This is a genomic window from Acinetobacter sp. CIP 64.2 (assembly GCF_000369645.1).
Lineage (GTDB): Bacteria > Pseudomonadota > Gammaproteobacteria > Pseudomonadales > Moraxellaceae > Acinetobacter.
Map to the genome: position 1 here is coordinate 1,824,188 of NZ_KB850122.1, position 115,343 is coordinate 1,939,530.

Genomic DNA, 115,343 nt, shown 5'->3' on the forward strand with positions numbered 1-115,343 from the left:
CTGCCGGATCTGTTGCAATCGCAGTAACTGTACCGCCATTTGGTAAATTACCTGGGTTCGGCACAGTCCACACACCTGTACCTGGATCTGCTGTGACGGTTGTGGTACTGCCATCAGGGAAGGTCACTTTCACCGTTGAGCCTGGTTCTGCTGTGCCCGTCACTGGATCAACACCATTGATCGGATTTAAGACTGGTGCATTCGGTGCAGTCACATCTACGCTGTAGGCATGGGTAGTTGTAACCGTACTGCTATTACCTGCTGCATCTGTAAATTTAACATTGGCATCAATGATTTTATCTGCATCTGCGACCAAGCCACTACCTGGAACACTGACACTCCAGGTGCCATTCGCTGCATTCACCGTAGCGGTATAACTTACTCCATTAACAACAACAGTTACTACTGTAGTCGCTGCATCAGCAGGTACACCGGTTAATGTTCCTGTCAAGGTAACATTGCCTGTAGATTCTGCTGCATTCAGCACGTTGTCCGCAGTCACTGCGTTGATGTTAAATTTTACACCATCTGTATTAGGCGGCGTGCTATCTATACTATTGCCTCTGCCACCTCCATCACCCCCACCACTTGCCGCTGCAGCAATCCCACCAATAGCAAGAACAGGTAATGCCCATAACCATGGACTAAAACCACTCGCCGCAGCACCGCCTGCATAAAGTAAAGGGTCCACAGCCTGAATTGGCTGTAATGCTGCTGCTTCAACAGGTGCTGCAGCTGCTGCTGGTACAACAGCAGGCGTTTCTTCTAAATAAACAGCCCCTTCATGATCATCATCAGAATCGGCATCCGCATCCGCATCTGCATCTGCGTCTGCATCACTTTCCGCATCTTTAAAATGTGCCCATACTAATTGATTATCTTCACCTTGAAGCACCAAACTATTATCTGCTACTTCACCATTATTGAAGAAATCCTTAATAATAATTGTTTCGCCATTTTTTAATACTACAACCGCATTTACACCATCTCTCTTAACAACTGAAATATCATTTGCAGAGACCTTAATTAATACAACTGAAGGTTCAGAAGGCAATGTGGCTGTTTTTCCCGTTATATTTACAAGGGTTTGGTGACTTTCCTTGGAAATAATTTGTATTTGAGACATGGTTATATTCCTCATTATAAATTATAAATATTTAATCAATTCTTAATTACATTATTAACTTAAGTTTAAATTATTGTTTCTAAGTGATAGAGTTCACAGCACCACTTTAATGCAAACAAAATAAATGTTAAATAGCGCACAAAACAAAAATATAAAAACACATTGAAATACTTTTTAAACAACGAAACAAGATAATGATTTAAAAGGATAAAAAAAATAAAAAACGATTTATTATATTTTTTAATTTACATTTTTAAACAAATGAAAATAAAGAAAGATAAATTCCCAAAAGGCATTTAAACAAAACTTAATAAAATTTTAAATTAATTTTAAAAGAAAAATTACAACAAAAATAACACTCAAATAAAATTAAACAATATTATTAATTTTAAAAAAGAAAAAAGCCTTTATTTTATAAAGGCTTTTTTAAAAGTTTAAAATATAAGGTTAAAAATTATCAGGATTTTCCAATCGTTTTACCTCTTCTCTCTTATTCGGATGATGCATTGTTGCAACACCATCTTCTGTCTTCTGATCCAATAAAATCTCTGGATTATAAATCGTGATAGTTTCTCTACCTAAAGCATCTTCACCTACAATGTATTTAAAGCCACGGCGGTTCATCTTATTGCACATACGCTGATACCAACCTTTCAAACCGTCTTTTTGTTCACTTGGATTATAGTAAAATGCATTCATCACAGCTGGCAGGCCAAGACCACAGACTACCCCCGACAGCAATACGCTAATAAAGGTATAACCAATCAAGATGCTACTATATTGGCTTAATTCAGGAATATTCGCGACAGCAAGAATCAGCGCCAGTGAAATCCCGCCACGAACTCCCCCCCAAGATAAAATTGCTAAACTGCCGTTATAGCTTTTTTTGCGGAATGATGGAAACAGGGCAAAAGCGGCAAAATTTGCAGCAAACCGAGATAGGTGCAGAATAATAAAAGCAATGATCCCACCAATAATCAGGTTCGCACTCAAATCAAGAATAAACAACTCCAAGCCAATCAAGGTGAATAAGAATGAATTAATGATCCCCTCAACCGTATGCCAAAAGTGATTGACCTCACGGATTTCGCGCTGTTCACGAATTTCTTGCCATTTATTTCCAACGATAAGTCCGCCAATAACACAAGCAATAGGGGCAGAGGCATGTGCAAATAAAGCCACGAGATATGATCCACTGGCAAGTAAGGCAGTGGTTAAAATCAGAGATTCCATCTCATGTTTACCACGGAGTAAACGTAAGATCGCGAAACCAAATGCAAAACCGATAATTACAGCAACAAAGATTTCATATAATAATGTTTCAACTGTTGCCAATAGTGAAAAATGCTCACCTTGTAAAACTTTTAATAACGTCATAAATAAGGCAATACACATTGCATCATTAAATAATGATTCTCCTTCCAGTTTTACAATAAGATGATGAGGTGCCCGAATAGAACTCAATACCCCTTTAACGCCGATTGGATCCGTTGCCCCCAATGCCGCACCTAATAATAGCAACACACCGATGGGTACGGGATAGCCAACCAGCCATTGGAATAAATATAGCAATCCTGCATAAAATCCTGCACATAGAACTAATGCAATCGTAGCTAAGATACTAATTGGCTTCCAATGATTTCTTAAGTCTGAAATTTTAAACTTCAAGGCAGAAGAGGTTAGAATAAAGCAAATGACACCATTAATAAGAAAATCATAAAAATCAATATTTCTTACAGCTGCTTCAATATTCTGAATATTAATGGTAATAAATTGATTACCATTAAGTAGGCTTGCACCCCACTGTAAAATAAAGACAAAAATAGCGGAAACAATGGGAACACCAATAGCTTGAGGAAAACCCAAGATCCTTTTATTAAAAATTGTAGTGGCAATGGATAAAGCAAAAATCACAGTTAATGCTTGTAAAAGAAAATAATTACCCATACAACCTCTTTATTTATTTCGTTTTTAACACAAAGACTTTATTTAAACTTTATAATCCCGATCAACTATAAAATCTAAAAGCGTTTTTTTGCAATTGAATAGAAAATGAAGGCCTATGCTGCAGTTTAAACATCTCATATTTTATTTTTTATTCAAAAATGATTTAGATGCAATAATAAACCAATCATCCTCAACTCAGCATAGACCTTGTTATTCTACGTTAATTATTCTTGTGATTCGTATATCTTCCGTATAAAAATCAAGGACAAATATCCATCAATCCTATTTAAAGGTATTACATTGATTGATATCTCCTGATTTCAAACCTGTTTGAAACCACTGCATTCGTTGTTCACTAGTACCGTGGGTAAAACTATCAGGAACGACCTGCCCTGTTGCACGACGTTGCAAATAATCATCTCCAATCTTCTCTGCTGCATCCATCGCTTCCTCAATGTCTCCCTGCTCTAAAAACTGGGTTCGTTTTTGGTTTTGATGTGCCCAAATTCCGGCAAAACAATCCGCTTGTAGCTCTAGCCGAACAGAAAGTTGATTACCTTGGGCTTGATTCACCTGCGCACGTGCCTGTTGCACTTGTGTAGAAATACCCAATAAGTTCTGGATATGATGTCCCACTTCATGGGCAATCACATAGGCCTGCGCGAAATCTCCAGCCTGATCTTGACGAGAAAGCTCAGTTTGATTCTTCTCACCAGAAATCCCCATTTGCTGACGCATATCTTTAAAAAAAGAAGTATCGATATAAACTTTTTGGTCCGCAGGACAATAGAAAGGCCCCATAGCAGATTGAGCTGTACCACAACCTGATCGAACCACACCACTAAACAGTACCAGCCGAGGCGGTTTATAAGTCATTCCAAGCTGTTTAAAAACAGGTGTCCAGGTATCTTCTGTATCTGCCAACACCGTGCCAACAAAATCACTGGCCTCTTTCTGCTCAGCAGTCAAGTTTTGTGGTGCACTGCCTTGCTGAGAAGATTGTGCATTGGTGACCGCCTGTGTAGCTTGATAGGCTTGTTGAGGATCGACCCCAAAAAACTTCCAGGCGACAAAAGCCACCACCAGACCAATAATACTAATCCCACCTGCTTTTGCACCGCCACCCCCGCGACGGTCTTCAACATTGGTACTGACTCGACGATCTCTCCAACGCATAGCTACCTCATATAATGCTGATGATGACAATCTAGGTTTAAGCGGATGCCTTCGGCCAAGCTTTCTGAAACAGATTAATAATCATCAAAACCACGATACCTGCAACTAAGCCAACACCCAAATTAATCAACATTGGTGTTACTGCACCAATAATTGAACCAATACTCGGGATTAACTCTAAATGATCAACCGTTTCTTCAGTAAAGTGATGTAATAAAGGTATGGTATGACTAATAATGCCTCCACCCACTAAAAACATTGCAACCGTTCCGACAATAGACAATATTTTCATTAAAATTGGAGCAAACGCCAGTAAACCTTGACCTATTTTATTTTTGAATTCAGAAGCTTGTTGGGTTAAATATAAACCTAAATCGTCAATTTTCACAATCATTGCAACCAGACCATACACCCCGATCGTCATTATGATTGCAATAATACTTAACACTGTCACTTTAGTCATAAATGCAGCTGTTGCAACCGTACCTAACGAAATCACCACAATTTCAGCCGAAAGAATAAAGTCTGTGCGAATTGCGCCCTTTACTTTTTCTTTTTCAAATTTGGCGAGATCCACCTCGATTTCCTGCAAATTTTGGCTTGCCTCTTCACTGGTGTTTGCCTTTTTATGTAGCAACATATGAATGACTTTCTCAGCACCTTCATAACATAGAAACAATCCACCAATCATTAACAATGGATTAATCAACCAAGGCGCAACCACACTAATTAGTAGGGCCAATGGAACTAGGATCAGTTTATTTACAAATGAACCTTTGGCGACGCTCCAGACTACAGGCAACTCCCGATCAGCACGGACACCACTCACCTGTTGAGCATTCAGTGCCAGATCATCGCCCAGTACCCCAGCCGTCTTCTTTGCTGCCATTTTACTCATCAGCGCTACATCATCTAATATTGTTGCAATATCATCTAATAATAGTAATAAACCACTCGCCATTTTTATTCCTTCGCTTTGTATTTATACGGCTATTGTAGAATTACATGGTGAAAGCACAATACGATTTTTAGAAAAAGTTAAAATAATCGCTGACGAAAAAAATTTATTTCTCGTACAATAATATCAATCTTATATCTATGAAATAACTGAATCTTGGAACATAGCATGAGTAATATTGATCAACGTCCTATCATTTTGACAGGCGACCGTCCAACCGGACAACTTCATCTGGGACACTTTGTCGGTTCATTACGCTCTCGTGTAGGTCTACAAGACAGTCATCACCAACATCTGTTATTGGCTGATGCACAAGCAATGACAGACAATGCTGATAATCCAGATAAAGTGCGCAACAATATTCTTCAAGTAGCGCTCGACTATCTTGCTGTTGGGATTGATCCAACTAAAACCACCATTTGTGTGCAATCATGCTTACCTGCACTGAATGAATTGACCATGCTTTACCTCAACTATGTGACGGTGGCTCGCTTAGAACGTAACCCAACCATTAAATCTGAAATTCAAATGCGTGGTTTTGAACGTGATATCCCTGCTGGCTTCTTATGCTACCCAATTGCACAAGCCGCAGACATTACTGCATTTAAAGCCACTGTCGTACCTGTTGGGGAAGATCAAATTCCAATGATCGAGCAAACCAACGAAGTCGTACGTCGTGTCAATCGTCAAATTGGCCATGATCTCCTCCCAGAATGTAAAGCCCTATTATCAAATATGGCACGTTTACCTGGTTTTGACGGTAAAGCCAAAATGTCGAAATCTTTGGGTAATACCATTGTGCTGAATGCTTCGGATAAAGACATTAAAAAAGCAGTCAATGCAATGTATACCGATCCAAACCATTTACGTATTGAAGACCCAGGTCAGGTTGAAGGCAATATCGTATTTACTTATCTCGATGCCTTCGATCCAAACAAAGAAGAAGTGGAAGAGTTAAAAGCACATTATCGTCGTGGCGGTCTAGGTGATGGTACCGTGAAAAAACGCTTAGAAGGCGTACTTAAAGAATTAATCACGCCTATTCGTGAACGTCGTGCGGAATTAGAAAAAGATCCTGATTACATCATGGATATTCTAAAACATGGTACCGACAAATGTCGTGATATTACTCAACAAACACTGGATGAAGTAAAAGCTGGATTAGGTTTGTTCAAATTTTAATTTACGTTACTTTTCTCATAAAAAGCCCATAATTGGGCTTTTTTTATTTTAACTCTTTGATTTAAGTTTAATTTTGGAACTCTACAAAAACCGCAAAACTAACAATTTTCGTCACTTATTAACATCAATTAACAGTAGTTAACATGAATACCTATGAACTTAGTCAGGTTTTTTAATAGTATGACCCTGTAGGTTAGCTAACACTAATCTCATGACATTTCTCCTTTCAACCGAAACTGTTTTAAACAGATTCGTTGTTCAACGCAATGACAACCCCAATCATTGCGTTTTTTTTCGTCTATAAGAAAATGAATGATTTAGATTGAAATTTAGACAAAATCTCTTTACTCTTATAACTGTTTTATTTTTATAAAAAAAATTTGTTAAATCGCTCTAAAAGAAATAAGAGTAATCGTGATGATCCTGGATCTCTTGACACATCCTTCTAATCTCGTTTTTAGCATTGCTTTGATGCTATGCCTATTTATCGGTATTCTTGAATTTATACTGCTATTATTTGGCGGGAGTTCCAGCTTTATAGAACAGTTCTTACCTGATAGTCTGACCGATGTTGATCATGCACATGTTTCCTTAGAACAACCTGAAAATGTACTGACCCAACTTCTGGAATGGCTTTATCTAGGCAAAGTTCCCTTATTAATCTGGTTAATTATCTTTTTAACCCTTTATGCACTGACAGGTTTAATTATTCAGGATCTTTTTTTCCAGTTCACTGAACAATATCTATCTGCCTGGATCATTGCACCCGCTTGCCTGGTCCTGTGTATGCCACTGGTCCGTTATAGCGCTGCGCTGATTGCCAAAATTATTCCAAAAGATGAAACCACAGCAATCCGAAGCGATGATTTAATTGGTAGAACAGCACATATCATTCTCGGGGAGGCAAAACCAAACTTCCCTGCACAAGCCAAAGTGAAAGATCAATTTGGCCAGACCCATTACGTCTTGGTTGAGCCTGAATTTGATCTAGTTTTTCATCCAGGCCAGGACGTTATTTTAACGCAAAGAACCAAAATTGGATTCCAAGCGATTGCAGCTTAATTTTATATCAATTACTACTACATGAGGGTGTTTACATGTTGAGTTCAGCATTGACTGAAATTTTAATTATTGCTGGTGTTATTTTTGCAGCACTTATTTTTATTGGCTTCATCATCGCACGTTTATATACCCGTTCGAGCAAGGAAGTCTCTTTTGTCCGTACAGGTTTTGGCGGTGAAAAGGTCATTTTAAATGGCGGTGCAATTGTTCTCCCCGTATTGCATGAAATTATTCCAGTCAATATGAATACTTTACGTCTGGAAGTGAAACGTGCTGCAGACCAAGCTTTGATTACCCGTGATCGCATGCGTGTTGACGTCATGGCTGAGTTCTATGTTCGCGTTAAACCAATTGCCGAATCAATTGCAACCGCAGCCCAAACCTTGGGACGTAAAACCATGTCTCCACCCGAATTAAAAGATTTGGTTGAAGGTAAATTTGTCGACTCTCTCCGTGCCGTTGCGGCTGAAATGGCGATGGAAGAGCTACATGAAAAACGCGTCGACTTTGTTCAGAAAGTTCAACAAGTCGTGTCAGAGGATTTATCGAAGAACGGTTTAGAATTAGAAACGGTTTCTTTAACGGGTCTAGACCAAACCAGCTTTAAATTCTTTAATCCACAAAATGCCTTCGATGCCGAGGGTTTAACCAAACTGACCGAAACCATTGAAGATCGTCGTAAAAAGCGCAATGACATTGAACAGGATGCAGATTTGGCAATCCGCGCCAAGAACTTGGAAGCAGAACGTGCCCGTTTAGGGATTTCTCGCGAAGAGGAATATGCCAAACTAGAACAAGAGCGTGAAATCTCGATTCGTAAAGCGGAACAACTCGCTGAAATTGCCTCACAAGAAGCAGGCAAAAAACGTGAAGCAGAAGAAGCACGTATTGCGGCAGAACGTGAAGTCGAAATTAAACGTATCGCCTCTGCTCGTGATGTAGAAAACGAAAATATTCAAAAAGCGCAGTTAATTCAGAAAGCCCAGGTTGAGCAGAAGAAAACCATTGAACTGGCAGAACAAGATCGTGCCATTGCGATTGCTGAAAAATCTCGTGCTGAATCTGAGGCAAAAGCACATGCCGACAAAGCCCGTGCTGAAGCTGTGAAGGCAGAAGAAGAAGTGGTAACCGTCCGCGAAACACAACGCGCTGAGCGTCAAAAAGCAGTTGAACTGGTTGCTGCAAAGCAAACAGCGGAGAAAGAAGCGATTGCAATTACGGTTGCTGCTGATGCAGGTAAAAAAGCTGCTGCCGATGAAGCTGAAGCTGTGCGTATTGCAGCAGAAGCGGAAGCTGAAAAGATTCGTTTAAAAGCCAAAGGTGAAGCAGATGCAAAAATCTTATTTGCTCAAGCTTTAGAAAAACAATATCAAGTCGATGCTGAGGGTACCCGTGCAGTCAATGAAGCATCGAATGTACTTTCGGCCGAACAGGTTGAAATGCAAGTCCGTTTGGCCTTGTTAAAGCATTTACCAGAGATCATTCGTGAAAGCGTCAAACCAATGGAAAATATTGATGACATCAAGATTTTACAAGTCAATGGTTTAAATGGCTTTGCAGGTGGTTCTGCCGTTTCAGCTGAAAATACCGAACATGGCACAACGGCTTCATTATCCGATCAGGTTGTGAATAGTGCCTTACGCTACCGCTCACAAGCGCCATTGATTGATAGCTTAATGAATGAATTAGGCTTACAAGGTGGCGATATCAATGGTTTGACTCAAGGGTTAAAACCTAAAAGTGAAATCTAAGGTGTAGATTCAAAATCTTAGGGCTAAAGTACTTTAAATCATTTGAAAAATCGGTTGCCTTGCAGCCGATTTTTCATTTTTATAAAGCCAATCTGCACTTACGCTTTTATTCAAAAATTCACATGATGCTGTCATCATTCATTCACTTCGGCTTCTCATACTGCAAAATCTCCACCTCAGTAAATAAATGAGATGTCAATATGTCGCAGTTTATCCAAAGCCGTCGTCGTTTCTTGATTAATAGTGGGAAATTAGCGGTCGGCGTTGCATCCTTCTCAACACTGGCTGCCTGCGGCCTAAGTGACAACAAAGCTCCGGCAATTATTCTTCCAGAACATGCCAGACCTAAACTGCCTTCTGGGATTCAAATCGGTGATGTCCGCAATGGCAATGCAACCATTTGGGCACAAGCGGATCGAGCTGCGAAACTACGTGTAGAATATGACTTTACTGACCGTTTTAAACAACCTAAAGTTATATCAGGTCCAGTAGTAACCGCAGCCAGTGACTATACAGGACGAGTGAACCTGACAGGCTTGCCCAATGATCAGCATATTTTTTTGCGGGTTAGCTTTGAAGATGCGACCCAAAACAATGCCATCAGTGAACTCTATACCGGTAGCTTCCGCACAATGACAACAGGTACCTCCCCCATTCGTTTTGTGTGGGGTGGCGATGTTGCGGGACAAGGTTGGGGCATTAATCCCGATATTGGAGGTATGAGAATCTGGGAGACGATGCGCCTACGTCAGCCAGACTTTTTTATTCATAGTGGCGACACCATTTACGCGGATGGCCCAATTCAAAGTAGCGTGACTTTACAAGCAGGACAATCCTTAAAGCCAGATGAGCAACGCATCTGGAAAAATATTGTCACAGAAGAAGTTAGTAAAGTCGCCGAAAGCCTGAAAGAATTCCGTAGTCGCTATCGTTATAATTTTATGGATGAAAACTTACGCAGATTCGCTGCTGAAGTCCCCCAAATTTGGCAATGGGATGACCATGAAATTACCAATAACTGGTCTTCAACGAAAGACCTCAGCAAAAATAATGCTTATACCGAAAAAGACATTCATACGCTGAGTTCTCGCGGTAAACAGGCGTTTTTAGAATACTCTCCTATGTCTTGGACAAGCGAGGCGCTCAGCGATCAACGCATTTACCGTAAAATCAGTTATGGCCCATTACTCGATGTGTTTGTACTGGATATGCGCTCGTATCGTGGAGGCAATAATACAAATTTGCAGACGACTTTAAATGCAGACTCCGCATTTCTAGGTGAAACACAAGTCAACTGGCTGGTAAATGAATTATCAAATTCAAAAGCCGTATGGAAAGTAATTGCAGCGGATATGCCCATCGGCTTAAATGTGCAAGATAATTTTGGCGTCGCTGACGGTATTGCTAAAACCTGGGAGGCAATTGCCAATGGCAACAATGGAGCGCCTCTTGGTCGTGAACTGGAAATTGCAGGCTTACTCCGTCGTATTAAAGCAGTAAAAAATATAGTCTGGCTGACTGCAGATGTTCATTATTGCGCCGCACATTATTATGATAATACTCAAGCTCAATTTACTGATTTTTCGCCCTTCTGGGAATTTGTCGCAGGACCACTAAATGCGGGTACTTTTGGCCCCAATGAAATGGATGCGACGTTTGGTGGGCAAGTGATCTTTGAAAAAACCCCACCTGCGGATAAAGCGAATCTCTCGCCTTTGGATGGTTACCAGTTCTTCGGTGAAGTGAATATTGATCCTCAAAGTAAAGCATTGAAAGTCGAGTTTTTTAATCTGGATGGTATTTCTCAATATACCCAAGAATTAACAGCTATGTTGGGTTAAAAAAAAAAGTACTGTAAAACAAAATTGAATAACCCTACAACTCAATAAAAAACCCCAATGTTTCCATTGGGGTTTTTTAAAGATTAAAATCTAACGTATTACGCTAAACCTTTCTCTTTTAAAACTTGCAACATAGTAGAACCAAGCTCAGCTGGGCTACGTGTGTAAGCCATTCCCGCACGTTCAAATGCAGCAAATTTCTCTTCAGCAGTACCTTGACCACCAGAAATGATCGCACCAGCGTGACCCATACGCTTGCCTTTAGGCGCAGTTACACCAGCGATGTAACCCACTACAGGCTTAGTCACGTTTGATTTGATGAATTCAGCAGCTTCTTCTTCCGCTGTACCACCGATCTCACCGATCATGATGATTGCATCAGTATCTGGATCGTCTTGGAACAATTGAAGTGCTTCAATCTGGTTCATACCTGGGATTGGGTCACCACCGATACCGATACAAGTAGACTGACCTAAACCAAGCTTAGTTGTTTGAGCAACAGCTTCATAAGTCAATGTACCTGAACGTGAGATGATACCAATACGACCTGGTTGGTGGATGTGACCAGGCATAATACCGATCTTACATTCACCTGGAGTGATCACGCCTGGGCAGTTAGGACCAACTAAACGAGTACCGTTACCGTTAGTTTCTAAGTAGCGTTTAGCTTTAAGCATGTCGATTGTTGGAACACCTTCAGTGATCACAACGATTAGGCCAACACCTGAATCAACCGCTTCAACGATTGAGTCTAAAACGAATGGAGCTGGTACATAGATAACAGATGCGTCTGCATTTGTTTCACGTACTGCTTCTTTCATTGTGTTGAATACTGGTAAGTCAAGGTGAGTTGTACCACCTTTACCTGGAGTAACACCACCGACAACTTTTGTACCGTAGTCTAAAGCTTGTGCAGAGTGGAAAGTACCGTTTTTACCAGTAAAACCTTGTACCAATACTTTAGTGTCTTTATTAATTAATACGCTCATGATTGATACTCCTTACGCTTTAACTGCAGCTACAACTTTTTCTGCGGCATCAGATAAACCGTTCGCAGAAATTAATTTCAAACCTGATTCATCAAGTAATTTAGCACCTAACTCAGCGTTGTTACCTTCTAAACGAACAACAACTGGTACAGTTACGTTTACTTCTTGAACCGCTGCAATAATTGCTTCAGCAATCATGTCACAACGTACGATACCACCGAAGATGTTGATTAAAACACCTTGTACAGACGTATCAGCAAGGATGATTTTGAACGCTTCGATTACGCGCTCTTTCGTAGCACCGCCACCAACGTCAAGGAAGTTTGCAGGCTGACCACCATAAAGTTTGATGATGTCCATCGTTGCCATTGCAAGACCAGCACCATTCACCATACAACCGATGTTACCTTCTAAAGCAACATAGTTAAGATCAAATTCAGATGCTTTTAATTCACGCTCATTTTCTTGAGATTTGTCACGTAAAGCAGCAACTTTAGGTAAACGGTAAAGCGCGTTAGAGTCAATACCTACTTTCGCATCTACACATAAAATATCGCCATTTTCACGAACTGAAAGTGGGTTAATTTCAAATAATGCAAAGTCATTTTCAACAAATGCTTGGTAAGCAGCAGCCATAATTTTTACAAATTGACCTACTTGCTTGTCTTTCAAACCTAAAGCAAACGCAACTTCACGTGCTTGGAATGGTTGTAAGCCAACTAAAGGATCAACTTCAACTTTGATAATTTTTTCAGGCGTTTCTTCCGCAACTTTCTCGATTTCTACACCACCTTCGGTAGAAGCCATGAAAGTAATACGACGGCTAGAACGGTCTACAACCGCGCCTAAGTAAAGCTCACGCTCAACTGGGTAAACATCTTCAGCAACGATGATGCTGTTTACTGGCTGACCATTTGCATCTGTTTGATACGTTACAAGACGAGTACCAATGATGTTGTTAGCAAATTCAATGACATCTTCTTTAGATTTTGCAACTTTAACGCCGCCAGCCTTACCACGGCCACCAGCATGAACTTGCGCTTTCATTACTGCGAATTTACCACCAAGCTGTTCAAATGCAGCAACTGCTTCGTCTGCATTTGTTGCCAAGATACCTTCTTGTACTGGCATGCCATATTCTTTCAATAATGCTTTAGCTTGATACTCATGTAAGTTCATTTAGTTACCTACTATGTTGTTTGTGTGATACAGCCCAGATCTTCTTAAAATCAGACTGCTACATATTGAATAAATGATTGCCTGAACCAGACAATCATCATCATTCAAAAAAGTGTGGCGAACCACACTTTATGTCTTATTTACGCTTGCGTTGAATCGCGTGGATTGCACGACCGTCAACAGAAAGCGCCGCTTCATGTACAACTTCAGAGAAAGTTGGGTGACCGAAAGTCATCAATTGCAAGTCTTCAACAGAAGAAACGAATTCAAGCGCGATCATACCTTGGTGTACGATGTCAGATGCATTAGGACCCACAACGTGCATACCTAAAAGACGATCTGTTTTCGCATCAGCAACGAACTTCACAAAACCAGCAGTATCACCAGCAGCTAATGCACGACCATTCACCGCAAACGGGAATTGACCAGCTTTAACTTCATGACCTTTTTCAGCGGCTTGTTCTTCAGTTAAACCAACCCAAGCTGCTTCTGGATGCGTGTAGATAACGCTGATGATGGTGTCGTAGTTCACTTGAGCAGCGTGACCGTGAATACGCTCAACTGCCATTACGCCCTCTTCCATTGCTTTATGTGCAAGCATTGGACCGCGTACCAAGTCACCAATCGCATAAACACCTTCAACAGATGTTTGACACTGATCATTGACATCAACCAAACCACGTTCAGTTAATTTAATGCCAGAATCTTCTGCCAATAAACCCTCTGCATATGCTTTACGGCCTACACAAACGATTAACTTGTCAAAAACTTGTTCTTTGTCTTCGCCAGCTTGGTTATATTTAACCGTTACTTCGCGACCATTGGTTTCAGCACCAGAAACTTTTGCACCGATACGGATATCTAAACCTTGTTTTTTCAAGATTTTTTGATATTCCTTCGCCAATGCTTTGTCTGCCATTGGTAAGAAAGCATCTAATGCTTCAAACACAACAACTTCTGAACCAAGACGACGCCATACTGAACCAAGCTCTAGACCGATAACACCTGCACCGATCACACCAAGACGCTTAGGAACTTCTGGGAATTTTAATGCGCCAGTAGAGTCAACAATCAAGTCTTCATCAACAGGAGCGACTGGAATATTTACAGGTACAGAACCAGTTGCAAGGATCACGTACTTCGGTTCTAAAACCTGTACATCACCTTCAAATGGTGTGAATTCTACTTTTTTACCTGCAAGTAATTTACCCGTACCTTGTAACCACTCGATACCATTACCTTTTAGTAATTGAGCGACACCGCCGGTCAATTGATCTACAACTTTGTCTTTACGTGCCAACAAAGTGTCTAAATCAAATTTAACTTCGCCCGTGGTGATGCCGTGTTCAGCAAGCTCGTGAACTGTAGCTTCATAACGGTGAGAAGAGTCAAGCAATGCTTTAGAAGGGATACAACCCACGTTTAAACAGGTACCACCTAAAGATGGCTTACCGTTGTGAATACGTTTTTCGATACAAGCGACTTTGAAACCAAGTTGAGCTGCACGAATTGCCGCTTCATAACCACCAGGTCCACCGCCAATGACAACAAGATCAAACTGTTGAGACATCTTTATCTCCAATGAATCTCCCCTATCTTCTTTTATCAGAGAAGAAATTTCACAAACCTTAAAACTGATCAAACTTGTGAAAGTCCCTCTTGTAATTCAAGAAGGACTTAGGGGGATTTTTAAATAAAAAATTATAGGTCAAGAATGAGTTTAGCTGGCTCTTCTAACAATTCTTTGATTGTTACCAAGAAACCTACTGCTTCTTTACCATCGATTAAACGGTGGTCATAAGAAAGCGCTAAGTACATCATTGGCAAGATTTCAACTTGACCATTGACCGCCATAGGACGCTCTTGGATTTTATGCATACCCAAGATTGCAGTTTGTGGCTGGTTTAAGATAGGAGTTGAAAGCAATGAACCGAAAGTACCGCCGTTCGTAATTGTGAACGTACCGCCAGTCATATCTTCGATGCCTAATTTACCGTCACGTGCTTTGAAAGCATAGTCACGGATACCGTTTTCAACTTCTGCATAGTTCATACGGTCAGTATCACGAAGTACTGGAACAACTAAACCACGGTCAGAAGAAACTGCTACACCGATGTCATAGAAACCGTGATAAACGATATCGTCGCCATCAATAGATGCGTTTACAGCTGGGTAGCGTTTTAACGCTTCAGTTGCAGCTTTAACGAAGAAAGACATAAAGCCTAAACGCGCACCATGACGTTTTTCGAAAGCATCTTTATATTGCTTACGCATTTCCATGATTGGCTTCATGTTAACTTCGTTGAACGTAGTTAACATTGCAGTTTGCTGTGTAGCTGCCAATAAACGCTCAGCAACACGCTTACGTAAACGTGTCATTGGAACACGTTTCTCGATACGCTCGCCTACAGCAACGCTTAATGGTTGAACTGATGCAGCTGGCTTATGGTTCGCAACATCTTCTTTGGTGATGCGACCACCACGGCCTGTACCTTGAACATCAGCAGCATTGATACCTGTTTCAGATAATGCTTTACGTACTGCAGGTGCTTGGTTTTGATCAACTGCTTGAGTTGACGCAGCAGCCGCAGGTGCAGATGCAGCAGGTGCAGCTTCTGCTGGGGCAGCAGCTTCAGGAGCAGCTGCAGAAACAGCACCAGCTTCGAATTGAGCAATCACTTCGTCAGAAAGAACGGTATCGCCTTCATCTTTGATGATTGCAACTAAGCTACCATCAGCTGGAGCAACCACTTCTAAAACAACTTTATCGGTTTCAATGTCACAGATCACTTCATCACGTGATACAGGTTCACCTACTTTCTTGTGCCAAGTTGCGATCGTACCGTCAGCAACTGACTCTGGAAATACCGGTGCTTTAATTTCGGTTGCCATTATTTAGAATCTCCTGATTGATCAACTTCAATCGCAAGTGCGTCATTGATAAGCTGAGCTTGTTGTTTTGCATGCAAGTATGGCGAGCCACAAGCAGGTGCGGCAGAAGCGTCACGACCAGCATAGCTAATACGGATTTGTTTACCAGATTTAAGAACGTCTTCATACAAACGAGGAACGATGAATAACCAAGCGCCTTGGTTCTTCGGCTCTTCTTGTGCCCAAACAAGTTCTTGAATGTTTGGATACTCAGCCATAACTTCAGCCAAGCGTTGCTCTGGGTATGGATACAATTGTTCGATACGCACGATGGCTACATGGTTTAAACCAAGTTCACGACGTTTTTCGAGTAAATCGTAATAAACCTTACCACCGCAAAGCACTAAGCGAGTTACGTCAGCTTTGTTGATTTGATCAATTTCATCGATCACTGTTTGGAATGAACCATTTGCTAATTCATCTAAAGTTGAAGTCGCAAGTTTATGACGGAGTAATGATTTAGGTGACATTACGATCATCGGTTTACGGATCGGACGAACTGCCTGACGACGTAATGCATGGAAAATCTGTGCAGGCGTCGTTGGTGTCATCACTTGCATATTGTCTTCAGCACAGAGCTGCAAGAAACGCTCTAAACGTGCAGATGAATGCTCTGGACCTTGACCTTCATAACCGTGTGGCAACAACATGGTTAGACCACATACACGCTCCCACTTGGTTTCACCCGAAGCGATAAACTGGTCAATCACCACTTGCGCACAGTTTGCGAAGTCACCGAATTGTGCTTCCCAAACGATCAAGCTTTTCGGTAATGTAGTTGAATAGCCATATTCAAATGCAAGCACAGCTTCTTCAGACAATAAAGAATCGTAAATCGCAGTACGCGGTTGATTCTCTTTAATATGGCAAAGCGGAATGTAAACAGAACCATCAACCTGGTTATGTAATTTGGCATGACGGTGTGAGAATGTACCACGACCCACGTCTTCACCCGTGATACGCACAAGGAAGCCATCATCAAGCAAAGATGCATAAGCTAAAGTTTCAGCAGCACCCCAGTTGAGTGGCATTTCACCTGTTTGCATTTTCACACGGTCATCAATCACTTTTTGAACTTGGCGTTGCAATACAAAACCTTCTGGTAATGTATTCATTTTCAAACCAAGCTCTTTCAAACGATCAATGCTGAACGTTGTATCCCAAAGATCGGTGTATTCATGGCCCAAATAAGGTGTCCAATCGACGAACATCTTTTTATTTGGTTCACGTACCAAGGCATTGGCAACGTGGTTACCTGCTTCTAGATCAGAACGGTAGCCTTCAACCATCGCATCTGCGCTTGAGCGATCAAGTACTTTCTCTTGCACCAGTTGATCCGCATACAAGGTACGTGTCGTCGCTTTCTTGTTGATCACTTGATACATCAATGGTTGAGTTGCAGATGGTTCGTCTGCCTCGTTATGACCGCGACGACGATAGCAGAACAAGTCTAGAATAACATCTTTACGGAATTCATGACGGAAGTCATGTGCAATTTGAGTCGCGAAAATAACAGCTTCAGGATCATCACCATTGACATGGAAAATCGGCGACTGAATCATTTTTGCAACGTCAGTACAGTATTCTGTAGAACGTGTATCGCGTGGATCAGATGTCGTGAAGCCCACTTGGTTGTTGATCACGATATGAACGGTACCGCCCACTGTGTAACCACGTGTTTGTGACATCTGGAAGGTTTCTTGGTTTACACCTTGACCTGCAAATGCAGCATCACCGTGCACGATAACAGGCAGTACATCATCACCACCAATGTCACGACGACGAACTTGACGTGCACGTACTGAACCTTCGACCACAGGGCCAACGATTTCAAGATGGGATGGGTTAAACGCCAATGCTAAGTGAACTTCGCCACCTGGAGTCATGACGTTTGAAGAGAAACCTTGGTGATACTTTACGTCACCAGAACCTTTTTTATGCAGGCTCTTACCTTCGAACTCACCAAAAAGATCCGCAGGGTTTTTACCCATAATGTTAACAAGAAGGTTGAGACGACCACGGTGTGGCATACCAATCACAACTTCTTTACAACCGACACTACCTGCACGTTGAATGATTTCGTTCATCATTGGAATAAAAGACTCACCGCCTTCTACACCGAAACGTTTCGCACCAACGAATTTGTTACCAAGATATTTCTCTAAGCCTTCTGCAGCAGTTAAACGCTCCAAGAAACCTTTTTTCTGATCATTAGTAAAATTGAATTTACCGCGAACACTTTCCAAACGCTGTTGAATCCAACGCTTTTCTTTAGTGTCAACGATGTGCATGTATTCTGCACCAATTGAACCACAGTAAGTTGCTTCCATGGCATCAACCATTTCAGACAATGTTGCTTCTGCTTTGCCAATTGCGAGATTGCCTGTATTGAATACAGTATCAAGATCAGATTTCGTTAAACCGTGAGCAGATAAATCGAGGTCAGGAACGTCTTCACGTTTCGCCAGACCTAATGGATCGAGTTTAGCTTTTTGATGACCACGGTTACGGTAAGCAGCGATAAGTTGTAAAACACCAATTTGACGACGCTCATGTTCTGTACTTACAGTGCTTTGTACAACAGGCTGAACTCGGCTTGCATTACGCCCCAAAAGGAGGAATTGCTCGCGCACACTGCCGTGTGGTTGATCACCTTTAGGGTATTTATCGAAATATTCACGCCAATCCTCTGACACTGAGGTTGGAGAAGTTAGGTACTGTTCGTATAGCTCTTCAATATACGCTGCACTATCAGCGGAAAGTTCAGTGTCAAGACGCAATGCGTCAGCAACTTCTTGCATTTTTGGACCCATTTCCTATTGCAAAAAATAATACAGGCTGCCTTTTAAGCACACCCATGATTCATAGTGTCAAATTGGTAAACACGACACTACTACTCAAGATCATCCAACCTTGAGACATTATTACTACACATCAGGAGTATTCCCTTTGATGTAACAAATGAGCTATGCACCTTCAATTCAAGATCCATAACTCATTTTTCATACTCGATGAAATCGAGCAATTTTTTGCAAATCATTTTAGAAAAATTAACTAAATTTTTAACTTTTCTAAATTGACTTTTTTGATGAAACCTGTACAAATCTACAAGACCTTATCCAATGATAACATCCAGAATCTGTTTATTTTTTGATTTCATGTGTGGCAGAAATCCTAACATGTTCTCATGCTTGGATTGATTTTTTTGACACATACCATCCATAAAGCAGCGAAATACACATATCAAATTATATTCTAATATACCGCCCTTTTGATAAAAGTTGCACTCTAATCGATCAAAAATAAACATTCTCTACAAATCTTGCACAAATGCTATTCAATTTGATGAAAAATAAACCAATATTTTAAATATATTGATTGTTTTGATTTTATTTAACAGCAAAATCTATAAATATTTTAGGCCAAATTGCCAAAATTCAAGTCCCAAATTAACAAACAAGCATTTTCATTTCTCAATCAAATTCAAATAAAAAAAGAAGCCCCTTTCGGAGCTCCTTTTTCACATTAGAAAAACAGATTAACCTGCTTGATCTAACAACATATTACGAATGTGACCAATTGCCTTTGTCGGGTTTAAACCTTTAGGACATACAGATACACAGTTCATGATCCCTTTACAACGGAACAAAGAGAACGGATCATCTAAACGAGCCAAACGTTCTTGTGTTGCCGTATCACGAGAATCGATGATAAAGCGGTATGCATTTAACAATGCAGATGGTCCAAGGAACTTATCAGGGTTCCACCAGAATGATGGGCATGATGTTGAACAACATGCACAAAGAATACATTCATACAGACCATCTAAGTGCTCACGCTCTGCTTGAGACTGTAAACGCTCTTTCGCTGGTGCTGGCTGATTGTTAATCAAGAACGGTTGAATCTTGTCATATTGATCATAGAACTGGTTCATATCTACAACCAAGTCTTTTACTACTGGTAAACCAGGTAAAGGACGGATCACAATCTTCTCTGGTAAGTCGTTCAAGTTCCACAAGCACGCCAAACCATTTTTACCATTGATGTTCACACCATCCGAACCACAAATACCTTCACGGCAAGAGCGACGGAATGTTAATGATTCATCTTGTACTTTCAACGCAAGCAACGCATCAAGCAACATACGGTGCTTGTCGGTTAACTCGAGTTTGAACGTTTGCATGTACGGCGCTTTATCCTTATCAGGATCATAGCGGTAGATTTCGAATGTACGAGTGCCTCTACTCATCTTTGTTCTCCCGATTAGAATGTACGTGGTTTAGGTTCAATTGCTTCAACCGTTAATGGGCTGAAACGTACTGGTTTATATTCAAGACGATTGTCTGATGAATACCATAATGTATGTTTCATCCACTCATCATCACGGCGACCATATGAATAGGTTGGGTGGTCAGGTGCTAACTCATAGTCAACAACCGTATGCGCACCACGACATTCTTTACGCGCAGCAGCTGAAATTAGAGTCGCTTTCGCCACTTCATACAAGTTTTCAACTTCTAATGCTTCAACACGTGCTGTGTTAAATACTTTAGATTTGTCTTTCAAATGAATGTTACGAACACGTGGCTCAATCGCAAGAATTTCTTTTACACCCTTATCAAGCAATGCTTGAGTACGGAATACACCCGCGTGATCTTGTACGATGTCACGGATTGCATCAGCAACTTCTTGTGCATTTTCACCCGTGGTTGAATCATCCAACTTACGAATACGCTCTAGGGTGTTAACCAAGACATCAGTTGGAAGCGGTGCATAGTCATCGCCATGATGCTTAGTCACATAATCAATGATGTGTTCACCTGCTGCCTTACCAAATACCACAAGGTCAAGCAATGAGTTGGTACCCAAACGGTTTGCACCATGTACTGATACGCAAGAACATTCACCAATTGCATAGAAACCTTTTACAGGTTTCACATAATCACGCGTACCTTTATAAGAATACTCTTTAGTATCTTTATCATAGTGTGCAGAGAATTCCCCCTCTTCCACACCATGCGGAACAACCACTTGACCATGAATATTGGTTGGGATACCACCCATTTGATAATGGATTGTTGGTACAACTGGAATTGGCTCTTTGGTACAGTCAACGTTTGCAAACTTCTTACCAATCTCGAATACAGATGGCAGACGTTTCATAATGGTTTCAGCACCTAAATGCGTCATATCCAACAAGATATAATCAGCTTTAGGACCACAACCACGACCTTCTTTAATTTCCTGATCCATTGAACGTGATACGAAATCACGCGGTGCCAAGTCTTTTAAAGTCGGCGCATAACGTTCCATGAATGGTTCGCCATCTTTGTTACGAAGAATCGCACCTTCGCCACGACAACCTTCCGTTAACAATACGCCTGCGCCAGCAACACCCGTTGGGTGGAATTGCCAGAATTCCATATCCTGTAATGGAATACCCGCACGAGCAGCCATACCAAGACCATCACCAGTATTGATATAAGCATTGGTTGATGCACGATAAACACGACCCGCACCACCTGTAGCGAACAAGGTTGCTTTCGCTTGGAATACTGCGATGTTACCTGTTTCTTGGTCAATTGCGGTTACACCAAGAACATCACCCTCTTCGTTACGGATTAAATCTAATGCAATCCATTCAACGTAGAACTGGGTGCCCATTTTAACGTTGCTTTGATACAAGGTATGCAATAAGGCATGGCCTGTACGGTCAGCAGCAGCACACGCACGTGGAACTGCTTTTTCACCGTAGTTTGCAGAATGACCACCGAATGGACGCTGATAGATCGTACCATCTTGGTTACGGTCAAACGGCATACCTAAGTGTTCAAGCTCGTAAACAACTTTTGGTGCTTCACGCGTCATGAACTCGATTGCGTCCTGATCGCCTAACCAGTCAGAACCTTTCACCGTGTCATAGAAGTGGTAATGCCAATTATCTTCCTGCATATTACCTAACGATGCGCCAATACCGCCTTGAGCAGCAACAGTGTGCGAACGTGTTGGGAATACTTTGGTCAATACTGCAACTTTTAAACCCGCTTGAGCAAGTTGGTAAGCAGCACGCATACCTGAACCACCACCACCAACGATGACTGCATCAAAAGTGAGGTTTTGAATATTTGAATAATCTTCTTTAGGGTTAATTGCGCCCATGATCTCTTCCTATCAATTTGCCCAGAAAATCTGGATACCCCAGATTGCGTACACGAACACTGAAATAATGACAGCAGAAGTCAGTACAAGGCGTAAACCTGAAGCTGAAGGACCCATTTGACGAGTCGTTACATAATCAGTAAAGACTTGCCACATACCAATCCAAGCGTGTGCAACGAGCGCCAATACTGCCAACAAAGAGAAAATCTTCATTGGCAAAGTCAGCATAAAGCCCGCCCATTGTTCATAACCAAATCCGCTATTGCAAAGGATCCAGCCAAACAAAACCACAGTGTATGCAGCTAACACTACAGCACTGACACGTTGGATATACCAATCGCGAGAACCTGAACCTGTTAAACCTGTAGCACTTTTCATCAGAACATAATCCATACGAATGCTGCGACGATACCAATCGCAGACAAGATCAATGACACTGTAGCAGCGATACGACCGCTTTGAAGTTCTTCAGCAAAACCGAGGTCAGCAAGTAAATGCTTCACACCTGCGATAAAGTGGAAAATCAAGCCAGCTACAAATACCCATACGATGAAACGTACAATGATATTTCCGAAAACGACATTTTTAACGTAGTCAAATCCTTCTGGTGAAGATAAAGATTTATCCAAAATCCATAAAAGAACTGCGACTAATAAGAATACGATTACACCTGATAGACGGTGTAGAATTGATGCAATAGCCACGGGTGAGCGTAAATTTACCGCTAACACCTGACCCATGGACAAATTGACAGGTCTGTTGCTTTTCACAGCGGGCATCCTGTAGGTAGAAACTCCATCCGGAGTTTGTTTGAATTAATTCAAAGGAAAGCTGGCATTGTTAGGCAAGCACAGCACATGCCTAACCTATAAACGACATCGAATTATAAAACGTGAAATATCAAAATACAAACAATCAACTTTCGCTTTAGTCGAAAAAAACTTTAAATAAGAATCATTCACACACATAATAGCAGCGATAAATCCATCAAGTCCAATCAAAAATAACTATCTGATTGTTTTGTAATGATAAAAATAAAATACTATTTTTTATAGATACTTTTTTATTTTATAAATTCTTTTCTTGTTATTTCACAAAAAAGTTCATTTTTCGCATTCTAGCAGCATAATTTTTCGACCTTTATATATAGTCAAAAATAATACTGCTCATTTATATAGTAAATATAATTAATTAATAATCTATTTTTATGATTCAATTGTTCAAAATCAATCAGTCATTTTTTAGACAACCAATTACTCTATAAGCCCTCAATTATTAGGCTACATGTAAAGTTTTTAATCGCTTTCTGAATGAACAGTTCACTCCAAAACACAAGCCATATAGGGCTGCGAAGCGTGATAAGTATTTATTTTATAAGCAGCAACATCCCAGCCAAATAAAAATTTACTTACAATTGGACTGGTGCTTCATTTTTTTTATGCACCTAAAACTTGATTTGACATATTATACTCGACCGGTGCTGTGATTTTACTCAGTTTTTTCTTCGATACTGAATGACTAATTGACTGTAGCAACGTCATTTTTTATCCCTAAGTATAATTGACAAAATTTTAGTAGCCACTAATCTTATAGCAAATTTTGACACCGTCTGATTCGCACATGACAAGATTAGTATTTCGAGTCAGATAATCATTCACCAGGACAGGAGATCTATTGAATGTCTGCAGCAACTGGCAAAAAAGCCGTATTACAGCTTGATGGCAAAGAAATTGAATTACCAATTTACAGCGGCACATTGGGCCCAGATGTAATTGACGTTAAAGATGTATTGGCATCTGGTCACTTTACTTTCGATCCTGGTTTTATGGCGACAGCGGCTTGCGAATCTAAGATCACATTCATTGATGGTGACAAAGGTGTGTTATTACACCGCGGTTATCCAATTGATCAATTAGCGACTCAAGCAGACTACTTAGAAACTTGCTATTTACTTTTAAATGGCGAGCTTCCAAATGCTGAACAAAAAGCAGAATTTGATGCGAAAGTACGCAACCACACCATGGTTCACGATCAAGTTAGCCGTTTCTTCAATGGTTTCCGTCGTGATGCTCACCCGATGGCTATAATGGTTGGTGTTGTTGGTGCGTTATCTGCGTTCTATCACAACGGCTTAGACATCGAAGATGTTAATCACCGCGAAATTACTGCAATTCGTTTAATCGCGAAAATCCCGACACTTGCAGCATGGAGCTACAAGTACACGGTAGGTCAACCATTCATTTACCCACGTAATGACCTTGGTTATGCAGAAAACTTCTTACACATGATGTTTGCTACGCCTGCTGACCGTGATTACAAAGTAAATCCAGTTCTTGCTCGTGCAATGGATCGTATCTTCACGCTTCATGCTGACCATGAACAAAATGCGTCTACGTCTACAGTTCGTCTTGCCGGTTCTACTGGTGCGAACCCGTATGCATGTATCTCTGCTGGTATCTCTGCACTTTGGGGACCTGCTCACGGCGGTGCAAACGAAGCCGTACTTAAAATGTTAGATGAAATTGGTAGCGTAGAAAACGTTGCTGAATTCATGGAAAAAGTAAAACGTAAAGAAGTTAAACTGATGGGCTTCGGTCACCGTGTTTACAAAAACTTCGACCCACGTGCAAAAGTCATGAAAGAAACATGTGACGAAGTTCTTGCTGCATTAGGCATCAACGATCCGCAATTGCAACTTGCAATGGAACTTGAGCGTATTGCACTGAACGACCCGTACTTCGTTGAACGTAAGCTTTACCCGAACGTAGACTTCTACTCAGGTATCATCTTAAAAGCGATTGGTATCCCAACGGGTATGTTTACCGTGATCTTCGCACTTGCACGTACCGTTGGCTGGATCAGCCACTGGTTAGAAATGCACAGTGGTCCTTACAAGATCGGTCGCCCACGTCAGCTTTACACAGGCTCGACCCAGCGCGACATCAAACGTTAATTTCGATTAGCGTTGATAAAAAAGGATGCAGATGCATCCTTTTTTCTTTTTATCGGTTATGCTCTTCAAATAAAACTTAAACAACATTTTTGGCATAACCAATCACTAAGCTGATGATAAAAAAATCCTCTGTTTTAATACAGGTCACCCTACTCATATTTGAAATGAAAATTGCGTCCTTTGCGCTGTTTTTGTTGATGATCATAATGACTTGGGCGGTTTTCATTTACTTTATTTATGATTCAAGCCTGTATTACTTTTATCAGTTTATTCCTTTTTTCGCCCAGCTTTTCAACATTGCCTTGATGTTCGGTTTATTGCTTGCCATTGTTTACCTGTATAACCAGCTTTATCTGAAATGGTTTAGGCAGCCAATCACATTTAAGCTGTATCAACAAGGAATCTCCGTAGATCGCTCAAATCAGGTTAATTTTTTCACTTGGCAAGATCTGATTCAGATCCAACTTCAGCAGCAGCAAGCTCAAATTCACAGCTTTGGTCTTCTTAGCAAAACCGCACCCAATCGACAGTATTTTTATTTTAATTCATGGATATGGCCAGCTACTTTAACTCAACAGCACAGTGATTTTTTCAAGTTTTGGAAAAAGCTGGAATCTCTAGCGAAACAAAACCAGTTGCAACGGATCAGCAGCGCAAGCCTGCACAAGAAAACCCATATTGACATCATTCGCCTCATTGCAGATCAGCAAGCGCTAGACACTTTTCAACGAAAACAGAGACGGTTTGCAATCGGATTAACGCTTGGTATTTTAGTCAGCTTTAGCCTTTTTATGAGCTATCTACTTTGGCATGAATTTAACGATGGCAGCGTCGAAATCCCCCATCAACAAACACAGGCAATCTCTGGCACAAATTTTGAAACCTATCAAAATCGGGTTTATATTCTTAAACAGGGTCAAGGGACATTTTTACTCCCTCAAGTAAAAGCTGATCAGTTTACTGGTTTAGCCTTGAATAACCTTCCTGATCGTGCGCCTGAGCTGTATAGCAATGTCGGTAAAACACTACAGTATGTTTACTGGCAAGACCACATCTTATCTGGCTTAAATTCTGCCCGAACAAGCTATTTAGGCAATGATTTCAGCAAAGACGATCAACAGGTCTACTTTCGAGATAAACACTTAGCCAACGCGAATGCGGCTAACTTTACTGCGGTCTTGCATCCTACTTTCAATGCATTGGTCTATTTTTACGTAAAAGATGATCAACAGGTCTACTACAAAACACATGCTTTAAGCGGTTTAAACCCACAACAGAGCCAAGCATTTTCCAATAGCAGCCAATATATTCATGATCAAAGCGTTGTATACTACCAAGATAAAAAGCTTCAGGGGCTTAATGCTAAACAGACTCAAATTATGAGTGGCAGCAATCGTTTTAGTCAAAATCTGAATTTAGCAACCGATGGCCACGCTTATTATTTAAATGAACAGCCACTGCCCCATTTTGCTGAGCATCAATTCTGGGGAACAACACCTGTTGACGCCGCTCAGTTACAACTGCTGGGCAGTCAAAGCAATGAACCCTATCCCGGAAATTTCAGCTATCTTTTTGCAGATCAGCAACAGGTTTATGTCTATGACGAGTTCTATCAGCAACTGAAAGTGCTGTACCGTTTTCAGCAGCCTGTACAATTAAAAGTTTTAGCTGATCGACATTTGAGTGATGGGCAACATACTTACCTTATTACTGAAAAACTCTATCGCAGCAGAGGACGTTCTTCTGGCAGCACCACACATGGTTTTAAAATCAGCCTGATTCGTGAAAAAGACCAACAGATCATCGCTCAGTATTTCGCCAGAAACCCAAGCGCTTTCCGACTTTCAAGCCTATTTGATCGGACTAAAATAGCCGCATCCCAATAAAGATAGTCAAACGGATATAATCTCGCTATTTAATTATCCATGAATTTTTTTCAGCACTAAATTGTTTAAATCTCATCTTCTTCCAGTTCCAGTGCACGCAGTAGTGTATTACTAATTCCATCGGCACGTAACCAAGCCAATTCATAGCTTGCCTTTGCCAAAGCCAGCACACGGCGCTCAAACTCATCCCAAATCGGCTTAACCTGCGCATCAGCAATCCCCAGACCACTATCATGAGCCAAGTGTTTATTTTTTTCACAAATTTTTAAGGCATGATAAAGCTTACGTCCATTACTGGCATTATCTAATACACGGATACGCTTATTTTGAATAAAGCCTTCGACATGTTGTAAATTTGCATGTGGCAGTAAAGGGACCAGAATTTGGTCCAGTTGCGCATCTAGGCGTTTCCAAACCATTAGGCGCTGCTCTGGTGTGTAGGTATTCCACTGAATCACTTCATGATTAAAGCGGCGGCAGCCACGGCAGACCAGATCACCAAACACCGTTGAACAACGCCCTGCACATGGGGTCAATGATGGGATTCGACGATCATTACTCAAAACCAACTCCTCTAAAACCATATTTATTTTATGGTTTTCTCGCTTATTTTCCGATTTCGCGCTAAAATGTGCGCCTTATTTTTCTATCTTAATACATTTGGAGTTATCCATGAACGCTACTGTAGAACAGCTTGCACCTGTAGAACAGCAAGCGACCAATAATTGGGTTGTTGCAGCACTATATCAATTTAAAGAAGTTTCAGATGCAGCGGATCTGCAACAACGTCTTATCGACTTAGTGAACAACATCAATTTATGTGGAACTCTGATTGTAGCGTCTGAAGGCATTAACGGTACCGTTGCTGGCGACCGCGCAGCCATTGATACTGTACATCAATTCCTTCTGAACGAAGGTTTTAACGCAATGGAATATAAAGAGTCTCAGAGTTCTGAAAAACCATTCCGTAAAATGAAAATCAAACTCAAAAAAGAAATTGTAACGTTAGGGGTAGAAGTGAAGCCACGTGATTTGGTTGGCCACTATCTTGACCCGAAAGAATGGAATGAACTGATTAGCCGTGATGACGTGATTCTGATCGACACACGTAATGACTATGAATATAAAGCAGGGACCTTCAAAGGTGCCGTTGATCCGAAAACTGAAAGTTTCCGTGAATTCCCAGAATACGTAAAACAGAACCTTGAACAGCACAAAGACAAAAAAATTGCGATGTTCTGTACGGGTGGTATCCGTTGTGAAAAATCAACCTCACTCCTTCTTCAGGAAGGCTTTAACGAGGTGTATCATCTGAAAGGCGGTATTTTAAAATACCTAGAAGAAACCCCTGCTGAAGAAAGCATGTGGGAAGGTGAATGCTTCGTGTTTGACGGCCGTACTGCGGTGACCCATGGGGTTGAAGAAGGCGAAAACATCAAGTGTCATGCTTGTGGTTGGCCACTGACCAAAGTTGAAGCAGAATTACCAAGCTATGAACATGGCGTGTCTTGTGTTTACTGTATTGATAAAACCTCAGACAAGCAAAAAGCGGGCTTCCGCATGCGTCAGTCACAAATTGCCGCAGCAAAAAGAAAACGCCTGTAAGTAATAAAAAAAGCCATCGAAAGATGGCTTTTTTATTTCAACCAATAAGTGTGATTTTAAATTACTTTATTTTGATTGGTTGTTGCATGAACCAGAGCCTCTCCATCTGCATTACCCGCTGTGGCATCATTAATCTGCCCTGAGGAGGAAAAAACAGAAGGAAAACGCTTGCAGCAATATTTTAATTATTCAGTTTTATTATCATTCACACGATCAAACCATTGTTGACTCTTATTCATCTCGTCTCTCAGCCAATCTCTAAATAATAATTTACGCACATCCTCCTCAAATGCCCCAGCTGATAATAAAAAATATGATGATCCATCTCGATAAACCGGACTCACGCAATCCAATATTTGATATTTTATTTCCCTTTCAACATGATATGCAGATACAACTGTCGCCCCTAACCCAGCCAAACAGGCCTCAATACATAAATAAAAATGCTCCAATGACGTTTGTTTAATCCCTCTGCATTGCGCTGGGTAACGTGTTTTAAACTGCTGCCACAATTTAGGACGTGATGCTGAAATAAAGATATTCGCAGGTGACTCTTTATTCTTTTTCAAATTGACACAGAGCATATGTTCATCTGCAATTTTCTCACTATAAACAGCCTCCCCCCAAACAAAGTCATCTCGTCTTAAAGCCAAGTCAACACCTTGTTGTTTAAAATCAACCGCTCCACCTGCGGTTAATAGGCTGACTTCGAACTCTGGATAAAGCCGCTTAAATTGAGCTAAGCGAGGAATCAACCATTTCATTGCCAGTGTAGGTTCACAGGACAGAATCAGGTTGTTTTGTACTTTGCTGTGCTGCTGTAATTGCAATAAGCATTGATCAATCTGTTGAAACACCTGCTGGCAGCATTCAAACAGGACTTCACCCTCCGATGTTAAACTTAATTTTCGGGCTTCGCGCACAAATAACACCAGACCCAAAACTTGTTCTAAGCTTTTAAGTTGTTTGCTCACTGCACTTTGAGTCACAAATAGCTTTTCTGCAGCAATGGTGACACTTTCATAACGCGCCACATAATAAAAAAACTTAAGTGAATTCAAAGACAATCGCTCAATCATTCCAAAAACTCATACATAACAGGAATTAACTTCAATTTTAAATATAGCAAGAATATGAAAAATATAAAAAATCTTTAATGAAGCAATTTAGGAATAAATGAGTGAATGAAATCATTGCTGTGGGTTTGGTTACCCTGCTTGCAGTTATTAGTCCAGGTGCAGACTTTGCCCTTGTCACCCGAAACAGTTATCTCTATGGCCGCCATTTAGGCATGTGTACCGCCTACGGTATTGCAATGGGTGTCTGGGTACATATCAGTTATAGCTTGATTGGACTGAGCTTTTTACAACAATACATCCCCAGTTTAATTCAACTGATTCAATATATCGGTGCAGGCTATTTGATCTATATTGGTTATAAAACCTTTACACTCCCCCCCATTCTGTTTGACGAAAATAACTGTGATATCACGCGCTGGCAGGCCATCAGACATGGTTTCCTCACCAACAGTCTCAACCCCAAAACCACACTGTTTGTCATGAGCATTTATTCACAGGTGATGACCAGTGGCAACAACCTGCACACATTAATCGGATATGGTGTTTTTATCTCTGGCAGTCATTTGGTTTGGTTTTGCTTGGTTGCATTGTTTTGTTCCACACCGCTTATTCGCAACAGAATTCTCGCCCAACAAGTCAGTATTAATCGAGTCATTGGTTGCATCCTCAGTGCTTTAGGCATAGGTCTTTTTTTCACTCATTTTTAAATCTCCCTTTCAAGCGCAACAATCACAGCAAACGATTGGCATAAAAAAACGCCCTGCTCGGGCGTTTTCATCTTTAACTTGTTCGGTCATGCATGCACTATGCGAATCGCAGTGCAACATGTCACATCACGCTGGCGTGTGGTACATGAGATAGAGTTCATTTAAATTTTCAGGAATTTCTTCTGCCAATTCGTCCATCAACTGGCCATTACGGCGGAAAGATTCCATTTGTGGATCTTCTTCATCAATTCCGCTAAAGACCATGATCGGTAAAGTTAAATCGATCAGTTGCTCTTCAAATTCAGGCGCAAACCACGCTTCCTCATTAAGGAACATGGCATCAACAAAACCAACACTCCAATCGCCTAAGCTTGATTCAACATCTGCTTCTTCGATTTCAAATGGAAACTCGATTCCATTTTCATTGGCTAAATCCTGACGAATTGACTCCAGCCAAAGCTTGACCTGTTCAAGCACTTCGGCAGGAAGCTTGTTTTGATTACTCTCAAAAAGCTCATCTAACCAACGATCAAATTTTGGACCAACGGCAATTGCACACAAAAAGCCATGAGTCGCTGCGAAATCTAGACCGTATTCGTTTTGATCACCGTCAAGATAATTACTTAATAAGTCTAAATCTAACGTGCTCATTCTTTCATCCAATTTTAAAAATACATCGGCAACAGCATAACATTTTCAGACATGAAGTCTCAGCAATTTTGCTTAGTCTTCGTCATCAAGATCATCATCGTCGAAATCATAATCAAAATCTTTTAATTCTCGTTCTAAGCGACGTTGCGCTAACAACTCATCAATCAAACGACGTTTTTCTAATGATTCTTTGGCGCTGATTTTACCCGATGACTCATCAAAACTAACATCATCTTCACCGTAGTTATCATCATCTAATTCAAAATCTGTAGAAGACACTAAGTACCTCTAATGAAAAATATAAATGGGTCTAGCCGCTATTTATCGGTCTTCCGCACCCTTGTCAAGTTTTATTTGATTTTTTTGCTATAAAATCGTGTTTTGTACTTTTTTTCATCAGTTTTTTTGTGTATTTATAATCCAACAACGGCAACAATCAAAAAAAATCTTTAAGTAGGAATTGCTCTTGAAAAAATATGACTTAACCCCATATTCAAGTAACAAGCGTGAAAGCAAATCAATTTTTTATTTAAGGCAAACGGATCAAATCCAAAACATTCATCGTGAATTGTGCTATCATGCACGGTTTTTCACCGCCACAGATTCAACAAAAGAGTAAGCAAAGATGAGCGATATGAATTCCCCTACTTCGCAAGTAGCGGCTCTGATTAGCCGAGGCAAAGAACAAGGTTATTTAACTTACGCTGAGGTTAACGATCATCTACCAGACTCAATTACGGAAAGTGAGCAGATTGAAGACATCATCCAGATGCTTCAAGACGTTGGTATTCCAGTGCATGAACGTGCGCCTGAAACTGACGACACCATGTTTGGTGAATCAACTGAAGCAGCGGATGAAGTTGCCGAAGAAGAAGCTGCTGCCGTATTAGCATCGGTTGAAAGTGAGCCTGGTCGTACCACAGACCCTGTACGTATGTATATGCGTGAAATGGGTACGGTTGAACTTCTTACACGTGAAGGCGAGATTAGCATTGCAAAACGTATCGAAGAAGGTATTCGTGACGTTTTACACTCGATTGCTTACTGGCCAAATGCTGTTGAAGTTGTTTTACAAGAATATAATGACTTTTTAACTGGCGAGCGTCGTCTTGCCGATATTCTCTCTGGTTATTTAGACCCAGAAACTGACGAAGATATTCCTGAAGTTCTTGAAGAAGAAGCTGAAATTGAAGAAGAAGATAGTTCTTCTTCTAAAGGCAAAGATGTCAAGCTTGATGATGACGATGAAGAAGAAGAGTCTGAAGGTGATGATGATTCTGAAGGTGATTCAGGTCCAGATCCAGAAGTTGCCAAAGTTCGCTTCTCTGAATTGGAAGCAGCTTGGAATGAAACCAAATCTGTTGTAGCAAAACATGGTCGCAATAGCGAAGAAGCAAAAGCTGCCCTTGAAGCACTTGCTGCCGTATTTATGATGTTCAAATTCACGCCACGTTTATTTGACATCATTTCAGAAATGATTCGTGGTACACATGAGCAAATCCGTTCAAATGAACGTGAAATCATGCGTTATGCAGTGCGTCGTGGCCGTATGGACCGTAACCAGTTCCGTACCACCTTCCCTGAGCAAGAATCAAATCCAGCTTGGTTAGATGAGCAAATCGCGAAAGCACCTGCTGAAACCAAAGCACATTTGGAAAAAGTTCGTCCAGACGTGTTGGCATTCCAGCAAAAGATTGCCGATATCGAAAAAGACCTTGGTTTGAACGTGAAAGATATCAAAGATATCTCTAAACGTATGGCGGTTGGTGAAGCAAAAGCTCGCCGTGCCAAGAAAGAAATGGTTGAAGCGAACTTACGTTTGGTAATTTCGATTGCGAAAAAATATACCAACCGTGGCTTACAGTTCCTTGACTTGATTCAAGAAGGTAACATCGGTTTGATGAAAGCCGTAGACAAGTTTGAATACCGTCGTGGTTATAAATTCTCGACCTATGCAACTTGGTGGATTCGTCAGGCGATCACACGTTCGATTGCGGATCAGGCACGTACTATTCGTATTCCAGTACACATGATTGAGACCATCAACAAGATCAATCGTGTCTCTCGTCAACTTCTTCAAGAAATGGGCCGTGAACCGACTCCTGAAGAATTAGGTGAGCGTCTGGAAATGGACGAAGTTAAAGTTCGTAAAGTACTTAAAATCGCAAAAGAACCGATTTCGATGGAAACACCGATCGGTGATGATGAAGATTCGCATCTTGGTGACTTTATTGAGGACTCAAACATCACTTCACCAGTGGATGCTGCGACCTCAGAAGGCTTAAAAGAAGCGACTCGTGAAGTACTTGAAAACTTAACTGAACGTGAAGCGAAAGTATTGAAAATGCGTTTTGGTATTGATATGCCAACCGACCATACTTTAGAGGAAGTAGGTAAACAGTTTGACGTAACACGTGAACGTATTCGTCAGATTGAAGCGAAAGCATTACGTAAGCTTCGTCACCCTTCTCGTTCAGAACACTTACGTTCATTCCTGGAAAACGACTAATATTTGGGAAATCTTGTGCTAGAGCAATGCATGGTATTGATTTAGCGCAGGACTTGAAGTTCAACACTTCATCCCCATTTATGTATTAGATCAAAAGCGCCTGCACTGATGCAGGCGTTTCAAATTAAGAGGTTGCTCATGTTAGACCGCACTCCTTCTCGTGAATTACAAGAACATCTGTGGGTTTTCCCAATGGACTATCCAATCAAATTGATTGGTAATGCAGGGGATGAACTTCGAGTGGCTGTTGTTGATATTTTGCAGAAGCACTTCCCAGAATTTGATGGCGACACTGTAAAAGTTCAGCCTTCACGTACAGGTAAATACCACTCTTTAACCGCACAATTGCGCTTCGAAGAGTTAGAACAAGTTCATGCCTTATATGCTGATCTTGCAGCCTGTCCTTTAATTAAGACAGCGCTTTAATCAAAAAATCCAAAATGCGAAAGTGTTTTGGATTTTTTTTGCAATAAAAAATAAAGCACAACTTTTCAATCCATCCCTATTTATCTGACTCAAATCATTCCATAATTCAACGACCGATCCATTCAAAGCTGCCAAGGAAATTCTGCTGTAATGAGCGTTGCAAAACCGACTTTAATCATTCGCTGTTTTAAAGATCTACAAGATTACACGACTCGTTTTGAAGCCATGAAAGACTTCACAACCTATCGTGATGAAAACACTCCTGATGAAGTTTGGCTGCTACAACATCAAGATGTCTTGACCCAAGGACAAGCAGGTAAAGCAGAGCATATTCTGATGCACAGTCATTTACCGGTTGTACACACCGATCGTGGTGGACAGGTCACATGGCATGGCAAAGGTCAATTGGTTGCCTATTTCCTGTTCGACCTGAATCGCTTGAAATGGCATGTCCGCACCTTGGTTAGTTTTGCAGAACAAGCCATGATTGATCTGCTCAAACAATACAATATCGATGCCTATGCCAAACCTGATGCACCGGGCGTGTATGTGGATGAACGCAAAATCGGTTCCTTAGGTTTTAAAATCCGTCGTGGTCGTAGTTATCATGGCCTTGCCCTGAATATTGACTGTGACCTCACTGGCTTTCAAACCATCAATCCATGCGGTTACGCAGGCTTGGAAATGGTGCGTTTACAAGACTTGCTGCAAGATTACCCAAGCTTCGAACAACTGTGTACGGATTTTATTGGCTATTTAAAAGATACACAGCTCTTTAATGACCCTATAGTCAAATCTGAATAATTTACTTTTCAATTCCACAAAAATAAATTAGAGTAAATACTCTAAATTAGCTTTAGCATAATTTTAACAAGGGATAAGCAAGTGATTTCAACCAAAGCCGTGAAGCCCACCTTGCAATTTGCCTACGTCAAACTCATGATGGATGTTGTGGGTCGTGGCCTCGTAATGGCAAGCCAAGTGGATAATGAAGTACAACAGGAAGTGTCCAAGTTTCCTATTGGTTTTATCCTTTCAATGAATGTTTTCCCCAATGGACCTGCATTTGTTGCTCGAGTAACCGAAGAAAAACAATTAGAACTATTGTCCAATTACAAAGGCAAGCCTGATTTAACCATTACCTTCAAGCATCTAACTCATGCTTTTTTGGTATTTTCTTTTCAGGAAAGTACTGCACAAGCCTTTGCCAATGACCGTATGATTGCCGATGGTGATGTTTCAAGTGCGATTCGTCTAGTGCGTTGCTTGAATAAAATGGAAGCCCTGATCTTACCTAAGCTAATCGCTTCACTTGCAGTCAAACGCTACCCTGCTGAATTAACATTAAAAGAAAAATTCACGGGTGCCAAAAATATCTATCTTAAAGTCGCAAAATCATATCTGAAACGGAGCGCATAACATGGCTAAGCCTTATTACGAGTTTTTCTGTCCTGTAAAAGTCATTGCTGGTAACGCTGCCTTAGAGCATATCCCATTTGAACTTGCGACGCTTGGTGCAAAACGCCCCATGGTCATTACTGATAAAGGTGTGCGTGCCAATGGTTTACTCAGCCCAATTGAAGCAGCATTCAGTACCACCGATGCGGTGATTGGTGCGATCTTTGATGATGTTCCACCCGATTCAAGCTTGGAAGTGGTTCGCTTAGCCGCAGAACTGTATCGCAAGCAAAAATGTGATGCGATCATTGCGATTGGTGGTGGTTCTGTCATCGACACCTCTAAAGCAACCAATATCTTGGTGTCTGAAGGTGGTGACGATTTATTGCAATATTCAGGGGCACATAACCTACCAAAACCACTAAAACCTTTCTTTGTGATCCCAACAACGTCTGGTACAGGCTCGGAAGCCACTATGGTTGCCGTAGTTTCGGATACACAACGTAATGTCAAACTGGCTTTTGCCTCTTATTACTTGATGCCACATGCCGCGATTCTTGATCCACGCATGACCCAAACTTTACCGCCACATCTGACTGCCATGACTGGCATGGATGCACTGACGCACTGTGTCGAAGCCTATACCTGCTTAGCTGCTAACCCGCTCAGTGATGCCTATGCCAGTGCAGGCATTAAAAAGATCAGCGAAAATCTGTTCAAAGTTCTAGACAATCCAAGCGATGCACAAGGTCGTTTAGAACTGGCTCAAGCTTCTACCATGGCAGGGATTGCGTTCTCGAATTCAATGGTCGGTTTAGTTCATTCATTGGGTCATGCATTGGGCGCAGTTGCACATTTACCCCACGGTTTATGCATGAACTTATTCCTGCCCTACGTGCTGGATTACAACAAAGAAATTAATGGCGACAAGATTGGTGAGTTATTGTTGCCACTGGCGGGTGCTGATATTTATGCCCAAACACCAGCCAGCTTACGTGCAGACAAAGCCATTGCCACGATTCTGGCGATGCGTGATCGCTTATTCAGCCTGACCAAATTGCCACGTACTTTACGTGAAACAGGTAAAATCACTGAAGCACAACTGGATGAAGTTGCCGACAAGGCACTGAATGATGGTTCTATCATTTACAACCCGAAAGAAGCAAACTTGCAAGACATTCGTGCAATCTTACAAAAAGCATGGTAATACATTGAGTTAAATCAAGTATTCCTGCTTAAAAGCCCCGATATTGATTGAGTATCGGGGTTTTTTAATTTTAAGTGAATCTTTATTCATCTATTTCTTTACCCAATTGGCAAAAAAATTGCTAAAAAAAGCATAAAAGTACTGACAATTTATAGTGTTTTAGGATAGATTGGCGCACTTTCGTTTTTTGTACGGGGGATCGTTTTTGTCTCAAACGATCCTTAACACTATGGCTGATCTTTGATCAACGATTATGAGGATAACGCCGTTGACAAATTTATCTGGGACTCAACCAACAGCGAAGCTTCAAAAGAATCTTGTGCTTTGGCACATCATCATTATTGGCTTAGCTTATATTCAACCATTAACTTTATTTGATACATTTGGTTTAGTATCTGAAAGAAGTGGTGGTCATGTACCGACTTCCTACATATTTGCCTTAGTTGCAATTCTTTTAACGTCGATCAGTTATGGTCACATGATTCGTCGTTATCCGTCTTCTGGTTCTGCGTATACCTATGCCCAAAAGTCAATTCACCCTAATGTTGGTTTTATGGTGGGTTGGTCTTCGTGGTTAGATTATTTGCTCTCCCCTCTGGTGAATATCATTCTTGCTGATATTTATCTGCGAGCACTCTTCCCAGAAGTAAATAACTGGATTTGGGTAATTGCCTTAACCGTGCTCATGACCGTGATTAACCTGTTTGGTGCACGATTTGTCGCACGTTTTAACAGTACCATTGTGGTGATCCAGCTTGGTGTCATTTTCTACTTTGTATATCAGGTCTATATCCTGCTCACACAAGGTGTTTATGCCGATGGCACGCTGAATCCAGACAAAGCCGAGTTATGGTCGCTTGCGCCATTCTGGAATGAAGTGACCTCTGTCGGGGCGTTAATTGCAGGTGCGACCGTACTCTGCTTCTCGTTTACCGGGTTTGATGCGCTTTCTTCACTGGCAGAAGAAACCAAAGATGCTGAAAAAACCTTGCCACGTGCAATTTTCACCACAGCATTGCTTGCGGGTATCATCTTCATTGTCAGCACCTACTTTATTCAGCTTTACTTCCCAAGTAATCCGACGACCTATTTCAACCCACTGGATGAGTCTCAACCAGTCATGGTTGCAGCCATTGGTAGTCTGGCATTTAAGACTATGGTGCTCTACTTTGCAGTCGTGGCCGTGATGGCATCAGGTATTTCAGCACATGCAGGCGTATCACGTTTAATGTATGTAATGGGTCGTGATGGTGTGATCAATAAAAAATTATTCGGTCATATTAGCCCACGTTTACACACCCCAACTTACAACATCCTGATCGTTGGTGTTGTGGCTTTATCTGCGGGTTTCCTTGATCTTGAGCATATCGTGAACTTGATTAGCTTTGGTGCATTAACTGCATTTAGCTTTGTTAACTTCTCGGTGATTTCTCGCTATGCATTGAGAGATGGTAAGAACAAGACGCCAAAAGATATTATCAGCTACATTATTATTCCAACACTGGGTTTCGCCAGCGTGTTTATGATGTGGTTAGAAATTGATAAATTGGCTTTACAGATTGGTTTGGCTTGGGCCGTCATTGGTGTCGGTTATCTTGCCTACAAGACCAAAGGCTTCAAATACAATGCACCACAGCATAATGAATTTGATGACAGACACTAATTGTTAACGGAATAAAAAAGGCGCTAAATGCGCCTTTTTTATTATTTTAAATGAGAGATTAAAAAGCACTGTATAAAGACTGTGATTGAATCCCGATCAAAATAAAGAAGCTGTTCATAGACTGAATTTAAAATAATAAAAAATTAAAATTATCCAAGATTTCAGAGATAAAAATACTGAATAAAAACATTAAAAACCAATATAACAACCTAATGGGGCCTTTTGTTTATTTCCCTTTTAAAGCTGCATTATGATTAAAAAAATTTAACAAAATTCGAAAACAAAAAATCAAATTGATTTTTTAAACACCGAAAAACAGAGGGATTCAGAATAATGAAAAATATCGTGAAAGGAAGTAGCGTTGTGCTGCTTTCGGTAGCACTCAGTGCTTGTTGGTTTGACTCTGGTAGCGGCGGAGGTTCAAGCTCATCTGAACCTACTCCTACTCCTACTCCTACTCCTACTCCTACTCCTACTCCTACTCCTACTCCTACTCCTACTCCTACACCAACACCAACACCAACACCAACACCAACACCAACACCAACACCAACACCAACACCAACACCAACACCAGTATCTCAAACATTTGCAGGAACTTGGGAGTCTCCATATTGCTATCCAGCACCCAATAATTTCCGTCTAGTGATGGAAAATCATATCGTATCGAATAATTCATTTGATACACTTATTGAAGGAGAGCGTTATCAAGAAGCCAGTTGCTCAGGGGAAATTTTCGGAGATTTTCATCATGATGGCGGTCCTCGAGGCGTCTTGTATTACAGTATCAGCAACGCGCAACACAACAACAAAACCACCTTTTATCTAGCTCGGGTTAAAAGTTATGGCGATGATGATAGTAATTCCAAAGCAGCCGTACTGGCCTTTAAAGATGCAAATACACTTTGTTACTTTGAGACGTCAGAAACCGACGAAACCAAGATTGATCAGACCGTACAAGCCATGGACCCTAATCAATGCTGGAGAAGGTCTCCTCTTATACGCTTCCAAAGCCTGAAAGCCAATCCATTTATAACCACCAGTAGCTATGCATTCAAAGATCTGGAACCAACGCTAGCACGACTCAAAAATCAACTCGATGCCCAAGCCAATGTAGGTTTTAGACTAGCGGATGTTCGTATTGATACCAATGTCACATCTGATACCGCATCTGCTTTACTCACCTCAGACGAAATGAGAATGCGTAATCTGTATATCAAAGATAACGCAGCAAAAGCAGCAACATGGCAATATCAACTCGTTACAGCAAATACCGAGGGAACACCAGCGGAAAGATATAAGTTACTCAAAGCTCAGTTCAGCACTCAGGCCAACCAAGGTTTCCATTATCGGATGCAATATAAACTTGATAATAATAAGGGCACATTTAATATTTTTGAAAAACGCATGGGTGATACTGCGACCTATAGCGTAGATGACAAGCTGGTTGATGGCACTCTAGTGACCACAAGCAGCTGGACAAACTATGCAAATGAACTTGGCAAAAGTGGTTGTCGTTTGGATTTTGCAGGATTTGTGAATATTAACCAGTACGCTTTCTTATGTACCAATAGCAGCTTACATAATGCTACTTATGACTATCGTTGGTTTACTACAGATAGCAAGACCAACGCAGCTCAGATTAAAACCATTTTGGATCAACAAAAAGCAGCGGGCTATGTCTATCGTTTTATTGCTGAGGATGGCATGGGTAACCGTGGTTTAGTTGTGGAACGAAACAGCAGTAATAGTAATCTAGCGGATTTGGTCTACAAAGTATTTGATGGTAGTGTTCTAGATGATGATGAACCTGGTGCAAGCATTTATCTATATACACAGCGTCTGATTGGGCAGTCTTCACTCGGCTGGAATTTATGGGATGCTCCAATAACAGTTGCTAGTGGTATTTCCAGTGATCATACACTCACCATTTATGCCAGTCGGGCTAAAGAATAATTAATCGATTAAGAATCATAAGCAACTCACTAAAAGACCGCCTAAATTTGGCGGTCTTTTTATCATCTTAAAATCTTAACCATGCAATTTTTCAACAATCGACTTCACACGTTTTGCATAAAGTTTCGCTGTTTCCAAGTCCCCTGTCGGAATCTCATCGGTACTCGCATCCGATGGTGACTGAACCAGTAATCCAACTGAACCACCTAAATTGTTTATATCTTCACGTTTTGCATCTTTGGTATTGGCTGGTAACAACCCCAAACTCACCCAAATACCACCATGCTGAGAGGCCAAGGTTTGTAATTGAATCAAGGTCACTTGCTTATCACCATTCAAACTCGCGCTGTTTGTAAAACCTGCAAAGACTTTATCTTGCCAACCACGGGTAAACCAGATTTTTGAAGAAGCATCGGCAAATTTCTTAAACTGCCAAGGGGTTGCCGCCATATATGTCGGTGCGCCAAAAACAATACCCTGTGCATCATTCAAAGTCTGCCAGTCTTGCTCTGTGATCTCACCATTCTGATCAATTTCAATCAAAGCTGCATCAATTGCGCCTGCAAAAGTTTCAGCAACCACTTTGGTATGGCCATAGCCAGAGAAATATACAACTGCAATTTTTGTCATGGGATTATCCAAAATTTTTCAAAAGTTCGATTTAATGATATATTTTAGAAACTAGGTGTCAATTAGTTACCTATTGGTAACTACGGGCATCATATTGTAGAAATGAGGGTTGTCGCCATGAATCAGGCATTAAAATATGATATTTATCAACAACATTGTCCTGCTCGTTTATTTTTTGAAAAAATTGCAGACAAATGGGTTTTATTGATTATCAATACACTCGCCCGAGATACCCAACATTTCAATTTACTCAAAAAGAGCATTCAAGGCATCTCACCTAAAGTATTGTCACAGAAACTAAAAATGCTGGAACGTGATGGCTTTATTCAAAGACAAGTACAAGATACGGCACCGATTCGAGTCGATTATTCACTCACACCACTCGGTCTGGAAGTTGCAGAAATGGCGTACCAACTCAAAGATTGGGCTGAAAGTAACATCGAACAAGTAATATACGCTCAACAACGTTTTGATACGATACAGCAACAACAATTCGAATAATTTCGTGAGATGCATATGTACCCACAGCCTTTGATTGCGGTAGCCGATGTTGAGAAAACCAGCCTGTGGTATCAAACGGTACTGGGTTTAAAGAGCGGACATGGTGGCAGAGAATATGAACAATTGCTGTTTGGACAGTGCATGGTGCTGCAATTGCATCAATGGCAAGCCCATGACCACTCACATATCGGAGACCCGAAACGGGTAGTTGGTAACGGCGTTTTACTTTGGTTTGAAAGTACTCAATTTGATGAGATTGTAGAGAATTTACAAACTCATCAAGTCGAAATTTTAGAAGGCCCCAGATACAATCCCAATGCACATCACCGAGAGATTTGGTTTAAAGATCTGAATGGTTATACGTTGGTTGTGGCCAGCCCGTATGGTGATCTCTAAGCTGCGAAACTAGAGTTGTTTAAACCCCTGTTGTCGCCACGCTTCATAGACAATCACGGCAGTTGCATTCGAAAGGTTTAAGCTTCTTGAATTTTCCGCCATCGGCAAACGAATCCATTGCTCTTGCGGGAACATCAAACGCACCTGCTCTGGCAGACCACGGGTTTCAGGCCCCATCAACAAAGCAACTGGGCGATTCAGATTAACCGTATGCGGTGTCGCTGTCCCTTTGGTGGTAAGCGGAAAGACATGCTCAACGCCTTTGGTTTTTAAGTCGGCAAGACAAAGTTCGATATTGTCCCAGATTTGCATTCTCGCCCACTCGTGGTAATCCAGACCTGCACGCTTCAACTTCTTATCATCCAGCTCAAAACCCAATGGTTTGACTAAATGTAGCTGCGCACCTGTATTGGCACATAAACGAATGATATTACCTGTATTCGCTGGAATCTCAGGCTCATATAGAACGACATGAATCACAAATTTTCTCTACTTTAAAATTTCCCCTAGCCCCTCTTTAAAAAAGAGGGGGACTCCTCCCTTTTTTAAAGGGAGGTTGGGAGGGATTGCCATTTTAACTGTTCACGTAGACTCACCACTTCACCAATAATGGTTAAAGTCGGTGCTACGATCTGATGTTCAGATACTTTGGTTGCGATGTCTGCCAATGTACCTACCACCACTTTTTGCTCAGGGGTAGTACCTTTGGAAATTAAAGCCACAGGCATGCTTGGACGCTGGCCATGGGCTATCAATTGCTCACAAATACGTTCCAAACCGACCAGTCCCATATAAAGGACTAAAGTTTGGTTTTCGTAAACCAGTTCATTCCAAGGTAACTCAGGTGAGCCTTCTTTTAAATGCCCTGTCAGGAAACGCACACTTTGCGCATAATCACGATGGGTTAGTGGAATACCCGCATAAGCCGAACAACCTGAAGCTGCGGTAATCCCCGGCACAACTTGGAACGTCACATTGGCTTCCACCAACTCTTGAATTTCCTCTCCACCACGCCCAAAGATAAAAGGATCACCACCTTTTAAGCGGCATACACGTTTACCTTGTTGCGCATAATCTACCAATAAGGCGTTGATACCATCTTGTGGAACAGAATGATTAGAACGTGCTTTACCCACATAAATCTTTTCAGCATCACGGCGACACAAATCTAGAATCGGTGCTGATACCAAACGGTCATAAATCACCACATCGGCTTGTTGCATCAAACGTAAGGCTTTTAAAGTCAGCAGTTCTGGATCACCCGGCCCAGCTCCCACCAAATACACCTCACCTTTCGGCGCAGTCCATTCTGTTAAAGCCTGCTCAATCAGATCATTGGCTACATCGATATTATCATTGAAAACCTGTTCTTTCAGCGGGCTGGCATACAGGTTTTCCCAGAAGACACGGCGTTCGTCTGGATTGGCAATTTTGGCTTTGACTTGCTTACGCCACTGGCCTGAAAATTCAGCCAATTTGCCCATACCATGCGGCACAATGGTTTCGATCTGAGTACGTAGCTGTCTGGATAACACGGGTGATGCGCCATTGGAAGCCACCGAGATTACCAAGGGCGAGCGATCAATAATCGCAGGCACCATAAAGCGACAATGCGGAATATCATCAACACTATTCACCAGCAGATGACGCTGTTCACACTGTTCAAATACACTTTTATTGACTTCGGGCTGATCTGTCGCAGCAATCACCAAGCGATAAGGCGTTGCCAAAACAGTTTCAGAAAAAGGCGCTTGAATGTATTGCCCTGTCGATTGCTCAACCAGTTGGCGTAATTCAGGAAGGATGTCTGGTGCAATCACATCGACAATTGCACCAGCTTTGACGAGCAGGCTTGCTTTGCGGTAGGCAATATGCCCACCACCCACAATCAGACCACGTTGCTGCTGCAACTTTAAAGAGATTGGGAAAATTTCCACATCACGCCTCTATATTTTCAATCTGACTGAGCTCAAGCAAAAACGATGCACACACATTCGATGCAAAGTTTAGTCGATATAGCTAACACCGCCCATATATGGACGTAAAACTTCTGGAATCTCGATTGAACCATCAGCACGTTGATAGTTTTCCATCACCGCAAGCAAGGTACGACCCACCGCTAAACCTGAACCATTCAAGGTATGCACCAATTCGATCTTCTTCTGATCGACACGGTAGCGTGCTTTCATACGGCGTGCTTGGAAATCGCCCATATTTGAGCAGCTTGAAATTTCACGATAGGTATCTTGGCTTGGTACCCAGACTTCTAGGTCATAGGTTTTAACTGCGCCAAAGCCCATGTCACCACCACAGAGCAAAATCTTACGGTACGGTAAGCCCAATGCCTGCAAAATACCCTCTGCGTGTGCAGTCAATTCTTCAAGTGCCTGCATAGAGTGCTCTGGTTTCACGATTTGCACCATTTCGACCTTGTCGAATTGGTGTTGGCGAATCAAACCACGGGTATCACGACCATAAGAACCTGCTTCGCTACGGAAACATGGGGTATGTGCAGAATATTTCAGTGGTAAACGATCAGCATCAATAATTTCGTCACGAACGAAGTTGGTTACTGGCACTTCAGCCGTTGGAATCAGGTAATACTCTTTTTCACCTTGTAGCTTGAATAAATCTTCTTCAAACTTAGGCAGTTGACCTGTACCACGTAAGCTGTCTGCATTGACCAAATATGGGACATAAGCTTCGGTATAGCCATTTTTAAGCGTATGTGTATCCAGCATGAACTGAGCCAAAGCACGTTGTAAACGCGCCAAAGGACCTTTCAAAACACTGAAACGTGAGCCTGTTAATTTGGTCGCAGTTTCAAATTCCAGACCACCCATCATTTCACCAAGGTCGGTATGATCTTTAATCTCGAAATCAAATTGACGTGGTGTGCCCCATTTTAAGATTTCAAGGTTATCGCTTTCATCTTTACCAAAGGGAACAGATTCATCAGGCAAGTTTGGAATCGCCAATGATTTTTGCTCAAGCTCGGCTTGCAACTCAGCTAAAGCCACTTCCGCAGCTTTAATCTCATCACCAATGGCTGCCATACGCGCCATGATTTCAGAAGCGTCTCCACCCGACTTTTTGATTTGACCGACTTGCTTGGCACCCGCATTACGCTCAGCTTGCAAGTTTTCAGCTTTGGATTGCAAATCTTTACGGCGAGCTTCTAAATCAGCCCACTCTTGCACATTTAGCTGAATACCACGTTTTGCCAAAGCAGCGTTGACCGCTTCGATATTATTTCTAAGTAATTTTGGGTCGATCATAATCAATCATGAATAGAGAAAAAAACTGGCTATAGTGTAAGGCTTTAACCTAAAAAAATACAGCGATTGGCAACAAAGTCTCAGCATCTACACCTGAGATGTAGATGCTGGAGAAGAACTAGTTTGGATCTTTAGGCAGGCTCGGTAAATATTCCGCCTTCACAAACTGTTTGGCAGCATAATATGGCAACGTCAATTCACTCATGCCTTCAGCATAGGACGCCAGTTCATACAGCGGATAAACAAATACGATACCATTCACACCATAATAATAGTTATCGCTGACCTGGAGTTGCTCTTTCTTGATGCTATGGTCTTCGAGCCAGTTTTGATTGGATGCATACAGTTCATCACGCAGTTTGGTATTCATATCAGGCTTGAGCAATTCACTGACCGTGATATGTTTTTTATTGCTCAAATCAAAATTCACAAATTCTTGATGTGACATACCATGTGCCGCCCCCGCAGAGTAGGAATAAGTCTGGATCGCAAAAGTCGCTAGATTATAATTTTGCCCAATAAAACGCACATAAGTACTGCTTTCACTTTGCGATGGCTCATCCGCTGGAACTTTTACTTTTTGATCCGCAATATTGGAAAATGCATTTGGCTCGGCCTTTTTCATCCGGTTTACGAAATAGTCATCAATCCATTTCTGATTAGTTTCAACTGTTTGTAAATCATAAGTAGTGCAGCCATCCTCTAGACACACTTTTTGTTTTGGCAGTTTAACCGCCACGACTTTTGCATGAATCAATGGAATATCCACTTTTTCCGTTGTCGCTGAACTGTCCTTTTTGGGTTGGCAACCCGCAAGTGCAACAACTGTCAGAATTGGGAGCAGTGGAATCATTTTTGATAATTGTGAAGTCTTCATCGTCATGCAAGTCTCTGATGTTTTTCTTCACTATACAAAGCCTTGCCCAGAGATGAAATTAAAAAATGTATCCAGAATTCGCCCAGAAAAAAAGCCGCAACAGTTGCGGCTTTTTAGAGGAGGCAATCGATTACTGATCAATAATATCGGTGCCTTTAGGTGGGGTAAAATTAAACACCGAAGCTGGAATCGGCTGATTCACTTTCAGGTTGCTAAAACGCACATAAGTGGTCTGACCTAAAGAGTCCTGTAATACCATCAAGTTTGGCGCTTTATTCGCTCCAAAACTAATGGTCAGACTTTGGAAAGCCCCATCTTCCTGTTTTGGATACAAGGTGTAATACAACTTGGTGCGGTCAGGCTGAGTCACACGATATGTTTGCATGATCTGATTGGTATTACCTGACAACAACAAGGCAGGCGTATTGGCAATTTGGTCATCCAGACTTTGACGTACCGCTTGCTGTAAGTCTGGATCATAAATCCACACCACTTTACCTGTAGTCACGATCGTTTGTTTTGCCGGACTCGTGGTCTCCCAATAGAACTTTCCAGGACGCTCAACTTTCATCGTCCCCTTAAAAGCCTGATTCATATGTTGAGCAGTTAAACCCTTTTTTTGTACTGCTTTATTACTGGTTGCCACTTTTGTGGTTTGTTCAAAATCTGCGGTGAATCGTTGCAAGCCAGATAGCTGTTGAACCAAACTGGTCGTGGCTTGCTGGGCCGATGCAGCAACTGGTGCAGCGAAGACCTGACTACTCACAACAGGAGCAAGTGTCATTGCACTTAACGTTGCAGCATAAGCCATTTTTTTTACGAAATTCATAAAAACAACCTTCTATCAGATTTCTACTGGTATGACGACATCTTACTGTTTTTGATCATTAAAAAAATGAAGAAAAGCAATGGTTTTGTGTAATTCGTGTCGCAAAGTTCTGCATTATGTATGAAGTTACAGCCTTTATGTAGAGATTGTAAGAACGAAAATTAACTTTTCGACCATTCACCAGTGGCATTCGTCAATGTCCGATCAGGGAAAATTATTGATCAGCTTGAATCTAGACGAATCATCAACATTTGCTAAGCTAAAAACCAATGATTTTAACTCGTATCATTCATGAAAAGTCTTGCCTTTATTCACCGTAATGACACTCGATTTGCGATTGGTGATTTTTATCCAGCTCTTTCCGTGTTCTCTTATCAAGAGCTGGGCAATACCACCTCCCCCTTTTTATTGCTAGATCACCTAGGGCCAGGGCGCTTGGCGCCAAAAAGCAGTAAAAAAGGCGTGAATGAACATCCACACCGTGGTTTTGAAACGGTGACATTTGTGTTTGCGGGCGAACTACAACACCAAGACTCAACCGGGCAAGGCGGAATCATCGGACAAGGTGATGTGCAATGGATGACTGCAGCCTCTGGCATTCAGCATACAGAACATTTTAGCCCTGCCTTTCGTGAACGGGGCGGATACTTTGAAATGCTGCAATTATGGGTCAACCTTCCCGCAAAAGATAAGATGTCTCCACCGCGTTATCAAAGTTTATTGAATCACACCATCCCTAAAGTACCACTCGAACAAGATGCAGGCTATGTGCGGATTGTGGCGGGACAGTTTCAAAATATTCAGGGCATAGCACAAACATTTAGCCCGATGCAGGTCTTAGACGTTCATTTAAATAAAGGGCATCCGTTAATACTTCCTGCCCAGCATGGCGACAGCACTTTAATTTATCTCCGTAAAGGTAAGCTTCAATTCACTGAACATGAAGACATTTTGGAAGAACAAGCCTTAGCGGTAATGTCGAGCTTTGATACCGATGTTGCAATTACGGCATTAGAGGATAGTGATCTGTTATTTTTATCTGCACCACCCTTGCAGGAGCCGATCAATGGACATGGCTTTTTTGTGATGAACAGTTATGCGGAAATTTTACAGGCCTATGAGGATTTAAAAAGCGGGGCTTTTGGGAAATCTTAAAACCAATACATACTGCAAAAATCCAGTACATATAAAAAAACCCGCTAAAAGCGGGTTTTTTCGAACTATTAAAACTTAAGCTTCAACAGTTACATAGCGACGGCCAAATTGACCTTTCACTTCAAATTTTACTACGCCGTCAGCAGTAGCAAATAAAGTATGGTCACGGCCCATACCAACATTTGCACCAGCGTGGAATTCTGTACCACGTTGACGAACGATGATGTTACCAGCAGTTACAGTTTGACCACCGTAAACTTTAACACCTAACATCTTAGGATTCGAATCACGACCGTTCTTCGTCGATCCACCGGCTTTTTTAGTTGCCATGTCTATTTACTCCTCGTATTAGCCTGCGATACCAGTAATTTTCAACTCGGTAAACCATTGACGGTGACCTTGTTGCTTACGGTAGTGTTTACGACGACGCATTTTGATGATGCGGATTTTGTCGTGACGACCATGGCCAACTACTTCTGCAGTTACTTTTGCGCCAGCTACAACTGGAGCACCGATTTGAATGTTGTCACCGTTAACAACCATTAATACGTCATCAAACGTAATAGTCGCGCCAGTTTCAGCTTTCAATAATTCTACTTTAAGGGTTTCACCCTCAACAACACGGTGCTGTTTACCACCGCTTTGGATTACTGCGTACATAATGTACTCCAACTTGCCCGTGTCGTCGTGTCGATAAAGGGATATACCGATCTTAAGACGAACGCCACTGGGGTTATACAAGGGGACAAATTTTAAGTGAAAATTGATCAAACAACAAGTGATTTTACATAAACATATGGATATCGTTAACTTGTTTGAATTTTTGAGCAAAATCAATTAGATTGATGACGAACTGTTTTGATTGCTTCTGATCAAAATTTGAAATACATTTAAAAAAACAAATTGCAACGATAACAAGCTGTGTTTTTACAACGCCATAATTAAAGTGATGGCATTCGGTGGGAAACTCCCTTTTCTGTCTAAATTAAGACCAAAAAACTCACCATCGTGTCTTAAATGACGGATTACACAGTCTGTATAACTGTTAAGTGGCCGATTAATTGATACACTTGGCAACATTACCCACCTATACGAGGTTTTTCTTCATATGGTTATCGATTTTAAGCAAGACATTCTCTCCCCTGTTGCGACAGATTTTGCTGCGATGGATCGCCTCATTAATGAAGGAATTAGCTCTAAAGTCGGTTTAGTGATGAGTGTCAGCAAGCATGTCGTAGAAGCAGGCGGTAAACGTATGCGTCCGATCATGTGCTTACTCGCTGCGCGTGCCTGCGGTCTAGCCAATATGCAACAAGCACAACACTTGGCAGCCGTGATTGAAATGCTACATACCGCGACCTTGGTGCATGACGATGTCGTAGATGAATCGAGCCTACGCCGTGGTCGCCCCACTGCAAATGCAACCTGGAACAACCAGACTGCTGTTTTGGTCGGTGACTTTCTGATTTCAAGAGCTTTTGATTTATTGGTCGATTTAAATAATATGACCTTATTAAAAGATTTTTCAACAGGAACCTGTGAAATCGCAGAAGGTGAAGTATTACAGCTGCAATCTCAGCACCAGCCAGAAACCACTGAAGAAACCTGTTTAAGAATTATCCACGGTAAAACCTCCCGTCTATTTGAGCTCGCCACCGAAGGCGCAGCCATTTTGGCAGGGACGGAAGAATATCGTGAACCTTTGCGTCGCTTCGCAGGTCATTTTGGTAATGCCTTTCAAATTATTGACGATATTTTAGATTACACCTCTGATGCAGAAACATTAGGTAAAAATATTGGTGATGATTTAATGGAAGGCAAGCCGACTTTACCGTTAATTTCAGCATTAGCGCATTCAACTGGTGATGATCACGAGATCATTCGTCGTAGTATTGCAACGGGTGGTGTGGAGCATTTAGATAAAGTGATTGAAATTGTTCATCACTCAGGTGGCCTAGATTACTGTCAAAAACGTGCCCAACAAGAAACGGATGCCGCTTTAGAGGCGTTAAAAGCGCTACCAGATAATGAATATCGCCAAGCACTGATCAATTTGACTTTAATGGCTTTACATCGACTACAATAATTTTCTGACTATCTATGCAATTAACTGTATCTGATCTTTTTTTAAAAATGCAGGAACAGCTTGATCAACCTCAAGCTGTTCTTGATGAACAACTGCTGATTGAACTGGTCAATCGGATACGCCCAAAAAATTCCAATGATGCAGATGAAGTCAAACAACGTATTCATGCGTTGATCAAAATATTATTGCTGACACCAACATCAGCAATTCTCGTACAGAATTTTTTACTGAAACTGATCAGCCAATATAAACAGATTAGTTTATATGCCGATAGCGGCATTCTCTCGCTGGATGGCTTCTGGAATCAGTTAGGACAACGTTTAGGCGCACATTTCCTTCCTTTAGTCGAAGATGGCCAACAACTCAAAACCTTGATTGGGAAAGTCTTTCATCAGGAAAATGACAGTGAATGGCTCGATCTGATTGACAACCAGGACTGGATTACGCTCTTTAACCTGTTAGGTGAAAGTCAAAGCAATACTACTGAAAAACAGATTTCAAAGAATGAGCTCATTAAAGCCATTACGGTACTATCTTATCGGATCAGTGGGATCGGCTTATATCCTGAATTTATCAATGCACAACCCGACATTACGGAATATGAATCTCCTTTTCTGGTACAAAACCGAGAAATTGTAGAGTTCATTGAAAAATATAAAAAACAGATTGATGACCAAGATGCGGTTGCAGTTTTACCGCCACCAGATGCCTCTCAAGCCTTTGTAATGCTGGATCAATGTCGTGAAGTCGTACTGAAAATTCGCCGTGCCACTAAACGGATTGGTGTCAGTATCAGTCTGACCTATTTATTGTCGCTACTAGAGCAAGCCATTGACCGTATCGAACTGTTACTGACCTTACTGGCCAGCCAGAATGACGCTCGATACACGGCATTAGGTGAGTTAATCACTGACTTAACCAAAGCGCATTATAATGAGAAAAGTGTCCGTCATTTACTCACCTCAACCAGTGAGTTAATTGCCTTACAGGTGACGGAAAATGCCAGTAAAACAGGTGAACATTACGTAAGTACAGACAAAGCCGGCTTCTTTGGCATGTATAAAGCAGCCGCTGGTGCTGGTGCGATTATTGCCACCATGGCAACACTCAAGATTTTAACAGCCCGTTTGGTACTGGCGCCGTTTGGTCATGCTTTTTTATACAGCATGAACTATGCGCTTGGTTTTATGCTGATTCATGTGTTGCACTTTACCGTTGCCACCAAGCAGCCAGCCATGACTGCAGCCGCTCTGGCTTCAACCGTACAGCAACAAAAAGGCAGCAAAACCGCACAGATTGCAGAACTGGCCGCATTGATTATTAATATTATCCGAACCCAGTTCATCGCCATTTTAGGCAATATCTCGATTGCCATACCAACTGCAGCATTAATTACCTATTTATGGCAATACAATTTGGGCGAACCTTTACTCAGTCATGCCAAATCGGCCACACTCTTACACAGCCTGAATCCATTCACCTCTTTAGCTGTTCCACATGCGGCAATTGCTGGTGTGTGCTTATTCTTCTCTGGTCTAATTGCAGGTTATTTCGATAACTTGGCAGTCTACCGTAAAGTCGGTCCTCGCTTAAAACAGCATCGAAGCCTAAAACGCTGGATGGGGCAAAAACGCTTAGACAAGTTTGCCAATTATATCGAAACCAATCTCGGGGCATTGGCTGGTAACTTTCTGTTCGGGATTATGCTTGGCAGCATGGGAACCATTGGATTTATTTTAGGCTTGCCTTTAGATATTCGTCACATCGCCTTTGCTTCAGCAAACTTTATTCAAGGTTTAATGACCATTGGCAGTCCTGACATTGGTTTGATTTTAGTCTCATTTCTTGGTGTGATGCTGATTGGTTTAACCAACTTATTTGTTAGCTTTACCTTGACCATTATTGTTGCACTTCGTGCACGACGTGTGCGTTTTGCACAATGGAAGCCCTTAGCAAAATTAGTAACCACCCACTTTCTGACTCGACCAAGTGATTTTTTCTGGCCTCCAAAGCAACCGGTCGAGGTTGAAGAGCAAAGCAAAAATAGTCCAACACCCCACTAAGCTTTTACAGACAAAGACCTCAAAGTAAAAGTCTAACCTTTGAACTATTTTTGCGTATAATCAGCCAACCAAAAATAGTTTAAATGGATTGGTATTCCCTACATCTATTAATCAATAGACCTCTGCTCTGTCACGGTATCGCCTATGATCAGGAGAGACTATGACCTCAACGCCTACGTCTCTCAAAAGAAATGGAAAGATTTAAGTTATACCAACTCATTTCCCCGCTTGGTTAGTGACCTGACACTGTTAACAGATAATTAGTACTTCATTTCTAAATGCTGTACTTGAAGCCTAAAAGTCGATATAAATCTATATGTTCTAATTGGGTTGAATTACACTTTTAGAAGATCCTCTACAATATTAACTAGAGCATTTATGATAAGTAGAACCTCTTTTAACAGATGAAAAGATCAAAGTAAAAATGAGATATACATCAAATTTTGTTATGTTTTTTTACTACATCTTAAAAAAACATAGAAATGAAATTATCATAAAATTTCAAGACTTGACCAAAAGTGTACTCGCGAGTACACTTTCAAACACTCAACACCCCCTAAACATCGGTTAAGCAAAAAATGAGTAGCGGATGCCTTACCTATTGCTTTGTATTGGTTGCTTTTTTTTAGGACTTGGTGTGATTGGATTAATCAATCCCAACGCATCAACTTTAGATCTTTTGAGTGTTCAAGCTTTTTTTGAGCACCGTTCATTTACGCTTAATCATGTAACAATTCTGCTTTCCAGACTCGGTGGGATGCCTTTTTTACTATTTTTAACCACATTTTTGTGTCTTTACCAAACTTGGATTAAAAATTATAAAAATTTGATATTTATCTCTTTTAGTGTGAGTGGCAGTATTGCGATTGGTTGGGTTCTGAAATGGAGTATTGATCGGCCAAGACCAATGGAGTTTTATCACTTGGTTCAAAGTTATGGCGCATCCTTCCCAAGTGCCCATAGCCTTTATGCTGCAACCCTTGCGAGTTTAGCCATATTGTTGTGTCAACAATATAAACATCGCAACAGTGTCATTTTAGTATCTACTTTATGGTTTATCTTCATGGGGATATCTAGAGTTTACGCTGGGGTTCACTACCCAACTGACGTACTTGCCGGTTGGGGAATTGGGTTGATTTGGACTTCGTTGCTTTGGTTTTGGCTGTATCAAAGCACTTTCAGCAACAATTTGTTTTTAGATAAAAAATCTAAATTGAGGTGGAATAATGATGTCGGCTAAGCTTTGGGCTCCTGCCCTCACTGCTTGCGCATTAGCAACAAGCATTGCGCTTGTTGGTTGTAGCAAAGACCCTAAAAATGCACAGCAAGCTGCTGCTGCCCAAAAAATGCCGCCTCCAGAAGTGGGTGTCATTGTCGCTCAACCACAAAGTGTTGAACAGAACGTCGAACTGTCAGGACGAACCTCAGCATATCAAGTCTCGGAAGTTCGTCCACAAACAGGTGGCGTGATCTTAAAACGATTATTTGCTGAAGGTAGTTACGTTCAAGCAGGTCAAGCGCTTTATCAAATTGACGCCAATACTAACCGTGCCACAGCAGACAATGCTCGTGCAACCTTATTGCGTCAACAAGCAAACTTAAATGCATTACGCGTGAAAGAAGGTCGTTATCGTCAACTGGTTGGAACCAATGCGGTTTCTAAACAAGAATATGATGATATCAATGCGCAAGTGAAATTGGCTGAAGCTGATGTTGCAGCATCTGAAGCAGCATTGAAAAATGCAGAAATTACTTTAGGTTACTCAACAGTTCGCGCGCCAATCTCAGGACAGTCTAGCCGTTCTTCGGTAACACCAGGTGCATTGGTCACTGCCAATCAAGCAGATCCGTTGGTCACGATTCAACAACTTGATCCAATTTATGTTGATATCAACCAATCGAGTGCTGAATTACTGCGTCTACGCCAACAGTTAAGCAAAGGCAGTTTAAACAACAGTAACAATACCCGTGTCAAAATCACGCTTGAAGATGGTTCAGAATATCCAGTTGAAGGTCAATTGGCCTTCTCTGACGCCAGTGTAAACCCAGATACAGGTACGGTGACATTACGGGCAGTGTTCTCCAATCCAAACCACTTGCTCTTACCAGGGATGTATGCAACGGCTAAAATCTCACAAGGCGTTTTGCCAAACGCATACCTAATTCCACAAGCAGCTGTATCACGTTTACCGACAGGTCAAGCCGTTGCTTTAGTGGTCAATGCCAAAGGCACAATTGAGACTCGTCCAATTACAACCGTAGGTGTAAAAGGTCAGGACTGGATTGTAACTAATGGATTACAAGCTGGTGATAAAGTTGTTGTTGATGGTGTAGCCAAGGTGAAAGAAGGACAAGAAGTGTCTGCCAAACCTTATCAACCAAAAGCAGCTGAAGGTCAAAATACAGCGCCAAAAGCAGCTGAACAACAAAAAGCCAATTCACCAAAAGCTGAACAAAAAGCAACTGCAGAAGCTTAAGGGGTAGATTGCATGGCTCAATTTTTTATCCATCGCCCAATCTTTGCTTGGGTGATTGCACTGGTCATTATGTTGGCGGGTATTATCACGCTGACAAAAATGCCTGTTGCACAATATCCAACAATTGCTCCCCCCACGGTAACAATCTCTGCAACTTACCCTGGGGCATCTGCTCAAACTGTTGAAAATACCGTGACTCAAATCATTGAACAACAAATGAATGGTTTGGATGGTTTACGTTATATTTCTTCAAACAGTGCAGGTAATGGTCAAGCATCGATTAACCTAAACTTCGAACAAGGTGTTGATCCAGATATCGCCCAAGTTCAGGTTCAAAACAAACTACAATCAGCAACAGCACTTTTACCTGCTGACGTACAACGTCAAGGGGTAAAGGTCACCAAATCTGGCGCAAGTTTCTTACAGGTTATTGCATTCTACTCTCCAGATAACAGCCTATCTGCCTCTGACATTAAAGACTATGTGAACTCAAATATTTCTGAGCCACTCAGTCGTGTTGCAGGTGTAGGTGAACTCCAAGTGTTTGGTGGTTCTTATGCGATGCGAATCTGGTTGGATCCAGCAAAACTGACCAGCTTTAACTTGACGCCAAATGATGTTGCAACTGCCATTCGTGCCCAAAACTCGCAAGTGGCGGTTGGTCAGCTCGGTGGCGCACCAGCAACTGCGGGTCAAGTACTTAACGCCACAGTCAATGCACAAACCATGTTGCAAACACCTGAACAGTTTAAAAACATCTTCCTGAAAAATACTTCAGGTGGTGCACAAGTTCGTTTGGGTGATGTTGCACGTGTCGAACTCGGTTCAGATAACTATCAATTCGACTCGAAGTTTAATGGTAATCCAGCAGGTGGTGTGGCAATCAAACTGGCAACAGGTGCCAACGCATTGGATACTGCTGCTGCAGTTGAAAAACGTTTATCTGAATTACGTCATAACTATCCAAGCGGTTTAAAAGACAAGCTGGCCTATGACACCACACCATTTATTCGTCTTTCGATTGAAAGTGTTGTACACACCCTGATCGAAGCGGTGGTCTTGGTATTTATCGTCATGTTCCTGTTCTTACAGAACTGGCGTGCAACCATTATCCCAACACTTGCTGTCCCTGTCGTTGTATTGGGTACCTTTGCCGTGATCAATATTTTCGGCTTCTCAATCAACACCCTCACCATGTTCGCAATGGTACTTGCCATCGGTCTCTTGGTGGATGATGCCATCGTTGTGGTCGAAAACGTTGAACGGGTGATGCAGGAAGAACATCTGGAACCTGTGCCTGCGACTGAAAAGTCAATGAGTCAGATTTCGGGTGCCTTAGTCGGGATTACCAGTGTGTTAACCGCGGTATTCGTACCGATGGCATTCTTTAGTGGAACCACTGGGGTCATTTATCGTCAATTCTCGATCACGCTGGTTACTGCGATGATCCTGTCTTTGATCGTAGCATTAACCTTTACCCCTGCCCTGTGTGCAACCTTGTTAAAACAACATGATCCAAACAAGCAGGAAAGCAACAACATTTTTGCGCGTTTCTTCCGTTGGTTTAACCGTAGTTTTGAAAAACTTTCAGAGAAATACCAAGGCGGTGTCAATCGTATGACCCACCACAAGTTATTCTCTGGCGTGCTTTATATTGTTGTAATTGCGGCCTTGGTTGGCATCTACAAGATGTTGCCATCTTCGTTCTTGCCAGAAGAAGACCAAGGTGTAGTGATGACATTGGTTCAGTTACCGCCGAGCGCCAGCTTGGAACGAACCGATAAAGTCATTGATACTATGACTGGCTATTTCTTGAATAAGGAAAAAGAAAATGTAGAGTCAATCTTTACAGTTGCTGGCTTCTCATTCACAGGGGTAGGTCAAAACGCGGGTCTTGCCTTTATTAAATTGAAAGACTGGAGTGAGCGTACTTCACCTGAATCACAGATCGGTGCCATCATTCAACGTGGTATGGCATTGAATATGATTGTAAAAGATGCGTCTTACATCATGCCTTTACAATTACCTGCAATGCCTGAATTGGGTGTGGCTTCAGGTTTTGATATCCAGTTGAAGGATGTTAGCGGTCAAGGGCATGAAAAACTGATTGCTGCACGTAATGCAGTATTGGGTATGGCATCTCAGGACAAACGTCTTGCGGGTGTACGTCCAAATGGTCAAGAAGATACACCACAGTACCAGATCACCATTGATCAAGCGCAAGCAGGTGCAATGGGTGTCAGTATTGCAGATATTAACAACACCATGAGCATGGCTTGGGGTGGCTCATATATCAATGACTTCGTTGACCGTGGTCGTGTGAAAAAAGTTTATGTCCAAGGTGAGGCGGATACCCGCATGATGCCTGAAGACTTGAACAAGTGGTATGTTCGTAACAACAAAGGCGAAATGGTTCCCTTCTCTGGCTTTGCCAAGGGTGAATGGACTTATGGTTCACCTCGTCTAGAACGTTATAACGGCGTATCATCTGTCAACATCCAAGGTACTCCAGCACCAGGTGTCAGCTCGGGTGATGCAATGTTGGCGATGGAACAAATTATTGGTAAATTACCCTCAATGGGCTTATCAGGTTTCGACTATGAATGGACAGGTTTATCTTTAGAAGAGCGTGATTCTGGTAGCCAAACAGCGCCATTATTGGTTCTTTCACTCTTAATCGTGTTCTTGTGCCTTGCAGCACTCTATGAAAGCTGGTCAGTCCCCGTTTCTGTATTACTGGTTGTACCTTTAGGTATCGTCGGTGCATTTACATTAACATGGTTAGGCATGATGATTAAAGGTGATCCAAACTTATCCTTTAACATTTACTTCCAGGTTGCGATTGTTGCCGTAATTGGTCTATCTGCGAAGAATGCGATCTTGATCGTCGAATTCGCAAAAGAATTACAGGAGCAAGGCGAAGAACTATTTGAAGCAACCTTACATGCTGCGAAAATGCGTCTACGTCCGATCATCATGACCACACTTGCATTCGGTTTCGGTGTTTTACCACTTGCGCTTGCAAGCGGTGCTGGCGCAGGTAGCCAACACTCGGTCGGTTATGGTGTACTAGGTGGTGTAATTTCTTCAACACTTTTAGGTATTTTCTTCATCCCTGTATTCTTCGTGTGGATTCGTAGTATCTTTAAGTACAAACCTAAAACTTTAAATACTCAGGAGCATTGATCGTGATGCAAACTGTATGGTCTATTTCCAGTCGTGGCATTGCAATCTCTGCACTCGCGCTGTCTTTGGCTGCCTGCCAAAGCATGCGCGGGCCAGAGCCTGTTGTAAGCTCAGATATTCCGGATAGCTACGCGTCTTATGGCAATGCTTCTGGAACATCAATCGCAGAACAAGGTTACAAAGATTTCTTTGCTGATCAACGTTTACTGCAAGTGATTGATCTGGCGCTTGCCAATAACCGTGATTTACGTACTGCGGCTTTGAATATTCAAAAAGCGCAACAGCAATACCAAATTTCGGAAAACAACCAATTACCAACGATTGGTGCAAGTGGCAGTGCGGTTCGTCAAGTTTCTCCAAATGTGAACCCAAATAATCCATATTCAACCTATCAAGTCGGCTTAGGCCTTACTGCATATGAGTTGGATTTCTGGGGTCGTGTACGTAGCTTGAAAGATGCAGCTTTGGATAGCTATCTTGCAACGCAGAGCTCACGTGATGCCACGCAAATCAGCTTGATCAGTCAAGTGACTCAAGCTTGGTTAAACTATTCTTATGCCAATGCACATTTAAAATTGGCTGATCAGACGCTGAAAGCTCAACAAGATTCGTTTAACTTAAACAAGAAACGTTTCGATGTTGGTATTGATAGTGAAATCCCAGTGCGTCAGGCACAGATTTCAGTAGAGACTGCCCGTAACGATGTTGCAAATTACAAAACCCAAGTCGCACAGGCACAAAACCTGTTGAACTTACTTGTGGGTCAGCAAGTGCCTCAAAACTTGTTGCCACAACAACAGGTCGCACGCATTACCCAAAAAGGTGCTTTAAGTGCAGGTTTACCAAGTGATTTGCTCAACAACCGTCCTGATGTTAAAGCTTCTGAATACCAATTAAGTGCTGCAGGAGCGAATATTGGTGCTGCTAAAGCGCAATTGTTCCCAACCATTAGCTTAACCGGTTCTGCGGGTTATGCCTCAACTGATTTAAGTGATCTGTTCAAGGCTGGTCATGGCGCATGGTCAATCGGACCTAGCTTAAATATTCCAATTTTTGACTGGGGTACACGTAAAGCCAATATCAAGATCTCTGAAACCGATCAAAAAATTGCACTGGCTAACTATGAAAAGTCAGTACAGTCGGCTTTCCGTGAGGTGAACGATGCTTTGGCGACGCGTGCCAACATTGGCGACCGCTTAACCGCTCAACGTCGTTTAGTCGATGCGACCAATACCACCTATAAACTTTCTAATGCCCGCTTCCGTGCAGGTATTGATAGCTATTTAACGGTATTGGATGCGCAACGTTCGGCTTATTCGGCTGAACAAGGTTTATTGTTATTACAACAAGCAGACTTGAACAACCAAGTCGAGCTGTATAAAACATTGGGTGGTGGCATAAAAGCGACGACCAGTGAAACCATAACGCATCAGCCTTCTAGTTCACAACAGCATTACGCAAAAAAATAATTTTTATCTTTTGCAATAAAAAAGCTCACTTCGGTGAGCTTTTTTATTGCAACAATTGCGAATATTTCTTATCTTCAAAGTAAATAGATTAATGATTTTGAAAATACAATGTTACTAAGCAGTTTAGAGTCTGTACCGGGTCACGAAATTTTACGTCAGCTTGATGTGGTTTATGGCAGCACCGTGCGCAGTAAACATGTCGGCCGTGATCTGATGGCTGGTTTAAAAAATATCGTGGGTGGTGAATTGACAGGTTATACCGAACTGCTGGAGGAATCACGTCAGGAAGCGACTCAACGTATGATTGACAAGGCTCAAGCTTTGGGCGCGAATGCGATTGTCGGGATTCGCTTTTCAACTTCAAATATTGCCCAAGGCGCCTCTGAACTGTTTGTCTACGGTACCGCTGTGGTAGTGCAACCGGTTGCCCCTAAATTGCCTGATCCATTTGCTGCATAGGCAACGACATGGAAGGATTAATTTTTCAGATTGTTCTGTTTCTGATTCTCTTCGCAGTTGGCTGGGGCTTTGGTCGTCATATCGAACAAAAACACTTGCGCGAACTGGAGCAGAAAGAAAAACAATTTGCACATATTCGAATTGATGCCAATCGTTTTGTGCAAACCACAGCGCGTGGGCAAATGATCAGCAGTAATGTAGTGATCTCACATGACTATTTTAAATATGTGTTGGCCACCATTCGAAACTTTTTCGGCGGGCGTTTAGTCAGCTATGAAAGTGTGGTGGAACGTGCACGTCGTGAAGCCGTGGTTCGACTCAAGCAAGAAGCCCATGCCATGGGCGCCAACCAGATTATGGGCGTTCGACTCAGTACCACTGAATTAGGGATGCAAGGTGGAATGGTTGAAGTATTTGCCTATGGAACGGCAATCATCCATACACATTAAAAAAATCCTGTGTATGACACAGGATTTTTGCTTAGGATTCGGCAAAGATCGCTTGCCAATAATGATAGGTTTTCTCTTCCCCATCTTCTAACTTAAACTCGTATGACATCTGACGCGTTTCAGCAATTTCAAATTTAACAGGATGTTTAAATAAACCGCCTGCATAAGCAAAGGTATGGTACTCGCCGTTTTCACCACAGACATCAACTTCGCTTGGCATCCGTTCTATCAAATTTGCATCGATATCTTGGCCAATAAACGATTCATCTAGCTTACTGGCATCGGTCACGATGATTTTGGTTTGAATGCCTGAATCCAAGAAGTCTTGCATCACTTCAGTCGAGTTCAGGTTCCAGATTGGCTCAACCACTTCAATGCCTAAAGGATGCAAACGGTCTTCACGATATTTTCGTACATCGCTCAGGTAAATATCACCAAAGATAAAGTGCTCAACCCCCTGTGCCTTAAAATGATGGGCAGCATCCAACATACGTTGCTCATAGACAGGTAGATTTTTCGGCAAAAACACTGGATAAAGCGGAATGCCAATACTTGCAGCTTGCTTTTCAAGCAATGCATGTGGAATGGCATGCATGGACGACAACTCTGTTTCTTCATTGACCGTGGTTAATAAGGCAATCACCTCGAACTCGTCCTGCTGTAAGACTTTATACAATGCGAGGGATGAGTCTTTGCCACCGCTCCAATTAAAAACGGCTTTTTTGCGATTCTTCACAATCATTTCACTTTCATTTTGCGAATCATCTTATACAACAAGTTGGGTGACAATCGAGAAACCAACACCCCCAATTGTTCTTTTTTCCCACCAACGACAATATATTGCTCGCCTGCCATTAAGGATTCCACCACCCGTTCCGCAAATACATCAGCATCTAAACCATTTTCAATGGCTTCATCCTGATGACCTTGCGGTTTTCCTTCGCCATTTAGCGCATTAAAAGAGACATTGGTTTTAACAAAACCAGGAAAGACCACAGAGACGTCAACCCCTTCTGGCGCAACTTCGGCACGTAGGCTATTGGCCCACATATGAATTGCCGCCTTAGCAGCAGAATACGTGGCGCGATATTGTGTACCCAATAAGCCCGCGACACTGGAAACAAACACCACCCGACCTGATTTTTGTTGCAGAAAAGTGGGTAATACGGTTTTGGTAAAGAAGACTTGGGAAAAATAATCTACTTCCATAATGGCACGTTCAGTGTGCATGGTGGTGTCTTGAATCAGGGCCCGTTGACTCAAACCCGCATTATTGATTAACCAATCAATCCGTCCCTTACAGGCCAAAACCTGTTCATGGGCATGGCGGACCTGAGCTTCATCAGTAATGTCTGCTGCAATCGAAAGGTGTTGTTCAGGTTTAAGTAAACCCACTCGTACCGCTTCCAGTTCATCATAACGACGTGAAGTCAGGACTACTTGTGCGCCTTGCAAGGCACATTCCCGTGCCAAGGCTTTGCCTAAACCGGAAGAAGCGCCTGTAATCCAGACCACTTTATTTTCAAGCGTTTTGAGTTTTGCCATTTTGATATTCTACCTATGCTTGCTGACGCATAAACTTAAGAAAGTAATCCACATATGTTGCAGCCAACTGCTGATCAATTTGCGAACCTAATTTTTCCAGACGCTTATAACCAAGATGAGTGGTCATATTAATCACTCCATTTAAGGTTTTATCGACCACAAAATTGAACTTCAAACATTTCTTCGGTTCGCGGATTAAATGAGTTACCCCAACATCAATCACTTCGGTTAATAATTTCAATGCTTTTAAAATTTCAGCATGATCACCCTGTATAAGTTTCTGGCTGGATGCTTGGATCTGCTCAGCCAATTGCTGCTTAACAGGATAAGTCATATAAATACGTTCATCTTCAAGATATAAGGTTTTAGAAAGATATTCGACCAAAGGAATTAAGCGGTCATTGCCAAAGAACGAGATTGACCATGGCATATACTTGCGAATGGCCTCTAAAATTTGTTGTATGACTTTTTCAGATTCACCCGTTTGTGAATGCTGCTGGTTTTGTTGTAATAGCACTATAAAAACCTGTTCAATCACTTCACAAGCCATTTCAGATAAAACATTACCTAAAGCATTGGCCTGACTCTCTTTATTTCCTTGTAATAACTGCGTCCGAATATGTGCAAATCTTGCATAAGTATCCGCATGAATATTTAAAAAAACGGCGGTCTTCATTCTAATAACCCTAATTTTTAGATCGCATAAAAAAGAGCTTGTGATACAAGCCCTTTTATCAGATCAACTTTTCTATCATTTTTTGCATTGTACCCGCCGAATTTAGCACACTCTATTCTGTATCGACATGCATAAATGCTAAAAAATGCTTGACGCAATCTGTTGCCGCATCACTATCCACCTGATTGCCCATTTTCTCTAAACGCTTATAACTTAAATGTGCCGTCATATTAATCACCCCATTTAAAGTTTTATCCACCACAGTATTAAAATTCAGACATTTTTTCGGTTCACGAATCAAGCTGGTCACGCCTAAATCGACAATTTGAATCAAGGTTTGGAACACATCAACCATCTCACTGATTTCATTATTTTTCAGTTGCGTAACGAGCGTATGTGCTTGCTGAACCAATTGCCGATCAATCGGATAAGACACATAGACCAGCTCATCGTGATACTTGATCATATTGGAAAAATAATTGGCAAAGGGACAGAGACGCTCATTGCCAAATAAGGCAATCGACCATGGCATATATTTGCGTACCGCAGCAATAATCTGTTGAATTACTTTCTCAGATTCAGCCGTATATTTTTGGGTTAACTGATTCGGTTGGCGATTTTGGATCAATAACACGGAAAAGACCTGCTCGACAATCTCACAGGCAATTTCTGACAGCACTTCACCCAAGATACGAGACTGGCTTTCATGCGTGCCCGCATTCAGTTGCTGACGAATGCTTTCAAATTGTCCATGTGTAACGTCATTAATTTTCAACAGGATTGAATAAGTCATGAGCAGCACCTTTTTTAGTTTTTCGCATTTTTATATTGTTGTTTTAAGCATCAATATTTTTAAGTTATGTGATGCATTAGACAAATCTAATCCTATTTGTATAAAAATCCAACGCCTTTCATCGGCTTTTTGAGAAAAAAATGAAGTCTATAAAGATGTTATGGTAATTGAGTAGCCAATTAGCGGTAATCAAAACCATTTTATGAAGATGTACTAAACACCCTTCTATAACAGTTCAAAAAACCGCAAATTAGTCATTCTTTAAGCGGCTTTTATCATTCACATCCGCTCAGGCTGAAATGCCTACAGAAGCGAGGATTTTTTGCTACAATAGATCTAATTTTTTATTCAATTTTAATCTTCTGTACTATGACTGACGCTCAATCTGCTCAAAATATTGCAACCACTTACGATCCAACCGAGATCGAAAAGAAATGGTATCAAATCTGGGAACAACAAGGTTATTTCAAACCCTCAGGTCAAGGTGAATCATTCTGTATCATGATTCCACCACCGAACGTCACGGGTAGCCTGCACATGGGGCATGGTTTTAACAACGCCATCATGGATGCACTGACCCGTTACAACCGTATGATGGGTAAAAACACCTTATGGCAACCCGGGACTGACCATGCAGGGATTGCAACGCAGATGGTGGTCGAGCGTCAATTGGGAGCACAAGGGGTCAGCCGTCATGACTTAGGTCGTGAAAAATTCATCGAAAAAATCTGGGAATGGAAAGAGCAATCAGGCAATACCATCACCCGTCAGATCCGTCGTTTAGGTTCTTCAGTAGACTGGTCGCGTGAACGCTTCACTATGGATGAAGGTTTATCCAATGCAGTCAAAGAAGTCTTCGTTAAACTGCATGAAGATGGCTTAATCTACCGTGGCAAACGCCTCGTCAACTGGGACCCGAAACTACAAACGGCCCTGTCAGATTTAGAAGTTGAATCAGATAAAGAAGAAGCAGGTTCATTGTGGCACTTCAAATATTTCTTTGAAGATAAAAACCTTCGTACCCATGATGGTAAAGACCATATCGTTGTCGCTACGACTCGTCCTGAAACCTTGTTAGGTGATACTGCGGTTGCTGTGGCACTGGATGATGAACGTTATACACACCTTGTGGGTCAGAACATTATCCTACCAATTACAGGTCGTGCTGTTCCAATCGTTAAAGATGAATATGTCGATAAAGAATTCGGTACAGGCTGTGTAAAAATCACCCCTGCACACGACTTTAACGACTATGAAGTTGGTAAGCGTTGTGAATTGCCAATCATCAATATCTTCAATAAAAATGCAGAAGTATTGGCTGAGTTTGAATACATTGCCAAAGCAGGCGAGCAAATTTCTAAAACCATCCCTGCTCCTGCGGACTATATTGGTTTAGAGCGTTTTGCAGCGCGTAAAAAACTGGTTGAACAAGCTGAAGCTGAAGGCTGGTTAGATCAAATCCAACCTTATACGCTGAAACCACCTCGTGGTGACCGTTCAGGTGTGATCGTTGAGCCATTATTGACAGACCAATGGTATGTAAAAATTGCACCATTGGCACAACCTGCAATTGAAGCGGTTCAAGATGGTCGTATCAAGTTCGTTCCTGAGCAGTACAGCAACATGTACATGGCGTGGATGAACAACATCCAAGACTGGTGTATCTCGCGTCAGCTTTGGTGGGGTCACCGTATCCCAGCTTGGTATGATGCTGAAGGCAACATTTATGTCGGTCGTAACGAAGCTGAAGTCCGCGCTAAAAACAACATCCCTGCGGATGTTGTGTTAAACCAAGATGAAGACGTACTGGATACATGGTTCTCTTCTGCGTTGTGGACCTTCTCAACTCTAGGTTGGACTGGCGATGCCAAGAAAGATGCGGAAAACTATTTCCTCAATACGTTCCATCCAACTGATGTATTGGTGACCGGTTTTGACATCATCTTCTTCTGGGTTGCTCGTATGATCATGTTTACGATGCATTTCATGAAGAATGAAGATGGTACGCCACAAGTCCCGTTTAAAACGGTCTATGTACACGGTCTGGTTCGTGATGGCGAAGGTCAAAAAATGTCGAAGTCTAAGGGTAACGTGCTTGACCCATTAGACCTGATTGACGGTGTTGATCTTGAGACTTTGGTACAAAAACGTACGACGGGTCTGATGAACCCGAAACAAGCAGCGAAGATTGAAAAATCAACCCGTAAAGAATTCCCAGAAGGCATTCAAGCTTACGGTACCGATGCGGTTCGTTTTACGTTCTGTGCACTAGCCAATACGGGTCGTGACATTAAGTTCGACATGAAACGTGTTGAAGGCTACCGTAACTTTGCCAACAAAATCTGGAACGCTACCCGTTTCGTATTGATGAATGTTGAAGGTCAAACGGTTGCTCAAGAAGCGCGTCCGGAGCTGTGGGAACTTCCAGAAAAATGGATCATGAGCCGTCTGCAAAAAGCAGAAGCTGCGGTACATCAAGCATTCGCTACGTATCGTTTAGACCTTGCTGCGCAAGCGATCTATGACTTTATCTGGAATGAATACTGTGACTGGTATGTTGAATTAACCAAACCCGTTCTGAACGATGCCAATGTGTCTGAAGAACGTAAAGCTGAAGTTCGCCGTGTATTACTTGCCGTGATGGAAGCGTCTTTACGTTTGGCTCATCCGTTGATGCCGTATTTGACTGAAGAAATCTGGCAAACGCTTGCGCCGATGTTAGGCAAAGGTGGTGCAACGATTATGACTGCGCAATACCCTGTGCCTGATCAAGCCAAAGTGAATGATCAAGCTGAAGCAGATATGCAGTGGTTACAAGGTTTGATTGGTGCGGTACGTAATATTCGTGGTGAAATGGGCTTAGGTAATGCGCGTTTATTGCCTGTATTACTCAAGAACATTTCTGATGCTGAGCGTGAGCAAATCATCCGTATCGAAGCTTTATTCAAAGCATTGGCTAAAGTTGAAAGCATTGAGTTCTTAAGCAATGAGCAAGAACCACCGTTGTCTTGTTCTAGCGTTGTTAGCCATGCATCGGTATTCGTACCAATGAAAGGCTTGATTGATCCTAAAGCTGAATTGGGTCGTTTGCAGAAGGACTTGGATAAAGTTCAAAAGCAACATGATCAAATTGCCAATAAACTTTCGAATGAAGGTTTTGTTGCCAAAGCACCAGCAGCGGTTGTTGAGGGTGAAAAAGTGAAATTGGCTGAGTTTGCTGATCAGTTAGCGAAAATTAAGCAAAGTATGGAGCAAATTGCTGCGCTTTAAGCACTAGTTTGATTCAAAAAATCCCCTCAATTGAGGGGATTTTTTATTGAATTAGATTACTGAGCATTTTTTTATATTCAATAAACTCTGAATTATTTGGTTCAACATTTAAAACGAAATTCACACGCCCTATTAGAGATGGTAAATAGTCAGGGTTTTTAATTTTTTTCTTATTTACATGAGAAATAAAACCATATTTTTCTATGTAGTAAATTTCTTGCTTCAACTTTCTTTTATATTTTTTAGGTACAGAGAGGATACTACCTTTAATTTGAATTCCTGTAATGATATTTTGGGAGGCATTTACCTTAAGTCTAGTTTTATTTGCATTTACTTTAAAGCCATAATTTTTAATTAGAAAACTACAAAAATTTCTAAAACCTAATGAAATAAATTTACCAGAAAACACAAGATCATCAGCATAACGACTATATTTCAAATTATTTTTTAGAGCATATTTATTTAATTTTTTATCTAAATTTACCAACAAAATATTAGAGAGAGCTGGACTACAAGATGAACCTTGTACTAAACAATCTTTAAAACAACAAAGCTTAGCCAAATAAAAGGAAAGTTTTTTTGAATACCCCAAGTTATAAAAAAAATTAACCACCCAACCAATAGGAATTGATGGGAAAAAATCCTTAATATCTAAATGTAAAAAAACACTGGAATTAATATGTTCTTTAGCATTAGTAAAAATAGATTTTTTATCTAGAAACCCATGTGCATATGCATTTTTATTTTTTACTTTTAAAATATTTAAATATATCCATTGTTGAACTTTTTTTAAAGATTTGAATGGAGCATTAATTTTTCTAGTGCCACCTTTTTTCTTAGGTATTTCAAATTCACGATAAAATTTTTCGGTAGAAAAAATCATTGAATATAATGTTTTAACATTTATACCAACTAATTTCGATAAATGCTCTATCTCAAAAATTACAGGAACTTTGTTTTTTAATAGCTTCTCAACAACTAAGCCGTATTCATTTATATAAACTTCTTGTAAACCTACATCATTAAAATAGGCTACCCATTCTTTTGCTTTATTAGACATAAAAAAACCTGTAAGGATTACTCAAATTACTTGCTTTGTAAGAAACAAGTTTATTAGGAAACGTCCAAATAAACTTGTTTCTTACTTCGAATCAGCAAATGCTGTTCGACCCTCTCATTAAATCTCTGATTTAATGAGAGTAAAGGTCAATGACCCGTTAACACATGAAGCGACTGCACTTCAACATACTAATCCTTACAGGTGATAATAAGTATATATTCTTTCTTGTTTAAAGCAAACTTCTTTTAGGAATATATAGTTCATTAACCTCTAGTTCAGTTTTTGAAATAAATTTTTCTGGAATAAACGTTTTCTTGACTTGACGATTATTTACATTTAATAAAACTCTTTGTTCACCAGCCATTGTGAGTTTTACAAAAACACCATCAATTATTAATAAATCTTCATCACATAGCCTAAAAATTAGTTTAAAAAATTCACTCGGAGGGATTGACAACCTCTGATTTAAAGTATAAGCCTGTAAAGTTTTATTCGAAGATGAAAAAAGCAATTCAAGTAGCTTATTTGATATAATTTCACTCTTTTTCATTAAGCATCATCCATTGCTCTATGTAATAAAACATCTCTTACTTTATTATCTGAATAGTATTTCCACCAGAATACAGGAAAAACATTATTGGGTGTGTTTTTACTTTCTATAGAAAGTGCAACTTGTGATTCGCCATAGCCGAGACTAGGAAATTCTCTTTCATTATATGAGTTTGACAATTTTCTCTCTATTAATCTCATCAATTCTTTTTTTTGCTCCACTTCACTTAAATCATATATTTTCTCTAAAAGCTTATCATCGACTATATAATAAGATGAGAACTCGATATCTTCATCTTTAATTTTTTTCTTACCACCTTCTGTACAAATTAATACCTTAACTAATATGGCTGGTTCGGGATATCTTGATTGATTAAAAAGCTCTCGAATTCTTTTTACTCTATTAATCACTGTAGATCCTGTCCCAACAAAATTATCTACTAGTACAATATTAATTTTCTGCTCACCTTCATTTTTTTTAAAATCTGTGTAAGCCTTAGCTGTCTGATCAAAACGATTAACAGATCTATATCCTTTCCATTCAAGCTTTGATAGCTCACCCTTTAAATCATATAAAACACTTTGACCACTATCAGCCTCAGAATTAGGAGACATGGCTGTTATGAATGATAGTTTTGGTTCTATTCCACATGTAGCAATATCTAATGCTAAGTTACTTACACACTCATTATATTCTTGTATTGTGATATGCTTAAGTCGGTCCAAAATATCAATTACTAACTGTGTTTGTGCCTCATCTTCGCAATCTTCAAATAGTAGAGCTGTCAAAGCCTGTGTTTTCGTTTGTAACCAAGGATATTTAAATGCCAATTGCAAGACCTTTTCAAAGGATCTTTTTTGTAATCGCCCCATTAATATCCTTTTAAAATCAATTTACTTTGAATACTTTAAGTTTCTGATCTATATTTTATAGTCATTTACATTTAAATTAAAACCCATTGTGTCTTAATTTATAGAAAATAATTATCCAACAACATCTCCACCCCACTCACTTTTTTCATATGCTTTAAACGTTCCTTTTCCCACTTCAACTGCTGTTTTAACTCAGCACAATCGGCATCTATGGCTTTATACACATCACTAATATGCAGATGCTCAGCTTTGACTTTCTTCGCCAACTGAAAAGAATCCAGAATCTCTTCAATTTGACTGTCTAGCTGCTGACTTTGTGCATCCAAAGCCAGTTTATAAAACTTTACTTGCTCTGCTGATAACTCTTTTGACCCTACACCTTTATTCTGTTCAAGCTGTAATTGAAGCTTGAGCAAATAAAATAAATCCTGCTGTTCATAGGCCTGACTCGCCTGTTGAAACAGCTCGGTTTTTTCTTCTTTCTTGGTCTCGTCTTGCTCACGGTCGGGGTGAATCATCGCAGCAATTTTTAAATACACGGTTTTCAGCGACTGTGCTGCCATCTGCTCAGCTTGTTCACGTTTCTGCTGTTGTCGAAGTTGCTTGGCTTGTTCACGGGCTTGTTGCTGCTCGGCAGCATATTGCTCAAAATCATCTTGTTCTAATGCTGCATCCTGCTCAAAATTTTCATCCTGTTCAAACTTGGCTGACTGTAGTTTTTTATTCTTTTTAGCCGATTGCTGTGCATGCTGCTGATAAAAAGTATCGATCTGCTTGACCAGCTTTAACTGTTCATCCTTCAACATCTTGGAACGCTTTAACATTTGGGCAAGCTGGGCAATTTTTTCATCCAGTTGCTGCATATCCGCTTTGGAAAACTCATGCTGCTGTAACAGCGTCCAAAGTTGATCTAACTGCTGAAACAAGATTTCATGTAGTTCACTATACACAGGCATCAGCTTTTGCCGTGTATGTTGTTGAATCTCGGCTTGGGCATTCTGCCATGCGGCAAGACTGATTTTTTGCTGCTCTATTAGATCAATCAGGCGATTCAGCTTTTTCTGCTGTGCAGATGGTTCAGCCCTTTGCTTTAAACTGACTTTGAGATCAAAAGACATAATGCATCTGCCTAAAAATAAAAAAGTGTAGCAATAATCAGACGGCGAAAGTAGCGTTCGACAATCAATGAACTGCATCAAAAAATAAAGCCGCTCAATTGGGCGGCTTTTCAATCACATAAACAGATTACTGTGCAGTATAACCACCATCCATCACCACCGCCTGCCCTGTGATTCCTGCGCCTTTGTTACTGGCTAGGAAAATCGCATAGTCGGCAATTTCTTCAACACTGAGTAAACGCTTCTGTGGCACCATGGCTAAAATCACATCTTCCAAAGCACTTTCCAGACTCACATTACGGGTTTTGGCCAAGTCGGCAATTTGCCCACGTACCAACGGCGTATCCACATAACCCGGACATAATGCATTCACGGTAATGCCATCACGGGCACATTCCAAAGCCGCCACTTTGGTCAAGCCGATCACGCCATGCTTAGCACTGTTATACCCCGCCTTACCAGCAAAGCCAATCAATCCATTGATCGAAGACATATTGATAATACGACCATATTGTTGTGCTTTCATAATTGGAAACGCATGTTTAATTCCGATAAATGAACCTGTCAACATCACCTGTACCAGTTTCTGATAAATATCCGTTGAGAAATCTTCAATTGCTGCAACATGCTGAAAACCCGCATTATTGATCAGGATATCCAAACGCCCAAAAGTTTGTGTAGTCAAATCAATCGCGGCTTTATAAGCTTGTTCATCAGTTACATCGCAAGGTGCTGACAGGGCTTCAAAACCCTGCTGTTTTAACTGCTCCACGGCTAGCTGGCATTTCTCTGCATTGACATCAGAAATCACCACTTTGGCACCTTCCTGTGCAAATTTTTTCGCAATTTCTAAACCAATACCGCTCGCAGAACCCGTAATAAAGGCCACTTTGGCTTCGAGTTGTTGAGTCATTGTATTACTCCTGTTCTTGATCATTTTGATTGCTCACCTGTCAAAACAGGCAAGCTGAATTTAAAATTTGCCTTAGACAATACCGAACCATGTAAATGCAGCAATCACCACAAATACCGCCAAGGTTTTAATAATCGTCACTGCGAAAATATCTTTATAGGATTGCTTATGGGTTAAACCTGTCACGGCAAGTAAGGTAATCACTGCGCCATTATGCGGCAGTGTGTCCATACCGCCCGATGCCATCGCCACCACCCGATGCATCACTTCAGGGGGAATACCCGCTGCTAAAATCGCTGCATTGTAGGTTTCTGCCATCGCGCTCAAAGCAATACTCATCCCACCCGATGCGGAACCTGTAATCCCTGCCAGCACTGTCGTGGTCACTGCACCATTCACCAAAGGATTGGTAAAGGTCGTCCCCAGTGCATGGCTAATCAAAGCAAAGCCCGGTAATGCCGCAATAATCGCTCCGAAACCATACTCCGATGCAGTGTTCATCACCGCCAATAATGAACCACTGATACTGGCATTCACACCTTCTTTGAAATTGGTCACTACACGTTGATAATCAAATAAAATTGCGGCAATAATGCCAACAATCAAGGCCAAACCGACAGCCCAAATCGCCCCTGTTTTTGCCACATCAACAGTGTAGTTGGCTAAACCAATTGCATTAAAATCAAAGCCATTCGGATACCATTCTTTGATGGCTGTGGATAGATAACGGTTCATCACCGCAACCAGAATCAACGGCACAAAGGCCATACCTTGACGCAGCACTGAACCGTTGTTTTGCTGAGATAGCTCTACATTAGCAGTCGTTTGCATGGCTGCATCTTCAGCAGCAAAACCAGCATAACCTTCACCTGCACGAGCAGCAGCTTTACGGCGTGACTCCAGATACAACAGCCCCATGCTTAAGACGAAGATCGCCCCAATTACACCCAAAAACGGTGCTGCATAGATATTGGTACCAAAGAAGGTGGTCGGAATCACGTTCTGAATTTGTGGTGTACCTGGCAAGGCATCCATGGTGAATGTAAATGCGCCTAAGGCAATGGTGCCAGGAATCAAACGTTTTGGAATATTGGCCTGTTGGAACAACTGATTGGCAAATGGATAAATCGCAAATACCGCCACAAATAAGCTAACACCGCTATAGGTCAGAATCGCTCCCAGTAAAACCACGGTTAAAATGGCTTTCTTTGCACCAATCAAATTGACAATGGTACGGGCAATCGACTCGGCAATACCTGACATTTCCACCACTTTGCCAAAGATCGCACCCAGCAAGAACACCAGAAAATAGTCTTTAATGAAATTAACCATTTTCGGCATAAAAACGCCCGAATAAAACGGCAGTACATTGGCGGGGTTAATCAGAAAAACCGCCAGCAATGCACATAACGGTGCCATTAAAATCACGGAAAAACCGCGATAGGCCGTGTACATCAGCAAGCCTAAAGACAGCAGAATGACAAATAAGTCCCACATATTCTTTTACTCCATTCCAAAGAATATATGTCAGGGTCAACCAAATTATTTTTTTTATACTATGTGGTGGTTATCCTAACCATAAACAAAATTAAAATACTGCGAACTGCAGTACAGAATCTAAAGCAAAGATGCATGCTAAAACGTATTTTAAAATAGCATTAAAATCATAAAAAACAATATCATTAAACCAAAATCAATCATTTAAATTAATCATAAAAATCATAAAGATACAAAAATAACACCTAAATAATTTAATTGATTAATAAAACAAATTAACTATTCAAAAATACTCATTAATCCAATCAAAGTATATTTAGCTTATTCTTTTTAAAATCCATTTTTAGATATTAAGATAAAATAACTCAATAATCATTTGCCAATTTTTTAAAAATAAACAGCTTGGCTCGCATCAGCGAATTAACAAAAATGCCAGTCACAATGTGCTGTTTTTTTTATAAATTACAGCATATAAATCAAAAACTTTCCGCATAGGTCGTCCACCATGACTTTAAAGCAACTCAAAGCATTTCTGGCTTTGACTCGTACCCTGAATTATGCAAATGCCTCTGCTGAATTGCATCTCAGTCAATCTGCTTTAAGTCTAAGTATCAAATCACTGGAAGAAGAACTCGGTGGCAAACTGTTTAAACGCAATACCCGTCGGGTTGAATTGACACAAGAAGGAAAATCCTTGATTCCTTATGCCAAGAAATTACTGGCCAATTGGGAAGATATGGAAAAAGACGTCAAACAACGTTTTAAACTCAATCGCGGAACATTGAATATTGCTTCGATGCCCTTTGTCACCCATGCGATTTTACCGCAAGTGATTCATAACTTTTTAGCCAAACATCCCAATATCAGCTTTTCCATTCATGATATTCCCAATGAAAAAGTACTGGAAAATGTGCAGGATGGCATTTTTGAAATAGGGATCTGCTTTGAACCGCCACGCAATGATCAATTGGAGTTTAAGCCCTTATTTGAGGAAGATTTTCTTGCGCTCTTACCAAAAACACATCCTTTGGCAAGCGCGGATTCGATCAGTTGGAAACAACTGTGTGCCAATCCCTTTGTGACCTTGCAACATCCCTCGATTGTTCGGCATTTGATTGAAGAAAACTGTCTTAAAAACCATCTGACATTAGATTTAAAAGTTGAATGTCATCAAATCAGTTCCCTCTCCAGCTTTGTGGCATTAGATATGGGGGTCAGTGCGATACCGCGCCATTTTCAGAATTTCATCGACAAGGAACATAATGTGCTGATTGAAATTGAAGATGGCAAACTGCCGCAAGCGATTGGCATTGTGTATAAGAAGGACTTTGAGCTTTCCAATATCTCAGCCGAGTTTATCGAGATCTTGCTACAACATGATTTTGGCTAAGCCCTTTCGGCTGATACGCCAAAACAGATTCGCCCTGTTATCGTGCCCTGTTGAGTGAATTAGATGAAATTTATTGTATTAATGAGTTTCCCTCATTAATCCTTTAGAAATTTAAACTTCTGTAAATAACCCCTGAGTGCTAAAACTATTAGAAACCAAGGAATTTACAGGTGAAAAAATGAATAAAGTCTATTCAAGCGCAGCACTGGCACTACAAGACGTGGTGCAAGATCAGCAGACTTTTGCGGTTGGCGGTTTTGGCTTATGCGGTATTCCTGAGGCCTTGATTCAGGCGCTGAAAGAAACAGGTGTCACAGGCCTGACTTGTATCTCCAATAATGCAGGTATTGATGATTTTGGCTTAGGTGTCTTGCTCAAGACCCGACAAATTAAAAAAATGATCTCTTCCTATGTGGGCGAAAATAAAGAATTTGAACGCCAATATCTAAATGGTGAACTCGAAGTTGAGCTCACCCCACAAGGCACATTAGCGGAAAAACTACGCGCGGGCGGTGCTGGTATTCCTGCTTTTTATACTGCAACAGGTGCAGGTACCTTGGTGGCTGAAGGTAAGGAACAACGCGAATTTAATGGTCGTACCTATATTCTGGAACCCTCTCTTACCGCAGATGTGGCCTTGGTCAAAGCCTATAAAGCGGATAAAGCCGGCAATCTGGTGTTCCGTAAAACCGCTCAAAACTTTAACCCTGAATGTGCAATGGCAGGAAAAATCACCATTGCTGAAGTGGAACAGATTGTAGAAATTGGCGAACTGGATCCAGATGAAATCCATTTAGCAGGGATTTACGTCAATCGTGTGGTGCTGAATGCCACGCCAGAAAAACGAATCGAACAAAAAACCCTCAAAGCACAGGACGCATAATCATGGCATGGACACGTGAACAAATGGCACAACGTGCCGCACAAGAATTACAAGATGGTTTCTACGTCAATCTGGGCATTGGCCTGCCAACTCTAGTTGCCAATTACATTCCAGAGGATATGGATGTGTGGTTGCAATCGGAAAATGGTCTGCTCGGCATTGGTGAGTTTCCTACAGAACAGCAACTTGACCCTGATTTAATCAATGCAGGCAAACAAACCGTCACCGCGCGTGCAGGTGCAGCCTTTTTCTCAAGCAGTGAATCTTTTGCCATGATTCGTGGCGGACACGTCAATATTGCCATTTTGGGTGCCATGGAAGTCTCCGAGCAAGGTGACTTGGCCAACTGGATGATTCCGGGCAAGAAGGTCAAAGGCATGGGTGGTGCGATGGACTTGGTTGCAGGCGTACAGCGTGTGGTGGTGTTAATGGAACACAATGCCAAAGACGGGACTGCCAAAATCGTCAAACAGTGCAGCTTACCACTGACAGGTCAAAAAGTCGTACATCGCATTATTAGCGACTTAGGTGTTTTGGATGTTGTTGCTGAAGGCATCAAACTGGTGGAGTTAGCGCCTGATGTGACTGAGCAGCAAATTCAAGCTGCTACAGGTGTTGAGCTGTTGATTGAAGCCAAAGCTTAACCCTACACACCCTTTTATTTTTCTCGTTGAAGTGATGCTGTAATGGCATCACTTTTCGCTGTTTTCGGGAACAGCACATTCATTTAGGACAAATGGATGAGATACAACAAAATTAAAAATGGATGCTCAAGATGAATAAACAACCTGCCGTGTTAGAACGGTTTGCCCTGCGGATTAGTAACTGGTCGGAAAAATGGTTTCCTGACTCCTATATTTTTGCTCTGCTCGGTGTGATTATCGTTTCCTTTGCTGCCATCGGCATTGGTGCATCGGTACAAGATGTCGCAAGCTCCTTCGGGAATGGTTTCTGGAGTTTAATCCCTTTCACCTTACAAATGACCATGCTGATTATTGTCGGTTATGTGGTTTCGGTTTCTGCACCTGTAAAAAAACTGATCCAGAAAATGGCACGTATCCCGCACTCAGGTCGCAGTGCCATTGTCTTGGTCGCCACGGTCAGCTTATTGATTTCTCTGGTCAATTGGGCAGTCAGTACCATTTTGACCGCATTGTTGGTAATTGCGTTGGCAAAACGAAAAGAGCTACAGATGGACTACCGTGCTGCCGCCGCCGCTGCCATTATTGGTATGGGCGCAACCTGGGCACTAGGCATCAGTTCGTCTGCGGCACAATTACAGGCCAATAAAGCCAGTTTGCCTGAGTCCATCTATAACCTCACCGGTGTGATTCCATTTACCGAAACCATCTTCCTATGGCAATCCATGCTAATGACTCTGATCTTAGTGATTGTCTCGATTGCGATTGCCTATTGGTCTGCACCAAAGGGTGACAATGTCAAAACCATGCAGGATTTTGAGCTGAGTTTTGATGAAGAAGAAAAAACTGAAGTTAAATCAACCCGACCAGGAGACTGGTTGGAAAACTCACCCTTATTGACCATTATTGTGGTGGCATTAGGCTTGATCTGGATGTTCATCGAGTTTTCTAAAACCAATCCCATCATCGCCATTTCCAGTCTCAATACTTATAACTTTGTGTTCTTGATGCTCGGTCTGGCACTACACCGTACACCGCGAAACTTCCTCAATGCTGTGAGTCAGGCGGTGCCTGCGGTGTCGGGGATTCTGATTCAGTTTCCGCTCTACGGCAGTATTGCCTTTATTATGACCCAAGCGCTGAATAGTCAGGATTTATCCCTATCGCATTATATTGCTGAATTCTTTGTTTCGATTGCTTCAAAAGAAACTTTTGCGATTGTGATGGGGATTTATTCTGCAGTGCTAGGGTTCTTTGTTCCCTCTGGTGGTGGTAAATGGATTATTGAAGCGCCTTATGTGATGCAAGCAGCCAATGATTTACAAGTGCATTTAGGCTGGTCAGTGCAAATTTATAATGCAGCCGAAGCCTTACCAAATCTGATCAATCCCTTCTTTATGTTGCCAATGTTGGGAATTCTAAAACTCAAAGCCAAAGACGTGATTGGCTTTACTGTCACCCAATTAGTGTTCCACCTGCCTTTAGTGCTGTTCTTACTGTGGATTTTAGGCCGTACCCTCACCTATAGCCCACCAGTCATGTAACTACACAGCTCCGTCAGCGCCACTTTTTATCTTGAAACTCTTGAAGATGAAAAGTGGTGATCCCTGTTGCTTACTACCAATCATCTACCGATTTTCATGCGAGTTCTCTCGGCTCGCTTTATTCAGCAATGTCCAAAACCATGCTATTTTTAAGCAAATTGCACCACTTTTCACCAAAATTAAAATTTAACCTCTAAATTGGTGCGTTTTTTGCTTTAGATATTTCATCAAATTAAGTTGTTGCAATACAGCTTGAGTTTCTAGATTTACTAAATCCATTTTGGTGCAGAAAACGAATCAAATATTTGCATCAAAATAAAATTTAGCACTTTTTTTGAGCACCACTATGCAAAACGTAGATCTATTTTTTTTACTGCTCGGGGCAGTACTGGTATTGGCAATGCACGCTGGCTTTGCGTTCTTGGAATTGGGCACCGTGCGCCATAAAAACCAAGTCAATGCATTGAGTAAAATCCTCACCGATTTTGCCATTTCAGCGATTGCCTATTTCTTTGTAGGCTATTGGATTGCATATGGTCAAAACTTTTTCCATGCTGGCAGCACCTTAGCCGCCGATCATGGTTATAACCTGATGCGCTGTTTCTTCTTACTGACTTTTGCTGCGGCGATTCCTGCGATTATTTCGGGTGGTATCGCTGAACGTGCCAAAATGCGTGCGCAAGCCATTGCCACACTGATCTTGGTTGCCCTGATCTACCCTTTCTTTGAAGGCATGATCTGGAATGGTAACTACGGTCTGCAAAAATGGTTAGAGAACTCTTTTGGTGCAAGTTTCCATGACTTTGCAGGTTCCGTTGTGGTGCATGCCATGGGTGGCTGGATTGCCCTCGCTGCGGTGATTTTACTGGGTGCCCGTCATGGTCGTTACAAGAATGATGGTCGTGTCAGCGCCCATCCACCCTCATCTATTCCATTCCTTGCTTTAGGTTCATGGATTCTGATCGTGGGCTGGTTTGGCTTTAACGTGATGAGTGCACAACGGGTTGAAGCCATCTCTGGTCTGGTGGCAATTAACTCACTGATGGCAATGGTCGGTGGTACTTTGGCAGCCAACTTTATGGGCCGAAATGACCCTGGCTTCTTACACAATGGTCCATTAGCAGGTTTGGTCGCCATCTGTGCAGGTTCCGATATTGTGCACCCAATTGGTGCATTAGTTATTGGCGGCACGGCGGGTGCACTGTTTGTTTACCTGTTTACCTATACTCAGAATAAACTGAAAGTTGATGATGTGTTAGGTGTCTGGCCATTACATGGGGTATGCGGTGCCTTGGGTGGTATCGCAGCAGGCATCTTTGGACAACAGGCGCTCGGTGGTCTCGGTGGTGTTTCCATCATCTCGCAAATCATTGGTACGGGTCTCGGTATCATCATTGCCTTGCTTGGTGGTTTTATTGTCTATGGCCTGTTAAAAGCCACGATGGGGATTCGTCTTTCGCAAGAAGATGAATATCGTGGTGCAGATCTTTCCATTCATAAGATTTCAGCCAACTCTGAAGAGTCCATGTTCTAAATCTAAACCCTTTTAAGCGACGGCAACGTCGCTTTTTTTATATTGAACAGATCGCAATTGCATTCCAATATATCGAATTAATTTCAACTCAATTGCGCTGTTTATGGAGATCAGCACCCCAATCGGGCTTCCAGACCGCTCCCCGCCGTCACTCAAATCCAGATGGTAATCATGGCACATATCATGCTTTATATTTCTTGCAATTTTTACGGTAATTTACAACTTTTAAATTACGCCACTCATCCACATTACGATTAACAAAACCGTAAAAAATATCGCTTGAGCATGTGCATTCAACTCCATTAAGATGAAAAATAATGTTTTTTAATACACCAAAAAGAACACATTATTTTTCATAAAAATGAACGGTTAAACCGCAACAATGACGCATGTGATCATAACGATACAAAAGGAGTTTTGTACATGATTTATAAACGCACCATGACCTCTCTGCTTTGTGCAGGCACTTTGATATTTGGACTCAGTGCCTGTAGCGATAACAAAGCGCCAACGGCTGGCGACAAAGCGACTGAAGGCAGTGCATCGGCTTCAGGAACATTAAACAAAATCAAAAGTTCTGGCACGATTGTGCTAGGTTATCGCGATTCATCAATTCCCTTTTCATATATTGCCTCTACCCCAAACCAACCGGTTGGTTATGCACATGATCTGCAACTAAAAGTCGTTGAAGCTGTGAAGCAGAAGCTGAATATGCCAGATCTGAAAATCCGCTATAACTTGGTCACCAGTCAGAACCGGATTCCGCTGGTCTCGAATGGCACGGTAGATCTGGAATGTGGCTCCACCACCAATAATAAAGAACGCCAGCAGCAAGTCGATTTCTCTGTCGGTTTCTTTGAAGTGGGTTCACGCTTACTAACCGCTAAAAATTCGGGCATTAAAGACTTTGCCGATTTAAAAGGTAAAAAACTGGTCACCACTGCGGGTACGACGTCTGAACGCTATATCCGTCAACACCAACAAGAACTTGGCATTGGCGAAATCATTTCTGCCAAAGACCATGCTGAATCATTCTTAATGCTACAAAATGGTCGTGCTGTCGCGTTTATGATGGACGATATCCTGCTGGCAGGAGAAAAATCCAAAGCTAAAGATCCGAATCAATGGGAAATTGTCGGCACAGCACCCATCCATGAAATTTATGGTTGTATGCTGCGCAAAGGTGATACTGGCTTTAAACAGGTGGTTGATGATGCCATTAAGGCAACCTATGCGTCTGGTGAAATCAACAAGATGTATGAAAAATGGTTCCAGCAACCGATTCCACCAAAAAATATTAATTTGAACTTTGCCATGACCGATCAGCTCAAAGCCTTAATCAGCAACCCACATGATCGCGATCAGTAATTCGCTCCCCTTATCGCAACAATAGTATTGTGGGGTCGGGAAACAGAGGATGTTGTCCCGACTCTACTCAGGAGTTGTTATGAATTATAGCTGGAACTGGGGTGTTTTGTGGCAATCAACAGGCATCGGCGATACCACCTACCTGAACTGGATTGTCACGGGCCTCGGATGGCTCATTGTGATTGCTGTGGTTGCATGGAGCATTGCCCTACTGCTCGGCAGTATTCTTGGCATCATGCGCACACTGCCCAATAAAACCGCCAGAGCAATCGGTACGGCCTATGTGACGTTATTTAGAAATGTGCCCTTACTGGTTCAATTATTTATTTGGTTTTATGTCGTTCCCAACTTTCTGCCTGCACCGATTAAAAGCTGGTGGATCAATGATCTGGGCGCCAATACCACCGCGCTGATTTCCGCCAGTGTCGGACTCGGTTTATTCACTGCAGCACGTGTATGTGAGCAGGTTCGGACAGGCATTGAGGCTTTACCCAAAGGGCAAATCAATGCTGGCTATGCTATGGGATTTACTACGGCACAATTGTATCGCTATGTCATTCTACCGCAGTCTTTTCGTACCATTTTGCCGCCACTGAGTTCTGAACTGACCAACTGCGTGAAAAACACCTCGGTCGCCTCATTAGTTGGGGTGGCAGAACTCATTTCACAGATGAAAACCATTAGTGAATATACCCAGAACACCATCGAAATTTATACCTATGTCACACTGATTTTTATCGTGATCAACATCTGCCTCATTTTTAGTATGAACCTTCTGGAAAAACGCCTGCGTATTCCTGGTTTAATCTCAGGAGGCAAGTAATATGGATGGATTCACTTCTTTTCTAAATGACTTACAGCAGTCTGGCCCCGCACTCTGGTATGGATTCAGCATCACCTTAAAAGTGGTGGTGATTGCCACTATTGGTGGTATCGCCATCGGTACGCTACTGGCAATGATGCGTTTGTCTTCAATCAAAATTCTGAATTGGATTGCACAGGCTTATGTCGACCTGTTCCGTTCCATTCCACTGCTATTAGTATTGATGTGGTTCTATTTTGCAGTGCCATTTTTTTATACCGCAATCACAGGCCAATACCTGACCATTGATACTGCTTTGGTTTCAAGTATCGTGGCCTTCATGCTGTTTGAAGCGGCTTATTTTTCTGAAATTGTACGTGCAGGCATTCAATCCGTCCCCAAAGGTCAAGCTGCAGCAGCTCAAGCCTTGGGCATGAGCTATGGGCAGTCGATGCGACTAATTATTCTGCCTCAGGCGTTCAGGAAAATGACCCCGTTATTACTGCAACAAACCATTATCCTGTTTCAGGATTCCACCATGGTCTATGCGATTGGACTACTCGATTTTTTCAGAACAAATTATGTTCGTGGCGATTTAATGTCTCTGCTTACCCAATATATTTTATTTGCAGGGTTGGTGTACTTCACTATCAGCGCTCTCGCGACATTCGCAGTGAAACGTTTACAAAGGAGGTTAAGTGTATGAGTGACAATAAAGTAATGATAGACCTCCAAAATGTCAGTAAGTGGTATGAACAATTTCAGGTACTGACTGAATGCAGTACTCAAATTTGCCAAGGTGAAGTGGTGGTGGTTTGTGGCCCATCGGGTTCAGGAAAATCCACCTTGATTAAAACAGTGAATGGGCTTGAGCCATTTCAGCAAGGCAAAATCTTTGTCGATGGCGTGCCTGTGCATGAACCCAAAACCGATATGACCAAACTGCGGAGTCGAGTCGGTATGGTATTTCAGCACTTTGAACTGTTTCCACACTTAAGTATTACCGAAAACCTAAGCATTGCTCAGATCAAGGTGCTTGGACGCTCAGAAGCAGAAGCCAATAAAAAAGGTCTCGCCTATCTGGATCGTGTGGGGTTGAGTGCGCATGCCAATAAATATCCAGCACAACTCTCTGGAGGTCAGCAACAACGGGTCGCAATTGCACGTGCACTGAGCATGGATCCGATTGCGATGCTATTTGATGAGCCGACCTCTGCACTTGACCCTGAAATGATCAATGAAGTACTTGATGTGATGGTCGGGCTGGCCAAAGAAGGGATGACCATGATGTGTGTCACCCATGAAATGGGCTTTGCCCGCCAAGTCGCCAATCGTGTCATCTTCATGGACCAAGGAAAAATTGTTGAAGACTGCTCCAAAGATGAATTCTTTGGTGCACCACGTGGGGAACGAGCTCAGCAATTTCTAGATAAAATTCTGCATTAAGTTTTTCATACATCCCCAATGTAAGCAGTCTCAATGGCTGCTTATATGATACAACAACGGAATAAACATCGTGATATGCCCTGTTCCAGATATTTAGCAGGTTTGAATAACCAAGCTTTGAAAATATAAAAATTTTTGCTAGTTTTTTATTTTATCAATATCCTCATTTGGTACTTTTTTAGGTATATTTAAGAGGTTATTAAGCTTGTTCACATTAAATAACACAAATTTTCATCTGATTTTAATAATAGGCTCAATGATTCTGAAAACACCTTTTTTTGCACTAACCAGCTTTCTCTTAATGCTTAGCTTTTTCATCTTATTCTTCGTGTTTCCAGTCGGTGGCATAATTGATTTAGATCTGATTCAACCTTGGGTCAGTTTACAAGGGACATTCCCTTACAAAGATGACTGGTTTCTAGATAAACTCAACCATAGCTATGTCAAAAACCTACTCATAGCAGTGTATCTGATCTTTTTCTTTTTATGGTGTGCCTCATTTAAAGTTGAAAAACTCAAAGCAAAGCGCTGGGAATACGGTTATATGTTTTGGGTGAGCATCCTGTGTACCGCTGTGGTTGGATTCTTCAAATCACATTCGGCTCATGCCTGTCCTTGGTATATGACCCATGAAACAGCAACAGGCTTTATCTGGGATTTTTCAGCAACAGCAGGACACTGCTTTCCAGGTGGACATGCCAGTACAGGGTTTGCCTTGGTCACAGGCTATTTTGTTTATCGTTTAAGTCATCAGGGACGTGCATGGTTCTATCTTTTTGCTGGAATGGTTATTGGTTTTGCCATGGGCTGGGCGCAAATGATGCGCGGTGCTCATTTTCTTAGTCATAACTTGTGGACGGCATGGTTCTGTATTGCGGTGAATCTTGTTATATATGCAATCACCTATAAACGTCATCAACAAGCTGCAAATCATAAGGCAGTACCGATAACAACAGTTGATGTGGTAAAGTGAGCCCAGCACCAAAATCCATGATGCACTTCACGATCACTTTAGGATATTTTTTCTTCCATATGACTGACTTTCAAACCTTTTTAGAATCCACTTTACCAACGCAGCAATCATCTATTCAATCTTATGAACTAGATTCCCATAAAGTATGGTTAAAAAAAGCATCTGAACGTCATGGGCTATGGCTATATACGCCATTAAAATGGTTAGCAAAAATATTTAACTTAGGCTCAATAACCCCTGTTCCAAACCAAGGTGGAGCAACTGCAATTGAATGCGAATTTAGCAGAATCCAGCAACTCAATGCACTAGGAGTCTCAACACCCAATGTTTTGGCTGTATCAAAAAAAGGTATTTTATTGGAGGATGTCGGCGCTCAACGTCACAGTCAGGTAGATCAGCTCGATCAAAAGATTGCCAGTTTAAAAGACCATCCCGAAGTACAGTTTGAGTTATTTAATCAAGCCATTCAATCTATTCGTAATATTCATCAACAAGAAGGTTATTTGAGCGAAGCATTTGCTCGTAATATTTTGGTCGATGAACAAAATCAGTTTACTTTTATTGATTTTGAAACCGATCCCAAAGATGTACTCAGCCTACATGACTGTTTTGTACGTGATTGGTTGCTCTTTATCTTTTCAACCGCTTACCACTTTGAATTTGAACAACTTGAGCAAGCAAGCAAGTTACTCTATCAGGCACTCGTAGATGAACCTCAAGTCTATAAAGACATTTGTAAAGTTGGTAAACGCTTAAATTGGGTATTGCATTTTAATGTCAGTAAAGTTGGCAATGATGGCAAACGTATTCAAAAATGTGTACTTTTCTTACGCTATTTAAAAGACCAAGCACTAAACAGCTCACATTAATCTTTAATGACTATAGTCGTGATGGGCTAGTTTTTTCGGGAGTTTGACCAATACACTCAACCCTCCTAATTCGATACTGCGAGACAAAGTCAAAATACCACCTAAACGTTGCGTTGCCTTATCGACTATCGATAAACCAAGTCCACTCCCGACTTCTAAATGATGATGTACACGATAAAAGCGTTTGAGTACCTTATCATATTGCTCAGGATCAATACCTGTCCCACTGTCTTCGATCTGGATATAGGCAAAATCATCCGCATCACTGTACACCGAGATATTAATAACTCCCTGATTCGGGGTATATTTAATTGCATTATCAATCAAATTGAAAATAATCGAATGAACTGTTGATTCAAGACTTTGCATTTCAATAGGATCATTACGCTCAAATCCCAAATCAATCTCTTTTTGCATGGCTAAATTCACCAATTGCTCAACACAATTTAATGCCACATCATTCAAACGAAAATTAGTATTTGGTTCAATTAAACTAAGTGCAACATCCTGCTTTGCCAACGCTAACAATTGAGTGACCAAATGTTGAATACGGGCTAGTCCTTTACTGAGATTTTGCAAAGATTCATGTTCAGGCAACTGACTGATCAAGATCCGGGTTTGTAAATTTAATGCTGTGACAGGTGTTCTGAGCTCATGGGCAGCATCGGCAATAAATTGTTTTTGTTCGGTTTGAGCATGCTGAATGCGCTCAAATAGACGGTTCATTTCTTCAATGGTCGGCAACAACTCTTGCGGATAATTTTGGCTGTCTATGGGTGCCAATCCATCTGAGTCACGTTGGGTCAACTCTGTTTTAAAATCTTCTAAAGGCTTTAAACTCAAGCGAATAATGAAAGCGAGAACAAAAATAGCAATTGGCAGCAGCAAGATATAAGGAACAAACATGCTGCCAGCTAACTCCCATGCAAAAGCATGACGTACCTGTTCCTGCTGACTAACTTGAACCTGATAGTCCTGCAAAGGCACAACATACACACGCCATTTGCCCTGTGGTGTGTCCTGCGTATAAAAACCAGCTTGTTTCACTGGAGGAATCAATAATTGCGTTTGGTGCCATAAATGACTTTGATCTTTATAGGCCCATATATCAATCAACAAATCTTCTTCATGATATGTTCGATGCAATTCAACCCGACTTGAAACAGGCAGAATCGGTTGCGAAATTGATCGCTCTGCCATGTATTGCATTTGAGTATCCAGAATCTCATCAACTTCGTGTAATGAAATCCGATACGCCGCTAAAATTAAAAAACAGCCGAGCACCACACTAAAAATGGAAGTACCCCAAATCAACCTTTTCTTAAGTGAATAATGCTTTGCTGTTTTCATAAATTTAAGATTGTCCTAGACGATAACCTAAACCACGGATGGTACGAATAAAGTCTTTACCTAATTTGGCACGCAAATGATGCACATAGACTTCAATGGTATTGCTGGTCACTTCACTATCAAAATCATACAGCTTATCTTCTAAATTGGCTTTAGAAAAAATTTTGTTTGGATGTGAAACCATCGGAATCAGGATCGCCCACTCCCTATTTGACAATTCAATTTGTTGCCCTTTAAAGGTCGCCAAATGTTGCTCTACATCCAGTATTAGTTCGCCGCTTTTAAGTAACTGAGATTGGCTCTTAAGCTGGGCTGCTTCATTACTGCCACGACGTAGTAAAGCATTAATGCGGGCCAACAACTCATCAAACTCATAAGGTTTAATAAGATAATCATCTGCCCCCTGATTCAGCCCATCGACACGATTCTGCAACTGATCTCTTGCAGAAATGATCAGAACAGGCAATGAACTACGCTGACGGATCTGTTTGAGGATTTGCATCCCATCCATTAAAGGCAAACCCAAATCCAATAATACTAAATCAAAGGATTGCTTGGTGAGTAAAGCCAATCCATCCACCCCGTTATTGACCCACTCTACGTCGAATTGATGGTATCTCAATAAAGTCAATGTCGACTCTGCAATCATAAAATCATCTTCTATCATCAAGATCTTGGTCATGATTTCATTTCACCTTAAGGGTTAGGACATGTTTGCAACATGTCATCTTTGGAGTTAATTACTTTAGTTTTTACATCAAGCAGGCTCAGCATTGTTGGAAACAAATTATCTTGGCTGAGCTTAGTATTACTTTGTTGTTTCAGGCATTGCATCTGTTTAGCTGCATGTTGTTGCCATGTATTTGAAAACCACATCAGCATTGGGATATGGGTCTGCTGAGAGGGTGCGATGGCATAAGGTGCACCATGCAAATACATGCCACTCTCACCTGTCGACTCACCATGATCAGATAAATACCACAAACCTGTTTGATAGTGCGTTGTTGGTTTTAATGTTTCGATCAATGAATCTAAAATATGGTCGGTATAAAGCAAAGTATTGTCATAGCTGTTGACCAAAGCTTCTTTACTGCACCCCTGAATAGCATTGGTATCACATGTCGGCTTGAACACACGATAGGCTGGTGGTACACGCTTATAATACGCTGGGCCATGGCTCCCCATTTGATGTAATACCACCAAATGTGGTCGGGTATCATCTTTTGGAATCGTTTCAATATACGCTTTTAGGCTATCAACCAGCATCTCATCTAAACACTCTCCATCTTTACACCACTTTTTCTGAATCGGTTCAGGAATCTGGAATTGTTGCACGCGATCACAAGTACCTTTACAACCAGAATTATTGTCAATCCAAGTCACTTGATAACCTGCTCGTTGGGCAATATCAAGTAACCCCTCACGATGACTTGCAAGGCGCTCATTATAATCTTCTCTTGGCATACCAGAGAACATGCAAGGAACCGACACAGCTGTTGCTGTACCGCAAGAACTGACTTGGGAAAAGTTGATAATGTCTTGCTTTGCTAATTTAGGATTGGTTTGTTTGCCATATCCATTTAGTGAAAAATTTTCTGCACGTGCTGTTTCACCCACAACCAATACCATCAGCTTAGGTAAACCTTTTGCCGCTTCTACATGCTGTGCATCTTCACCATAAGTCACCAATGGGAGATTTTCTTTCGGAGCTTTCTTTTTATAATATGAAATAAAAGATCCGATCATATTTTGAGGAGAAATCATTCCTTTCAGATCTCTGTTCTCACGAAAAATTGCTGCAAAATCAACATAAAAAACAAATAAAAGCCCAGCAACCATAGCTAAAGAAAGTACAGAAGCAATCACCTTTTTTAATAATTGGCGTAGTACAGGTTCAGGTTTAATCTTCACCAACAAGATTACAATAATCGGCAAGATGGTCATACCTAATGTCCATACCACAAGATGCCATGACCAGGTATCTCGTGCTTCTGCAACATTGGTTTGCATCAAGTTTTGAATTTGGTCAGAGGTAATCCAGACACCTAATGTATTGACCGTATAAGCAGCAAAGCCTCCAATAAAAACCAAGGCAATTGCAAGTGGTTTTGCAGTCCATTTCCAGCTTAGAAGCTGGAAAAGAAAGTTATATATGGCAACAACGACCAATATAGAAGCCAATACAAAAAAACCAGCTTTCATTCCAGTATATGGAGTAAGAGACTCCATTTTTTTATAAAAAGCAAAATTTAAAAATACACCTAACCAAATAGCAACTAAGGCATTAAAAGTTAACAGCGAGATAGGTCTTGTCTTGAGTTTCTGTAGCAGCATGGTCATCATAATCTAAAAATAAACTTCTTAGCGTCTCTAAGATAAAAATTAAAACTTAAAAATGACTTAAACTAAATAATAATAGGCGCAATAATATCTGCAATTCGGTTCTAGATTTACTTACAAATCGAGGGAGACATTTAATTTCACATCATCCCGCTGATTTGTGATCTCTCCATTACGTACCCTAGTTTTATTCTTAAAAAAATCATTCAATGTAGTGGATTTACTATACTACAAGTCATATCCCATACAAACAAAAACACCCTTTAAGGTGTACTTAAAGGGTGTTCAGTAAGAAGGATAATTTAGAATTTAAATTCTAAGCCTAGACCTGCAACAGGTTGCTTATCCTTTTTGCTTGCTTGCTCAAGCGTTAGATAACCAGCATAACCATAGGTTCTGACTTGTTTGTTAAATGCATAGTCTGCGCCTGCAATAACTTGTTTTGCTTTAAAATCAGCTGTATTGGTTTTAAAGCTAGTATCATTTTGGCTGTATTGACCTTTTACTGTCCAGTTCTTCGCTTGAGGAATATTATATTCAGCACCCAATAACCAGCCTTGCGCGTCATCAATATTTTCTGAACCTGATGCATTGCCAGCAACCGCGTCAACTTTAGAGGTCTGATAAAGTGCTTTAAGCGCTAAACCTTCAACAGGATTAACTCGACCAATGGCACGGACGGTATTGGCAGCTGCAAATAGACTTCCACCAGAAATCGCAGGTTCAGCCGCATTTAAGAAACCACGACCAAGGAAAGTGCTTGGAATCGCTTTGTCATAACCGATACCCGCAACCAGCAATGGGTTTTCATAGGTGACTGTCGCTGACCATGCATCTCCCAAACCACCACCTGCAACTTTTGCGCCGCCGCTGGTCTGTTTAATACCAGAAGACTCACCTGTTGCAAGTAAAGCATTGAATTTAAAAGCACCATTTAATAACTGAACTGCTGGCGACTCATAGATCACAGCATTATCAATACGGTTTTCACCTGTGAAAATACCCGTGATATCCGCCTTGTTTGCGACATAGTTATTGAAGGTATCAACGACACTCGATAACTGTTTAACTGGCGTATCATGCTTACCAATTTTTAAAGTACCTAATTGGGAATCTTTTAAACCGACAAAACGATTACGCTGTGTCCAGTCACTGCTATCGCCATCCGCACTAAACCCCCACTCGATTGCATAGACTGCACTTAAACGCTCAGTGAGTTTTTCATCACCTTTAATTCCTATAAATGAACTGTTTGAACTAATTTCCCAAACATCTTTATTTGATTTAGTCGCATTTTTTTCTGGTAAATAATCAACGCTGGCATCGATTTCACCATACAGTGTTGGCGCTGCAAATGTGGTTGTTGCAAGTAAACTGAGCACTGCTGCTGTTACAATTTTGATTTTCATTGTTTACATCCTGGTTAAATTTGTAACAAATCCTACACAGTAACTTTATATGACAAAACGATTAAAATCTTATTTATTTATTCTAATTTCGACTAAAGTTTAATTTGCAGCCAGTGATAAACTCTGCCACAGATTTTAAACCATATTTTTATATTTTAAAAAATTATTTTATATATCAAAACATTAGAAAACAAATTAAGTACTTTTCATAATCACATGGCGATATTCAAAAAAATAAAAAATCCGACGAAGAGCATTCAATCTAGAGATAAGCATAAGGACTTAACCCTATTTGTCATTTCACATCTGTTCAGTTTAGTAAAAAAACGGTAATAAAAATATGCTTTCATCTTACATAATTTTTCCAGTAAATAATTGGCCACAAACAAAGCACAGCAATCATGCAGATGACAATCAAATAATGAAAATATCCGAGCCAATCCGCAACGACTCCACTCCATAAATAAAGAAAGCCACTGACAGTCGCCATAATCGAGACTTGAAAGGTAAAATCTGTGCCAGCAAATTGTTTACGACTGTATTGCATAACCAAGGTTAACATCACCACTAACAGCATGGCAGAGCAGGCATCTTCAACCGCATTGACCACATAAAGCCAGATTGGAGAAATTTCATGCCCAGCTTCGTAAGCATGAGCCAAAATAGTATAAGCCCCCAAACTCAAGATCTTAAGCAGTGAAAAAACAATCAAACTTTGCGTTCTGGAAAAATACTTCAATAATAAGCCTGCAATTGCAGCTCCTAACAATGCAGCAACTGCACCAAACATGGTAATAAACACCCCAATCTGGGTGAAATTCAAGCCCATATCCACCATTAAAGGTTTTAACAAAGGTCCTGCTAAACCATCAGCCACTTTAAAACTAATTAATACCAGCAACCATGCTTTTAGTTCTGAAGAAGACTGAAAATAAGCGAGATAAGCTTTGATCGCCTGTACTAAAGAAACGCTATCAGCGATATTAGCTACCCCTTTACTCATATGTTGCGGTTCACGATAAAACAAAACAGGCAGCGTATTGAGCAAGACCAGTGCTGCCAAAGCCAGAAAGGTCTTTTGCCACTCCAGCCAATCAAGACACCAAAGTACTACCCCTCCGCCTACAATAAAACCTAAACGAGATCCGATCACTTGAAAGGTGTTGCCCCAGTGTTGTTGATCACTTTTCAGTAAATTGACTGCCAGACCATCTGTCGCTATATCCTGCGTTGCGCCAGCTAAATTCATAAGGAACAGTAATGCAAAAAAAATCAGCAAATAATAGGGTTGGTTTAAAGCCTGAATCGGGAAAAATGACAAGACAATCAGAATCAGTACACTCGCAAGTTGAGTAGGAAGAATCCAACTGCGGTAATGGCCTAATCTTGAGATGGCAGACCGATCCACATAAGCCGCCCAAAAAATTTTAATCGACCAAGGCAACATCAATAAGCCAAAACCACCAATGTGCGCCAAGGACACCCCCTGTGCCCTTAAAATCACAGGCAGCGCATGGGTCATAAAACCTACAGGTAAGCCCTGCGCCCAGTATAAGGAAAACAATAAAATGTAAACCTGACGAAGATTAAGCATTTTCAGTTTTCCATAACCGTAGATGAAGAGGAGCTCAAGTATCCAATCCTTTCATCGGCATAGCAATAAAATCTTATTTTTTGCCAATGCAGTGTCGATCATGAGCGTTTAACATCATTGTAATTGTCATTACATATTATAATTTATGTCGCAGGATTTTCCAGATTTACCCCCGTTAGTACCACAACGTGGATCGCTTTATAGTCGTACGTTATGTAAGAAAATTTTTTTAAGCCAAGGCTGGACTGTTGTCGGGGAAATTCCCAATCTTCCCAAGGCTGTTGCGATTATTTCTCCACACACCTCCAATATTGACGGCTGGTATGGCTTTCTCGCTATCGGCGGACTAGGGTTAAAAATTACTGTACTGGGTAAAGACAGCTTATTTAAGCCAGCTTTGAAGCCACTGTTAAACTGGGCAGGACTCATTCCTGTACATCGAGATAGTGCGCATGGCCTCACCGAGCAAGTGGTTGCCAGCATTCGCCAACACGATAAAATCTGGATTGGAATGGCACCTGAAGGTACGCGTAAAAAAGCCAAAAAAATGAAAAGCGGTTTTTACCATATCGCCCATGCAGCAGGTATTCCGATTGTGATGTTCGCCTTTGATTATGACCATAAAACCATTTATTGTTTAGGTGCCTTTATTCCAACGGGACACTATCAACAGGATCTTGAACAGATCATGCAATGTTATGTAGGTCACTTCTCTCCCAAGAACCCACATTGGCTGGCAGCTCCCTTACAAAAACTTTTGAAAAAAAACTAGAAAAATAGAGGCAAATCTGCTCTGATGTGCCCATCTTTTTTGTACATTTTATCTGCATTCGATATGAAAATTGCTCGACTGTCTTGCTTGGCTATTCTTGGCTTCGCATTATTGGGTTGTGATCAAACCGCAAAGAAAGCCCCCTCTACGATGGCGATTAAAGCACGTGAACCAGTAATCGCACTTGCACTCGGTGGTGGAGGTGCTAAAGGTTTCGCCCATATCGGTGTCATTAAAGTACTAGAGTCACATGGGATTAAAGCAAAAATTGTTACAGGGACCAGTGCTGGTAGTTTTGTGGGTAGTATTTATGCCAGTGGGCAGACACCTTATCAAATGCAAAATCTCGCCCTGAAATTACAAGAATCGGATTTGCGTGACTTAACCTTAAATAGTCAGGGTATTATTCTGGGGCAGAAACTTCAGAATTACGTCAACACGCAGGTTGGCAATAAACCGATTGAACAGTTCCCAATCCGTTTTGCCGCAGTTGCAACACGTTTAGACAGCGGTAAAAAAGCAGAATTTATTAAAGGTAATGCAGGTCAGGCAGTACGTGCCTCATGCAGTATCCCTAATGTCTTTGTTCCTGCTGTCATTGGCAACACCAAATATGTAGATGGTGGCTTGGTCAGTCCAATCCCTGTTAAAACTGCAAAAGATATGGGTGCGGATATTGTGATTGCCGTCGATATTTCTGCTCGTCCAGTTGGAGGTAAGCCTTTAAGCATGTGGGGCTTATTAGACCAAACTATTAATATTATGGGTCAACAAAGTATTAATGAAGAGCTCAATCAAGCCACTGTGGTGATTCAACCTAAAGTTGGCCATCTTGGCGCATTAGACCTTAAGTCTAGTAATGAAGCTATTTTAGAAGGTGAAAAAGCAGCTCAAGCCAAGATCACAGCAATCCAAAATGCGATCACAACGTTTAAAAATTCTCCTGCTGCACTGAAACCAGCTCCAAAATCTAAATTCTAATTAGAATCTTGGGCAGTTGATCTTAAAAAAATATCATCTGCCCCTTCCTAACTAAAAAAACAATCTTTGTATATTCATCAAGATAATCATCTGCTACAGTGCTTAAAGTGAATATTTTTTCACCTCCACTCCATTTAATGAGACGAGCAAATCTATGGAATTTGTAGTTGAACCTTGGCACTGGTTTGTATTAGGGATTTTACTGATTCTTTCAGAATTGATTTTGCCTGCTTTTGCTGCATTATGGTTTGGTATAGCAGCAGTTATGGTTTGTATTTTACTGTGGCTTTTCCCCATGATGGGCTTTACCACCCAAGTAATCACTTGGGGTATTTTATCTATTTTATGCACGATTCTTTGGTTCAAGTTTATTAAACCACTGTCTATTGACAAAACCAAAGCTGGGCTCCCTCGCGAAGCAACCATTGGTCAGGTTGGTATGGTTATCCAGACCGGACTTGAACATGGGCAACTGATTGTACGCTTCTCAATGCCTGTTTTAGGTTCTGATGAATGGCATTGCCGCTGTTCTGTTCCAGTACAAGTGGGTGATCGCGTTCGCGTGGTTGATATTTTGGGTAATGATTTGGTCGTTCAACCTCATACGTCATAAACACAAAGAGGGTTTCTAATGTCTGTCGGTACGATTGTTGTTTTAGCTTTTTTAGCTTTTATCGGTGTTACTATTTTTAAAGGGGTTCGTATTGTTCCCCAAGGTTATAAATGGATTGTACAACGTTTAGGTAAATACCATACTACGTTGAGTCCTGGTCTAAACTTTGTCATTCCTTATGTTGACGAGGTGGCTTATAAAATTACCACCAAAGATATTGTTTTGGATATTCCTTCGCAAGAAGTGATTACCCGTGATAATGCCGTGTTGGTAATGAATGCCGTAGCATATATCAATCTCACCACACCAGAAAAGGCGGTGTACGGAATTGAAAACTATACTTGGGCCATCCAAAATCTGGTTCAAACTTCACTGCGTTCAATTGTAGGTGAAATGGATTTGGATGATGCACTTTCTTCTCGCGATCATATTAAAGCGAAACTGAAAGCAGCGATTTCTGATGATATTTCAGATTGGGGCATCACCTTGAAAACGGTTGAAATCCAAGATATTCAACCTTCACACACCATGCAAGCTGCGATGGAAGCTCAAGCAGCAGCTGAACGTCAACGTCGTGCGACGGTGACCAAAGCTGATGGTGAAAAACAGGCCGCAATTCTAGAAGCGGATGGTCGTTTAGAAGCATCTCGTCGCGATGCAGAGGCACAAGTGGTTCTTGCTGAGTCATCACAACGCGCCATTGAAATGGTCACCACTGCAGTCGGTGATAAAGAAATTCCTGTGGCTTACTTACTCGGTGAGCAATATGTGAAAGCGATGCAGGATCTTTCTAAATCAAGTAACGCAAAAACTGTGGTGCTTCCAGCCGATGTGCTGAATGCCATTCGTGGAATTATGGGTAAACACTAAACCCATTGTTCCTGAAAAAAATAAAGCAGCGTTATCGCTGCTTTATTTTTTAGTGCTGTTGGAGCAATTTTCGCGTCTTAACGGGAAGTTTTGCCACCACTAAATCATAAGAATCTTGAATCAAGTCTTGCAGCAAATCGGCTGTCATTTCATGACCACTGGCAATTGAGATCCAATGTTTCTTATTCATATGGTAGCCTGCCGAAATTGAAGGATATAACTCCAGATATTCCAGACTTTTCTCAGGCTTACATTTAATCGTCACCAGCAACTTGCCCGAATAAGCCCCAATTAACATAAACACCTTATCGCAGATCTTGAATACCTCACAATCTGGGCCAAAAGGCTGTGACTGAATGGAAAAAGCCAGTTGCTGTCCATATTCAAGTGCAAGTTGTTCTAATTGTTCATCATTCATATAACCGCACTCCATTGTTATTTATTATTCATCAAGTAGAGGACTATCGCTTAGCTTAACTTTTACGTGCGAGCAAGAATTGAGAAATCGCAACGAGCTCTTTGGCATCTTCACCAAAATAAGCGAGGGCTTCAAAAGCTTGATCATGTAAGGTTTGCGCATAAACTTGTGCCTGCGCCAAGCCCATTAAGGCAGGATAAGTCGATTTTTGCATTTGCTCATCCTTGCCTGCTGTTTTACCTAAAGTTTCAGTGCTCGCCGTAATATCCAAAATATCATCTTGCACTTGAAAGGCTAGACCAATGCTCTGTCCAAACTGGCGTAACTTTGGAATCGCCTGATCAGTACCTGCAAAGATGGTTACGGCCCCCATCATGATCGCTGCTTGAATCAATGCACCTGTTTTATTACGGTGAATATTCTCTAATTCTGCTTGATCTACCTGTTTAGCCGCCCCTTCTGCCTGTAAATCAAGAACTTGACCACAGACCATTCTTGAACTGGCGGTTGCTAAAATCTGTACCTGCTTCAAGACAATCGCAGCCTCGGTTTCCTGTCCTTGTTCGTCAAACAAGCGGCTACCCAATACTTCAAAGGCCATCGATTGTAAAATATCACCCGCTAATAGAGCCGTGTCTTCACCAAAGGCGACATGACAGGTGGGTTGGCCACGGCGGAGCAAGTCATTGTCCATACAAGGTAAATCATCATGTGCCAATGAATAGCAATGGATTAGTTCAACTGCAACTGCGGCACGACGCGCCGCTGCAAAATTATGATTCGGCTGTAACGAAGCTGCTGCATAACAGAGTGCGGGACGAATGCGCTTTCCACCTAACATTACTGCATGATGAACGGCAGCCTTTAAAGGTTCTGGAATTGAAAATGCAGCCAATGCTGTCAATAAATCTTGTTGAATACGTTGTTGAGCTTGTATGAGAACATCCGCATTAACTTGAGAAATAGATGACACAATTGCCTCGGGAAATCTTGATAAAAGGAAGTTGACAAGACTTGTCAGAATGTCGACATCATAACACTTTTTATCGGAAAAAAAGGAGTTTGTGTTTTTATTCGATTCAAAATAATAAGGCCCTCAAATGAAGGCCTTAGCAATAAATTTAGAATGAAAAATTAGAAAGCATCGCCCGGTACACGTACCCAACCTTCCATCAATACACGGGCGCTGCGGCTCATGATGGCTTTTTTCACTGACCATGTGCCATCAATCAGCTCTGCCTGAGCACCAACACGTAAGGTTCCAGATGGATGACCAAAACGCACCGCTGCACGCTCGCCGCCCCCTGCGGCTAAATTCACCAAGGTGCCGGGAATCGCTGCCGCTGTTCCAATCGCCACCGCAGCAGTACCCATCATGGCATGATGTAACTTGCCCATCGACAAAGCACGTACCAGTAAATCGACCTCGCTTGCCGCAACCGCTTTGCCACTAGATGAACTATAATTTTTCGGTTGGGAGACAAAGGCAATTTTAGGCGTATGCTGACGTGCTGCTGCTTCTGAAATATCCTGAATCAAGCCCATTTGTACTGCACCATAGGCACGGATTTTCTCAAAACGTGCCAATGCAGCGGTATCACCATTAATCTGATCTTGTAATTCGGTGCCCTGATAGCCAATCTCTTCGGCATTCAGAAAAATGGTTGGAATTCCCGCATTGATAAAAGTTGCTTGAAATGTGCCGACTTCAGGCACTTCCAGTTGATCCACCACATTTCCTGTCGGGAACATATCGCCCCCTTCCTCACCATCATCGGCAGGATCTAAAAATTCAATTTGCACTTCCGCTGCCGGGAAAGTCACCCCATCCAGCTCAAAATCACCAGTTTCCTGTACTTGTCCATTACTCACAGGAACATGTGCAATGATAGTTTTTTGAATATTCTTCTGCCAGATCCGTACTGTGCAAATACCATTTTCAGGAATCCGCGCTGCATCAACCAAACCATTTGAAATGGCAAATGAACCCACTGCAGCCGTTAAATTACCGCAATTTCCACTCCAATCGACAAAAGGCTGATCAATCGATACTTGACCAAATAAATAGTCGACGTCGTGTTCTGGCTGGGTGCTTTTTGCCAAAATGACGGTTTTACTGGTACTGGAGGTCGCCCCTCCCATGCCATCAATCTGTTTCCCATAAGGATCTGGACTCCCAATGACACGCAAGAGAAGTTGATCACGCGCTTTGCCTGCTACTTGTGCCGCTTCAGGTAAATCATCCAGTTTGAAAAATACACCTTTACTTGTTCCACCACGCATATAGGTTGCTGGGACTTTGATTTGCGGTACTGAGCTCATGTCAATTTCATCCTTTTATCATGTTCTTGGTGCAGCGATATTTTAGGTCTCAAGTTACTGCACAGCAGCCAAAAATACCATACGACCAATTACTGTTGGATCAGTCATCATGGGTAAAATCTGTACATTATATTGCGTATATTTCCAAGGCTTAACAATGGCATAAATGCAAATCTATCGGGCTGGAAAAACAAAACCCTGTTCAACTGTAGCAAGATAAAACCGAGTCTATTTCAGAAACAAAAGCAACAACATGATTTTAAACAACTTATTAAGACAACTTCACAGTCATGGGATTGCTGTACTTTTACTAGGCGAAAATCTTTGAATCTATTAGAATAATCCCGTTAATTCCTCGTCGAGCTCAGTCCTTTGAACAACGATTCTTCTCAACTTCAGCGTGGACTAAAAAACCGCCATATCCAGCTCATTGCCATGGGTGGAGCGATTGGTACGGGCTTATTTTTAGGTTCTGCGCAAATTATCCAGTCTGCTGGACCATCCATTATTTTGGGGTATGCAATTGGCGGCTTGATTGTTTTTCTCATCATGCGCCACTTAGGTGAAATGATTGTGGAAGAACCTGTTGCTGGTTCATTTAGTCATTTTGCTTATAAGTATTGGGGTAAATTTCCAGGCTTTATCACCGGCTGGAATTACTGGGTTCTCTACATCCTTGTCGCCATGACTGAGCTAACGGCTGTAGGGAAATATATTAATTACTGGTGGCCGCAAATTCCGGCATGGCAGTCTGTATTATTTTTCTTTGTCGTGATTACGGCAGTAAACCTGACCAATGTTAAATTTTATGGTGAATCAGAGTTCTGGTTAGCAATCATCAAGGTAACTGCTGTGGTTGCCATGATCTTGTTTGGTTTGTTCCTCCTCTTCACTGCAGATGCCAACTCAACAGCCTCATTTAGCAACCTTTGGTCACATGGCGGCTTTTTCCCGCATGGCTTCGAAGGCTTGTTCTATATGCTGGCTTTCTTGATGTTTGCCTTTGGGGGAATTGAGCTGATTGGTATGGCTGCAGCAGAAGCCAAAGATCCAAAGACAACCATTCCTAAAGCGATTAACCAAGTGGTCATTCGTATTTTGGTGTTCTATGTCGGTTCGCTTGCCATTCTCTTATCACTTGTGCCTTGGAACCAACTCGATCTTGGTGGCTTAGATAAAAGTCCATTCGTGATGATTTTCAGTCAGATGGGAATTGGTTGGGCAGCACATTTACTTAACTTTATTATCCTGACAGCAGCATTATCCGTCTATAACAGCGGAATGTATGCCAATAGCCGTATGGTATTTGGCTTGGCTCAACAAGGTAATGCACCGAAAGTCTTTACCAAAACCAATAAACAAGGCGTCCCAGTTCCAGCAGTACTGCTCTCTGCGTTCCTGATCTTTGGTTGTGTGTTGTTAAACTACTTTGTGCCGGAAGATGCGCTCGGACATTTAATGTATGTCGTTGTTGGTGCACTCGTTTTAAACTGGGCCATGATCAGCTTGACCCATTTGAAATACAAACGTCATATCAAAACAGCACAAATCAAGACCTCATACCCGGCGTTATGGTCTCCGTTCAGTAACTATCTGGTTTTGGCATTTATTGGTGTAGTGCTGTATATCATGTGGCAACAAGGCTTTAAAGAATCTGTACTGATGATTCCGATCTGGATCGTCGCCATGTTTATTTTCTATAAGTTTTTAAATCGTAAAACTGAAGATTAACAGTTGATCGGTTTCATTAAAAAGTGATTGCTTATGCAATCACTTTTTTGTTTATAATCATAAAATTATGCGCTTATAGCTTAACTGGATAGAGCAGTTGCCCCCTAAGCGACCGACGTGGGTTCGAGTCCCATAACCCCAACCAGATAACCAATTGATAAATATAATTTTATTTTTCCGTATTTTGACAAGACAGGATTTTGACAATTAACTGAATTATCCCCCTCTACCTATCAATTGACACAGCTTAAGATATAAGTATTCTAATATTTATAATTACCTATCAATATTGTAATAAAATGCCAATTATACAAAATACAGTTTTTTTGTATTAATCATTTTTTTCAGCAACTTAGCTTTCGACCGTTCGCCCTGATAATCAGCTGTAGTGTTTGTGGCCAATGTAACAAAATGCCAATAATGCTTAAATAACTTAATAGTCCGTTTTAACGGCTGTAAAGGGTTAAATTCTTATGCGTAGTTACTATATAAAAAAAGCAATCTCTACCTTCACATACAACAAAATATGGTTGAGGACTATCAAGATTATTCAGATATTAATGCCATGCTGACTCAGGAGTATTTCACATCAGATCTAAAAGACGGGGCAATTAAGTTTCTGGAAAAAAGAGAAGCTACTCGTTTTTTAGCGACTACGGGGCGAAAATTAAAGGTTTTTGAGCCAGTGCTTGAATAACTTTTAAGACTGGTTAAATTAACTTTTTATCGCTTGTAAATAAAAATAAACAGTATGTTCTGTATACAGCTTGATATTATGCCCAGACAATAAATACTTAGAGGGAAAATATATTATGACAACTCCATATATTGTCGTCGGCTGCCCCACTACTGGCGGCGGGCAAGTCTTATCAGGAAATAGTATGTTCCTGATTGAAGGTATTCCTATTGCTTGCGTTGGCGATAAAGCAACATGCCCTAAGCATAAAACTGTTGCTACGATCATCTCAGGCGATCCCCACATGCAGATCTTTGGGAAAGCTGCAGCACGAGTCAATGACTCTTTGTCATGTGGTTGTAAGTTGCTACCAAAACAAAGTTTAGTCGTGCAGGACAATAGTCCTTCCACTGGGACATCAAACTCTGCATCTGCTAGATCTGCAACGACAACGTCGCAGCAACCAATATCAGACAACTTTTATGAAGATAAAGGGAAATACGAAAATTACTACATTGAGCGCCAGAAAACTGAATATATTAAATTTAAAACTGTCGTTACACCCTATGATGAAGACAGAAAAAGCGCCAAAGGTGTAATGTCCCAAGTGTTGTCTGGTACAGCTGATTTTGTTTTAGACTACAATTTAACTGGAAGGAAGCTATTTATAAGTGTTTCTATGATTCCACCAAGATTAAAAAATGATGCAGCAATACTTCCATTCGGAACTGTTAACGTCTATCGCGAAGGGAAAAAACTTAACCAGATTGCATTAAGTGTTGGACAAGGATTTTGGGATACATCGAGAGAAAAAGAGCCAGTAGGTTCATGTACAATCGACTTGCCTGAGCCGAATCTTCAACTTGTAACCGTTGAATTGATTGCTGGTTATAGAGCTAAATTTGATGGTGGCCTTATTATTCCCATGCCTCCAACTACTACTTTTAAATTCACCCTTAACTCAGCAACTAGGCCCGTAAAATGATTAAAAATATTACCTTCCCAGTATTTATATTCTGCACTTTAGGTCTTTTAGCATGCAACAAATCGGCAAATAGCGTTGAACCTTCAGATATATCAACTAAACAAAGTAATTCAGAACAGGTTGCAAAACTAAACACCAAAGATCAAGAAATTGTAAATGAATACAATCAGGCAACAGATCTTATTACAACAGGTGATGTAGATGGTTTTCATAAGCAGCTCAAAGCTCTCATTCCAAAAATCAAATCAATTTCTGATGAAAAACAACGTAATAAGATTTTAATAAATGTTTATACTCAGTTAGAAATGAATCATGAAGCATTAGATCTGAATGAAAAACTTTTAATAAAGAATCCGTCATATGATAAGCAAGAATATAAATGCTTACTTCTAAATCGTCTCGATAAAAAAGAAGATCTACCGAAATGTTATGAAACTGCGGCTAATCTAATAAAAATTGAATTGGATAAGCCAGAGATAAAGAACAACCCTGAACATCCGTATTCAGAATGGTCATATTACTTTTTCATGTATCAAGCGGGTCATCATGAATACAAAGAAAAAATGACAAATCTGATAAAGTCCACAGCAAATCCTAAAATCAAATCAGATTTACAAACTGCTTTTGATGAGGAAGTCTTGCGTAAATAGAAAATGTAATAAAATGCCAATTCCTAAAAATTGGCATTTTTTTTGGTTTAGAGCTTATTCAACCGAAATAAGAGAAAACTATGATTGATAATTCAATTTTTTTTACCGATGCTCTTGTTTATTTTTCCGGGTGCCTCGTCCCTATATTTTTCATTCTGGCTCTTTATGCACCGATTTCGCCAGAGAGGTTTTATAAAATCTCAAAGAATAGATTAGTTTTATTTATAATTTTTCTGCTCTTGATCATAGTCAGTTTTGGTTTAGCTAACTTATTTATCCCTAGAGGCTTTCCATAAATTTATTTTTCTCTTTAACAGTTGATCGGTTTCATTAAAAAGTGATTGCTTATGCAATCACTTTTTTGTTTATAATCATAAAATTATGCGCTTATAGCTTAACTGGATAGAGCAGTTGCCTCCTAAGCGACCGACGTGGGTTCGAGTCCCGCTAAGCGCATACCCTATCAGGCTCCAATGTAAATAACGACAACCTGCTAAATATCCCAGTTTCTTTCTATACTGGTAATCTGGCTATAAACACTCTGATATTCGGCTTGCTTCACGGTACACCAAACATCGACAAATGCTTTGCCTAAATATTCATTCAGATACCGATTCGCCTTCAATAGCCTCAATGCTTGCATTTGTTCAGTCGGTAACAGTATGTGCTCACTTTGCAGCTTTAACTCATGTGCCTGTTTCGGTACGGCTAAATGATGGCTTAAACCATGCAAAGCACCGATCAACATGGTTGTAATCGCAAGATAAGGATTACAGTCCGCCCCAGCAACCCGATACTCCAAACGTTGATTGTCTTGATCTGAACAAGGAATGCGGATTGCCACGTTACGATTATTAACGCCCCAATTCGCCTCTAGCGGTACATGATGGCCGAACTTGAAACGGCGGAAGGAATTCAGGTTTGGCGCTAAAATTGCCATTGAATCAGGCATAAATAACAGTAAGCCACTGATGACTTTTAACAGTGCTTCGGATGGCTCCGCATTTGAACTAAACAGATTTTTTTGATTCTGATCTAAAAGGCTCATATGGAAGTGCATCCCACTGCCTGCTTTATGTATCTCAGGCTTCGCCAGAAAATTGGCACGCAGATTATATCTATTGGCAATCTGCTTAATTGTTCTTTTTAACAACATGATTTGATCGCATAGCTTTAAAATCTCTGTCGTATGCTGCAGATTGATCTCGTACTGACTTGAAGAAGACTCAGAGACAATACCGGTAATCTGAATACCCCGCTGCTTTGCAACCCATTCAATCTCATTCAGCACATTTTGATAATGGTCAGAGGTATTGATATCAAAACATTGCGTTATGGTTTCCTCAACATCCCCCGCCATGTTCAAAGGCTGTAAATAGAACTCAATTTCTGCTGCAATACAGGGAAAATAGTTTTGATGATGCAATCGGGCGCTGATTTTTTTCAGGATGTTGCGCGGTTCGAATAAACAATCTTGATGCATGTTCTGTTTCATGCTGAGTAGTAATTGTGCAGTCGTTTCAGGTTCAATCGCATGGGGTTGTAGTGTTCCTAAAACAGGTTCACATAAATAATCGGGCTCTCCAATATATTTCCCAAGGCCAGTTTCCTCAATGACCTTGCCCTCTAAACTCATGGCATAAATAGACAAGGGGAAATAACAACCTTTGGTCAGATTTCGCAGACAACCAATATCAATGCGTTTACCGCGTAAATGTCCATTCAAATCACACAAATAGATATCGATATGTTGTGTATCTGGGTAGCGTTCTAAATAAGCTTCAACTTCTTCTAAAAATTGATGTTTGGCAACAGAGATATCATCACCTTCAATCTTGTCATTTTTACTCTGGATAAACTTTTTAAATGTAGATGGATGATTGATCTCAACAAGTACAGCACTCATCGCTGGTCACTCGAGTTATAGGGTTAGAATCAGCTTAGTAGAGACCAGCACAGAAGTAACGTAAACAGTGCGTAAACTCTTGGGACTATCGAGTAATTTTTTTATAAAACGACAATAAAAAATGGAGCATTGCCCCATTTTAGCGTAACAAGGTTTTATCAACCTAAATCACTTCTAGTCGACCAACCGAATCGGTTTGATCCGTCTTATTCTGAGTGTCATTTCTTTTAAAGCATAATTACTTGCAACAACTAGGAAAAAGCCAATTACAAATGACCCCATAACATCAAATGGGAAATGCACCCCCACAAAAATCCGAGATAGACCCACAATCACGCCCACACCTAAGCCAAGTAAACCTAGCTTTTTAAATCCGGCCATCCAATACGAAAATGCAATGATGGTAACCGTTAAAGTATGCTGACTTGGAAAAGAAGAGCTTGCCCCATGGCCAATCAGCTTATGTCCTAAATTGAGCTGAAATGGACGTGGATGGTGATAAAAGAACTCAATTAAATCACTTAATATCAGTGAAAATAGAACGATCAATAATGTTTTCGTAAATAAAAGACTATAGGTTTTCCATTGAATCATCAACAGAAAGACCAGAAAACCGATAAATACCGTATTTAAATCATTTGCAAAAAAAATGGCAAGCTTATCTAAAATAGGAAATTCCGTAGCAAAGGAATTGATATTATTGAATAAAAAGATATTAAAATTTTCGAAAATCATTTTCTTTTCTATCCACACAGTCCATGACAGTTTTATAACACCACTTTACTAGATAAAAATGAAATAATTGTGAATTTTTTCTATTTTATTTTTCAATTAATTAGATAACAAAAACAAAATTTTTTATCTATTCAAAACGAGAATAGTCTCTCATTTTATAGAATAAATAGGATGGCTTCATCCTATTTATTGCTGATATTTACTTTTTTAGAATTTAAATTCTAAACCGCTGCCTACAACAGGTTGCTTATCTTTCGCACTCGTCTGCTCAAAGGTTGAATAACCTGCATAACCATAGAGTTTCACTTGCTTATTAAATGAATAATCGGTACCCACCAGTAATTGCTTCGCATCAAAATCTGACTCACCATTTTTAAAGCTGGTTGAATTTTGGCTATACTGAGCTTTCACTGCCCATTTGGATTGATTCGGCAATTTATATTCAGCACCAATCAGCCAGCCTTGTGAATCATCAATATTCATCGCGGCCTGATCATTGCCTTTTTTATCCGCAACTTTAGAGGTCTGGTACAGCGTTTTCAGAGCTAGTCCTTCAATTGGTGTCAAACGACCAATGACACGGACTGTATTCGCAGCTGCGAAGACCTCCTCCACTTGGGTTTCAGTCTCTGCCGCATTCAACAAACCATGTCCTAAAAAGTCACTTGGAATAGCCTTATCATAGCCTAAACCCACTAAAAATAATGGATGGCTATAACTGAGCGATGCAGACCAAGCATCTCCTAAACCGCGTCCCGCAACATTTACACCGCCACGTTTGTCATCTTCAATCCCTCGACTCTCGCCTGTTGCAAGTAAAACACTGGCTTCGATATTACCGCCATTCAATGCAATTTCAGGTGAGTCATAGACCACGACATTATTGACCCGGTTTTCACCCGTCATAATACCCGTAATATCGGCTTTATTACTGATATAGTTATTAAAACTATCTACAGGGCTGGATAAATCCTTTAATGGTGTATTATGTTTACCAACTTTAATTGCACCAAAACGGTCATCTTTTAATCCAACAAAACGATTTCGTTGCGACCAGTCTGTTTTATCACCATCTGCGTAAAATGCCCATTCTGCTAAATAAATCGCACTTAAATGTTCGGTTAATTTTTCCTCACCCTTGATCCCGAGAAATGAACTATTACTGTTCACTTTCCATACGTCACGATTAGATGAATTTGCATTTATTTCAGGCAAATAATCCAAACTTACATCAATTTCTCCATAGATTTTTGGAGCTGCAAAAGTAGAACTTGCGGCAATACTCATTAGCATTGCAAATACAATTTTCATCTTCATTGTTATTAACCTAACCATCTAAAAAATTAAAAAAACACACCTATTTGGCTATATTTCAAGCAAAAAATTAAAATAAAATAGACTCAAGATAATCTGCTTTCATATTTTCCAGAATATAAAAGCATATGAATAATCCAGCTCAAATATTATAAAATGGAAAAACACCAAATATCAAAGCACTACCCATTAATATACAACAGGTAATAAATGCCCATTTCAGGGTAAACTTTTGATGATCCCCCATTTCAACAGCAGCCAAACCACATAATAAATAAGTTGAAGGAACCAGTGGAGATAATAAGTGAATGGGTTGACCGACAATAGAAGCACGTGCAATTTCAACTGGTGCAATTCCATAATGTGAAGCAGCTTCAGCCAAAATCGGTAATACACCAAAATAAAAGGCATCGTTTGACATAAAGAATGTCAATGGCATACTCAACCCCCCTGTAATTGGTGCCAGATACGGTCCTAGACTAGGTGGAATCACAGCTACGAAGCCTTTAGACATCGCTTCAACCATACCTGTACCAGACAGAATTCCAGTAAAAACACCTGCCGCAAAAATAACTCCAACCACGGCCAATACACTGTCTGCATGCATTGCAATACGCTTTTTCTGCATATTGACGCAAGGATAGTTCACCACCAAGGCAATACAGAAGCCCAGCATAAACAAGATCGACATTGGTAAAATCCCTTTTACCAAAGAAGCCATTAAAACGAGCGTTAGAATACCGTTAAACCAACGTAAATGTGGGCGCTGAGCTTCTGGATCTTTGGAAATGGAAATCTCATCCGCATGACTAATATCAACCAGCTCAATTACACCTAAACGTTTGCGCTCGTACATGCCATAAAGATAGGCCAAGAAGAATAACCAAGCAGCTGCCACAATCATGGATGTAATCATTGGAATAAAGACTTCACTGGCATCGACCTGTAAAGCACTTGCTGCACGTGCGGTTGGACCGCCCCATGGTGTCAAATTCATGACCCCGCTACAGAGCAACATCAGGCAGGTCATAATCAGAGGGTTCATGCCGACGCGTTTGTATAGAGGCATCATGGCTGCCACACAAATCATATAAGTGGTTGAACCATCCCCATCTAAAGAAACCAATAAAGTTAAAAATACGGTTCCTAAAGTAATTTTTAATGGATCACCTTTTACTTTCTTTAAAATCCATCTAACTGATGGGTCAAATAACCCTGAATCAATCATTAATGCAAAATATAAGATTGCAAAAAGTAGCATTACTCCTGTTGGTGCAAGTTTTTTAATTCCCTCGAGCATCGTATTGCCGAGTTCAGTTAATTGAATATGACTTAGACTGTCAAAATAAAACCCTAAGCCCCAAGCGATAATTGCAAAGATAAATGGAATTAAAATTAATGCAACTAATGCACTGAGACGTTTTGACATGATCAAATACATGAAACACATGATCATGCTGATACCTAAAAAAGTCAGCATTGAAAGCAATCCTTAGCATATTAAGTTTTTTTATTGGGTAAACCGCTACCCTAGTCCAGCACAAATTCTATGCGATTTAAGTTTAGGCAATTCATTTAATTTAATTATATGCTTAATACACTCATTCACATGAAAAATACTTTAAAATAATACAACCATATATTAAATATAAAATTATGATTATTAATGTTTTTTAATTATAAATTATATACTAAACAGTAAAACCAACCAAATAATAAACAATCAAAACAAGATATCTCTAGAATAAAAACGCCACATTATAGTGCATTTTTAGGTTAAAAAATAACTGCCCGCGTTAAAACATAATCAAAGCAAATATCATTTATTTATAAAACTTCTATTCAAGTTAACATGAATTGAAGTCGACATAATTTTTAAAGCCTCAAAAACTGACAAAAATTATTATAATTGCAAGATATTAAAATAAAATTAAAAAAATCATATTTTGATAAAAACAACCATTATTTAAATTCAAACCCTATTGTTTTATGCACCCTATATTCATTTAGTGAAACCCCCTGCCCAGCGTCGATAAGCTTTTCTAAATTTGAGGTATCAGTAAAGCCCAATCTTTCATCAATACTCAAGCTTGAGGCCAAGTAATCCTCAGCACCCCCTCTTCTGGTGCTATCTAAAATTTACTGTTAGCTCACTTCGGTCTCCGTCAAGCACCGCTACACAGTTCATTTAGACACATCTAGTTGCTCTGCAATTTCTTGAGCTGTTAGAAAATATCCGGTTGCATGACATCTCCATCACACGCTACGAGACAGTGAAATACTTTTTGATATTTTTCAGCATAATTAGATACGGGGAAGGCTGTAATCGTTTTTTCCCTGAAATGAGGGCTTCTAACTCATTCAATCAAACTTTGCATTGAGCCAAACCAAAACTCACCGATCAATCACAGTTGCGCTTGTCTGTCAGCGCTTCATATGCAATGCCTGTCCCCTGCTGCTGCAACACCTCGGCTATGAAATCACCATGTTGCGGTATTTCATTGAATAAGCGGGTTATACCAAACAAAGTTACATTCAGATGCAATCCTGCCTGATTATATTGAGCTTTAATCACCGTATGCTTATCAGCATGTTTACGCATTTTTTCACCTCATCCCCTGAGTGATGATGCATAATGGCACGAAATTACTTTTTGTTGTCTCAATTGAATATCGACTACAAAACGCATTAATCATAAAGTCTCTTCTACTAATAAGCATGAAAGGAACAACAATGACACTTTCAACATCTCAACCATTCGGCGATTCAGCAACTGAACATATGCTTTCGGTTTTTAAACAACAACGCATCGCTTTTGATGCTCACCCCTATCCAGATCTCGATGACCGCCGCAGTAAGCTATTGCACATTAAAAAACAGATCATCCGTTATCAAGATGTCATTGCAAACGCCATTCATACTGACTTTAGTTCCCGCTCAGTTGATGAATCAAAATTACTCGATTTGCTCGGTTCAGTGCTCGCAGCAGAACATGCGATTCGCCATTTGAGACGTTGGATGCGTCCAAGCAAACGTCAGACTGAACTGCTCTTTTTATCCAACCGTTTACGTGTACAATACCAACCCAAAGGTGTGGTTGGAGTGATTGTGCCTTGGAACTTCCCTGTTTACTTGGCCTTAGGACCCTTAATTGCTGCCATTGCTGCGGGCAATCGTGTCATGATTAAACTGCCTGAAGTGACACCTGCCACCAATGCAGTGGTGAGACGTATGCTAGCTGAGATTTTCAGTGAAGATGAAGTCGCAGTTTTTGGTGAGGAAATTCTCGACCCTGCTCAATTTACCTCCTTGCCATTCAACCATATTGTATTCACAGGTTCACCTGCGATTGGCCGTGTGGTAATGCGCGCAGCGGCTGAAAACCTTACACCTGTAACACTAGAATTAGGCGGCAAATCTCCAGCTTTCGTCAGCCGAAATTATCCTTTGGCCGATGCCGCGAAACGTATATTACATGGTAAAGCAACCAACTGTGGTCAGATCTGTGTTGCACCTGACTATGCACTGGTACCTAAAGAAAAAGTGGATGAGTTCGTCGCAGAATGCCAATCCAATTTCACCCAGATGTATGGCAACAATATTCATCATAATAACAATTACACCTCGATTATCAGTGATCGTCATCTGAAGCGTTTACTTGAGATACTGGATGATGCACAGGCCAAAGGTGCTCAAATCATTGTTTGTGGTGAGTACGATCGAGCGCAAGATGCACGTCGTATGCCTGTACATATCGTGCTGAATTGCACAGCAGACATGCGTATTCTTAAAGAAGAGCTCTTTGGCCCCGTTTTACCTGTACTTGCTTATGACACACTGGATGATGCAATTGACTATATTCAGGCAGGTGAGCGTCCTTTGGCGTTGTACTGTTTCAGCCTTGATGCGCAGGAACGTGAGTACATCTTAAAACAAACCCATTCTGGTGGTGTGACCATCAATGACTGGGGCTGGCATGTGGTCAACCATGATGCGCCCTTTGGTGGGATCGGGAACTCAGGAATGGGGACTTATCATGGTGAAGAAGGCTTCCGTGAGCTTTCACATGCGAAAACCGTATTTGCGCGCCATCGTTTCTTCCCAACGCAACTATTCTATCCGCCTTATGGAACTTGGGTACAAAAGCTTACTTTACGTTTCTTCCTGAAACAGGGTGACCCAACGCTAAAATAAGCCATAAAAATAGAAAAGCCTCATTCAGAGGCTTTTCTATTTGATATCGATGATTAAAAAATCACTTTAGCATATCGTCCTGTTGGTATTTCGGTGAACGTGGTCCATAAAGCAAACCCAAACCAGGATTATGCTGTGTCGGTGTAAATAATTGGGTATTGACGATGCTTGCCAAAGGATAAGCACGATCATTTAGGCTCCCGGCAATTTGTTCCACCAATGCACCGACCAATGAGCTAAGCAAATCATTGTTGCCATTATTGCTGGATTGAACCGCTTTCTTTTCACCTGTCCAAAGGATTTGATTACTCTTCAAATCAACCAGTTTTGCTTCCACGCTCACGGTTGCAACACTTTGAATGACTTGATATTTAGAACCATATTCTTTAATTCGAATATAGAGCGCAGCATCCGCACCAAAAATTTCCTGTAATTTCTGTGGCGAAATGCTTTGCGCATCATGACCATTAGTCACACCGTTCTCTTTAAACATCGAATCAACCACAGAAATTGGAAAAACGTAATAACCTGCTTCAGCAACAGGTGTAACAACAGTTGGCCAATAACTATAAGTTGCTTTTACCTCTGGTGAATCATTGACTGGTGGTAACACCAGAATCGATTTCGGCATATGCTGCTTATATACCGTCATGTCTTTATTCACCGCAGGAGATGATGCGCAGCCTGTAAGTACTAAACCTGCAAGCAAAAGATTAGAAACTAAAAATGCCTTGATCATGGTTTTGCAATTCCTCCATTGGCATTCATTTTCTGCAACAAGCGATTCATCAATACAGTCGATTCAGGATACACTTGTCGTTCCAATTGGAAATACTCAACTGCTTTTTGCGCATTATTCTCTTGCAAAGATAACAAGCCCAGATGTGCATATAGCCCAGGTGGAACAGCGAGATTTTTCGCTTTGGCTTTTTCGATTTCCGCTTCTAGCTTGATGATTTGTGCATTGGGTGTGGCTTTTTCTGGTGCGTTATACATCAAATACGTCTGTTGTGTATAAGAGCCCCAACTATACAGAGGTTGAGGCCCAGTAGCACAACCAACCAGCCCGATGCTGATCAGACCGACGCAAACAATTTTTTTCATTTTACAGCGGCCTAGTTTATTGTGCAGTCCAACGATTATTCTGAATATCAGTGACCAAATTGTTGACGGCTTCACGTACCGCTAAGTCCAGTACCTTACCATTTAAGGTCGAGTCATAAGAGGCTGTAGAGCCAAAACCAAGTACTTCACGAGCACTGAGTGCGTATTCACCCGCACCTTGTACTGAATGAACAATTTCCGACGTTTTCACATCGACAATATTCAAATTCACTTTGGCATAAGCAATCTGTTGCTTACCACGGCCTAAAATACCGAATAATTGCTGATCACCCACTTCTTTACGGCCAAACTCAGATACATCACCTGTAATCACATAACGTGCACCTTTAATCGTTTGAGCCGTATTGCTATACCCCACTTCTTGCTTCAGTTCAGATAGGTTGTCACGATTTAAAACCGAGAAATAGCCCGTTTGCTGTAGATGGGTTTCTAAAATGGTTTTCGCCTGTCCACCAAGACGATCGACATTGTCAGAGAAGATACCTCGCATATAGCTAGAACGATTATCAAACTTACCAATCGAAACAGGTACTTTAACCCCGTTATATTTAATCTGTTGTACCGCTGCCGTTACTTGTGGACTCTGAATTGATTTTGATGTTTCTGTAGTTGAGCAGGCCATTAAACCTAAAGAACTGAATGCGGTAATCGCTAATAATTTTTTCATTTTGACTCGAATAAGACATTAAAAAGCTTAACCAGTATATACTAAAAAACAGAAAACTGCGCACAACAACCAACAAGCTAAACTATTATTAATTATAATAAAAATTTATTTTACAGCCTCAAAAATATTGCACATTATCAGCATCTGATTATCACTTAATCCACTGCAACAAGCTTGAATATGCAGTCATTTTTCTTGGTTTAATCCGATAAAATGATCATTAGCGTTTCCAACATATCCTTTTTTTAATTTTTTCTAAAATTTATGCATTCAAATTACCATAACCGTCTTTATGGCGTTGAAGCGAGTCAACAAGCTGAAACGTGTTGAATTATTCAGCCTTTGCATGATTAATATGAATAAAATTCGCTTTCATATTGACCACTATTTTTCTCAATGCTACTTTCATTTTGCTACGCATCAAGTTCTCACTGTACTCGAGGTGTGGTACATCTCTAGAGATATCACTCCTCATGAACTTGTCTTTTAAATATCATTTTATTTCAGTCATTCACCATAAATATTAAGACAGTGAACTTCAGGTTCACAGCAGCATTGACCGCACCAAGTAGTGAAAAGGATAAAAAATGTTTGGAAAAATGATACATCAGGATTTATTGATTAGTAACTTAATAGAGCATGCAGCAAAATATCACGCAGATACGGCCATTTTTTCACGTGAAATCGATGGCCAACTCAGCACTACGAATTGGAAACACATCCAGCAGAATAGTAAACGCTTAGCAAATGCTTTCAAGGCGTTTAATTTAAGCGAGGGTGATCGTATTGCCACAATCGCATGGAATAACCGCCGTCACCTAGAATCATGGTATGCCATTTCTGGATGCGGTTATGTTTGCCATACGATTAACCCTCGATTATTTCCAGAGCAGTTGACCTTTATTATTCATGATGCTCAAGATAAAGTTATTTTCTTCGACAGTACATTTTTACCATTAATCAGTGCGCTTGAGGATAAAATTCCTTCGGTTGAAAAATTGATCTGTTTAAGCGCCTATGATGAAAGCGTCGCTAACGCACTTCCAAACGTTATTTTTTATGATGAGTTAATTCAAGATCAATCCGTAGAATTTGATTGGCCGCAATTCAAGGAAGAAACACCGAGCTCCTTATGTTATACCTCGGGCACCACGGGGAATCCCAAAGGAGTCTTATATAGCCATCGTTCGACCTTACTGCATACAATGGCCATTGCACTCCCCGACTCTTTAAATATTTCTGCTCGAGATATTGTCATGCCTGTGGTTCCCATGTTCCATGTCAATGCATGGGGTATTCCCTATGCAGCAGCAATGGTCGGGAGTTCGCTCATTCTGCCTGGTCCAAATTTAGATGGGGATAGCCTCGTTCGTTTAATTGATGATTATAAAGTAACAGTGGCCTTGGGGGTTCCTACCATTTGGCAAGGCCTATTGCTTGCTGCCCAAAAAACAGGCAGCCGCTTGCAAAGTCTGCAGCGCAATGTTGTTGGTGGCGCAACCTGCCCACCGTCTATCATCCGTGAATTTAGAGACACTTATCATTGTGACACGATTCATGCATGGGGGATGTCAGAAATAAGTCCACTGGGCACAGCCAATCAACCCAAGGCAAAACATGAGACATTAAATACGGAGCAACTTGAGAAATTACGCCAAAGCCAAGGTCGTCCACCTTTTGGTATAGAATTACGTATTGTTGATGAAAAAACTATGACACCGCTCGCAAATGATGGGCAGACACAAGGAAATTTACAGGTTCGTGGCCCATGGGTGGTTGACCACTATTTCAATCAAGCAAAAAGCTCTCTGACTTCAGATGGTTGGTTTGATACAGGGGATATCGCAACCATTGATTCTGATGGTTACATGACCATCCGCGATCGCGCTAAAGATTTAATCAAATCAGGCGGTGAATGGATTTCATCTGTTGAAATAGAGAATATTGCCGTAGGCCACCCTGAAATTCGTATGGCTGCCGCAATTGCTGCACGCCACCCCAAATGGGATGAACGTCCAATTTTAATTGCGGTAAAACAAGAACATTCATCATTAACCGAACAAGACCTGCTGACCTATTTTGCCGATAAAATTGCCTCTTGGCAGATTCCAGATGCCGTCATTTTTGTTGATGCGCTCCCGATCAACGGTACCGGGAAAATTGTTAAGACAGAGCTACGCGCAGCATATGCTGATTTTTTACTAAACTCATAATGGCTCATTACAACGACAACATAGACTCATTATTCACCAAAGCGTAATCCAACTCCCGCAATGGTGAAAATATACTTGGGCGTCACTGCGGAATCCCCTATTTTAGTTCTGAGTTTTTTGACCAAGATTCTAAGATAGTGGGTATCCTCTTCATGGCTAATGCCCCATAACTCGGTCATGATTTGTTTTTGCGTCACAATCTTGCCTTGATGACGAATCAACAGGGCCAACAACTGAAATTCTTTTTTGGTTAAGGTAATGTCTTCACCAGCCAGTTTGGCCGCATGTTCAGCCACATCCACCCAAAGTTGTCCATCATTAAACACCAGATTGTGCTCAGACGGTTGTGGCTTATTGCGAAACATGACCCGAATTCGGGCACAGAGCTCCTGAATGCTAAAAGGCTTGGTCACATAATCATTGGCACCCGCATCCAAGAGCTGAATTTTCTGATTCTCATCTGGACGTGCTGAAAGCACAATCACAGGAATATCACTCCATTGCCGCAATTCAATCAGCACCTCCTGCCCATCCATATCAGGCAGCCCTAAATCCAGAATCAATAAATCAGCACCGCGTGATGCCAGAATTTCCAAGCCCTTCATTCCATTTTCAGCCACCTGTACCTGATAGCCTTGCGCACGTAGGGCAATGTCCAGAAATTTCCGAATTTGCGGCTCATCATCAATAATAAGAATCGATGCATGTGGATTCATTGTCTGTGGCATGAATATACTTTTAATCCTGATGAAGTGGTAATCGTATTCGAATTAAAGAGCCTTGACCATATGGCCCCACCAAAGCTTCAATACTGCCCATATGCGCCCCAATAATCGCTTTTACAATTGCAAGACCTAATCCCGTTCCCGTTTTACCTCGATCTCCACGCTGCATGGTATAAAACATGTCAAAGATCTGTTCACGTTCTTGTTCTGGAATACCCACACCCTGATCCACAATGTCGATTTGTAAGACATTTTCTACCTGCTGAATGTCGACCTCAATAGGCTTATCATCAGGTGAAAACTTTGCGGCATTTTCCAAGACATTGAAAATCGCTTGTTCAATCAAGGCAGGATGTACATACAACTGCGGGATGTTCTCTTGAATAGAGACATCAATGTTCAACTGAGGCTGATAGCGCTTTAACCGCTGTGTTGCCGATCCAATTAATTCATCCACACCAATCCAAGCACGACTCAAGGTTAAGCCCTGGTGTCCCAAACGGGTCATATCCAATAAATTTTGAATATAACGATCCAGACGCTCGCCCTCAACATGAATGGTATCCAGTAATTCATTCCGATCCGTTTCAGACATCTGTTCACCATAGTATTTCAGACTATCTGCTGAACCAATCATTGCTGCCAGTGGTGAACGCAGATCGTGGGATACAGAAGAGAGTAAGGCTGAACGCAATTTTTCTGTTTCAGCAACCACTCTGGAATTCTCCAGCTGTAAAGATAACTGCACCCGTGAGACCGTTTGTGCAATATCTTCAATCATCAATTCAGCCAAACGTTGTTGTTCAAAGTTTATGGGCATTGTATCTGGCTGAAATCGAATCGCAATCACACCATGCTCGCCCTCTAGGTTTAAGGGGTTAAACCACCATTCAGACTGAGTCAATGTATTGGTAAAACGTCCACAGGGTTTACCATTTTTTTGAGTCCAATCAGCAGCAATCTGATCTTTTTCATTTAAGCGCACATGATCATCCAGCATTTGCGTGCCAACCCTTAGCCAAACTGTTGCCTTCAAAGCACTTTCTACATGTTGTTTGGCAACATTTAAAACCTGTTCAATATCCACACAAACTGAAAGCTTTCGTTCCAACTCCTGTAGTTGCAATGAAACTGAATTTGCAGCACGCAAGCTCAGCACCTGAGCGCGTAACTGATTAGCCAACCGTCCGACCAACAGAGCAGAGACAATGAAAATAATAATGGTCATGACCCCACGTTCAGCACTGATTCGAAAGGTAAAGCGGGGTTCAATAAATAGATAGTTATACAGCAGGAAACAGATGAACACGCTAATGATAGTAATCAGCATCCTTGCACGCATCGCCACCACCAGCACAGTAACCACAAAAATTAAGGCCAGTTCACTATAACCAATGAAATGATCACTGACCGTCGCGGCGATTAGGCCCAACAACACAATCACGATACTTTCAACGAGCTCACGCGGATTAAAGGCCAGGCCCTGCTCTAACCAAGCACGATAAGAATGATCTACGTTGGGTACAGTGCTTTGATTTTTACTTTTTAATGGTTGCACAAAAGTAATCTCAAAAGGATGCTGTTTCTCTAATAACTGATCGGCAATATGATCTGAAAATAAGCGCTGCCATACTGATTTTTTAGCACTTTTCCCCAATAAAATATTGGATGCCCCATAGTCATAAGCCGCTTGTAAAATCGTAGAAGCAATATGATTGCTATATAGTAAATACGTATCGGCACCAAGTTTACGTGCCAAATTAAACGCTTTAGTCACGGCGAAAGTTTGCTTGTTTTCAATCTTGCTTTTTTG

101 protein-coding genes and 1 tRNA gene (1 of these 102 cut by a window edge) are annotated in these 115,343 nt (G+C 41.1%); 49 read left to right on the top strand and 53 right to left on the bottom strand.

Annotated features, from left to right (window positions below):
* The 4 genes from F895_RS02625 to F895_RS02610 all read right to left on the bottom strand — a co-directional run.
* On the bottom strand, positions 1 to 1,126 hold a 1,126-nt coding region (locus F895_RS02625; RefSeq protein WP_005243753.1), incomplete at its 3' end, for a BapA/Bap/LapF family prefix-like domain-containing protein.
* A 447-nt stretch (positions 1,127 to 1,573) separates the two neighbouring features.
* Positions 1,574 to 3,073 carry a cation:proton antiporter gene (locus tag F895_RS02620; protein WP_005243755.1) on the bottom strand — a complete coding sequence of 500 codons (1,500 nt, stop codon included), beginning with the start codon at positions 3,071 to 3,073 and terminating at the stop codon, positions 1,574 to 1,576.
* A 282-nt stretch (positions 3,074 to 3,355) separates the two neighbouring features.
* A complete protein-coding gene (locus tag F895_RS02615) occupies positions 3,356 to 4,249 on the bottom strand; it encodes a KPN_02809 family neutral zinc metallopeptidase (RefSeq protein ID WP_005243757.1) in 894 nt (297 codons plus the stop codon).
* Positions 4,250 to 4,286: 37 nt separating this feature from the next.
* On the bottom strand, positions 4,287 to 5,210 hold the full coding sequence (locus F895_RS02610; RefSeq protein WP_005243759.1) for a DUF808 domain-containing protein: 924 nt from the start codon (positions 5,208 to 5,210) through the stop codon (positions 4,287 to 4,289).
* A 165-nt stretch (positions 5,211 to 5,375) separates the two neighbouring features.
* On the opposite strand from F895_RS02610, the gene trpS reads away from it, so the two are divergent.
* From trpS to F895_RS02590, 4 genes are all read left to right on the top strand, one after another.
* Positions 5,376 to 6,389: a tryptophan--tRNA ligase gene (gene trpS / locus F895_RS02605; RefSeq protein ID WP_005243761.1), complete on the top strand. Its 1,014-nt coding sequence runs from the start codon at positions 5,376 to 5,378 to the stop codon at positions 6,387 to 6,389.
* Between the two features lie 417 nt (positions 6,390 to 6,806).
* The gene (locus F895_RS02600; RefSeq protein WP_005243770.1) at positions 6,807 to 7,451 is read left to right on the top strand and encodes a YqiJ family protein; all 645 of its coding nucleotides are present in this window, start codon (positions 6,807 to 6,809) and stop codon (positions 7,449 to 7,451) included.
* 35 nt (positions 7,452 to 7,486) lie between these two features.
* Positions 7,487 to 9,202 (top strand): flotillin family protein, encoded by a 1,716-nt coding sequence (locus F895_RS02595; RefSeq protein ID WP_005243772.1) that lies wholly within the window; start codon positions 7,487 to 7,489, stop codon positions 9,200 to 9,202.
* A 200-nt stretch (positions 9,203 to 9,402) separates the two neighbouring features.
* A complete protein-coding gene (locus F895_RS02590; RefSeq protein ID WP_005243775.1) occupies positions 9,403 to 11,043 on the top strand; it encodes an alkaline phosphatase D family protein in 1,641 nt (546 codons plus the stop codon).
* A 98-nt stretch (positions 11,044 to 11,141) separates the two neighbouring features.
* On the opposite strand, the gene sucD is transcribed toward F895_RS02590, so the two are convergent.
* From sucD to sdhC, 9 genes are all read right to left on the bottom strand, one after another.
* Positions 11,142 to 12,032, bottom strand: a complete 891-nt coding sequence (gene sucD / locus F895_RS02585) for a succinate--CoA ligase subunit alpha (RefSeq protein ID WP_003655479.1) — start codon at positions 12,030 to 12,032, stop codon at positions 11,142 to 11,144.
* A 12-nt stretch (positions 12,033 to 12,044) separates the two neighbouring features.
* Positions 12,045 to 13,211: an ADP-forming succinate--CoA ligase subunit beta gene (gene sucC / locus F895_RS02580; RefSeq protein WP_005243777.1), complete on the bottom strand. Its 1,167-nt coding sequence runs from the start codon at positions 13,209 to 13,211 to the stop codon at positions 12,045 to 12,047.
* Positions 13,212 to 13,347: 136 nt separating this feature from the next.
* Positions 13,348 to 14,781 (bottom strand): dihydrolipoyl dehydrogenase, encoded by a 1,434-nt coding sequence (lpdA, locus tag F895_RS02575; protein ID WP_004652192.1) that lies wholly within the window; start codon positions 14,779 to 14,781, stop codon positions 13,348 to 13,350.
* Positions 14,782 to 14,912: 131 nt separating this feature from the next.
* A complete protein-coding gene (gene odhB, locus F895_RS02570) occupies positions 14,913 to 16,103 on the bottom strand; it encodes a 2-oxoglutarate dehydrogenase complex dihydrolipoyllysine-residue succinyltransferase (protein ID WP_005243779.1) in 1,191 nt (396 codons plus the stop codon).
* Positions 16,103 to 18,943: a 2-oxoglutarate dehydrogenase E1 component gene (locus F895_RS02565; protein ID WP_005243780.1), complete on the bottom strand. Its 2,841-nt coding sequence runs from the start codon at positions 18,941 to 18,943 to the stop codon at positions 16,103 to 16,105. The genes odhB and F895_RS02565 overlap by 1 nt, the downstream gene beginning before the upstream one ends.
* A gap of 737 nt (positions 18,944 to 19,680) precedes the next feature.
* The gene (locus F895_RS02560; RefSeq protein WP_004664446.1) at positions 19,681 to 20,391 is read right to left on the bottom strand and encodes a succinate dehydrogenase iron-sulfur subunit; all 711 of its coding nucleotides are present in this window, start codon (positions 20,389 to 20,391) and stop codon (positions 19,681 to 19,683) included.
* Positions 20,392 to 20,405: 14 nt separating this feature from the next.
* The gene (gene sdhA / locus F895_RS02555; protein ID WP_005243781.1) at positions 20,406 to 22,301 is read right to left on the bottom strand and encodes a succinate dehydrogenase flavoprotein subunit; all 1,896 of its coding nucleotides are present in this window, start codon (positions 22,299 to 22,301) and stop codon (positions 20,406 to 20,408) included.
* A gap of 12 nt (positions 22,302 to 22,313) precedes the next feature.
* A complete protein-coding gene (gene sdhD, locus F895_RS02550) occupies positions 22,314 to 22,679 on the bottom strand; it encodes a succinate dehydrogenase, hydrophobic membrane anchor protein (protein ID WP_005243783.1) in 366 nt (121 codons plus the stop codon).
* The gene (gene sdhC, locus F895_RS02545; RefSeq protein ID WP_010589984.1) at positions 22,679 to 23,080 is read right to left on the bottom strand and encodes a succinate dehydrogenase, cytochrome b556 subunit; all 402 of its coding nucleotides are present in this window, start codon (positions 23,078 to 23,080) and stop codon (positions 22,679 to 22,681) included. The genes sdhD and sdhC overlap by 1 nt, the downstream gene beginning before the upstream one ends.
* Positions 23,081 to 23,979: 899 nt before the next feature.
* Between sdhC and gltA the strand changes: the two genes are divergently transcribed.
* Together gltA and F895_RS02535 are read left to right on the top strand one after the other, a co-directional pair.
* Positions 23,980 to 25,254, top strand: coding sequence for a citrate synthase (gene gltA / locus F895_RS02540; RefSeq protein WP_004652200.1), 1,275 nt, complete (start codon positions 23,980 to 23,982; stop codon positions 25,252 to 25,254).
* Positions 25,255 to 25,367: 113 nt separating this feature from the next.
* Positions 25,368 to 27,140, top strand: coding sequence for a DKNYY domain-containing protein (locus F895_RS02535; protein ID WP_005243785.1), 1,773 nt, complete (start codon positions 25,368 to 25,370; stop codon positions 27,138 to 27,140).
* A gap of 65 nt (positions 27,141 to 27,205) precedes the next feature.
* On the opposite strand, the gene F895_RS02530 is transcribed toward F895_RS02535, so the two are convergent.
* Positions 27,206 to 27,703, bottom strand: coding sequence for a DUF1289 domain-containing protein (locus F895_RS02530; RefSeq protein WP_010589982.1), 498 nt, complete (start codon positions 27,701 to 27,703; stop codon positions 27,206 to 27,208).
* Between the two features lie 109 nt (positions 27,704 to 27,812).
* On the opposite strand from F895_RS02530, the gene F895_RS02525 reads away from it, so the two are divergent.
* Positions 27,813 to 28,745: an oxygen-dependent tRNA uridine(34) hydroxylase TrhO gene (locus F895_RS02525; protein ID WP_005243790.1), complete on the top strand. Its 933-nt coding sequence runs from the start codon at positions 27,813 to 27,815 to the stop codon at positions 28,743 to 28,745.
* A gap of 185 nt (positions 28,746 to 28,930) precedes the next feature.
* Here F895_RS02525 and F895_RS02520 read toward each other — a convergent pair whose 3' ends face one another.
* Entirely contained in the window at positions 28,931 to 29,824 is an 894-nt protein-coding gene (locus F895_RS02520) for a LysR family transcriptional regulator (RefSeq protein ID WP_005243792.1), read from the bottom strand.
* A gap of 101 nt (positions 29,825 to 29,925) precedes the next feature.
* Here F895_RS02520 and F895_RS02515 point away from each other — a divergent pair, with 101 nt between their 5' ends.
* Positions 29,926 to 30,531: a LysE family translocator gene (locus F895_RS02515; protein WP_005243793.1), complete on the top strand. Its 606-nt coding sequence runs from the start codon at positions 29,926 to 29,928 to the stop codon at positions 30,529 to 30,531.
* 126 nt (positions 30,532 to 30,657) lie between these two features.
* Here F895_RS02515 and F895_RS02510 read toward each other — a convergent pair whose 3' ends face one another.
* Together F895_RS02510 and F895_RS02505 are read right to left on the bottom strand one after the other, a co-directional pair.
* A complete protein-coding gene (locus F895_RS02510) occupies positions 30,658 to 31,182 on the bottom strand; it encodes a YecA/YgfB family protein (protein ID WP_005243795.1) in 525 nt (174 codons plus the stop codon).
* Positions 31,183 to 31,254: 72 nt separating this feature from the next.
* A complete protein-coding gene (locus F895_RS02505; protein ID WP_005243797.1) occupies positions 31,255 to 31,461 on the bottom strand; it encodes a PA3496 family putative envelope integrity protein in 207 nt (68 codons plus the stop codon).
* 346 nt (positions 31,462 to 31,807) lie between these two features.
* Here F895_RS02505 and rpoD point away from each other — a divergent pair, with 346 nt between their 5' ends.
* The 7 genes from rpoD to F895_RS02470 all read left to right on the top strand — a co-directional run bounded on the left by rpoD (position 31,808) and on the right by F895_RS02470 (position 40,341).
* Entirely contained in the window at positions 31,808 to 33,691 is a 1,884-nt protein-coding gene (rpoD, locus tag F895_RS02500) for an RNA polymerase sigma factor RpoD (RefSeq protein ID WP_005243800.1), read from the top strand.
* A gap of 138 nt (positions 33,692 to 33,829) precedes the next feature.
* A complete protein-coding gene (locus F895_RS02495; protein WP_004652212.1) occupies positions 33,830 to 34,117 on the top strand; it encodes a YbeD family protein in 288 nt (95 codons plus the stop codon).
* Positions 34,118 to 34,267: 150 nt separating this feature from the next.
* Complete coding sequence (gene lipB, locus F895_RS02490) at positions 34,268 to 34,921, top strand: lipoyl(octanoyl) transferase LipB (protein WP_005243802.1); 654 nt, start codon at positions 34,268 to 34,270, stop codon at positions 34,919 to 34,921.
* An 81-nt stretch (positions 34,922 to 35,002) separates the two neighbouring features.
* Positions 35,003 to 35,536: a hypothetical protein gene (locus tag F895_RS02485; protein WP_005243804.1), complete on the top strand. Its 534-nt coding sequence runs from the start codon at positions 35,003 to 35,005 to the stop codon at positions 35,534 to 35,536.
* A 1-nt stretch (position 35,537) separates the two neighbouring features.
* Complete coding sequence (locus tag F895_RS02480; protein WP_005243808.1) at positions 35,538 to 36,722, top strand: iron-containing alcohol dehydrogenase; 1,185 nt, start codon at positions 35,538 to 35,540, stop codon at positions 36,720 to 36,722.
* 268 nt (positions 36,723 to 36,990) lie between these two features.
* A complete protein-coding gene (locus F895_RS02475; protein ID WP_010589981.1) occupies positions 36,991 to 38,385 on the top strand; it encodes an APC family permease in 1,395 nt (464 codons plus the stop codon).
* 333 nt (positions 38,386 to 38,718) lie between these two features.
* Complete coding sequence (locus F895_RS02470; RefSeq protein ID WP_005243819.1) at positions 38,719 to 40,341, top strand: PT dipeptide repeat lipoprotein; 1,623 nt, start codon at positions 38,719 to 38,721, stop codon at positions 40,339 to 40,341.
* Between the two features lie 75 nt (positions 40,342 to 40,416).
* On the opposite strand, the gene F895_RS02465 is transcribed toward F895_RS02470, so the two are convergent.
* Entirely contained in the window at positions 40,417 to 40,971 is a 555-nt protein-coding gene (locus F895_RS02465) for a flavodoxin family protein (RefSeq protein ID WP_005243821.1), read from the bottom strand.
* Positions 40,972 to 41,088: 117 nt separating this feature from the next.
* On the opposite strand from F895_RS02465, the gene F895_RS02460 reads away from it, so the two are divergent.
* Both F895_RS02460 and F895_RS02455 read left to right on the top strand, forming a co-directional pair.
* Complete coding sequence (locus F895_RS02460) at positions 41,089 to 41,472, top strand: winged helix-turn-helix transcriptional regulator (protein WP_005243824.1); 384 nt, start codon at positions 41,089 to 41,091, stop codon at positions 41,470 to 41,472.
* A 15-nt stretch (positions 41,473 to 41,487) separates the two neighbouring features.
* The gene (locus F895_RS02455) at positions 41,488 to 41,868 is read left to right on the top strand and encodes a VOC family protein (RefSeq protein WP_005243825.1); all 381 of its coding nucleotides are present in this window, start codon (positions 41,488 to 41,490) and stop codon (positions 41,866 to 41,868) included.
* A gap of 9 nt (positions 41,869 to 41,877) precedes the next feature.
* Here F895_RS02455 and F895_RS02450 read toward each other — a convergent pair whose 3' ends face one another.
* From F895_RS02450 to lolA, 5 genes are all read right to left on the bottom strand, one after another.
* A complete protein-coding gene (locus F895_RS02450; protein WP_005243828.1) occupies positions 41,878 to 42,348 on the bottom strand; it encodes a tRNA (cytidine(34)-2'-O)-methyltransferase in 471 nt (156 codons plus the stop codon).
* A gap of 65 nt (positions 42,349 to 42,413) precedes the next feature.
* A complete protein-coding gene (gene cysG / locus F895_RS02445; protein ID WP_005243830.1) occupies positions 42,414 to 43,805 on the bottom strand; it encodes a siroheme synthase CysG in 1,392 nt (463 codons plus the stop codon).
* Positions 43,806 to 43,874: 69 nt separating this feature from the next.
* Positions 43,875 to 45,146 carry a serine--tRNA ligase gene (gene serS / locus F895_RS02440; RefSeq protein ID WP_004803122.1) on the bottom strand — a complete coding sequence of 424 codons (1,272 nt, stop codon included), beginning with the start codon at positions 45,144 to 45,146 and terminating at the stop codon, positions 43,875 to 43,877.
* A 118-nt stretch (positions 45,147 to 45,264) separates the two neighbouring features.
* The gene (locus F895_RS02435; RefSeq protein WP_005243832.1) at positions 45,265 to 46,029 is read right to left on the bottom strand and encodes an RsiV family protein; all 765 of its coding nucleotides are present in this window, start codon (positions 46,027 to 46,029) and stop codon (positions 45,265 to 45,267) included.
* A gap of 124 nt (positions 46,030 to 46,153) precedes the next feature.
* Complete coding sequence (lolA, locus tag F895_RS02430) at positions 46,154 to 46,852, bottom strand: outer membrane lipoprotein periplasmic chaperone LolA (RefSeq protein ID WP_005243833.1); 699 nt, start codon at positions 46,850 to 46,852, stop codon at positions 46,154 to 46,156.
* A gap of 291 nt (positions 46,853 to 47,143) precedes the next feature.
* Here lolA and F895_RS02425 point away from each other — a divergent pair, with 291 nt between their 5' ends.
* Positions 47,144 to 48,007 carry a pirin family protein gene (locus tag F895_RS02425; protein WP_005243836.1) on the top strand — a complete coding sequence of 288 codons (864 nt, stop codon included), beginning with the start codon at positions 47,144 to 47,146 and terminating at the stop codon, positions 48,005 to 48,007.
* Between the two features lie 75 nt (positions 48,008 to 48,082).
* On the opposite strand, the gene rpmA is transcribed toward F895_RS02425, so the two are convergent.
* Complete coding sequence (gene rpmA / locus F895_RS02420) at positions 48,083 to 48,337, bottom strand: 50S ribosomal protein L27 (protein ID WP_004640422.1); 255 nt, start codon at positions 48,335 to 48,337, stop codon at positions 48,083 to 48,085.
* An 18-nt stretch (positions 48,338 to 48,355) separates the two neighbouring features.
* Positions 48,356 to 48,667, bottom strand: a complete 312-nt coding sequence (gene rplU, locus F895_RS02415) for a 50S ribosomal protein L21 (RefSeq protein ID WP_004652230.1) — start codon at positions 48,665 to 48,667, stop codon at positions 48,356 to 48,358.
* Positions 48,668 to 49,115: 448 nt separating this feature from the next.
* On the opposite strand from rplU, the gene sdsA reads away from it, so the two are divergent.
* The 8 genes from sdsA (at position 49,116) to F895_RS02375 (ending at position 60,196) form a co-directional block, all read left to right on the top strand.
* A complete protein-coding gene (gene sdsA / locus F895_RS02410; RefSeq protein WP_005243840.1) occupies positions 49,116 to 50,093 on the top strand; it encodes an All-trans-nonaprenyl-diphosphate synthase in 978 nt (325 codons plus the stop codon).
* Between the two features lie 14 nt (positions 50,094 to 50,107).
* Positions 50,108 to 52,156 carry a site-specific recombinase gene (locus F895_RS02405; protein WP_005243841.1) on the top strand — a complete coding sequence of 683 codons (2,049 nt, stop codon included), beginning with the start codon at positions 50,108 to 50,110 and terminating at the stop codon, positions 52,154 to 52,156.
* A gap of 589 nt (positions 52,157 to 52,745) precedes the next feature.
* Complete coding sequence (locus F895_RS02400) at positions 52,746 to 53,396, top strand: phosphatase PAP2 family protein (RefSeq protein ID WP_005243843.1); 651 nt, start codon at positions 52,746 to 52,748, stop codon at positions 53,394 to 53,396.
* Complete coding sequence (locus tag F895_RS02395) at positions 53,383 to 54,633, top strand: efflux RND transporter periplasmic adaptor subunit (protein ID WP_005243845.1); 1,251 nt, start codon at positions 53,383 to 53,385, stop codon at positions 54,631 to 54,633. Before F895_RS02400 ends, F895_RS02395 begins: the two co-directional genes overlap by 14 nt.
* A gap of 12 nt (positions 54,634 to 54,645) precedes the next feature.
* The gene (gene adeJ, locus F895_RS02390; protein WP_005243847.1) at positions 54,646 to 57,819 is read left to right on the top strand and encodes a multidrug efflux RND transporter permease subunit AdeJ; all 3,174 of its coding nucleotides are present in this window, start codon (positions 54,646 to 54,648) and stop codon (positions 57,817 to 57,819) included.
* Positions 57,820 to 57,824: 5 nt separating this feature from the next.
* Positions 57,825 to 59,288, top strand: a complete 1,464-nt coding sequence (gene adeK, locus F895_RS02385; RefSeq protein ID WP_005243849.1) for a multidrug efflux RND transporter AdeIJK outer membrane channel subunit AdeK — start codon at positions 57,825 to 57,827, stop codon at positions 59,286 to 59,288.
* A gap of 108 nt (positions 59,289 to 59,396) precedes the next feature.
* Positions 59,397 to 59,747 (top strand): YbjQ family protein, encoded by a 351-nt coding sequence (locus tag F895_RS02380; RefSeq protein WP_005243851.1) that lies wholly within the window; start codon positions 59,397 to 59,399, stop codon positions 59,745 to 59,747.
* Between the two features lie 8 nt (positions 59,748 to 59,755).
* A complete protein-coding gene (locus tag F895_RS02375; RefSeq protein WP_005243854.1) occupies positions 59,756 to 60,196 on the top strand; it encodes a YbjQ family protein in 441 nt (146 codons plus the stop codon).
* A gap of 31 nt (positions 60,197 to 60,227) precedes the next feature.
* Here F895_RS02375 and F895_RS02370 read toward each other — a convergent pair whose 3' ends face one another.
* The 4 genes from F895_RS02370 to F895_RS02355 all read right to left on the bottom strand — a co-directional run bounded on the left by F895_RS02370 (position 60,228) and on the right by F895_RS02355 (position 63,210).
* The gene (locus F895_RS02370; protein ID WP_005243855.1) at positions 60,228 to 60,938 is read right to left on the bottom strand and encodes a Dph6-related ATP pyrophosphatase; all 711 of its coding nucleotides are present in this window, start codon (positions 60,936 to 60,938) and stop codon (positions 60,228 to 60,230) included.
* Positions 60,935 to 61,741 carry an SDR family NAD(P)-dependent oxidoreductase gene (locus F895_RS02365; protein ID WP_005243857.1) on the bottom strand — a complete coding sequence of 269 codons (807 nt, stop codon included), beginning with the start codon at positions 61,739 to 61,741 and terminating at the stop codon, positions 60,935 to 60,937. Before F895_RS02365 ends, F895_RS02370 begins: the two co-directional genes overlap by 4 nt.
* Positions 61,742 to 61,754: 13 nt before the next feature.
* Positions 61,755 to 62,417, bottom strand: coding sequence for a hypothetical protein (locus tag F895_RS02360; RefSeq protein ID WP_005243859.1), 663 nt, complete (start codon positions 62,415 to 62,417; stop codon positions 61,755 to 61,757).
* A gap of 112 nt (positions 62,418 to 62,529) precedes the next feature.
* Positions 62,530 to 63,210 (bottom strand): hypothetical protein, encoded by a 681-nt coding sequence (locus tag F895_RS02355; protein ID WP_005243860.1) that lies wholly within the window; start codon positions 63,208 to 63,210, stop codon positions 62,530 to 62,532.
* Positions 63,211 to 63,579: 369 nt separating this feature from the next.
* On the opposite strand from F895_RS02355, the gene F895_RS02350 reads away from it, so the two are divergent.
* Positions 63,580 to 66,480, top strand: coding sequence for a valine--tRNA ligase (locus F895_RS02350; RefSeq protein ID WP_005243862.1), 2,901 nt, complete (start codon positions 63,580 to 63,582; stop codon positions 66,478 to 66,480).
* Between the two features lie 43 nt (positions 66,481 to 66,523).
* Here the strand turns inward: F895_RS02350 and F895_RS02345 are convergent, their stop codons facing one another.
* The 6 genes from F895_RS02345 to F895_RS02320 form a co-directional block, all read right to left on the bottom strand.
* Positions 66,524 to 67,540 carry a reverse transcriptase family protein gene (locus F895_RS02345; RefSeq protein WP_005243863.1) on the bottom strand — a complete coding sequence of 339 codons (1,017 nt, stop codon included), beginning with the start codon at positions 67,538 to 67,540 and terminating at the stop codon, positions 66,524 to 66,526.
* Between the two features lie 229 nt (positions 67,541 to 67,769).
* Entirely contained in the window at positions 67,770 to 68,090 is a 321-nt protein-coding gene (locus tag F895_RS02340; protein WP_005243864.1) for a hypothetical protein, read from the bottom strand.
* A complete protein-coding gene (locus F895_RS02335) occupies positions 68,090 to 68,962 on the bottom strand; it encodes a phosphoribosyltransferase-like protein (RefSeq protein ID WP_005243865.1) in 873 nt (290 codons plus the stop codon). The genes F895_RS02340 and F895_RS02335 overlap by 1 nt, the downstream gene beginning before the upstream one ends.
* Positions 68,963 to 69,060: 98 nt before the next feature.
* Positions 69,061 to 70,080: a coiled-coil domain-containing protein gene (locus tag F895_RS02330; protein WP_005243866.1), complete on the bottom strand. Its 1,020-nt coding sequence runs from the start codon at positions 70,078 to 70,080 to the stop codon at positions 69,061 to 69,063.
* A gap of 127 nt (positions 70,081 to 70,207) precedes the next feature.
* Complete coding sequence (locus F895_RS02325) at positions 70,208 to 70,993, bottom strand: 3-hydroxybutyrate dehydrogenase (RefSeq protein WP_005243867.1); 786 nt, start codon at positions 70,991 to 70,993, stop codon at positions 70,208 to 70,210.
* Positions 70,994 to 71,065: 72 nt separating this feature from the next.
* The gene (locus tag F895_RS02320) at positions 71,066 to 72,490 is read right to left on the bottom strand and encodes a GntP family permease (protein ID WP_005243868.1); all 1,425 of its coding nucleotides are present in this window, start codon (positions 72,488 to 72,490) and stop codon (positions 71,066 to 71,068) included.
* 505 nt (positions 72,491 to 72,995) lie between these two features.
* On the opposite strand from F895_RS02320, the gene F895_RS02315 reads away from it, so the two are divergent.
* The 11 genes from F895_RS02315 to F895_RS02265 all read left to right on the top strand — a co-directional run bounded on the left by F895_RS02315 (position 72,996) and on the right by F895_RS02265 (position 83,940).
* Positions 72,996 to 73,880 carry a LysR family transcriptional regulator gene (locus F895_RS02315; RefSeq protein WP_005243871.1) on the top strand — a complete coding sequence of 295 codons (885 nt, stop codon included), beginning with the start codon at positions 72,996 to 72,998 and terminating at the stop codon, positions 73,878 to 73,880.
* A gap of 178 nt (positions 73,881 to 74,058) precedes the next feature.
* The gene (locus F895_RS02310; protein WP_005243873.1) at positions 74,059 to 74,763 is read left to right on the top strand and encodes a CoA transferase subunit A; all 705 of its coding nucleotides are present in this window, start codon (positions 74,059 to 74,061) and stop codon (positions 74,761 to 74,763) included.
* A gap of 2 nt (positions 74,764 to 74,765) precedes the next feature.
* A complete protein-coding gene (locus F895_RS02305; RefSeq protein ID WP_005243875.1) occupies positions 74,766 to 75,407 on the top strand; it encodes a CoA transferase subunit B in 642 nt (213 codons plus the stop codon).
* 131 nt (positions 75,408 to 75,538) lie between these two features.
* Positions 75,539 to 76,948, top strand: coding sequence for a short-chain fatty acid transporter (locus F895_RS02300; RefSeq protein ID WP_005243877.1), 1,410 nt, complete (start codon positions 75,539 to 75,541; stop codon positions 76,946 to 76,948).
* A gap of 346 nt (positions 76,949 to 77,294) precedes the next feature.
* A complete protein-coding gene (locus tag F895_RS02295; RefSeq protein ID WP_005243879.1) occupies positions 77,295 to 78,482 on the top strand; it encodes an ammonium transporter in 1,188 nt (395 codons plus the stop codon).
* A gap of 423 nt (positions 78,483 to 78,905) precedes the next feature.
* Positions 78,906 to 79,850, top strand: a complete 945-nt coding sequence (locus F895_RS02290; protein ID WP_005243880.1) for a transporter substrate-binding domain-containing protein — start codon at positions 78,906 to 78,908, stop codon at positions 79,848 to 79,850.
* A 79-nt stretch (positions 79,851 to 79,929) separates the two neighbouring features.
* Positions 79,930 to 80,673, top strand: coding sequence for an amino acid ABC transporter permease (locus F895_RS02285; protein WP_005243882.1), 744 nt, complete (start codon positions 79,930 to 79,932; stop codon positions 80,671 to 80,673).
* A 1-nt stretch (position 80,674) separates the two neighbouring features.
* A complete protein-coding gene (locus F895_RS02280) occupies positions 80,675 to 81,358 on the top strand; it encodes an ABC transporter permease subunit (RefSeq protein ID WP_005243884.1) in 684 nt (227 codons plus the stop codon).
* Entirely contained in the window at positions 81,355 to 82,098 is a 744-nt protein-coding gene (locus tag F895_RS02275; RefSeq protein ID WP_005243886.1) for an amino acid ABC transporter ATP-binding protein, read from the top strand. The genes F895_RS02280 and F895_RS02275 overlap by 4 nt, the downstream gene beginning before the upstream one ends.
* 256 nt (positions 82,099 to 82,354) lie before the next feature.
* Positions 82,355 to 83,071 carry a phosphatase PAP2 family protein gene (locus F895_RS02270; protein ID WP_005243888.1) on the top strand — a complete coding sequence of 239 codons (717 nt, stop codon included), beginning with the start codon at positions 82,355 to 82,357 and terminating at the stop codon, positions 83,069 to 83,071.
* A gap of 59 nt (positions 83,072 to 83,130) precedes the next feature.
* The gene (locus tag F895_RS02265; RefSeq protein ID WP_005243890.1) at positions 83,131 to 83,940 is read left to right on the top strand and encodes a BUD32 family EKC/KEOPS complex subunit; all 810 of its coding nucleotides are present in this window, start codon (positions 83,131 to 83,133) and stop codon (positions 83,938 to 83,940) included.
* Between the two features lie 3 nt (positions 83,941 to 83,943).
* Here the strand turns inward: F895_RS02265 and F895_RS02260 are convergent, their stop codons facing one another.
* The 5 genes from F895_RS02260 to F895_RS02240 all read right to left on the bottom strand — a co-directional run bounded on the left by F895_RS02260 (position 83,944) and on the right by F895_RS02240 (position 90,633).
* Positions 83,944 to 85,290 (bottom strand): ATP-binding protein, encoded by a 1,347-nt coding sequence (locus F895_RS02260; RefSeq protein ID WP_005243898.1) that lies wholly within the window; start codon positions 85,288 to 85,290, stop codon positions 83,944 to 83,946.
* 4 nt (positions 85,291 to 85,294) lie between these two features.
* The gene (locus tag F895_RS02255; protein ID WP_005243900.1) at positions 85,295 to 85,972 is read right to left on the bottom strand and encodes a DNA-binding response regulator PmrA; all 678 of its coding nucleotides are present in this window, start codon (positions 85,970 to 85,972) and stop codon (positions 85,295 to 85,297) included.
* Positions 85,973 to 85,986: 14 nt separating this feature from the next.
* Positions 85,987 to 87,624 (bottom strand): phosphoethanolamine transferase, encoded by a 1,638-nt coding sequence (locus F895_RS02250; RefSeq protein ID WP_026040148.1) that lies wholly within the window; start codon positions 87,622 to 87,624, stop codon positions 85,987 to 85,989.
* Between the two features lie 308 nt (positions 87,625 to 87,932).
* Positions 87,933 to 89,039 (bottom strand): porin, encoded by a 1,107-nt coding sequence (locus tag F895_RS02245; protein ID WP_005243904.1) that lies wholly within the window; start codon positions 89,037 to 89,039, stop codon positions 87,933 to 87,935.
* Between the two features lie 346 nt (positions 89,040 to 89,385).
* Positions 89,386 to 90,633 (bottom strand): MFS transporter, encoded by a 1,248-nt coding sequence (locus tag F895_RS02240; protein WP_005243905.1) that lies wholly within the window; start codon positions 90,631 to 90,633, stop codon positions 89,386 to 89,388.
* Positions 90,634 to 90,778: 145 nt separating this feature from the next.
* Here F895_RS02240 and F895_RS02235 point away from each other — a divergent pair, with 145 nt between their 5' ends.
* From F895_RS02235 to F895_RS02220, 4 genes are all read left to right on the top strand, one after another.
* Positions 90,779 to 91,405, top strand: a complete 627-nt coding sequence (locus F895_RS02235; RefSeq protein ID WP_005243906.1) for a 1-acyl-sn-glycerol-3-phosphate acyltransferase — start codon at positions 90,779 to 90,781, stop codon at positions 91,403 to 91,405.
* Between the two features lie 63 nt (positions 91,406 to 91,468).
* The gene (locus tag F895_RS02230; RefSeq protein WP_010589833.1) at positions 91,469 to 92,386 is read left to right on the top strand and encodes a patatin-like phospholipase family protein; all 918 of its coding nucleotides are present in this window, start codon (positions 91,469 to 91,471) and stop codon (positions 92,384 to 92,386) included.
* 154 nt (positions 92,387 to 92,540) lie between these two features.
* Positions 92,541 to 92,999: an NfeD family protein gene (locus F895_RS02225; protein WP_005243912.1), complete on the top strand. Its 459-nt coding sequence runs from the start codon at positions 92,541 to 92,543 to the stop codon at positions 92,997 to 92,999.
* An 18-nt stretch (positions 93,000 to 93,017) separates the two neighbouring features.
* On the top strand, positions 93,018 to 93,869 hold the full coding sequence (locus F895_RS02220; protein WP_005243918.1) for an SPFH domain-containing protein: 852 nt from the start codon (positions 93,018 to 93,020) through the stop codon (positions 93,867 to 93,869).
* Positions 93,870 to 93,918: 49 nt separating this feature from the next.
* On the opposite strand, the gene F895_RS02215 is transcribed toward F895_RS02220, so the two are convergent.
* From F895_RS02215 to prpF, 3 genes are all read right to left on the bottom strand, one after another.
* Positions 93,919 to 94,287, bottom strand: coding sequence for an MmcQ/YjbR family DNA-binding protein (locus tag F895_RS02215; RefSeq protein WP_005243920.1), 369 nt, complete (start codon positions 94,285 to 94,287; stop codon positions 93,919 to 93,921).
* Between the two features lie 55 nt (positions 94,288 to 94,342).
* Entirely contained in the window at positions 94,343 to 95,260 is a 918-nt protein-coding gene (locus tag F895_RS02210) for a polyprenyl synthetase family protein (RefSeq protein WP_005243922.1), read from the bottom strand.
* 161 nt (positions 95,261 to 95,421) lie between these two features.
* The gene (gene prpF, locus F895_RS02205; protein WP_005243924.1) at positions 95,422 to 96,609 is read right to left on the bottom strand and encodes a 2-methylaconitate cis-trans isomerase PrpF; all 1,188 of its coding nucleotides are present in this window, start codon (positions 96,607 to 96,609) and stop codon (positions 95,422 to 95,424) included.
* A gap of 372 nt (positions 96,610 to 96,981) precedes the next feature.
* On the opposite strand from prpF, the gene F895_RS02200 reads away from it, so the two are divergent.
* The 5 genes from F895_RS02200 (at position 96,982) to F895_RS02185 (ending at position 101,107) form a co-directional block, all read left to right on the top strand.
* Positions 96,982 to 98,340, top strand: coding sequence for an amino acid permease (locus F895_RS02200; RefSeq protein ID WP_005243926.1), 1,359 nt, complete (start codon positions 96,982 to 96,984; stop codon positions 98,338 to 98,340).
* A gap of 526 nt (positions 98,341 to 98,866) precedes the next feature.
* Positions 98,867 to 99,037: a hypothetical protein gene (locus F895_RS20125; RefSeq protein WP_005243928.1), complete on the top strand. Its 171-nt coding sequence runs from the start codon at positions 98,867 to 98,869 to the stop codon at positions 99,035 to 99,037.
* 115 nt (positions 99,038 to 99,152) lie between these two features.
* Entirely contained in the window at positions 99,153 to 100,001 is an 849-nt protein-coding gene (locus F895_RS02195) for a PAAR domain-containing protein (RefSeq protein WP_005243929.1), read from the top strand.
* Positions 99,998 to 100,651, top strand: coding sequence for a hypothetical protein (locus F895_RS02190; protein ID WP_005243930.1), 654 nt, complete (start codon positions 99,998 to 100,000; stop codon positions 100,649 to 100,651). The genes F895_RS02195 and F895_RS02190 overlap by 4 nt, the downstream gene beginning before the upstream one ends.
* Before the next feature lie 383 nt (positions 100,652 to 101,034).
* Positions 101,035 to 101,107: transfer RNA gene (locus F895_RS02185), tRNA-Arg, on the top strand.
* 37 nt (positions 101,108 to 101,144) lie between these two features.
* Here the strand turns inward: F895_RS02185 and F895_RS02180 are convergent.
* From F895_RS02180 to F895_RS02160, 5 genes are all read right to left on the bottom strand, one after another.
* A complete protein-coding gene (locus tag F895_RS02180) occupies positions 101,145 to 102,557 on the bottom strand; it encodes a glutamine synthetase family protein (RefSeq protein ID WP_005243932.1) in 1,413 nt (470 codons plus the stop codon).
* Positions 102,558 to 102,731: 174 nt separating this feature from the next.
* Positions 102,732 to 103,292, bottom strand: a complete 561-nt coding sequence (locus tag F895_RS02175) for a phosphatase PAP2 family protein (RefSeq protein ID WP_005243934.1) — start codon at positions 103,290 to 103,292, stop codon at positions 102,732 to 102,734.
* A 207-nt stretch (positions 103,293 to 103,499) separates the two neighbouring features.
* The gene (locus F895_RS02170) at positions 103,500 to 104,609 is read right to left on the bottom strand and encodes a porin (protein ID WP_005243936.1); all 1,110 of its coding nucleotides are present in this window, start codon (positions 104,607 to 104,609) and stop codon (positions 103,500 to 103,502) included.
* A gap of 139 nt (positions 104,610 to 104,748) precedes the next feature.
* Positions 104,749 to 106,086 carry a CitMHS family transporter gene (locus F895_RS02165; protein ID WP_005243938.1) on the bottom strand — a complete coding sequence of 446 codons (1,338 nt, stop codon included), beginning with the start codon at positions 106,084 to 106,086 and terminating at the stop codon, positions 104,749 to 104,751.
* 921 nt (positions 106,087 to 107,007) lie between these two features.
* On the bottom strand, positions 107,008 to 107,208 hold the full coding sequence (locus F895_RS02160; protein WP_005243940.1) for a hypothetical protein: 201 nt from the start codon (positions 107,206 to 107,208) through the stop codon (positions 107,008 to 107,010).
* Between the two features lie 131 nt (positions 107,209 to 107,339).
* On the opposite strand from F895_RS02160, the gene F895_RS02155 reads away from it, so the two are divergent.
* Positions 107,340 to 108,800 carry a coniferyl aldehyde dehydrogenase gene (locus F895_RS02155; RefSeq protein ID WP_005243941.1) on the top strand — a complete coding sequence of 487 codons (1,461 nt, stop codon included), beginning with the start codon at positions 107,340 to 107,342 and terminating at the stop codon, positions 108,798 to 108,800.
* A 61-nt stretch (positions 108,801 to 108,861) separates the two neighbouring features.
* On the opposite strand, the gene F895_RS02150 is transcribed toward F895_RS02155, so the two are convergent.
* From F895_RS02150 to F895_RS02140, 3 genes are read right to left on the bottom strand one after another with little or no spacing between them, the layout of a single operon-like run.
* On the bottom strand, positions 108,862 to 109,539 hold the full coding sequence (locus F895_RS02150) for a DUF799 domain-containing protein (RefSeq protein ID WP_005243943.1): 678 nt from the start codon (positions 109,537 to 109,539) through the stop codon (positions 108,862 to 108,864).
* Positions 109,536 to 109,904, bottom strand: coding sequence for a DUF4810 domain-containing protein (locus F895_RS02145; RefSeq protein ID WP_005243945.1), 369 nt, complete (start codon positions 109,902 to 109,904; stop codon positions 109,536 to 109,538). Before F895_RS02145 ends, F895_RS02150 begins: the two co-directional genes overlap by 4 nt.
* 16 nt (positions 109,905 to 109,920) lie before the next feature.
* A complete protein-coding gene (locus F895_RS02140) occupies positions 109,921 to 110,592 on the bottom strand; it encodes a CsgG/HfaB family protein (protein ID WP_005243947.1) in 672 nt (223 codons plus the stop codon).
* A 587-nt stretch (positions 110,593 to 111,179) separates the two neighbouring features.
* Between F895_RS02140 and F895_RS02135 the strand changes: the two genes are divergently transcribed.
* The gene (locus F895_RS02135) at positions 111,180 to 112,805 is read left to right on the top strand and encodes a long-chain fatty acid--CoA ligase (protein WP_005243948.1); all 1,626 of its coding nucleotides are present in this window, start codon (positions 111,180 to 111,182) and stop codon (positions 112,803 to 112,805) included.
* Between the two features lie 29 nt (positions 112,806 to 112,834).
* Here the strand turns inward: F895_RS02135 and F895_RS02130 are convergent, their stop codons facing one another.
* Both F895_RS02130 and F895_RS02125 read right to left on the bottom strand, forming a co-directional pair.
* Positions 112,835 to 113,533: a response regulator gene (locus F895_RS02130; protein WP_005243950.1), complete on the bottom strand. Its 699-nt coding sequence runs from the start codon at positions 113,531 to 113,533 to the stop codon at positions 112,835 to 112,837.
* Between the two features lie 10 nt (positions 113,534 to 113,543).
* On the bottom strand, positions 113,544 to 115,343 hold the 3' portion of the coding sequence (locus F895_RS02125; RefSeq protein ID WP_005243952.1) for a sensor histidine kinase. Its footprint extends 849 nt past the window's final position; only the last 1,800 of its 2,649 coding nucleotides appear in the window; its start codon lies off the right edge, out of view; its stop codon occupies positions 113,544 to 113,546.

Excerpts from the sequence above, each read along its gene's own strand:
- F895_RS02620 (WP_005243755.1), bottom strand. The coding sequence starts at position 3,073 with ATGGGTAATTATTTTCTTTTACAAGCATTAACTGTGATTTTTGCTTTA.
- F895_RS02615 (WP_005243757.1), bottom strand. The coding sequence starts at position 4,249 with ATGCGTTGGAGAGATCGTCGAGTCAGTACCAATGTTGAAGACCGTCGC.
- F895_RS02610 (WP_005243759.1), bottom strand. The coding sequence starts at position 5,210 with ATGGCGAGTGGTTTATTACTATTATTAGATGATATTGCAACAATATTA.
- trpS (WP_005243761.1), top strand. The coding sequence starts at position 5,376 with ATGAGTAATATTGATCAACGTCCTATCATTTTGACAGGCGACCGTCCA.
- F895_RS02600 (WP_005243770.1), top strand. The coding sequence starts at position 6,807 with ATGATCCTGGATCTCTTGACACATCCTTCTAATCTCGTTTTTAGCATT.
- F895_RS02595 (WP_005243772.1), top strand. The coding sequence starts at position 7,487 with ATGTTGAGTTCAGCATTGACTGAAATTTTAATTATTGCTGGTGTTATT.
- F895_RS02590 (WP_005243775.1), top strand. The coding sequence starts at position 9,403 with ATGTCGCAGTTTATCCAAAGCCGTCGTCGTTTCTTGATTAATAGTGGG.
- sucD (WP_003655479.1), bottom strand. The coding sequence starts at position 12,032 with ATGAGCGTATTAATTAATAAAGACACTAAAGTATTGGTACAAGGTTTT.
- sucC (WP_005243777.1), bottom strand. The coding sequence starts at position 13,211 with ATGAACTTACATGAGTATCAAGCTAAAGCATTATTGAAAGAATATGGC.
- lpdA (WP_004652192.1), bottom strand. The coding sequence starts at position 14,781 with ATGTCTCAACAGTTTGATCTTGTTGTCATTGGCGGTGGACCTGGTGGT.
- odhB (WP_005243779.1), bottom strand. The coding sequence starts at position 16,103 with ATGGCAACCGAAATTAAAGCACCGGTATTTCCAGAGTCAGTTGCTGAC.
- F895_RS02565 (WP_005243780.1), bottom strand. The coding sequence starts at position 18,943 with ATGCAAGAAGTTGCTGACGCATTGCGTCTTGACACTGAACTTTCCGCT.
- F895_RS02560 (WP_004664446.1), bottom strand. The coding sequence starts at position 20,391 with ATGAGTAGAGGCACTCGTACATTCGAAATCTACCGCTATGATCCTGAT.
- sdhA (WP_005243781.1), bottom strand. The coding sequence starts at position 22,301 with ATGGGCGCAATTAACCCTAAAGAAGATTATTCAAATATTCAAAACCTC.
- sdhD (WP_005243783.1), bottom strand. The coding sequence starts at position 22,679 with ATGAAAAGTGCTACAGGTTTAACAGGTTCAGGTTCTCGCGATTGGTAT.
- sdhC (WP_010589984.1), bottom strand. The coding sequence starts at position 23,080 with ATGCCCGCTGTGAAAAGCAACAGACCTGTCAATTTGTCCATGGGTCAG.
- gltA (WP_004652200.1), top strand. The coding sequence starts at position 23,980 with ATGTCTGCAGCAACTGGCAAAAAAGCCGTATTACAGCTTGATGGCAAA.
- F895_RS02535 (WP_005243785.1), top strand. The coding sequence starts at position 25,368 with ATGATAAAAAAATCCTCTGTTTTAATACAGGTCACCCTACTCATATTT.
- F895_RS02525 (WP_005243790.1), top strand. The coding sequence starts at position 27,813 with ATGAACGCTACTGTAGAACAGCTTGCACCTGTAGAACAGCAAGCGACC.
- F895_RS02520 (WP_005243792.1), bottom strand. The coding sequence starts at position 29,824 with ATGATTGAGCGATTGTCTTTGAATTCACTTAAGTTTTTTTATTATGTG.
- F895_RS02510 (WP_005243795.1), bottom strand. The coding sequence starts at position 31,182 with ATGAGCACGTTAGATTTAGACTTATTAAGTAATTATCTTGACGGTGAT.
- rpoD (WP_005243800.1), top strand. The coding sequence starts at position 31,808 with ATGAGCGATATGAATTCCCCTACTTCGCAAGTAGCGGCTCTGATTAGC.
- F895_RS02495 (WP_004652212.1), top strand. The coding sequence starts at position 33,830 with ATGTTAGACCGCACTCCTTCTCGTGAATTACAAGAACATCTGTGGGTT.
- lipB (WP_005243802.1), top strand. The coding sequence starts at position 34,268 with ATGAGCGTTGCAAAACCGACTTTAATCATTCGCTGTTTTAAAGATCTA.
- F895_RS02480 (WP_005243808.1), top strand. The coding sequence starts at position 35,538 with ATGGCTAAGCCTTATTACGAGTTTTTCTGTCCTGTAAAAGTCATTGCT.
- F895_RS02470 (WP_005243819.1), top strand. The coding sequence starts at position 38,719 with ATGAAAAATATCGTGAAAGGAAGTAGCGTTGTGCTGCTTTCGGTAGCA.
- F895_RS02465 (WP_005243821.1), bottom strand. The coding sequence starts at position 40,971 with ATGACAAAAATTGCAGTTGTATATTTCTCTGGCTATGGCCATACCAAA.
- F895_RS02460 (WP_005243824.1), top strand. The coding sequence starts at position 41,089 with ATGAATCAGGCATTAAAATATGATATTTATCAACAACATTGTCCTGCT.
- F895_RS02455 (WP_005243825.1), top strand. The coding sequence starts at position 41,488 with ATGTACCCACAGCCTTTGATTGCGGTAGCCGATGTTGAGAAAACCAGC.
- serS (WP_004803122.1), bottom strand. The coding sequence starts at position 45,146 with ATGATCGACCCAAAATTACTTAGAAATAATATCGAAGCGGTCAACGCT.
- F895_RS02435 (WP_005243832.1), bottom strand. The coding sequence starts at position 46,029 with ATGACGATGAAGACTTCACAATTATCAAAAATGATTCCACTGCTCCCA.
- lolA (WP_005243833.1), bottom strand. The coding sequence starts at position 46,852 with ATGAATTTCGTAAAAAAAATGGCTTATGCTGCAACGTTAAGTGCAATG.
- F895_RS02425 (WP_005243836.1), top strand. The coding sequence starts at position 47,144 with ATGAAAAGTCTTGCCTTTATTCACCGTAATGACACTCGATTTGCGATT.
- rpmA (WP_004640422.1), bottom strand. The coding sequence starts at position 48,337 with ATGGCAACTAAAAAAGCCGGTGGATCGACGAAGAACGGTCGTGATTCG.
- rplU (WP_004652230.1), bottom strand. The coding sequence starts at position 48,667 with ATGTACGCAGTAATCCAAAGCGGTGGTAAACAGCACCGTGTTGTTGAG.
- sdsA (WP_005243840.1), top strand. The coding sequence starts at position 49,116 with ATGGTTATCGATTTTAAGCAAGACATTCTCTCCCCTGTTGCGACAGAT.
- F895_RS02405 (WP_005243841.1), top strand. The coding sequence starts at position 50,108 with ATGCAATTAACTGTATCTGATCTTTTTTTAAAAATGCAGGAACAGCTT.
- F895_RS02400 (WP_005243843.1), top strand. The coding sequence starts at position 52,746 with ATGCCTTACCTATTGCTTTGTATTGGTTGCTTTTTTTTAGGACTTGGT.
- F895_RS02395 (WP_005243845.1), top strand. The coding sequence starts at position 53,383 with ATGATGTCGGCTAAGCTTTGGGCTCCTGCCCTCACTGCTTGCGCATTA.
- adeJ (WP_005243847.1), top strand. The coding sequence starts at position 54,646 with ATGGCTCAATTTTTTATCCATCGCCCAATCTTTGCTTGGGTGATTGCA.
- adeK (WP_005243849.1), top strand. The coding sequence starts at position 57,825 with ATGCAAACTGTATGGTCTATTTCCAGTCGTGGCATTGCAATCTCTGCA.
- F895_RS02380 (WP_005243851.1), top strand. The coding sequence starts at position 59,397 with ATGTTACTAAGCAGTTTAGAGTCTGTACCGGGTCACGAAATTTTACGT.
- F895_RS02375 (WP_005243854.1), top strand. The coding sequence starts at position 59,756 with ATGGAAGGATTAATTTTTCAGATTGTTCTGTTTCTGATTCTCTTCGCA.
- F895_RS02370 (WP_005243855.1), bottom strand. The coding sequence starts at position 60,938 with ATGATTGTGAAGAATCGCAAAAAAGCCGTTTTTAATTGGAGCGGTGGC.
- F895_RS02365 (WP_005243857.1), bottom strand. The coding sequence starts at position 61,741 with ATGGCAAAACTCAAAACGCTTGAAAATAAAGTGGTCTGGATTACAGGC.
- F895_RS02360 (WP_005243859.1), bottom strand. The coding sequence starts at position 62,417 with ATGAAGACCGCCGTTTTTTTAAATATTCATGCGGATACTTATGCAAGA.
- F895_RS02355 (WP_005243860.1), bottom strand. The coding sequence starts at position 63,210 with ATGACTTATTCAATCCTGTTGAAAATTAATGACGTTACACATGGACAA.
- F895_RS02350 (WP_005243862.1), top strand. The coding sequence starts at position 63,580 with ATGACTGACGCTCAATCTGCTCAAAATATTGCAACCACTTACGATCCA.
- F895_RS02345 (WP_005243863.1), bottom strand. The coding sequence starts at position 67,540 with ATGTCTAATAAAGCAAAAGAATGGGTAGCCTATTTTAATGATGTAGGT.
- F895_RS02340 (WP_005243864.1), bottom strand. The coding sequence starts at position 68,090 with ATGAAAAAGAGTGAAATTATATCAAATAAGCTACTTGAATTGCTTTTT.
- F895_RS02335 (WP_005243865.1), bottom strand. The coding sequence starts at position 68,962 with ATGGGGCGATTACAAAAAAGATCCTTTGAAAAGGTCTTGCAATTGGCA.
- F895_RS02330 (WP_005243866.1), bottom strand. The coding sequence starts at position 70,080 with ATGTCTTTTGATCTCAAAGTCAGTTTAAAGCAAAGGGCTGAACCATCT.
- F895_RS02325 (WP_005243867.1), bottom strand. The coding sequence starts at position 70,993 with ATGACTCAACAACTCGAAGCCAAAGTGGCCTTTATTACGGGTTCTGCG.
- F895_RS02320 (WP_005243868.1), bottom strand. The coding sequence starts at position 72,490 with ATGTGGGACTTATTTGTCATTCTGCTGTCTTTAGGCTTGCTGATGTAC.
- F895_RS02315 (WP_005243871.1), top strand. The coding sequence starts at position 72,996 with ATGACTTTAAAGCAACTCAAAGCATTTCTGGCTTTGACTCGTACCCTG.
- F895_RS02310 (WP_005243873.1), top strand. The coding sequence starts at position 74,059 with ATGAATAAAGTCTATTCAAGCGCAGCACTGGCACTACAAGACGTGGTG.
- F895_RS02305 (WP_005243875.1), top strand. The coding sequence starts at position 74,766 with ATGGCATGGACACGTGAACAAATGGCACAACGTGCCGCACAAGAATTA.
- F895_RS02300 (WP_005243877.1), top strand. The coding sequence starts at position 75,539 with ATGAATAAACAACCTGCCGTGTTAGAACGGTTTGCCCTGCGGATTAGT.
- F895_RS02295 (WP_005243879.1), top strand. The coding sequence starts at position 77,295 with ATGCAAAACGTAGATCTATTTTTTTTACTGCTCGGGGCAGTACTGGTA.
- F895_RS02290 (WP_005243880.1), top strand. The coding sequence starts at position 78,906 with ATGATTTATAAACGCACCATGACCTCTCTGCTTTGTGCAGGCACTTTG.
- F895_RS02285 (WP_005243882.1), top strand. The coding sequence starts at position 79,930 with ATGAATTATAGCTGGAACTGGGGTGTTTTGTGGCAATCAACAGGCATC.
- F895_RS02280 (WP_005243884.1), top strand. The coding sequence starts at position 80,675 with ATGGATGGATTCACTTCTTTTCTAAATGACTTACAGCAGTCTGGCCCC.
- F895_RS02275 (WP_005243886.1), top strand. The coding sequence starts at position 81,355 with ATGAGTGACAATAAAGTAATGATAGACCTCCAAAATGTCAGTAAGTGG.
- F895_RS02270 (WP_005243888.1), top strand. The coding sequence starts at position 82,355 with ATGATTCTGAAAACACCTTTTTTTGCACTAACCAGCTTTCTCTTAATG.
- F895_RS02265 (WP_005243890.1), top strand. The coding sequence starts at position 83,131 with ATGACTGACTTTCAAACCTTTTTAGAATCCACTTTACCAACGCAGCAA.
- F895_RS02260 (WP_005243898.1), bottom strand. The coding sequence starts at position 85,290 with ATGAAAACAGCAAAGCATTATTCACTTAAGAAAAGGTTGATTTGGGGT.
- F895_RS02255 (WP_005243900.1), bottom strand. The coding sequence starts at position 85,972 with ATGACCAAGATCTTGATGATAGAAGATGATTTTATGATTGCAGAGTCG.
- F895_RS02250 (WP_026040148.1), bottom strand. The coding sequence starts at position 87,624 with ATGCTGCTACAGAAACTCAAGACAAGACCTATCTCGCTGTTAACTTTT.
- F895_RS02245 (WP_005243904.1), bottom strand. The coding sequence starts at position 89,039 with ATGAAAATCAAAATTGTAACAGCAGCAGTGCTCAGTTTACTTGCAACA.
- F895_RS02240 (WP_005243905.1), bottom strand. The coding sequence starts at position 90,633 with ATGCTTAATCTTCGTCAGGTTTACATTTTATTGTTTTCCTTATACTGG.
- F895_RS02235 (WP_005243906.1), top strand. The coding sequence starts at position 90,779 with ATGTCGCAGGATTTTCCAGATTTACCCCCGTTAGTACCACAACGTGGA.
- F895_RS02230 (WP_010589833.1), top strand. The coding sequence starts at position 91,469 with ATGAAAATTGCTCGACTGTCTTGCTTGGCTATTCTTGGCTTCGCATTA.
- F895_RS02225 (WP_005243912.1), top strand. The coding sequence starts at position 92,541 with ATGGAATTTGTAGTTGAACCTTGGCACTGGTTTGTATTAGGGATTTTA.
- F895_RS02220 (WP_005243918.1), top strand. The coding sequence starts at position 93,018 with ATGTCTGTCGGTACGATTGTTGTTTTAGCTTTTTTAGCTTTTATCGGT.
- F895_RS02215 (WP_005243920.1), bottom strand. The coding sequence starts at position 94,287 with ATGAATGATGAACAATTAGAACAACTTGCACTTGAATATGGACAGCAA.
- prpF (WP_005243924.1), bottom strand. The coding sequence starts at position 96,609 with ATGAGCTCAGTACCGCAAATCAAAGTCCCAGCAACCTATATGCGTGGT.
- F895_RS20125 (WP_005243928.1), top strand. The coding sequence starts at position 98,867 with ATGGTTGAGGACTATCAAGATTATTCAGATATTAATGCCATGCTGACT.
- F895_RS02195 (WP_005243929.1), top strand. The coding sequence starts at position 99,153 with ATGACAACTCCATATATTGTCGTCGGCTGCCCCACTACTGGCGGCGGG.
- F895_RS02190 (WP_005243930.1), top strand. The coding sequence starts at position 99,998 with ATGATTAAAAATATTACCTTCCCAGTATTTATATTCTGCACTTTAGGT.
- F895_RS02180 (WP_005243932.1), bottom strand. The coding sequence starts at position 102,557 with ATGAGTGCTGTACTTGTTGAGATCAATCATCCATCTACATTTAAAAAG.
- F895_RS02175 (WP_005243934.1), bottom strand. The coding sequence starts at position 103,292 with ATGATTTTCGAAAATTTTAATATCTTTTTATTCAATAATATCAATTCC.
- F895_RS02170 (WP_005243936.1), bottom strand. The coding sequence starts at position 104,609 with ATGAAGATGAAAATTGTATTTGCAATGCTAATGAGTATTGCCGCAAGT.
- F895_RS02165 (WP_005243938.1), bottom strand. The coding sequence starts at position 106,086 with ATGCTGACTTTTTTAGGTATCAGCATGATCATGTGTTTCATGTATTTG.
- F895_RS02160 (WP_005243940.1), bottom strand. The coding sequence starts at position 107,208 with ATGCGTAAACATGCTGATAAGCATACGGTGATTAAAGCTCAATATAAT.
- F895_RS02155 (WP_005243941.1), top strand. The coding sequence starts at position 107,340 with ATGACACTTTCAACATCTCAACCATTCGGCGATTCAGCAACTGAACAT.
- F895_RS02150 (WP_005243943.1), bottom strand. The coding sequence starts at position 109,539 with ATGATCAAGGCATTTTTAGTTTCTAATCTTTTGCTTGCAGGTTTAGTA.
- F895_RS02145 (WP_005243945.1), bottom strand. The coding sequence starts at position 109,904 with ATGAAAAAAATTGTTTGCGTCGGTCTGATCAGCATCGGGCTGGTTGGT.
- F895_RS02140 (WP_005243947.1), bottom strand. The coding sequence starts at position 110,592 with ATGAAAAAATTATTAGCGATTACCGCATTCAGTTCTTTAGGTTTAATG.
- F895_RS02135 (WP_005243948.1), top strand. The coding sequence starts at position 111,180 with ATGTTTGGAAAAATGATACATCAGGATTTATTGATTAGTAACTTAATA.
- F895_RS02130 (WP_005243950.1), bottom strand. The coding sequence starts at position 113,533 with ATGCCACAGACAATGAATCCACATGCATCGATTCTTATTATTGATGAT.